At 48.1% G+C, this 115,343-nt stretch carries 118 protein-coding genes, 2 pseudogenes and 2 riboswitches (2 of these 122 running past the window's edge); of the genes and pseudogenes, 22 read left to right on the top strand and 98 right to left on the bottom strand.

Annotated features, from left to right (window positions below; genetic code table 11):
* Together OCV59_RS01825 and OCV59_RS01830 are read left to right on the top strand one after the other, a co-directional pair.
* Nucleotides 1-994, top strand: partial view of an aldo/keto reductase gene (locus OCV59_RS01825; protein WP_147592622.1) — the 3' portion only. The gene continues 137 nt to the left of window position 1, outside the view; only the last 994 of its 1,131 coding nucleotides appear in the window; its start codon lies off the left edge, out of view; the stop codon is at nt 992-994.
* A gap of 352 nt (nt 995-1,346) precedes the next feature.
* Nucleotides 1,347-2,018 carry a zinc ribbon domain-containing protein gene (locus OCV59_RS01830; protein WP_262584047.1) on the top strand — a complete coding sequence of 224 codons (672 nt, stop codon included), beginning with the start codon at nt 1,347-1,349 and terminating at the stop codon, nt 2,016-2,018.
* 232 nt (nt 2,019-2,250) lie between these two features.
* Here OCV59_RS01830 and OCV59_RS01835 read toward each other — a convergent pair whose 3' ends face one another.
* Complete coding sequence (locus OCV59_RS01835; RefSeq protein WP_262584071.1) at nt 2,251-2,697, bottom strand: flavodoxin family protein; 447 nt, start codon at nt 2,695-2,697, stop codon at nt 2,251-2,253.
* A 549-nt stretch (nt 2,698-3,246) separates the two neighbouring features.
* Between OCV59_RS01835 and OCV59_RS01840 the strand changes: the two genes are divergently transcribed.
* The gene (locus OCV59_RS01840) at nt 3,247-4,104 is read left to right on the top strand and encodes a hypothetical protein (protein ID WP_147592625.1); all 858 of its coding nucleotides are present in this window, start codon (nt 3,247-3,249) and stop codon (nt 4,102-4,104) included.
* 256 nt (nt 4,105-4,360) lie between these two features.
* Here the strand turns inward: OCV59_RS01840 and OCV59_RS01845 are convergent, their stop codons facing one another.
* The 3 genes from OCV59_RS01845 to OCV59_RS01855 form a co-directional block, all read right to left on the bottom strand.
* Nucleotides 4,361-5,647: a saccharopine dehydrogenase family protein gene (locus OCV59_RS01845; RefSeq protein WP_147592626.1), complete on the bottom strand. Its 1,287-nt coding sequence runs from the start codon at nt 5,645-5,647 to the stop codon at nt 4,361-4,363.
* Between the two features lie 351 nt (nt 5,648-5,998).
* On the bottom strand, nt 5,999-7,534 hold the full coding sequence (locus tag OCV59_RS01850; RefSeq protein ID WP_147592627.1) for an AraC family transcriptional regulator: 1,536 nt from the start codon (nt 7,532-7,534) through the stop codon (nt 5,999-6,001).
* A gap of 294 nt (nt 7,535-7,828) precedes the next feature.
* Complete coding sequence (locus OCV59_RS01855; protein ID WP_262584048.1) at nt 7,829-8,560, bottom strand: N-acetylmuramoyl-L-alanine amidase; 732 nt, start codon at nt 8,558-8,560, stop codon at nt 7,829-7,831.
* A 196-nt stretch (nt 8,561-8,756) separates the two neighbouring features.
* Between OCV59_RS01855 and OCV59_RS01860 the strand changes: the two genes are divergently transcribed.
* Entirely contained in the window at nt 8,757-10,013 is a 1,257-nt protein-coding gene (locus OCV59_RS01860) for an alanyl-tRNA editing protein (protein ID WP_262584049.1), read from the top strand.
* A gap of 257 nt (nt 10,014-10,270) precedes the next feature.
* Here the strand turns inward: OCV59_RS01860 and OCV59_RS01865 are convergent, their stop codons facing one another.
* The 5 genes from OCV59_RS01865 to OCV59_RS01885 form a co-directional block, all read right to left on the bottom strand.
* Complete coding sequence (locus tag OCV59_RS01865; protein WP_147592630.1) at nt 10,271-11,743, bottom strand: G5 domain-containing protein; 1,473 nt, start codon at nt 11,741-11,743, stop codon at nt 10,271-10,273.
* Between the two features lie 162 nt (nt 11,744-11,905).
* Nucleotides 11,906-12,799, bottom strand: a complete 894-nt coding sequence (locus tag OCV59_RS01870; protein WP_147592631.1) for a DMT family transporter — start codon at nt 12,797-12,799, stop codon at nt 11,906-11,908.
* Nucleotides 12,800-12,823: 24 nt separating this feature from the next.
* Nucleotides 12,824-14,248 carry a dipeptidase PepV gene (gene pepV, locus OCV59_RS01875; protein WP_147592632.1) on the bottom strand — a complete coding sequence of 475 codons (1,425 nt, stop codon included), beginning with the start codon at nt 14,246-14,248 and terminating at the stop codon, nt 12,824-12,826.
* Between the two features lie 4 nt (nt 14,249-14,252).
* Complete coding sequence (locus OCV59_RS01880; protein ID WP_147592633.1) at nt 14,253-14,477, bottom strand: NifU family protein; 225 nt, start codon at nt 14,475-14,477, stop codon at nt 14,253-14,255.
* Nucleotides 14,478-14,695: 218 nt separating this feature from the next.
* Nucleotides 14,696-15,898, bottom strand: coding sequence for an ABC transporter substrate-binding protein (locus OCV59_RS01885; protein WP_147592634.1), 1,203 nt, complete (start codon nt 15,896-15,898; stop codon nt 14,696-14,698).
* 283 nt (nt 15,899-16,181) lie between these two features.
* On the opposite strand from OCV59_RS01885, the gene OCV59_RS01890 reads away from it, so the two are divergent.
* Together OCV59_RS01890 and OCV59_RS01895 are read left to right on the top strand one after the other, a co-directional pair.
* Nucleotides 16,182-16,727, top strand: a complete 546-nt coding sequence (locus OCV59_RS01890) for an NADH peroxidase (protein ID WP_147592943.1) — start codon at nt 16,182-16,184, stop codon at nt 16,725-16,727.
* Between the two features lie 856 nt (nt 16,728-17,583).
* Nucleotides 17,584-18,504 (top strand): YitT family protein, encoded by a 921-nt coding sequence (locus OCV59_RS01895; protein ID WP_147592635.1) that lies wholly within the window; start codon nt 17,584-17,586, stop codon nt 18,502-18,504.
* 245 nt (nt 18,505-18,749) lie between these two features.
* Here OCV59_RS01895 and OCV59_RS01900 read toward each other — a convergent pair whose 3' ends face one another.
* The 3 genes from OCV59_RS01900 to OCV59_RS01910 form a co-directional block, all read right to left on the bottom strand.
* Nucleotides 18,750-19,472 (bottom strand): amino acid ABC transporter ATP-binding protein, encoded by a 723-nt coding sequence (locus tag OCV59_RS01900; protein WP_147592636.1) that lies wholly within the window; start codon nt 19,470-19,472, stop codon nt 18,750-18,752.
* A complete protein-coding gene (locus OCV59_RS01905; protein ID WP_147592637.1) occupies nt 19,459-20,133 on the bottom strand; it encodes an amino acid ABC transporter permease in 675 nt (224 codons plus the stop codon). Before OCV59_RS01905 ends, OCV59_RS01900 begins: the two co-directional genes overlap by 14 nt.
* 101 nt (nt 20,134-20,234) lie before the next feature.
* Entirely contained in the window at nt 20,235-21,011 is a 777-nt protein-coding gene (locus tag OCV59_RS01910) for a basic amino acid ABC transporter substrate-binding protein (protein ID WP_147592638.1), read from the bottom strand.
* A 331-nt stretch (nt 21,012-21,342) separates the two neighbouring features.
* Between OCV59_RS01910 and OCV59_RS01915 the strand changes: the two genes are divergently transcribed.
* The 3 genes from OCV59_RS01915 to OCV59_RS01925 all read left to right on the top strand — a co-directional run bounded on the left by OCV59_RS01915 (nt 21,343) and on the right by OCV59_RS01925 (nt 24,880).
* The gene (locus OCV59_RS01915) at nt 21,343-21,579 is read left to right on the top strand and encodes a hypothetical protein (RefSeq protein WP_147592639.1); all 237 of its coding nucleotides are present in this window, start codon (nt 21,343-21,345) and stop codon (nt 21,577-21,579) included.
* Nucleotides 21,580-23,082, top strand: a complete 1,503-nt coding sequence (locus OCV59_RS01920) for a sodium:solute symporter family protein (protein ID WP_147592640.1) — start codon at nt 21,580-21,582, stop codon at nt 23,080-23,082.
* A gap of 169 nt (nt 23,083-23,251) precedes the next feature.
* A complete protein-coding gene (locus OCV59_RS01925; RefSeq protein ID WP_147592641.1) occupies nt 23,252-24,880 on the top strand; it encodes an amidohydrolase in 1,629 nt (542 codons plus the stop codon).
* Nucleotides 24,881-25,224: 344 nt separating this feature from the next.
* On the opposite strand, the gene OCV59_RS01930 is transcribed toward OCV59_RS01925, so the two are convergent.
* From OCV59_RS01930 to OCV59_RS02115, 39 genes and pseudogenes are all read right to left on the bottom strand, one after another.
* Nucleotides 25,225-26,841, bottom strand: coding sequence for a Na+/H+ antiporter NhaC family protein (locus OCV59_RS01930; RefSeq protein WP_147592642.1), 1,617 nt, complete (start codon nt 26,839-26,841; stop codon nt 25,225-25,227).
* A gap of 176 nt (nt 26,842-27,017) precedes the next feature.
* Nucleotides 27,018-27,192, bottom strand: a riboswitch (Lysine riboswitch).
* 21 nt (nt 27,193-27,213) lie between these two features.
* Complete coding sequence (rplQ, locus tag OCV59_RS01935; protein ID WP_147592643.1) at nt 27,214-27,555, bottom strand: 50S ribosomal protein L17; 342 nt, start codon at nt 27,553-27,555, stop codon at nt 27,214-27,216.
* A 27-nt stretch (nt 27,556-27,582) separates the two neighbouring features.
* The gene (locus OCV59_RS01940; RefSeq protein WP_147592644.1) at nt 27,583-28,530 is read right to left on the bottom strand and encodes a DNA-directed RNA polymerase subunit alpha; all 948 of its coding nucleotides are present in this window, start codon (nt 28,528-28,530) and stop codon (nt 27,583-27,585) included.
* 47 nt (nt 28,531-28,577) lie between these two features.
* On the bottom strand, nt 28,578-29,165 hold the full coding sequence (gene rpsD / locus OCV59_RS01945) for a 30S ribosomal protein S4 (protein WP_147592645.1): 588 nt from the start codon (nt 29,163-29,165) through the stop codon (nt 28,578-28,580).
* Between the two features lie 19 nt (nt 29,166-29,184).
* Nucleotides 29,185-29,583 (bottom strand): 30S ribosomal protein S11, encoded by a 399-nt coding sequence (gene rpsK / locus OCV59_RS01950; protein ID WP_147592646.1) that lies wholly within the window; start codon nt 29,581-29,583, stop codon nt 29,185-29,187.
* A 15-nt stretch (nt 29,584-29,598) separates the two neighbouring features.
* Nucleotides 29,599-29,967: a 30S ribosomal protein S13 gene (gene rpsM, locus OCV59_RS01955; RefSeq protein WP_147592647.1), complete on the bottom strand. Its 369-nt coding sequence runs from the start codon at nt 29,965-29,967 to the stop codon at nt 29,599-29,601.
* A 291-nt stretch (nt 29,968-30,258) separates the two neighbouring features.
* Entirely contained in the window at nt 30,259-30,372 is a 114-nt protein-coding gene (rpmJ, locus tag OCV59_RS01960) for a 50S ribosomal protein L36 (protein ID WP_147592648.1), read from the bottom strand.
* A gap of 147 nt (nt 30,373-30,519) precedes the next feature.
* A complete protein-coding gene (infA, locus tag OCV59_RS01965; protein ID WP_147592649.1) occupies nt 30,520-30,741 on the bottom strand; it encodes a translation initiation factor IF-1 in 222 nt (73 codons plus the stop codon).
* 17 nt (nt 30,742-30,758) lie between these two features.
* Nucleotides 30,759-31,511, bottom strand: coding sequence for a type I methionyl aminopeptidase (gene map / locus OCV59_RS01970; protein WP_147592650.1), 753 nt, complete (start codon nt 31,509-31,511; stop codon nt 30,759-30,761).
* Between the two features lie 2 nt (nt 31,512-31,513).
* Nucleotides 31,514-32,158 carry an adenylate kinase gene (locus tag OCV59_RS01975; RefSeq protein ID WP_147592651.1) on the bottom strand — a complete coding sequence of 215 codons (645 nt, stop codon included), beginning with the start codon at nt 32,156-32,158 and terminating at the stop codon, nt 31,514-31,516.
* A 52-nt stretch (nt 32,159-32,210) separates the two neighbouring features.
* The gene (gene secY, locus OCV59_RS01980) at nt 32,211-33,488 is read right to left on the bottom strand and encodes a preprotein translocase subunit SecY (protein ID WP_147592945.1); all 1,278 of its coding nucleotides are present in this window, start codon (nt 33,486-33,488) and stop codon (nt 32,211-32,213) included.
* A 5-nt stretch (nt 33,489-33,493) separates the two neighbouring features.
* Nucleotides 33,494-33,934 (bottom strand): 50S ribosomal protein L15, encoded by a 441-nt coding sequence (rplO, locus tag OCV59_RS01985; RefSeq protein WP_147592652.1) that lies wholly within the window; start codon nt 33,932-33,934, stop codon nt 33,494-33,496.
* Nucleotides 33,935-33,951: 17 nt separating this feature from the next.
* On the bottom strand, nt 33,952-34,134 hold the full coding sequence (rpmD, locus tag OCV59_RS01990) for a 50S ribosomal protein L30 (RefSeq protein WP_147592653.1): 183 nt from the start codon (nt 34,132-34,134) through the stop codon (nt 33,952-33,954).
* A gap of 13 nt (nt 34,135-34,147) precedes the next feature.
* The gene (rpsE, locus tag OCV59_RS01995; RefSeq protein ID WP_147592654.1) at nt 34,148-34,651 is read right to left on the bottom strand and encodes a 30S ribosomal protein S5; all 504 of its coding nucleotides are present in this window, start codon (nt 34,649-34,651) and stop codon (nt 34,148-34,150) included.
* 15 nt (nt 34,652-34,666) lie between these two features.
* On the bottom strand, nt 34,667-35,032 hold the full coding sequence (gene rplR / locus OCV59_RS02000) for a 50S ribosomal protein L18 (RefSeq protein WP_147592655.1): 366 nt from the start codon (nt 35,030-35,032) through the stop codon (nt 34,667-34,669).
* Nucleotides 35,033-35,050: 18 nt separating this feature from the next.
* Complete coding sequence (gene rplF / locus OCV59_RS02005) at nt 35,051-35,596, bottom strand: 50S ribosomal protein L6 (protein ID WP_147592656.1); 546 nt, start codon at nt 35,594-35,596, stop codon at nt 35,051-35,053.
* Between the two features lie 12 nt (nt 35,597-35,608).
* Nucleotides 35,609-36,007, bottom strand: coding sequence for a 30S ribosomal protein S8 (gene rpsH / locus OCV59_RS02010; protein WP_147592657.1), 399 nt, complete (start codon nt 36,005-36,007; stop codon nt 35,609-35,611).
* Between the two features lie 122 nt (nt 36,008-36,129).
* Nucleotides 36,130-36,315 (bottom strand): type Z 30S ribosomal protein S14, encoded by a 186-nt coding sequence (locus OCV59_RS02015; RefSeq protein WP_147592658.1) that lies wholly within the window; start codon nt 36,313-36,315, stop codon nt 36,130-36,132.
* An 85-nt stretch (nt 36,316-36,400) separates the two neighbouring features.
* The gene (gene rplE / locus OCV59_RS02020) at nt 36,401-36,940 is read right to left on the bottom strand and encodes a 50S ribosomal protein L5 (RefSeq protein WP_147592659.1); all 540 of its coding nucleotides are present in this window, start codon (nt 36,938-36,940) and stop codon (nt 36,401-36,403) included.
* Between the two features lie 17 nt (nt 36,941-36,957).
* Nucleotides 36,958-37,263 carry a 50S ribosomal protein L24 gene (gene rplX / locus OCV59_RS02025; RefSeq protein WP_147592660.1) on the bottom strand — a complete coding sequence of 102 codons (306 nt, stop codon included), beginning with the start codon at nt 37,261-37,263 and terminating at the stop codon, nt 36,958-36,960.
* A 12-nt stretch (nt 37,264-37,275) separates the two neighbouring features.
* Nucleotides 37,276-37,644, bottom strand: coding sequence for a 50S ribosomal protein L14 (gene rplN / locus OCV59_RS02030; RefSeq protein ID WP_147592661.1), 369 nt, complete (start codon nt 37,642-37,644; stop codon nt 37,276-37,278).
* Between the two features lie 14 nt (nt 37,645-37,658).
* Nucleotides 37,659-37,919: a 30S ribosomal protein S17 gene (gene rpsQ / locus OCV59_RS02035; protein ID WP_147592662.1), complete on the bottom strand. Its 261-nt coding sequence runs from the start codon at nt 37,917-37,919 to the stop codon at nt 37,659-37,661.
* Between the two features lie 18 nt (nt 37,920-37,937).
* Nucleotides 37,938-38,141, bottom strand: coding sequence for a 50S ribosomal protein L29 (gene rpmC / locus OCV59_RS02040; protein ID WP_147592663.1), 204 nt, complete (start codon nt 38,139-38,141; stop codon nt 37,938-37,940).
* Complete coding sequence (rplP, locus tag OCV59_RS02045; RefSeq protein ID WP_147592664.1) at nt 38,141-38,575, bottom strand: 50S ribosomal protein L16; 435 nt, start codon at nt 38,573-38,575, stop codon at nt 38,141-38,143. The genes rpmC and rplP overlap by 1 nt, the downstream gene beginning before the upstream one ends.
* Nucleotides 38,576-38,852: 277 nt before the next feature.
* Nucleotides 38,853-39,479: pseudogene (gene rpsC / locus OCV59_RS02050) on the bottom strand (30S ribosomal protein S3); the annotation flags it as partial.
* Between the two features lie 19 nt (nt 39,480-39,498).
* Nucleotides 39,499-39,831, bottom strand: coding sequence for a 50S ribosomal protein L22 (gene rplV / locus OCV59_RS02055; RefSeq protein WP_147592666.1), 333 nt, complete (start codon nt 39,829-39,831; stop codon nt 39,499-39,501).
* Nucleotides 39,832-39,850: 19 nt separating this feature from the next.
* Nucleotides 39,851-40,123 (bottom strand): 30S ribosomal protein S19, encoded by a 273-nt coding sequence (rpsS, locus tag OCV59_RS02060; RefSeq protein ID WP_147592667.1) that lies wholly within the window; start codon nt 40,121-40,123, stop codon nt 39,851-39,853.
* 18 nt (nt 40,124-40,141) lie between these two features.
* Nucleotides 40,142-40,975 (bottom strand): 50S ribosomal protein L2, encoded by an 834-nt coding sequence (gene rplB, locus OCV59_RS02065; protein WP_147592668.1) that lies wholly within the window; start codon nt 40,973-40,975, stop codon nt 40,142-40,144.
* 18 nt (nt 40,976-40,993) lie between these two features.
* Entirely contained in the window at nt 40,994-41,284 is a 291-nt protein-coding gene (gene rplW / locus OCV59_RS02070) for a 50S ribosomal protein L23 (RefSeq protein ID WP_147592669.1), read from the bottom strand.
* A complete protein-coding gene (gene rplD, locus OCV59_RS02075; RefSeq protein WP_147592670.1) occupies nt 41,284-41,907 on the bottom strand; it encodes a 50S ribosomal protein L4 in 624 nt (207 codons plus the stop codon). Before rplD ends, rplW begins: the two co-directional genes overlap by 1 nt.
* 25 nt (nt 41,908-41,932) lie before the next feature.
* Nucleotides 41,933-42,568 carry a 50S ribosomal protein L3 gene (gene rplC / locus OCV59_RS02080; RefSeq protein WP_147592672.1) on the bottom strand — a complete coding sequence of 212 codons (636 nt, stop codon included), beginning with the start codon at nt 42,566-42,568 and terminating at the stop codon, nt 41,933-41,935.
* Nucleotides 42,569-42,694: 126 nt separating this feature from the next.
* Nucleotides 42,695-43,006, bottom strand: coding sequence for a 30S ribosomal protein S10 (gene rpsJ / locus OCV59_RS02085; RefSeq protein WP_147592674.1), 312 nt, complete (start codon nt 43,004-43,006; stop codon nt 42,695-42,697).
* Nucleotides 43,007-43,814: 808 nt separating this feature from the next.
* A complete protein-coding gene (locus OCV59_RS02090) occupies nt 43,815-44,231 on the bottom strand; it encodes a GNAT family N-acetyltransferase (RefSeq protein WP_147592676.1) in 417 nt (138 codons plus the stop codon).
* A gap of 30 nt (nt 44,232-44,261) precedes the next feature.
* On the bottom strand, nt 44,262-45,188 hold the full coding sequence (locus OCV59_RS02095; protein ID WP_147592678.1) for a PfkB family carbohydrate kinase: 927 nt from the start codon (nt 45,186-45,188) through the stop codon (nt 44,262-44,264).
* Nucleotides 45,189-45,270: 82 nt separating this feature from the next.
* Nucleotides 45,271-46,938, bottom strand: coding sequence for a nucleoside kinase (locus OCV59_RS02100; protein ID WP_262584050.1), 1,668 nt, complete (start codon nt 46,936-46,938; stop codon nt 45,271-45,273).
* A gap of 181 nt (nt 46,939-47,119) precedes the next feature.
* Nucleotides 47,120-47,677, bottom strand: coding sequence for a YdbC family protein (locus OCV59_RS11970; RefSeq protein ID WP_147592680.1), 558 nt, complete (start codon nt 47,675-47,677; stop codon nt 47,120-47,122).
* Between the two features lie 226 nt (nt 47,678-47,903).
* A pseudogene (locus tag OCV59_RS12010) lies at nt 47,904-47,999 on the bottom strand (hypothetical protein); the annotation flags it as partial.
* Nucleotides 48,000-48,021: 22 nt separating this feature from the next.
* Entirely contained in the window at nt 48,022-48,228 is a 207-nt protein-coding gene (locus OCV59_RS02110; RefSeq protein WP_147592682.1) for a hypothetical protein, read from the bottom strand.
* A 291-nt stretch (nt 48,229-48,519) separates the two neighbouring features.
* The gene (locus OCV59_RS02115; RefSeq protein ID WP_147592684.1) at nt 48,520-49,761 is read right to left on the bottom strand and encodes a pyridoxal phosphate-dependent aminotransferase; all 1,242 of its coding nucleotides are present in this window, start codon (nt 49,759-49,761) and stop codon (nt 48,520-48,522) included.
* A 153-nt stretch (nt 49,762-49,914) separates the two neighbouring features.
* Between OCV59_RS02115 and OCV59_RS02120 the strand changes: the two genes are divergently transcribed.
* Together OCV59_RS02120 and thiC are read left to right on the top strand one after the other, a co-directional pair.
* Nucleotides 49,915-50,565, top strand: a complete 651-nt coding sequence (locus tag OCV59_RS02120; protein ID WP_147592686.1) for a M23 family metallopeptidase — start codon at nt 49,915-49,917, stop codon at nt 50,563-50,565.
* Nucleotides 50,566-50,622: 57 nt separating this feature from the next.
* Nucleotides 50,623-50,730, top strand: a riboswitch (TPP riboswitch).
* A gap of 99 nt (nt 50,731-50,829) precedes the next feature.
* On the top strand, nt 50,830-52,137 hold the full coding sequence (gene thiC / locus OCV59_RS02125; protein ID WP_147592688.1) for a phosphomethylpyrimidine synthase ThiC: 1,308 nt from the start codon (nt 50,830-50,832) through the stop codon (nt 52,135-52,137).
* A 236-nt stretch (nt 52,138-52,373) separates the two neighbouring features.
* Here the strand turns inward: thiC and trmB are convergent, their stop codons facing one another.
* The 6 genes from trmB to OCV59_RS02155 form a co-directional block, all read right to left on the bottom strand.
* Nucleotides 52,374-53,120 carry a tRNA (guanosine(46)-N7)-methyltransferase TrmB gene (gene trmB / locus OCV59_RS02130; RefSeq protein ID WP_147592690.1) on the bottom strand — a complete coding sequence of 249 codons (747 nt, stop codon included), beginning with the start codon at nt 53,118-53,120 and terminating at the stop codon, nt 52,374-52,376.
* The gene (locus tag OCV59_RS02135) at nt 53,117-53,917 is read right to left on the bottom strand and encodes an energy-coupling factor transporter transmembrane component T family protein (protein WP_147592691.1); all 801 of its coding nucleotides are present in this window, start codon (nt 53,915-53,917) and stop codon (nt 53,117-53,119) included. Before OCV59_RS02135 ends, trmB begins: the two co-directional genes overlap by 4 nt.
* Nucleotides 53,914-54,765, bottom strand: a complete 852-nt coding sequence (locus OCV59_RS02140; RefSeq protein ID WP_147592693.1) for an energy-coupling factor transporter ATPase — start codon at nt 54,763-54,765, stop codon at nt 53,914-53,916. The genes OCV59_RS02135 and OCV59_RS02140 overlap by 4 nt, the downstream gene beginning before the upstream one ends.
* Nucleotides 54,756-55,589: an energy-coupling factor transporter ATPase gene (locus OCV59_RS02145; protein ID WP_147592695.1), complete on the bottom strand. Its 834-nt coding sequence runs from the start codon at nt 55,587-55,589 to the stop codon at nt 54,756-54,758. The genes OCV59_RS02140 and OCV59_RS02145 overlap by 10 nt, the downstream gene beginning before the upstream one ends.
* Nucleotides 55,590-56,402: a type I 3-dehydroquinate dehydratase gene (gene aroD, locus OCV59_RS02150; protein ID WP_262584051.1), complete on the bottom strand. Its 813-nt coding sequence runs from the start codon at nt 56,400-56,402 to the stop codon at nt 55,590-55,592. It lies immediately after the preceding gene.
* Between the two features lie 124 nt (nt 56,403-56,526).
* Nucleotides 56,527-57,093: an ECF transporter S component gene (locus OCV59_RS02155; protein WP_147592698.1), complete on the bottom strand. Its 567-nt coding sequence runs from the start codon at nt 57,091-57,093 to the stop codon at nt 56,527-56,529.
* Between the two features lie 109 nt (nt 57,094-57,202).
* Here OCV59_RS02155 and pdxR point away from each other — a divergent pair, with 109 nt between their 5' ends.
* Nucleotides 57,203-58,591 carry a MocR-like pyridoxine biosynthesis transcription factor PdxR gene (gene pdxR / locus OCV59_RS02160; RefSeq protein ID WP_147592700.1) on the top strand — a complete coding sequence of 463 codons (1,389 nt, stop codon included), beginning with the start codon at nt 57,203-57,205 and terminating at the stop codon, nt 58,589-58,591.
* Here pdxR and OCV59_RS02165 read toward each other — a convergent pair.
* The 3 genes from OCV59_RS02165 to OCV59_RS02175 all read right to left on the bottom strand — a co-directional run bounded on the left by OCV59_RS02165 (nt 58,503) and on the right by OCV59_RS02175 (nt 63,277).
* Entirely contained in the window at nt 58,503-61,166 is a 2,664-nt protein-coding gene (locus tag OCV59_RS02165) for a YfhO family protein (RefSeq protein WP_147592702.1), read from the bottom strand. The genes pdxR and OCV59_RS02165 overlap by 89 nt on opposite strands.
* A complete protein-coding gene (locus OCV59_RS02170; protein ID WP_147592704.1) occupies nt 61,156-62,091 on the bottom strand; it encodes a glycosyltransferase family 2 protein in 936 nt (311 codons plus the stop codon). The genes OCV59_RS02165 and OCV59_RS02170 overlap by 11 nt, the downstream gene beginning before the upstream one ends.
* Before the next feature lie 115 nt (nt 62,092-62,206).
* On the bottom strand, nt 62,207-63,277 hold the full coding sequence (locus tag OCV59_RS02175; RefSeq protein ID WP_147592706.1) for an FAD:protein FMN transferase: 1,071 nt from the start codon (nt 63,275-63,277) through the stop codon (nt 62,207-62,209).
* A 21-nt stretch (nt 63,278-63,298) separates the two neighbouring features.
* On the opposite strand from OCV59_RS02175, the gene OCV59_RS02180 reads away from it, so the two are divergent.
* Nucleotides 63,299-63,661 carry a NusG domain II-containing protein gene (locus OCV59_RS02180; RefSeq protein WP_147592708.1) on the top strand — a complete coding sequence of 121 codons (363 nt, stop codon included), beginning with the start codon at nt 63,299-63,301 and terminating at the stop codon, nt 63,659-63,661.
* Between the two features lie 40 nt (nt 63,662-63,701).
* Nucleotides 63,702-64,199 carry a Gx transporter family protein gene (locus OCV59_RS02185; protein WP_147592710.1) on the top strand — a complete coding sequence of 166 codons (498 nt, stop codon included), beginning with the start codon at nt 63,702-63,704 and terminating at the stop codon, nt 64,197-64,199.
* A gap of 101 nt (nt 64,200-64,300) precedes the next feature.
* On the opposite strand, the gene OCV59_RS02190 is transcribed toward OCV59_RS02185, so the two are convergent.
* The 11 genes from OCV59_RS02190 to OCV59_RS02240 form a co-directional block, all read right to left on the bottom strand.
* The gene (locus OCV59_RS02190) at nt 64,301-65,170 is read right to left on the bottom strand and encodes a hypothetical protein (RefSeq protein WP_147592713.1); all 870 of its coding nucleotides are present in this window, start codon (nt 65,168-65,170) and stop codon (nt 64,301-64,303) included.
* A 348-nt stretch (nt 65,171-65,518) separates the two neighbouring features.
* Nucleotides 65,519-65,974, bottom strand: coding sequence for a hypothetical protein (locus tag OCV59_RS02195; RefSeq protein WP_147592715.1), 456 nt, complete (start codon nt 65,972-65,974; stop codon nt 65,519-65,521).
* A 151-nt stretch (nt 65,975-66,125) separates the two neighbouring features.
* The gene (locus tag OCV59_RS02200) at nt 66,126-66,989 is read right to left on the bottom strand and encodes an RnfABCDGE type electron transport complex subunit B (protein WP_147592717.1); all 864 of its coding nucleotides are present in this window, start codon (nt 66,987-66,989) and stop codon (nt 66,126-66,128) included.
* Between the two features lie 13 nt (nt 66,990-67,002).
* A complete protein-coding gene (locus tag OCV59_RS02205; RefSeq protein ID WP_262584052.1) occupies nt 67,003-67,596 on the bottom strand; it encodes an electron transport complex protein RnfA in 594 nt (197 codons plus the stop codon).
* A gap of 2 nt (nt 67,597-67,598) precedes the next feature.
* A complete protein-coding gene (rsxE, locus tag OCV59_RS02210) occupies nt 67,599-68,285 on the bottom strand; it encodes an electron transport complex subunit RsxE (protein ID WP_147592721.1) in 687 nt (228 codons plus the stop codon).
* Nucleotides 68,285-68,836 (bottom strand): RnfABCDGE type electron transport complex subunit G, encoded by a 552-nt coding sequence (locus OCV59_RS02215; RefSeq protein ID WP_147592723.1) that lies wholly within the window; start codon nt 68,834-68,836, stop codon nt 68,285-68,287. Before OCV59_RS02215 ends, rsxE begins: the two co-directional genes overlap by 1 nt.
* Nucleotides 68,823-69,812: an RnfABCDGE type electron transport complex subunit D gene (locus OCV59_RS02220; RefSeq protein WP_147592725.1), complete on the bottom strand. Its 990-nt coding sequence runs from the start codon at nt 69,810-69,812 to the stop codon at nt 68,823-68,825. Before OCV59_RS02220 ends, OCV59_RS02215 begins: the two co-directional genes overlap by 14 nt.
* Nucleotides 69,812-71,131, bottom strand: a complete 1,320-nt coding sequence (gene rsxC, locus OCV59_RS02225) for an electron transport complex subunit RsxC (protein ID WP_147592727.1) — start codon at nt 71,129-71,131, stop codon at nt 69,812-69,814. Before rsxC ends, OCV59_RS02220 begins: the two co-directional genes overlap by 1 nt.
* Before the next feature lie 408 nt (nt 71,132-71,539).
* Nucleotides 71,540-72,790 carry a histidine phosphatase family protein gene (locus tag OCV59_RS02230; protein ID WP_262584053.1) on the bottom strand — a complete coding sequence of 417 codons (1,251 nt, stop codon included), beginning with the start codon at nt 72,788-72,790 and terminating at the stop codon, nt 71,540-71,542.
* A gap of 43 nt (nt 72,791-72,833) precedes the next feature.
* A complete protein-coding gene (locus OCV59_RS02235; RefSeq protein ID WP_262584054.1) occupies nt 72,834-73,661 on the bottom strand; it encodes an XdhC family protein in 828 nt (275 codons plus the stop codon).
* A gap of 27 nt (nt 73,662-73,688) precedes the next feature.
* The gene (locus tag OCV59_RS02240) at nt 73,689-74,330 is read right to left on the bottom strand and encodes a class I SAM-dependent methyltransferase (protein ID WP_147592733.1); all 642 of its coding nucleotides are present in this window, start codon (nt 74,328-74,330) and stop codon (nt 73,689-73,691) included.
* A gap of 507 nt (nt 74,331-74,837) precedes the next feature.
* Here OCV59_RS02240 and OCV59_RS02245 point away from each other — a divergent pair.
* From OCV59_RS02245 to OCV59_RS02265, 5 genes are all read left to right on the top strand, one after another.
* Nucleotides 74,838-75,719, top strand: coding sequence for a hypothetical protein (locus OCV59_RS02245; protein ID WP_147592735.1), 882 nt, complete (start codon nt 74,838-74,840; stop codon nt 75,717-75,719).
* A gap of 154 nt (nt 75,720-75,873) precedes the next feature.
* The gene (gene modA, locus OCV59_RS02250) at nt 75,874-76,659 is read left to right on the top strand and encodes a molybdate ABC transporter substrate-binding protein (protein ID WP_147592737.1); all 786 of its coding nucleotides are present in this window, start codon (nt 75,874-75,876) and stop codon (nt 76,657-76,659) included.
* Nucleotides 76,660-76,689: 30 nt separating this feature from the next.
* Nucleotides 76,690-77,367, top strand: a complete 678-nt coding sequence (modB, locus tag OCV59_RS02255) for a molybdate ABC transporter permease subunit (RefSeq protein ID WP_262584072.1) — start codon at nt 76,690-76,692, stop codon at nt 77,365-77,367.
* On the top strand, nt 77,364-78,023 hold the full coding sequence (locus tag OCV59_RS02260; RefSeq protein ID WP_147592742.1) for an ATP-binding cassette domain-containing protein: 660 nt from the start codon (nt 77,364-77,366) through the stop codon (nt 78,021-78,023). The genes modB and OCV59_RS02260 overlap by 4 nt, the downstream gene beginning before the upstream one ends.
* Complete coding sequence (locus OCV59_RS02265; RefSeq protein ID WP_147592745.1) at nt 78,024-79,043, top strand: molybdopterin-binding protein; 1,020 nt, start codon at nt 78,024-78,026, stop codon at nt 79,041-79,043.
* A 166-nt stretch (nt 79,044-79,209) separates the two neighbouring features.
* Here OCV59_RS02265 and OCV59_RS02270 read toward each other — a convergent pair whose 3' ends face one another.
* The 9 genes from OCV59_RS02270 to OCV59_RS02310 form a co-directional block, all read right to left on the bottom strand.
* Nucleotides 79,210-79,503, bottom strand: coding sequence for a DUF2325 domain-containing protein (locus OCV59_RS02270; protein ID WP_147592747.1), 294 nt, complete (start codon nt 79,501-79,503; stop codon nt 79,210-79,212).
* Between the two features lie 589 nt (nt 79,504-80,092).
* Nucleotides 80,093-81,094 carry a lipoate--protein ligase gene (locus tag OCV59_RS02275; protein WP_147592749.1) on the bottom strand — a complete coding sequence of 334 codons (1,002 nt, stop codon included), beginning with the start codon at nt 81,092-81,094 and terminating at the stop codon, nt 80,093-80,095.
* The gene (lipA, locus tag OCV59_RS02280; protein ID WP_147592751.1) at nt 81,081-81,923 is read right to left on the bottom strand and encodes a lipoyl synthase; all 843 of its coding nucleotides are present in this window, start codon (nt 81,921-81,923) and stop codon (nt 81,081-81,083) included. Before lipA ends, OCV59_RS02275 begins: the two co-directional genes overlap by 14 nt.
* A 28-nt stretch (nt 81,924-81,951) precedes the next feature.
* Nucleotides 81,952-82,188, bottom strand: a complete 237-nt coding sequence (locus OCV59_RS02285; protein ID WP_147592753.1) for a biotin/lipoyl-containing protein — start codon at nt 82,186-82,188, stop codon at nt 81,952-81,954.
* Between the two features lie 15 nt (nt 82,189-82,203).
* Nucleotides 82,204-83,133 carry a lipoate--protein ligase gene (locus OCV59_RS02290; RefSeq protein WP_147592755.1) on the bottom strand — a complete coding sequence of 310 codons (930 nt, stop codon included), beginning with the start codon at nt 83,131-83,133 and terminating at the stop codon, nt 82,204-82,206.
* Between the two features lie 92 nt (nt 83,134-83,225).
* Nucleotides 83,226-84,971, bottom strand: coding sequence for a dihydrolipoyl dehydrogenase (gene lpdA, locus OCV59_RS02295; protein WP_147592757.1), 1,746 nt, complete (start codon nt 84,969-84,971; stop codon nt 83,226-83,228).
* Between the two features lie 278 nt (nt 84,972-85,249).
* Entirely contained in the window at nt 85,250-86,674 is a 1,425-nt protein-coding gene (locus OCV59_RS02300; RefSeq protein WP_147592759.1) for a dihydrolipoamide acetyltransferase family protein, read from the bottom strand.
* A 15-nt stretch (nt 86,675-86,689) separates the two neighbouring features.
* Entirely contained in the window at nt 86,690-87,670 is a 981-nt protein-coding gene (locus OCV59_RS02305; protein WP_147592761.1) for an alpha-ketoacid dehydrogenase subunit beta, read from the bottom strand.
* Between the two features lie 38 nt (nt 87,671-87,708).
* Complete coding sequence (locus tag OCV59_RS02310) at nt 87,709-88,698, bottom strand: thiamine pyrophosphate-dependent dehydrogenase E1 component subunit alpha (RefSeq protein WP_147592763.1); 990 nt, start codon at nt 88,696-88,698, stop codon at nt 87,709-87,711.
* 413 nt (nt 88,699-89,111) lie between these two features.
* Between OCV59_RS02310 and OCV59_RS02315 the strand changes: the two genes are divergently transcribed.
* Entirely contained in the window at nt 89,112-91,382 is a 2,271-nt protein-coding gene (locus tag OCV59_RS02315) for a sigma-54-dependent Fis family transcriptional regulator (RefSeq protein WP_147592765.1), read from the top strand.
* A 649-nt stretch (nt 91,383-92,031) separates the two neighbouring features.
* On the opposite strand, the gene OCV59_RS02320 is transcribed toward OCV59_RS02315, so the two are convergent.
* The 3 genes from OCV59_RS02320 to OCV59_RS02330 form a co-directional block, all read right to left on the bottom strand.
* Nucleotides 92,032-92,220 carry a hypothetical protein gene (locus tag OCV59_RS02320; protein ID WP_147592767.1) on the bottom strand — a complete coding sequence of 63 codons (189 nt, stop codon included), beginning with the start codon at nt 92,218-92,220 and terminating at the stop codon, nt 92,032-92,034.
* Between the two features lie 79 nt (nt 92,221-92,299).
* Nucleotides 92,300-93,718 (bottom strand): sodium:solute symporter family protein, encoded by a 1,419-nt coding sequence (locus OCV59_RS02325; protein ID WP_147592769.1) that lies wholly within the window; start codon nt 93,716-93,718, stop codon nt 92,300-92,302.
* A gap of 917 nt (nt 93,719-94,635) precedes the next feature.
* Nucleotides 94,636-94,860: a helix-turn-helix domain-containing protein gene (locus tag OCV59_RS02330; protein WP_147592771.1), complete on the bottom strand. Its 225-nt coding sequence runs from the start codon at nt 94,858-94,860 to the stop codon at nt 94,636-94,638.
* 284 nt (nt 94,861-95,144) lie between these two features.
* Here OCV59_RS02330 and OCV59_RS02335 point away from each other — a divergent pair, with 284 nt between their 5' ends.
* Nucleotides 95,145-95,714: a LexA family protein gene (locus tag OCV59_RS02335; protein ID WP_147592773.1), complete on the top strand. Its 570-nt coding sequence runs from the start codon at nt 95,145-95,147 to the stop codon at nt 95,712-95,714.
* Nucleotides 95,715-95,954: 240 nt separating this feature from the next.
* Here the strand turns inward: OCV59_RS02335 and OCV59_RS02340 are convergent, their stop codons facing one another.
* The 13 genes from OCV59_RS02340 to OCV59_RS02400 form a co-directional block, all read right to left on the bottom strand.
* Entirely contained in the window at nt 95,955-96,974 is a 1,020-nt protein-coding gene (locus OCV59_RS02340) for a DUF4097 domain-containing protein (RefSeq protein WP_262584056.1), read from the bottom strand.
* A complete protein-coding gene (locus OCV59_RS02345) occupies nt 96,967-97,710 on the bottom strand; it encodes a DUF1700 domain-containing protein (RefSeq protein ID WP_147592777.1) in 744 nt (247 codons plus the stop codon). The genes OCV59_RS02340 and OCV59_RS02345 overlap by 8 nt, the downstream gene beginning before the upstream one ends.
* Before the next feature lie 3 nt (nt 97,711-97,713).
* On the bottom strand, nt 97,714-98,034 hold the full coding sequence (locus OCV59_RS02350; protein WP_147592779.1) for a PadR family transcriptional regulator: 321 nt from the start codon (nt 98,032-98,034) through the stop codon (nt 97,714-97,716).
* A 192-nt stretch (nt 98,035-98,226) separates the two neighbouring features.
* On the bottom strand, nt 98,227-99,207 hold the full coding sequence (gene dusB, locus OCV59_RS02355; protein ID WP_147592781.1) for a tRNA dihydrouridine synthase DusB: 981 nt from the start codon (nt 99,205-99,207) through the stop codon (nt 98,227-98,229).
* The gene (locus OCV59_RS02360; protein ID WP_147592783.1) at nt 99,188-100,048 is read right to left on the bottom strand and encodes a type III pantothenate kinase; all 861 of its coding nucleotides are present in this window, start codon (nt 100,046-100,048) and stop codon (nt 99,188-99,190) included. Before OCV59_RS02360 ends, dusB begins: the two co-directional genes overlap by 20 nt.
* A gap of 132 nt (nt 100,049-100,180) precedes the next feature.
* Nucleotides 100,181-100,657 carry a biotin/lipoyl-containing protein gene (locus OCV59_RS02365; RefSeq protein ID WP_147592785.1) on the bottom strand — a complete coding sequence of 159 codons (477 nt, stop codon included), beginning with the start codon at nt 100,655-100,657 and terminating at the stop codon, nt 100,181-100,183.
* 23 nt (nt 100,658-100,680) lie between these two features.
* On the bottom strand, nt 100,681-101,178 hold the full coding sequence (locus OCV59_RS02370; protein WP_147592787.1) for an OadG family protein: 498 nt from the start codon (nt 101,176-101,178) through the stop codon (nt 100,681-100,683).
* Between the two features lie 38 nt (nt 101,179-101,216).
* Nucleotides 101,217-102,764 carry an acyl-CoA carboxylase subunit beta gene (locus OCV59_RS02375; protein WP_147592789.1) on the bottom strand — a complete coding sequence of 516 codons (1,548 nt, stop codon included), beginning with the start codon at nt 102,762-102,764 and terminating at the stop codon, nt 101,217-101,219.
* Nucleotides 102,765-102,855: 91 nt separating this feature from the next.
* Nucleotides 102,856-104,109, bottom strand: coding sequence for a serine hydroxymethyltransferase (locus tag OCV59_RS02380; RefSeq protein ID WP_147592791.1), 1,254 nt, complete (start codon nt 104,107-104,109; stop codon nt 102,856-102,858).
* A 190-nt stretch (nt 104,110-104,299) separates the two neighbouring features.
* The gene (locus tag OCV59_RS02385; RefSeq protein ID WP_147592793.1) at nt 104,300-105,868 is read right to left on the bottom strand and encodes a PucR family transcriptional regulator; all 1,569 of its coding nucleotides are present in this window, start codon (nt 105,866-105,868) and stop codon (nt 104,300-104,302) included.
* Entirely contained in the window at nt 105,868-108,225 is a 2,358-nt protein-coding gene (gene ftsH / locus OCV59_RS02390; protein WP_394802986.1) for an ATP-dependent zinc metalloprotease FtsH, read from the bottom strand. The genes OCV59_RS02385 and ftsH overlap by 1 nt, the downstream gene beginning before the upstream one ends.
* A 134-nt stretch (nt 108,226-108,359) precedes the next feature.
* On the bottom strand, nt 108,360-109,439 hold the full coding sequence (gene tilS, locus OCV59_RS02395; protein WP_147592795.1) for a tRNA lysidine(34) synthetase TilS: 1,080 nt from the start codon (nt 109,437-109,439) through the stop codon (nt 108,360-108,362).
* Nucleotides 109,440-109,673: 234 nt separating this feature from the next.
* Entirely contained in the window at nt 109,674-111,917 is a 2,244-nt protein-coding gene (locus OCV59_RS02400) for a SpoIIE family protein phosphatase (protein ID WP_262584057.1), read from the bottom strand.
* Nucleotides 111,918-112,521: 604 nt separating this feature from the next.
* Here OCV59_RS02400 and OCV59_RS02405 point away from each other — a divergent pair.
* Nucleotides 112,522-113,424 carry a PDDEXK family nuclease gene (locus OCV59_RS02405; RefSeq protein WP_147592799.1) on the top strand — a complete coding sequence of 301 codons (903 nt, stop codon included), beginning with the start codon at nt 112,522-112,524 and terminating at the stop codon, nt 113,422-113,424.
* Between the two features lie 199 nt (nt 113,425-113,623).
* On the opposite strand, the gene OCV59_RS02410 is transcribed toward OCV59_RS02405, so the two are convergent.
* The gene (locus OCV59_RS02410) at nt 113,624-114,472 is read right to left on the bottom strand and encodes a TatD family hydrolase (RefSeq protein ID WP_147592801.1); all 849 of its coding nucleotides are present in this window, start codon (nt 114,470-114,472) and stop codon (nt 113,624-113,626) included.
* A 384-nt stretch (nt 114,473-114,856) separates the two neighbouring features.
* On the bottom strand, nt 114,857-115,343 hold the 3' portion of the coding sequence (gene metG, locus OCV59_RS02415) for a methionine--tRNA ligase (protein WP_147592803.1). 1,448 nt of this gene lie beyond the right edge of the window; the window shows 487 of its 1,935 coding nt (coding positions 1,449-1,935); the start codon falls outside the window, past its right edge; it ends in the stop codon at nt 114,857-114,859.

The raw sequence follows: 115,343 nt of genomic DNA on the forward strand, positions 1-115,343 counted from the left end.
CGGCATAAACTATGTCGACACAGCATTCGGATACCACAACGGCAAGAGCGAAGGGCTCGTAGGCAAAGCGCTCAGGGATGGTTACCGCGAAAAAGTCCTTCTCGCGGACAAGATGCCTATCTGGCTCGCAAAGGACGAAGAGCACATGAAGGAGATGTTCCAGACACAGCTCGAACGTCTCGACACCGACTATATCGATATGTATCTGGTGCACAGCGTCAACAAGCCGAACTGGAAGCGCATCAAAAAGCTCAACCTCATGCCTTTCCTCGAGGAAATGAAAGCTGCCGGCAAAATAAAGCACATCGGTTTTTCATTCCACGATTCATATGAGCTCTTCGAGGAAGTTCTTGATTCATATCCGTGGGAATTCTGTCAGATACAGCTCAACTATATGGACAAGGATATCCAGGCAGGCGTAAAAGGCCTGAAGCTGGCCGCTGAAAAAGGTCTGAGCGTGATAATCATGGAACCGCTCAAAGGCGGCAAGCTCACGACAGGGATCCCGCCTACAGTCCAGGAGCTCTGGGACAACGCGCCGGTGAAGCGAACGCCTGCAGAATGGGGCTTCAAATGGCTCGCAAGCATGCCGGAAGTCACTCTTATCCTGAGCGGCATGAGCTCCGGAGAACAGCTTCAGCAGAATATCGCTACGGTTTCAGCCGCAGACCTCAACGTGCTCTCAGACGAAGAAAGAGAACTCATCGACAAGGTCTCAGACGAATACAACAGACTCATCAAGTACTCCTGCACGGGATGCGAGTACTGTCTGCCATGTCCTCAGAAGCTCAAGATACCTGATCTTATCGACACTTTAAACGAATGGAACATCTACGGACAGAACCCTGCCACAAAAATGGAATACGTTGAATGGATACCTAAGGGCCGCCACGCTTCCGACTGCATATCATGCAAGGCGTGTGAAAAAAAATGTCCGCAGGGTCTCCCGATCGCACAGATAATGAAAGAGACTTCCGAGATTTTCGGTGTGTAAAGCCTGCAGCTGCCTGTAATCCCGCAACATAGGCGCTTACAGCGGTCTCTATCGCTGATCATCGAACAGTTTCGACCAGCCGGTCAACATGGATATGCCCGGTTGGTCATTTTTGTATACATATGGCAACAGCAGGCACTGGTACCTGATACCGGTTTCCCGAACTGGCACTGACAAATCGGAAACCCGGGTTGCCGCAAAAGGATGTCATTGTTAAGATTAAATTTATAAATTGGATTTATAATATGAAACATGTTGCGGAACGCACTTCTGTGCAGACCCTGCAGCTATGCAAATCACGCAGTTTTCGTCACATGGCATGCCGTGTGACCGGAGAATGGAGGATATGACAATGACAGAATCAAGAACCTATCTGCTGAACAATGTTGATATACAGATCGTAATAGACGAACTCAGCCGTTTTCTGCATACTGAAAAAGGCATGGATGTTCAGACTGCACCGACCCCCGACGGGTACCTGCTGCAGGCGGGACAGCCAAAAGACACGCTCCGCACTCTTTCAGGAATGCGTCTTGCCACGACAGTGCAGTTTTCCATTGTAGAAAATAATCTGAACGTCACGATAGGAGAAGGACAGTGGTCAGACAAGCTCGGAGCCGGCGCGGTCGGTCTCTTCCTGCTGTGGCCGCTTGCCATCACGGCAGGCATCGGCGCCTACAAGCAGAAAAACCTGCCCGACGAGATATTTCATGTGATAGGCTGCATACTTCAGCCGGCGGCGCAGAACATGGACGCCGGAGCTCCTTTTTCATCAGGTGCGCAGACACCGCCACAGCCTGATATGCACGCGGCGCCACAAACGCAGGCACCGATGCCGGGAGTCTCACCGATACCGACTCCGGTCAATGAAATGCTCACATGTCCGCAATGTGCAGCCAAGCTGCCTGCAGGATCGAATTTCTGCAACATATGCGGCACCAAGCTGAACAGCACCTGCCCGGGCTGCGGAGCACCGCTCATACCCGGCAGCAAATTCTGTTCTAACTGCGGCCAGGCACTGTAGCCACATCAAATACAAGCCCATAAGGCCGGGAAGATCTTCCCGGCTTTGCACAAAAATCCCGGCATTCCATTCATTATTTAATTAAATGCCGGGATCCCCTTTATACAATAATATAACGCAGTTCCGAAACCTGCGCTTTTTCACATCATGCACACGATCACATGATGCAACAGAAGCGAAATGCAGGTGCGGGCCTGCGCTTTTCATATGCAGACAGTATCCTGCTGCAGGATTACATGGCTTTTCCGAGCGCACGACATTTTTCCATCAGCGCTTCTGTTCCGTTCTCAGAATCATCAGCAGTGATTATTCCTCTGTCTTCAAGCCCCATGTAATCTATTATTCCTTCATATTCTCCGATCGAGCCTTCGTATACCTCCGGGGACATCGAGCTGAGCATCAGTGCTGCCTTAGTTGCCTTTGGCGGATGGTCTATCGCATATATACGCTGGATAGTAGCCTGTATCTGAGCAGTCATTGTAAAATAGTAGATAGGCGATGCAAGCACGAGTGCATCACATTCAAGCAGTGCAGGATATACCTTTTCCATATCATCCTTCTGCACGCACTTTCCTTCGCCTTTAGTATGGCAGTATTCGCACGCCAGACAGCCGGCGATCTTCATCTTTCCAACATCCAGGACAGTCACTTCATGTCCGGCTTCGCCTTCCGTGAGCAGTCATTTCATGAATGAGCTGTGAATGTAGATTTTTTATGGGATTTTTTATATGATCTCATACATTTGTTTTTCATCGTGGACTTTATACATCAAGTTTGTCACAGCTGTTTCAGCCAAAAGTATATGAAATTCATAGTGTCATGGCTGAAATATGTAAATTGCATTGCGCCCGAAGCCTCCACACCGTTCTTTCACATCACGGCTCTTATCATACTTTCACATACATTTCCAGTGCATTTCCTGTTTTCAGCCATTTCTAGGTTTATCTCTTATTGCTCGGCTGAAAAATCCCAGTTACTCATTTGCTGCCAGCTATCAGAACCTCTTCAGAAACATATAATTTACAGTTTTCAGCCATTTACACTTGAAAATTTCAGTTTATGGCTGAAACGGCTATGTAAAACTGCCGCTTTCCACTATACCTGTAAAATTACATAAAAAGACATGCTTATTACATTCTGCGAAATTATGATTGCCATGCTCCGATCGTGACCATATAATCACATTACATACCGGCACAGCACATGAAAGATTTTTAAGGAGGATCTCATGATCAGCAGAGAAGCCATACAAAAGGAACTGATAAAATGCAGAAAAATAAAGACCAGGTTGACACGTCAGCTTAAAGAACTGCCTGACAACACGCTTTTTACGAAGCTAGAGCACGGAAAGCCCAGATTATACACGTATTCAAACGGGAAGCCTCTGTATCTCTCACAAAATTCCTTTCCCGTTTTTGCAGAAATAGCCACAGGCAAGATACTGCGCTTCCTTTTAGAGCAGCTTTCTGTCAATATATCATCGCTTGAAAATCTGAGCTCAGAATACACGCCTCTGCCCGAAATGTTTCAACTGGAAAATATATCGCCGGCACTTCGTGATCTCCGCTACAGCATCAAGGGAACCGTGGCTGAAAGCAGCTGGAACGATCAGCTTCTGCGATATTTACAAGAAGAATTCCTGCCGGCTCAACAGGGACGCATTACCGAACGTGACATCTATATCTGGAGGTCCATCAAATATGAGGGCAACCCCTACCGCCCGGAGCAAAAGATTCACCAAACCCCAGGCGGCATCTATGTCCGTTCAAAATCCGAACTCCTTATCGCGACTCATCTCGAGTACATGGATATCCCGTACCGCTACGAAGCACCTCTGGTTCTGGAAGGCAATACAGTGTATCCCGATTTCAGCATACTTCGACCTGCCGATCATAAGCTTATATACTGGGAACATATGGGCATGCTGGGCGACTTCGATTACGCGCAGAAGGCCAGCATGAAACTCATGCAATATTTTCAATGCAATATCCGTCCCTATGACAATCTCATAACTACATACGATGATAACGGTACGCTCGATATGGCTCATATCGAACAGATCACGAATACGATGCTCCTTTATTGATTCCCGTATTTTTATGCAAAGCGCAGGGCAGCACAAAAGCGCGGTTTTCCAGGCTGCTGAAAACGGATCCGGATCCAGGGGAACCGAGACAGCACAAAAGCATGGTTTCTAGGCTACTGTCTGCTTTTTATTTGCAGCAAAAATGACGAACTGTCGCATTAATGATTTCTGATCGTTAGGGCGATGCCCTTTTCTTTCTACAAAAAAACGGCTGCCTGATGGCAACCGTTTTTATTCGATCTTAAATTATGTAAGCTTATTTAGTTACTGCATCTAAGAAAGCTTTTTCGTTTAATTCATCTGCGTATTCTGAATCCATTTCTTTGATTCCAGCAGGGAATTCGTACTTAGCAAGTCTTTCTACGAATGGATCTGGATCGAAGTGTTCTGGACCCCATGCACCAGCATCAGCCCAGATACCCTTAGCGATAAGTTCCATCATGATTACAGGACCTACTGCAGTCTGAGCAACTACTGAGTTAGTAGTGTACTTCTTGATGCATTCCTGGTTGTCAGCGATCTGATACAGATATACTGATCTGTATTTTCCGTCTTTCCATCCAGTTACCCAAGTACCTGCGCATCCTTTACCTGTCATTGTCATTGTAGCATCAACAGGGCTAGGGATTACCTTGCAGACGAAGTCTCTAGGAGTGATTTCGCTGTCGCCAACCTTGATCTTTGTTCTCTTGTCTGAGAGACCATATTCGAACAGAACCATTAACTTCTTTCTGAAGTCTGCAGGTACACCATATTTGAATGTACATCTGTTACAATCGATTTCTCTTGGAACGAGGAGTACTTCTTCGTGTTCTACGTTGATTACTTCTACGTCGCCGATTCCGCCAGGGAAGTTGAAGATTTCAGGCTCTGAGAACTGTTCTGTACAGAACCAGTGTCCTTCAGGATGCTCTTCGTTCTTTTCCCAGATTACTGGTGGCTGTAAGCATTCTTCGATAGTTGTCCATACTGAGAATCCGAAGTCTGAATCAGTATTTCCATAGTTATCTCCGTCTCTTACGTTTACTTCATCGATCTTGTCGAATAAGTGCTTAGCAGCATACTTAGCAAATACGTCAGCCATTCCCGGTTCAACACCTGAACCGCAGATAGCGATCTTGCCGGAAGCTTCCCATTCCTTCTGCTTAGCGAACTGATAGTCACCTAACTTGATGTTAGGAAGTTCATAAGGCTTTTCAGGATGCTCAGTACCTAATGTCATAGCGCAGTCAAGGTATCCGATCTTTGCAGCCAGGCAAGTGTCAAAGATAGTTTCGTTCATTCTTGGATCGCAAGCGTTCATTGCGAAATCAATATCATGCTTAGCGATTACAGCCTTGATATTGTCAGCGTCCATAGCGTTGATCTGCTCAGGAACGAATTTTCCGCCGCCGCAGATTTCTTCAGCTACTTTCTTAGCTCTTTCAACGTTATAGTCAGCTACTACAACTTTTTCAGCCCAGTCAGCCTCTGCGCCCTGTCTTGCGATAATTTTTGCTGCTGATGTACCAACGCCACCTGCACCAATGATAAGTAATTTCATCTCTTTACCTCCATAAATAATATTGTTTAAACAATAGTTTTAACTTTATTATGTCTAACTATATAGTAGTCCCTTTATCAGAAAATTTCAATTACACCTTTGTCTTAATCACATGATAAGGTTGCGATTTCTCCCGAAGAGCGCAGCAAGCGCGATTCGTCCGGAGAAACCGACAGCGCAGTGAGCTTCGCGAACGGAGGAGTCCTCGGAGAGGACGTTGCGATTTCTCCCGAAGAGCGCAGAAAGCGCGATTCGTCCGGAGAAACCGACAGCGCAGTGAGCATTGCGAACGGAGGAGTCCTCCAAGAGGACGTTGCGATTCGCCCGGAGAAACGAGGCGCAGCCGAAGAGCTAGATCCTGTCGATCAGTATCAGCTCGGCGCCCACTCCCTCGAATATCGTTCGCACGCTGAGCGCGTCCGAGCTGATGTAGCTGCTCGTCCTGATATTCGGCTCAGATATCATCTTGTTTATAAAGTTTTCCCTCAGGCTGGATCGCTTGTCCGGATTGAAACCATGTGCGATCTTTGCAAGAAAGTTCTCCTTTTCCATCCTGTACCTGATCACTCTGAAGTTTCCCGAAAGCCCTGTGCAGCGCACGAGGAACTCCATCTCGTTCTCATAGTTCCTGACGATCCTCATCAGATCATCTCTGCTCATTATCTTACGCAGGTTCTTGCCTGTGTTTTCATCGAAGTTGTACACCAGGATGCTGAGACTGTTCAGCACACCAGGGAACTTGCACTTTGTCGAGACTATATAATTCTCGCCTGCCGCGATGATGTTCTCATTCAGCTCCCTGAACTTGCGGTACGGATCCGCGAGGACACGGTTCACATCTCTTTCCATTATCTCCGACATGCTGACCGGCTTCTTTATCACTTCCGCGAACTCATCATAAATATCGATATCTATTATCACAGGCTTAGCCTTGAATTTATCAGCGTAGTCAGCGTAGATCCCCTTGACCTGCTTTCTTATCGCCTCTTCTATCTCTGCCGGAGTCGCAAGCTTGTACTGTGCGGCTATATCGCGGCTTATTATCTTTCCTATATATTTTTTACGGTATTCCAGCGGATGCATGCCGAACCACTGCTCGAAATGCTTTATATAATATCTCACAGCTGAAAATCCGGTTTCCTCCGCGATCGCTCCTATTTTCTTGTTGGTCCCCAGCAGAAGACGCTCGGATTCCTCGACTCTTATATAGCTCAGCAGATCCTGGAAGCTCAGTCCTGTCGCTTCCTTTATGATATGGGAAAGGTAGTAGATGCTGAGATGTTCACGATCTGCGATCTCGCTGAGCGTCAGCTTTCTCGTGTAATTGTCGTACATATAGTCAGTTATCCTGTTGAGCCTGCCGGCAAGGATCTTGTTCCCTTTGTTCTTTAGCTCATTCTTGAATCTGCCGTTTTCCATGACAAAATACTGAAAGTCGGAAAGCAGGCACGCGATCAGGTTGTGAGTGCTTTCTATCACCTTATGCTCATAACCGTAGCCCTTCTGCAGGATCTCCATCATGATCCTCGCGAGCAGAGTACGCAGCACTTCAAGGCTCTCATCACTGTCATCCTCTATGTCTGTTACAAAGAAGTTGTTTTTAAGATTGTCATAGTATCTGGAAAAGTACGTCAGATCCATCTGGAACATCATCACGAGATTATCCTCGTCTGTACGCTGGAAACTGTGCATTTCCCTGTCATTGAGAATGAACACGTCTCCCTGCTTGAGAGTATATGTATAATATCCGTTCCTCAGTATCACACTTCCGTCAAGGACATACACCACCTCCATATCATCATGGAAATGAATAGGATATTCTGTTATGTTCGCCGTGACCACATTGATAGGCAGCTCATCCTTGTAAACGATTTTTTCTTTTAACATCTTCTTCTCCTGTTTCACAAATATTATGTTAACCTATTGTCGTTTCGTATCTGACAACTTTCAACAAGTGGATATCTTTCAAATTTTAAGGGTTTCGGAAGTTTTCCACAATTTTTTCAAGATTGTATACGATTTTATCCAAAGATTGCTGTGGATAATTATTTTTTTGCTTTTGTGTATTTTTCAACGTTTGTCGCTGTCAAGCGCTTTTTTGACCACAAAGTTATCCACAATTTTATTCGGATTATTCAACTTTTGCCTGCTCCATGCCAAATCCCCTGAAATTCAACGGTTTTACTGATTTCCACATTTATCTCTGTTTACGTAATCACATATCCCTCTGCACAGCTCCTCAGCTATCCTGTCCTGAAAATCCTCATTTTCCAGATTTTCGGCATCCTCCCGGTTCGAGAGAAAACCGCATTCTACTATCACGACAGGCACCTCCGGAGCCCTGAGGATAAACACATCACTTTTCCCGAGCTCGCTCCGTTTCTTGTCAGTGTTTATCTCTCTGTTCAGCAGCTGCTGCAGGATATGTGCTGCCGCTTCACTTTCTCTGACTATATCCTCATCCGCGTCAGATGAAAAAAACACCTGCGCACCTTTTACTGACCGATCCTGTGTAAAACTGTTGAGATGTATACTCACGGCAAGTTCCGCGCCCGACTCGTCGATGATGCGCTTGCGCTCCTTCATATCCTGAGTCTTCATACTGCGTATGCTCGCCGCTTCCGAATCATCGTACAGTCCCTTGTCCCCGTCTCTTGTCATCACGACTTTGAGCTTTTCAGCTTCCAGCCTGTTCCTGAGTTTCAGCGCGATCGCCAGGTTTATGTCTTTTTCGACAGTCCCGTCAGCACTTTCCGCGCCGCCGTCCATCCCTCCGTGTCCCGGATCCAGCACGACCGCAGGGCTTTCTGCAGCTTTCCACACATGATCTGCCATATCATGCTGTGAAGGTACACCGAATACCACCCCCAGCAGTATGCACGCAACCAGTAAAATCATTCCTTTGCTTTTCATAGACACACCTCTCCATCCCGGAAACATCAGCGCGATATTTCCTTTACGATAAAAGATATGCCAGTCACCGCAAATTAATCATCTAATATGTATTATAAAACAACTCGAACATTTTTAACAGCATTTTGTTTGACTTTTTTGTTATATACGGATAAAATTCAATTAATCTACTTGCTATTTTATGGGAGTCAAAAAAATGAAAATAACAAAATTATACCAGCAGGACCGATATCTCAAAAACTGGACTGCCAGAATAACGTCAGTCCGGGCATCAGATGAAACACCCGGTCAGTTTACATTGACACTTGACCGGACAGCATTTTTCCCCGAAGGCGGCGGACAGAGTTGTGACACGGGAACGATCGAAACCCCTCACGGAAAATTCACAGTCATCGACGTGCAGGAAGACGGAGAAAACGTCATCCATACCGTAAAGCCGGCCGATGACAGCGGAACGCCTGAGCTTTCCACCGGCACCGAAGTGACATGCTCCCTCGACTGGGACAGAAGATTCGACAACATGCAGCGCCACTGCGGCGAGCACATCCTTTCAGGGATATTCTTCAGTCTTTTCGGAGGAGTGAACAGAGGCTTTCACATGGGGCACGACTACATGACCATCGATATTTCGCTTGAAGAAAAGCCGGAGATAACCGAGATCACATATCAGGACGCCCTCAGAGCCGAGCTCGAGGCAAACAGAGTCATCTGGTCCGCCGCACCCGTGACCGTGCTGCGCTTCGATTCGCGTGAAGAAGCCGAAAAAATGCCCCTCAGAAAAGCGCTTGCCTTCGACGAGGATATTTCTATCGTGTGCGTTGGCTCCGTCGAGAATGCCTCGGACTGCGTCGCATGCTGCGGTACTCATCCTGACACCGCAGGTCAGGTCGGCCTGATAAAGATCTACAAAATCGAAAAATACAAGGGCATGTTCAGGATATATTTTGAAGCCGGACAGCGCGCACTGGCAGACTACGACATAAAACACGACATGTTAACGGATCTTTCAAACAGGTATTCTTCCTCAGTTGAGGATTTCCCTTCAAAGCTCAAAGCACAGGAGGAAAAGACCGCAGCCCTGAAAGACGAGCTTTTCCATCTGAAAAAAGCGTATATAGAAAACGAATGCACGCGGCTCGATGCTATCCTCGACGGCGCTGATGCGAACGTTGTCGTCTACCCTCTCGAGCACCTTTCCCTGGATGATGCCTTCAGCATGGGCAAACACTACATGGGAAAAACCGGCCGCCTGATAATGCTTTACGCGAAAAAGAATACATCTTATATCCTCGTGTCCGACGGCAGCATAAAGTGCGGCGCGCTCGTAAAAGAATACGCTTCATTTTACAACGGAAAAGGCGGCGGCAACGACACCTCTGCACGCGCGATATTCTCGAATGCAGACGACGCTGCGCTTTTTGCAGATCTGATCAGAAAACACCTGATGCCGTGACCCGAAAGGCCCGCAACGTCCGAGACAGTCATAGCAGTCCAGCGACCCGAATGATCTGTGCGGTTCCGCAACGTCCTGCACAGATCCGCAACAGCTTGGATCCTCGGCATCCGTGGGAATCCGAGAAACAAACCAACTATAAAACCGGAGCGACTGTGATCCGCCCCCGCCCACTTCAGGCTTCAAGGGGAGCATATCATTATCGCCCCGGTTTTTCTTTATCTTTATTCAGCTTCGCCGTGTGCTTACGGCAGGCGCTATTTGATATATATGGTCACGTACCTTGCGCCCCAGCTTATGCACTCCGTATTCGTGTCCATATAGATGTCGATCGTGTTGCCCACGATATTGCCGCCCGTGTCCTCCGCACGTCTCGCGCCGACACCCTCTATGTACACTTCCGATCCGAGCGGGATAACGCTTGGATCCACTGCGATCTCACCGACTCTTGCCCTCGTGCCCATCGCAGTCGTGCCGCCGCCGGTATACGCGTACGCCTTTACAACGAGCTTGCGGCTGTACGACTGACCGTCAAAATTTATCCTCGTTCCGTTTGCGACCACCTTGTCGACAGCTGCCGTGAGTGTCTCCCTGGAGATCTCCGAACGCGACGATTCGACACCGTCCACATACGTCACCTTGTATGTGACCTTCGCCTTGCCTTCCACGCCTTCGGTCACGACCTTGGTCGTCCCTTCATCCAGCGAAGAATCGTCCTTCGTCACAGTCTTGAACTCGATCTTTTCTTCCTTGGTTTCTTCCTTGATCTTCACACGCTTTATGACGATCTTCATATTTTTCGTCAAGAGCTCATCCAGCCCCGGCTCCACGATATCATTCTTGCCGACTTTTACATTCTTGTCCTTTAACGCCTCGCTGACCGTATTCGCCAGAGTCCTGTATTTTCTGGTCTTGCCGTCAGCAGTGATCTTAAAATCCGTGGCATGATCTATCTTGATCTTCATGCCGTCGCTGATATACGCCGTGAGCGGCTGTGAAACGTAATCTCCTTCGCTGAATTCGATATCGTTTTCCTCAAGGAACCCTTCCACCGTATGCGCCTTGCTCTCAAACTCGAATTTTTCTCCGTTTATCACAGCCGTGACCTCCCTCGGAACAAGGTTGTTGTAAATCAACATCACCGCTGCAAGTATCACGAACGCAGCCGCTATAGCACCGAGCGATATGTATTTTTTGTATGACGGTTCTTCTGTAAAGGCTGCAGCTTCGGGTGCTTCAGGTTCTATGAGCACGTCCGGATCTGCCGGTGCTTCAGGCAGTGGGGTTTCTTCAGCCGAAGTATCTGCGGAGAGCTCGGCGCTCTCAGCGACTTCGGGAGACTCTGCTGTTTCAGCGGTTGCCGCTGCCGCGGCTTCAGCCTGCTCGCCTGCAGGCTCGCAGGTTTCATCACCAGGCTTCTCCTGTTGGTCCGGCGTCTCTGCCGCCGTGACTTCTTCCGGTCCGGCTTCAGCCGCATCCCGTGATGGTTCGACCTGTTCTGCGTCGTCAGACGCTTCAACGACCCCGGCATTTACTGCTGGCTCTTCGCTGCTGTCCTGTACTGACATATCCGATATCCCGGCTGCGTCGTTCTTCTCCTCTTTGAGACTCATTTCCTGCCGCTCTTCTCTGGCATCTTCGAATATCTCATCGATATCGAGCCTCTCATTGGTCTGTACATGTATGTCTTTTTCATCTTTCTCAAAGACATCTTTGATTTTTATCTTCATCTATTCTCTCCAATTCAGGGGTATCATTGATATGATATCAAAATAAGCGAGTTTGTCAAGTTGCTCAGCAAACCAGTACACCTGGCATCCAAGCACGCTGCGCCTTTGCAGAAAACCCCTACTATCCTCGCTGTTACCCCTGATGGTCTCACTGTATTCCGTTTAGCTCTCTGCCTTCTTTCGCATCAGCACGCTCTTCAGATCCGTCTGGATCAGCACGCCGCCCACTATGAACACCAGTCCCAGCAGCGAGAGTGCGGTGATGTGTTCATCCAGGAGCAGTCTGCCGAAAATCAGACTTATGAACGGGCACAGATATGCCATGACAGATATGCTGGCGGTCTCTCCGCTGTTCATCGCTATCCCCCACAGCACATAAGCTATCGCATTTACAAAAATGCCGACCCATAGCAGTCCAGCAAGTATCGTCAGATCTATGTGCGGGAAGCCTGACGTCGCCGCGCAGGTCACCCCTGACATCAGTGCAGTCACAGCAAATGCGACATTGAGAACGATCCACTGATCGTAATCATATTTCTTGTTCAGCGCTGAATAAAGTCCGTAGCACACCGCCGCCGCAAAACAGCACAGCATGCCGACGGCACTGCCCTTTGCCGAAAGAGAAAACAATCCCTGCAGGCATATCAGGAGCATGCCCGCAAAAGAGATGCACATCGCCGAGGTTTTGCGCACCGTGAGCTTTTCCTTGAGGATAAAGCAGGAAAACAGCACTATCATGATAGGCCACATGTAATTTATTATCGCTGCGATCTGCGAAGTGAGATAACTGATGCCCGCATAATAAAGCATCGTATAGCAACCCAGCCCCAGAAATCCCAGACCGGTGATGCGGGCGTAGTCCTTTAACGAATATTTAGTATAGGACTTCAGGCCGCCTCTGACCAGATTTATCACAAACAGCGTCAGCGCAGCTATCAGCGACACATAAAAAGTTGTAGAAAGCGCATCCAGCTGACTTATTATCAGTTTTGATACGGCAGGCAGTGTGCTCCATAAAATAACAGTGACCCCTGCCATCAAAAATTCTTTTTTCATTATCCGGATACCTCCGCCTGATTTCTATTCCATCTCCGACAGCGCCCAGACCGCTTCCGCATAGATCTGCGCCATCTTTACAAGGTCGTCTTCTGATATTTTTTCATTTTTCTGGTGTGCCAGCTCCGGTCTTTCCGGGAACCTGGCTCCGAACGCGATGATGTTGTCCATCGCGCGCGCATACGTGCCGCCGCCTATAACGACCGACTCGCAGCTCTCGTCGCCCGTATGTTTTCTGTAAATGTCCATCAGCTTCGTTATCAGCGGTGAATCAGCCGGCATATATATCGGCTCCTGATGCTGGCCTTTGACTATCCCCAGATCGTAGCTGTCAAGCACTGTCATCAGTCCGCTGTAGACTTCTTCAGCGTCCATCGTGACAGGATACCTGATGTTGATCGTCAGCTGTACCGTTTTCCTGTCGAGTGCGATCATACCTACATTGAAGATCAGTCTGCCCGACTGGCTGTCCTCAAATGCGCATCCGGCTCTTTCTCCATGCAGGTCATAGCCGATATGCTCATTGTAGAATTTCACGAAATCATTTGTGCTCTCGTTTGCAAAATTGAGTCTCCCCAGGAATTCCATCATGATCGAAATGGCGTTGACGCCCTGATCCGGATCGGCTCCGTGCGCAGACACTCCGTGAGTGGTTATCTCCAGGCTCTTTCCGATGCCTCGGCACTTTATCCTGCATCCTTTTTCTTCACGGAAAGCTGCCAGCTGCTGTTTTATCTTATCGTATCCGGCACCTGTGCTGTCGTGCAGCACCGCTCTTGCAAGATCTGCCACGGAATTCGCCGCCGTGCCGCCTTTAATGGAACTGAGCTCGAGGCCCTTGCTCCCCGGCGGATCGAATTTCCTGACGATATCAAAAATCAGGATGCCCATTTCTCCGTTTATTGCAGGAAAATCAGCATCCGGTGTGAATCCGAAGTCCGGCAGTCTGTCGACATGCTTCAGATAATAGTCCATGCCGTGCCAGTTAGTCTCTTCGTCGAGTCCCAGGATCAGCCTTATAGTCTTTTTCGGTGTATAGCCGCACTCCTTCAGCGCTTTCATCGCATAAAAAGATGCGATCACAGGTCCTTTGTCGTCTGTAGAACCTCTCCCGCATACATACCCGTCTATAAGCTCGCCACCGTAAGGATCGAAGTCCCATCCGTCGCCTTCAGGAACGACGTCCAGGTGACCTATCACAGCCACGATCCCTTCTTCTGTTCCCCTGAAGTCTATGTGCCCGCCATAGTTGTCCGCATTGAATGTCGAAAAGCCTTCTTTCGCGGCAAGCTCCATCATATATTCATATGCCTTCTGGACATTTTCGCCAAAAGGGGTCTCTCCCGTGCCTTCCAGCGCTACACTTGGCACAGAAATAAGATCAGACAGAGATGATATCATCTCTGCCCTGTTCTCACTGATTTTAATTATTGCATCATCTATCAGCATCGCCTTACATTACCGCCTCGACGCCTGCTACTTCCGGATAGCTTTCCTTCAGGATCTTTTCCACTACGCCTTTGATTGTCATCTGTGCACCTGGGCATCCTGCGCAGTGTCCCTGAAGTCTTACTCTTACGATATTGTCATCTGTGTACTCCACAAATTCTATATCTCCGCCGTCTCTCTGCAGAAAAGGTCTTATCTGATCTAATGCGTCTTTGATCTTCTGTTCCATGATTGTTCTCCTTTTATTTTATATTTATTATTTTCAGTAATTCATATTTATATGAATACATTGATGTCTGCCTGTTATGTTTTTACCGTCAGGCAAGCCAGTTTCCCTGACGTGTTTTCATTCTGCATTTCCTGATGCGCCGACCTGTTCCCTGATGTTCAGGTCAGCGGCCCGGGCCGCCAATCGCCAGCCGTCAGAATGCTGCCGTCTATCGGCTGTCAGCCGAGCGGATCGAGTGTATAGAGCGTCTCTATCTTACTTCCGTTTTTCCAGGTGCTGATGTACGCCGTCTTTATCGGATCGCCGGTCGCATTGAATGTGATCGTTCCCGACGCGCCTTGGAAACCGCTCTGGGTCTTCAGCACGTCTCTGATCTCTTTGCTCGTCGCGTTATCATCCGCATCATCTATCGCTTTCAGCGCTATGATATACGCATCATAGCCAAGCGCCACCGAATCCTCGGGAACGCTCTCATTGCCGTATTTCTTATGATATGCTTTGAGGAATTTTTCCGCCTCTTTGCTCGTCGTTTCTTCTGCCGCATAGAAATTCACAAATGCCGTATTGGCCTCTGTAGCCTTGCCGTTCGTCAGTTTCCTGAATTCATTCTCCGCCCATTCCTTGTCGCCGAGGAACACCACATCCAGCCCCATGCTGTCTGCCTGCTTTATAATATTAGCGGCATCCGTCACATCGCCCGGAAGCAGCACGCTCTTTACTCCTGCCTTCTTTACAGCTTTGAGCTGCTTTGTAAAGTCCGTCGCTCCATGCTTGTATTCTTCATAAACGGTTATCGCGTCCTCGTTGTCGGTCTCGGCTTTTATTCTCGATGTAAACGCTGTCGCCATAGCCATTGCAGCGTCATCCTCCGCCGGAAGAAGAACACCGGCAGTCGTTTCCTTTTTCTCCTCGAGCACATATCTCGCGAGAAGGTCGCCCTGGTTGGAATCGACATAGCATACCCTGAAATAGTAGCCGTTGTTGCTCGTCACCAGCGGATTCGTATTCGTTATGGCAATCGCAGGGATCTTGGCATCCTTTACATAATCACCGGCAACCATCGAATATACGCTGCCGTAGCTTCCCAGTATCACCGAAGGATTTTTAAGGATCAGCTCTTTTATCGCAGTCTCCGCTGCATGTATATCCGAAGCATTGTCGGCATATACGAGCTCAACGAACTTGCCGTTTACCGTAGGGTACATCTCATGTGCCAGTTCGATGCCTTCTATCTCGAGTTCACCGTTTGCCTTGTCTGCCCCGCTTGTAGGTTCATATATTCCTATGCGCACTACAGCCTTGGTGTCATCATTCTTATCGATAAATGTAGCTTTGAAATTGTCAAACGTAGCGCACCCTGCAAAAAGAGCTGCAATAAGTATCATTATAATAGTAAGAGTTATCGCCTTGTATATTTTCACGGTATTCACCTTTCTGTATCTGCTGTCGCGGCGCTGAAGCCGCACTGTTTTTGTCGTTATTTCGAATATGTTAATTATAACATGCTGCTGCCTGTCAGGTAAAGTGTAAAGATAGTGTAGTTTTAAATCATTGAAATTTCAACGGTTTGCTGTTTTATTGATAAAAATTGCAATTATTTTTCAAAAAGGTATTGCAATCTTTACTAAAACAGTATATTATACAGGCATAACAAAGATAACAAAACATCAAATACACGATCTGATTAATCAAAAGGAGGAAATTATTATGAAATGGACTTGTTCAGTATGCGGATACACTCACGAAGGACCTAACCCACCGGAAAAATGTCCACAGTGCGGAGTTCCTGCAGATAAATTCGTTGAAGTAAAAGAAGGCGCTATCGAATTCGTTGATGAGCATGTAGTAGGCGTTGCAAAGGATATCGATCCTGAGATCATCCAGGGCCTCAGAGACAATTTCAACGGCGAATGTTCAGAAGTGGGAATGTACCTTGCTATGGCAAGAGTTGCTCACAGAGAAGGATATCCTGAGATCGGCCTCTACTGGGAAAAGGCAGCATGGGAAGAAGCTGAGCACGCTGCAAAATTCGCAGAGCTTCTCGGCGAAGTAGTTACAGACTCAACTAAGAAGAACCTCGAAATGAGAGTAGAAGCTGAAGCAGGAGCATGTGCAGGCAAGAAAGCGCTGGCTTCACTGGCTAAACAGCAGAATCTCGACGCTATCCACGACACAGTACACGAAATGGCGAAGGACGAAGCAAGACACGGCAAGGCATTCCAGGGCCTGCTCGAAAGATACTTCGGCTAAACCACAAACATACAAAACCATTGAAAATCCAATATATTTAAACAACAGGAGAGCGGTTCCGGAAGGAGTCGCTTTCTTGTTTGCCGGATCGATCCAGCTCTTGTTTGAAAGGTCTATTCATCTCCGGCGATAAGAACTTCATTTATAACAGAGAAGCCGGCTGTCATCAGCCAGTCTCTGCAGCAGAGTGAAGAGTCTCGCGCTCTGATACGATCACCGGCGAGAAATCATAAAACCACCGGCTGATATTTTCGGCACTTTGTGTATTATTGCCACCATTCTGTTCCCATCTACACATCGCCGCTTAAAATTGTGTAGAGCCAGCGCTCGCCAAAAAAAAATTACACAAGGTTTTCAGCAAAAAAGCGAAAACCGGGCTGTTTTGCACTAAAAGTTCGACATTTTTACAATTTTATCCAATTTTTTGTGTATCAAAAAATTTATTTTTCGAAAAATGCACAAATCTGAGATCCGATGTGTATTTGATTTCGGATTTCTGAAATCCTGCACAATATCAGCATATCAGCGCCATAAGAGTTCTGCCGTGCAGCACGTTTGCGCTTTGCATCGAAAAAAAGCGTCGCAGGTCCATTATGCCAACCAGCAAATCTGTCCATACAGGCACCGCACGTCCGCCACCGATCCGTCGTACAACGCCACCGATCCTCAACACAACTTCATGGATCCCTCCCGCAATTTTCACTTCATGCCCGGCGGTTCTTGTGATATACTGTCTATGTTCATCGGTCTCGGGATCGATCACTGTTCATCGGTCTCAGGGCTAATCACTGTCAATCGGTTTCAGAATCGGTCGGCTTTCACATATGATTCAGCAATACTGCGCAGGAGGCATACAATGCATTCAGATCATGCAAAGAAGTCAAAGGATATCAGTAAAACCAGTGGCAAGGCGCTTTCAGAATTCAGCTTTAAACGTGAATTGAAAATTCTGGCCTTCGGGCTTGTGGGATCGCTTATCATGGCCATAAACATCAAGAGCTTCGTACACACAGGCGGCCTTTATCCCGGCGGATTCAACGGAGTGACGCTCCTGATACAGACAATATGTCAGCGATTCTTCGGAATATCACTGCCGTTTTCGCCTATCAGTCTGATCCTCAATGCCATACCTGCGATATTCAGCTTTAGATTTATCGGCAAGAGATTCACGATAAACACCGCACTCATAATCGTTGCGACTAGTATATTCACAGATATCGTCCCGGCAATACCGATCACTCAGGATATCCTGCTGATCAGCGTATTCGGAGGGCTGATCAACGGAGCTGCTATCAGCCTCTGTCTGATCGGCGGCACTTCTACAGGCGGCACGGATTTCATAGCCGTATATTTTCTTGAGAAAAGAAATAATGATGTCTGGAATTACATACTGATGGGTAATGCTGCGGTGCTCATCATTGCCGGTCTTCTTTTCGGCTGGGACAAAGCGCTTTATTCTATCATCTTCCAGTTCACCTCGACCGAGACGATACGCCTGCTCTATCAGGCACACAACAAGGTAACGCTTTTCATTGTCACAGATTTCCCGAAAGAACTGTACCAGGCGATACTCGACGCCACACATCACAGTGTGACCGAGATACCTGCAACCGGAATGTATTCGCATGAAGATCGCGCCATGCTGTACTGTGTCGTTTCCAGCACAGAGGCGAAGATCGTTACTGAACGCGTACTTGCAAAAGACCCGAAGGCATTCATCAATGTAGTAAAAACTGAAATGTTCATGGGGCGGTTTCATATGCCTGACAGATACTGATCGCCGATCATTATGCAAAGGCGCAGTCATTCGGCAATGCCAGTGATCGACTCGCAGGCAAGGGCTCCATATCTGCGATCACACACATAGATTTCAAACATCGAAATGCGCTCGGCGAATGGGTGATTTCTGCACCGGAATACAAAAACGCTGTCTCGCAGCGCCTTGATGAGGGCGATGCGATACAGCGTTTTTTCATTGCATATGAAACAAAATTCCGATGTTCCATGCACATCATATTTTATTTAGAGAACCTTGCTCAGGAAGTTTTTCGTTCTTTCGTTTTTAGGAGCTCCGAACAGTTCTTCCGGAGTACCCTGCTCCATCACGACTCCCTGATCTATGAAAAGCACCCGGTCTGCGACCTCACGTGCGAAGCCCATCTCATGAGTAACAATCACCATCGTCATACCTTCTTCAGCAAGCCTTTTCATAACATTGAGTACTTCGCCGACCATTTCGGGATCGAGCGCAGACGTCGGTTCGTCAAACAGCATCACTTCAGGCTCCATCGCCAGTGCTCTCGCTATCGCGACTCTCTGCTTCTGGCCGCCTGACAACGACGCCGGAAAAGATGCAGCCTTATCTGAAAGACCAACTGTTTCAAGGATCTTCAGAGCACTTTCCTCTGCCTCAGCCCTGTTCTTTCCTTTTACCTTTACAGGCGCTAAAGTAACATTGTCGAGCACTGTCATATGCGGGAACAGATTGAAATTCTGGAACACCATTCCGAGTCTTTCTCTGATCTTGTCTATATCGACTCCAGGAGCATTGATCCTTTCACCATCGAGATAGACCTCACCGCCTGTAGGCTCCTCAAGAAGATTGAGGCACCTTAAAAAGGTACTCTTTCCGGAACCCGACGGACCTATGACACAGACAACTTCCTGCTCTTCTATTTTTTCACTTATACCCCGGAGGACATCCAGCTTTCCGAAAGATTTTTTCAGATCTTTAACTTCTATCACTCTGAGCCATCCTCCTTTCTATATACGCAACCAGTCTGGACAGCGTAAGAGTCATCACGAGATAAACTATAGCAACACCTATATATGCCTGGAACGACAGGAACGAAGATGAAGCCCACAGCGTACCGCGCCTTGTGATCTCGACAATACCTGCTACGGAAAGTATCGACGTCTCCTTGATGAGAGTAACGAATTCGTTTCCGAGCGCAGGAACGATGATCTTGAATGCCTGCGGAACTATTATGTATCTCATGGTCTGTCCGCTGCTGAGTCCAAGTGACCTTGCAGCTTCCGTCTGCCCTTTGTCTATTGCCTGAAGACCGCTTCGTATTATCTCTGCCATATATGCAGAGCTGTTGATGCCGCATGCGATAAATCCGACTATTATCATGTGTTCCCAGTTGAACTGGAGACCAAATGCGGATTTGAGAAGCTGAGGGACACCATATGCCAGTATCAGCACCTGAACCAGCAGAGGAGTTCCTCTGAGTATGTCCACATATACCGTAGCGATCGCTCTGAGTATCTTGTATTTTGATCGTTTGGCTATAGCAACAAAAAGACCTATGATCATGCCCCCGGTAACCGCAACGAGTGAGATTATCAGCGTAACAGGGATACCTCTTGATGCTACAACTATACCTTGTAAATATTCCGCCAAACCGCTTCCTCCTTAAAAGCCAAAAAGCCGACCTCCGGCTGCAGATACAGCCAGAGGTCAACCAATTATCTGCTTTATTATTCTAAAACCTACAGTTCTGACTATTTATTGAACCATTCATCAACCAGCTTGTCGAATGTTCCGTCTTCCTTGATGTTCTTGAGACCGTCGTTGATCTTCTTGAGAAGCTCATCGTTGCCCTTCTGAACTGCGAATCCGTAGCTTTCTGCATTGAGAGCATCGCCTACCATCTTGATCTTGTCAGGCTGCTTCTTCATGTAAGCTTCTGTTACAGGCTTGTCATTGATAACTGCAGAAACGTCTCCGTTGATCAGCTGCATCATTACTGTATCAAGACCGTCCAGGATAACTGCTTCCTTGATCTTGCCCTCTTCCTTCAGTTCCTTTACCTTCTCTGCACCTGTAGTTCCTGTCTGTGCAGCAACCTTCATATCAGGAGTCAGATCATCGATGCTCGTTATCGAATCATTGTCAACTGTAACTGCCACGAAAAGCTGTGAATCATAGTATGAATCACTGAAATCTACTTCTTTCTGTCTTTCAGGGTCATCCTTGTTCATTCCTGCCGCTACGATATCTATGTTTCCTGCCTTGAGTGCAGGGATAAGTCCGTCAAATGACAGATTCTCGAATTTAACTTCGAATCCCTGATCTTCACCGATAGCCTTGATCAGATCCATGTCAAGACCTACGATGTTCTGATTGTCATCTGTAGTGTCAAACGGAGGGAATGTAGGTTCTGTTCCGACTTTGTACACTACGGTATCTCCGCTTCCGCTGTCATCGCTGCCGCCGCATGCCGACAGAGAGAAAACGAGAAGCATAGCCAATAAGACTGCTATTACACTTTTTTTCATTTTAGTTCTCCTTCTGCATATTTTTATTATTATGTGTGATTTCTTTTATAATTATACACACATTGGCAAGAATATTCAAGAAGTGAATCAAAATCATTTATATAAATTTGCAGCAGGCTTGAGGGCTGCTTGAATGAGCCTGAATGAAAGCTTTTACGACTGGTTTATGACTGTCTTTTACGGCTGCCGGCAGATACATACAGATATAGTTTTTTATTCTAAAGGCGAAATATCCTCTGCCATCGCTGTACATCACATATCAAAATGTTGTATAATCGTACTATAGTTATATGTTACACAGTTACTTGATTTACTTGCAAGGAGCCTAACAATGGAAAAAAAGAAAAAAATGAAAAACTGGGTGATGGTGAGGCCCAGGAAACCTAAGGAATGGGTAGTGCTGGTGCTCATGCTGGCTACCATCCTTCCCACGATCTCACCAATGGTCAACTTTTTCAACAAACCTGTGATAATACTGGGACTGCCGCTGCTGTTCTGGCTTGCCATAGGAGCACTCGTCGCAGTTATCATCGTTCTCAACATAGCATACAGATGGGGGGTCCACTAAATGTCAGTCATCACAGCATGGGGACCTTTCGTCATAACCATCCTTTACACTGTAGTCGCATGTATACTCGGCTACAACGCTAAAGGAAAGCTCGATATGGACAAGGTCGAAAACTGGTCTTCATCCGGAAACACTTTAGGCATAATCGTAATGATCTTTCTTACCGGTGCTGGAAATGTAAGCTCATATACATTCCTCGGAGCTCCGGGCTGGGGATACAGCAGAGGCGTGGCATGCCTTTACGTTGTCATTTACATGGCATTCATCGTTTATTCATGCTACCTGATGTCTCCGAGAGTCAACCGTCTGGCTGTAAAAAGCGGCTACAGGACGCAAGCCGAAGGCATCGGCGCCAGATTCGAATCTCCATTCCTCCGCATACTCTGCGGTATCGTCGGAGCTTTCGCAGTCATCGGCAACTCGCTGGTGCAGGTCATCGGATCCGGTAATATACTTTATGTAATGAGTCACGGAGCTATCCCGCTCTGGCTCGGAGAGCTGATCATAGTTTCGGCTATCGCGTTTTACGTTTATAAAAGCGGCCTGCGCGCTATCGGCTGGACGAACGTTCTTCAGGGCGTCCTGATGTTCTGTCTGTCGATACTGGTAGGACTGTTCGTGCTTTACACCGCAATGGGCAACTTCAGCATAGGCGACGCGTTCAGAACTCTGCAGGAGGTATCCCCTCAGCACCTGACACTTCCCGGTGCTATGGACAACTTCCCTCCTGTTTACTGGACGACTTCGATACTCATCAGTATCTTCTCGTTCTGGCCTCAGTTCTGGGTATGGGCTTCAGGTGCAAAGGACGAGGATACGGCAAGAAGACAGTACCTCTACGTGCCTGTTTTCTATTTCGTGATGATCCCTATGATGATCGTAGGTCTCGTATGTGTATTCGCATTCACTGAGTTCAACGGTGAATCCACCGACCAGGTGGCGCTGCAGTACTGTCTCGACAATCTTCCATGGTGGATCACAGGTCTGCTGGGCGCAGGTATACTCGCCGCATCACAGTCATCTGCAGAGCCTCAGTTCCATACGAGTACATTCACGCTGACGCACGACGTTATCGCACCCGCTGCCAAACTCACTCCGGAAAAAGAAGGAAAGCTCCAGAGGAAGCTTCTTCTCGTCGTGATATTCCTGATCGCTTACCCGCTTTCAGTCACGAATCCGGGCGAGCTCGTAAACATACTGCTGGTATGCTACGGATTCATCGGACAGCTGTTCCCGTGCATGCTCGGCGTACTGTGCTGGCCGCGTGCAACGAAAGCTGGCGCTATCGCAGGCCTGGCTTCAGGCGTGCTGGTCGTGGCACTGTTCAATATAGTATGGCCTAATCCGCTTTTCGTGCATGCAGGTATCTGGGGACTTCTCGTAAATCTGCCGGTGTTCATCATCGTAAGTCTGTTCACAAAGCCGGCTTCAGAGGAAACACTGCGCAAGTTCTTCCCTGACTACATCATGGATCAGCTTTACGAAGAGGTCGAAGAGGCATAAAAATGCAGATCATGGCATCCCGCCGGATCACATGATAAAAGCAACAATATCGAAAGTACCGCAGGAAATCACCTGCGCTAAAAAGCGAGCGGCTCGGCATCACTGCGGGCCGCTTTAAAACTAACAACTGACATATGATTTTCTGACTGGCAAAAGGAGGTATGATACCATGAACAAATCACTTTCAATGTATGCCGACATGATTTTCAAACACGGCGTCGTCGTGACTGTGGATAAGGAAAATTCCATATGCGAAGCCGTTGCTGTAAAGGGCAACAAGATCGTCTATGTCGGAGACGATGCAGGCGTCGAAATGTGGAAGGGCGAAAACACAAAGGTCATCGATCTTGACGGCCGCGCACTGCTTCCCGGATTCATCGATTCGCACATGCACCTGGGAATGACCGGACAGAACGCAGCCGTGATAATCGACTGCAACAGCAATGACGTGACGAGCATCAGGCAGATACAGGAAAAGATCCGCGAGGCCGCTGCAAAGACGCCAAAAGGCGCATGGATCAAAGCCACCGGATATGAGCAGAGCAAGCTCGCCGAGGGAAGACATCCGACCCGCGACGAACTCGATGAGGCAGCTCCCGACAATCCGGTACAGCTGACGAGATGCTGTCTGCACATGGGAGTCTACAACACACTTGCACTCGAAGCAGGTGGTATCACCGGACCTGAGATGTTTGCGCCGGGAGAGGTCGTAGTCGACGAAAACGGACGCATGACAGGCCTGCTCAAGGAGACCGCATGCACTTACATGTGGGACAAAGTCATTTACACGGAAGAAGAATTCATGAAATCCTTTAAAGCCGCAAACGACATACTTCTCAGCTACGGTGTGACAAGTATGCACGACGGCAGCTTTTACGGCGAGGAGACTATCGGTCTCTATCAGGAAGCGTGCCGCAGCAGGCTCATCAAGGTGAGAATGTACAACCTGCTCTATCATGCTTACGGCAAGAAGAAGACGATCGAATGGGTCAACCGTTTCATTTCGACAGGCATACACGGCGGTCTGGGTGACGATCATTTCAGGCTCGGACATGTCAAGATCCTGATCGACGGCAGCACCAGTGGACCTTCATGCGCAACTACAGAGCCTTACAGCCACGACCCGAACCTCAAGGGTATTCAGCTTTACACACAGGAGGAAGCCGATGATATCATCATAAAGGCTCACAATGCCGGCTTCAACGTTTCGGCACATGCTGTCGGCGACGCCGCCGTAAACGTGATACTGACGTCGATCGAGCGTGCGATGGCCCAGAACCCGCGTCCTTGCAGACACAGGATCGAGCACTGCGGCATAATCAACGAAGAACTCCTCGCCCGAATCAAAAAAGCCGGCATCGTGCCGATACCGAACCCCGGGTTCTTCAATGAAAATGCTGAGATCTACGTAAAGTATTACGGCGACAGAGTCAACTACATGTTCCCGCTGAAGTCGTATCTGGACAACGGCATCATCGCTGCTCTCGGTTCCGACTCGCCGGTCATCGAAGCTGATCCTATGATCGGTCTTTACGGGGCTATGACGCGCTCTGACAAGTGCAGCGGTACCGTTGCTGGTCAGGGCCAGTGCATCGGCATCATGGATGCGATCAGGATGTACACATACAATGGCGCCTATGCTTCTCTCGAGGAAGATATAAAGGGCAGCATCGAGCCGGGCAAGCTCGCTGATCTCGTCGTACTGTCCGAGAACATACTCGAAACTCCTGTCGAAAAGATCAAGTCGGTAAAGGCCGATATGACAGTTATCGATGGTGAGATCGTATATGAGCGATAAGCAGAATGTAATGGAAAATCGCACGCTACGGTTTTGCAGCAAATCTCAATGACCCATGTGTGTGCATATTTTGCACAACTGCCAAACAGCGCACACATGCAGGCTCTGCATCAAAATTCAAAACAATGCACACGTGCAGGCTTTGCACTAAAACTAAAACAACGCTCACGGGCAGGCTTTGTATAAAATGCCAGCGGGCATGCACGTGCATGATCTACAAAAAACAACGGAGATACCGTGAGGATCATTTCTGATCGGGTATCTCCGTTTTATTTTTATTGTTGTTCTTATCGATCGGTGAGATCATCGAAATCACTCGAAACAGATCGTTAAAAGCCGATACTTTATGCTTTTGCAGCTTCGCTCTTGAGCGGTTTCTGCGTTTTCTTGATGATAACGAGTACCGCGATCAGGATAACAAGTCCTACAGGGAGTGATATCCATGCGCTTCTTGTGAATCCTGCGATGATATATGTAACGAACGAAATAGCTGCAACAGTTATCGCGTAAGGCAGCTGCGTCGTAACGTGTGCAACGTGGTTACATCTTGCACCTGCACTTGACATGATAGTCGTATCTGAGATCGGTGAGCAGTGGTCTCCGCATACAGCGCCTGCCATACAAGCTGCGATCGAGATGATCATGAGCTGCGGGTCGCTTCCCTGGAATACTTCTACAACGATAGGAATCAGTATACCGAACGTACCCCATGATGTACCTGAAGCAAATGCCAGACCGCATCCGATAGCAAATATGATAGCCGGCAGCAGACTCATGAATGTTCCTGCCACTGATTCTGTAGCAGTCGATACGAATGTTGCAAGTCCAAGGCTGTCAGTCATTGCCTTGAGTGTCCATGCGAGCGTCAGGATAAGGATAGGTGCAACCATTGCCTTGAAGCCTTCAGGTATGCAGTCCATGCTTTCCTTGAATCCGAGCACGCCTCTTGCCACGTAAACGATCACGATGATGATCAGTGCAACGATACTTCCCAGAGAAAGTCCCACAGATGCGTCGGAGCCTGAGAATGATTCAACGAATCCCGTTCCGCTGAAGAATCCGCCTGTATATATCATACCTAATACACAGCAGATGATGAGTATTATGATAGGGAGCACCAGGTCGATGACCTTGCCTGCTCTTCTTCCCTCAGCCTTTTCTGCCGCCAGATCCTGAGTATCGTCAGCCTTTGATTCCTGGATCTTGTCAGCGTACTCTCTCATCTTTCCGTAGTCGAACTTCATTCCAACGATCAGGAACATCATCGCGATAGTGAGCAGTGCATAGAAATTGTACGGGATAGCCTGAATGAACAGCGTGAAACCGTTCTCGCCTTCAACGAATCCTGTTACTGCTGCAGCCCATGATGAGATAGGCGCGATGATGCATATCGGCGCTGCCGTAGCATCGATCAGGTATGCCAGCTTTGTCCTCGGTATGCCTTTTTCTTCTGCCAACGGCGACATTACGCTTCCTACTGTGAGGCAGTTGAAATAGTCGTCTACGAATATCAGTATGCCAAGGACGATAGTCGCAAACTGCACGCCTGCCTTTGTCTTGATGTGTTCGCTCGCCCATACTCCGAACGCTTTTGAACCTCCGGATTTGTTGAGCAGAGCTACTACTACTCCCAGTATTACCAGGAATACCAGTATTCCGACATTGTATGAATCAGCAAGCGATCCCACAATACCGTCGCTGATAACGTGTGTCAGCGTACCTTCGAAATTCCCTGCATACAGCGCGCCGCCTATAACGATACCGATAAACAGTGAACTGTATACTTCTTTTGTGATAAGTGCAAGCAGGATAGCTGCAACAGGCGGTACTATAGCCCATGCTGTAGCGTATAATGCCGGTTCCTCTGCTGCTTCTTCTGCAAATGCAAACAACGGACATGCTATTACCAACAGAGCAGTCAGCATTATTATGCGTGTCACTCTGCTTCTAAAATTACTCATTTTTTCCTCCAAATAAATGTAAATGCGATTTCCTTAATGTGATCTTGATTATGCTGTAAATCATTATGCTGCCTGGCCGCCCCGGCGTTTTTTCTTCGTGATCTTCCTGCTTAAAGAAAAAACCATGGACAGCGTGCAGCGCATCATCCATGGTATATAAAATTCATCTGGGAATTTCCATGGATAGCACTCCACTAATGTGACAGTCCGCCGCATGTTATACGGCGACCCAGGATCCATACCAGGGTATAAGGATCCTTCGGCGAGATCTCCTTTCCTCCGCGCATCGCCCCGACTCCCTTTGCCGGTCCGCTGCAGAGTACTGATAGATCCCGCGCCTCTATCCAGTCAATATTGATTTTTAACTGATTACTAAACTAATTCAAGGAATACCAGTTCAGCGTTGTCGCCTTTCCTTGGTCCTAACTTGAGAATCCTTGTGTAACCGCCCTGTCTGTCTTCGTACTTAGGTGCGATCTCATCAAATAATTTAGTTACAACAGATTCATCATATACATATGCAAGCACCTGTCTTCTTGCGTGAAGATCTCCGCGCTTTGCAAGTGTTATCATTTTTTCTGCCTGTCTTCTGGCTTCTTTAGCTCTAGTGTCAGTAGTTGTGATTCTGCCTTCTCTGAGAAGATCTGTAACCAGATTTCTCAGCATAGCTTTTCTATGAGCTGAAGATCTGCCTAATTTTCTATATCCTGGCATCACTGCATCCTCCTATGATTATTTTTACTATTCGTCACTCTGCCTGAGACTTAAATCTAACTCTTCAAGCTTGTGCTTAACTTCATCTAATGACTTTTTACCCAGGTTCCTTACCTTCATCATGTCTTCCTCACTTCTGTGAGTAAGTTCCTCAACAGTGTTTATCGCAGCTCTCTTGAGGCAGTTGAAAGAACGAACTGAAAGCTCAAGTTCCTCAATAGTCATCTCGAGTGCCTTTTCTTTCTGGTTTTCTTCCTTTTCAACCATGATTTCCATGTTCTCGGTCGAATCTGTAAGCTCTACAAACAGGTTCAGATGCTCCTGCATGATCTTAGCGCCTATAGATACTCCTTCGCTCGGAGTTATCGATCCGTCTGTCCAGATTTCAAGGATGAGCTTGTCATAGTCAGTTACCTGTCCTACTCTCGTATTCTGGACTGTAAAGTTTACTTTCCTTACAGGTGTGTATATCGAGTCTGTAGGGATAACTGATATCGGCGTGTTTTCATCCTTGTTCATATCCGCAGGAACATATCCTCTGCCCCTTGCAAGATTGATCTCCATGATCAGAGTAGCGTTCTCTTCGAGAGTTGCTATATGAAGATCCGGATTGAAGATCTCTACATCAGAATCTCCTAAGATATCTGCTGCAGTCACTTCTTTAGGGCCTATCGAGTTGATAAGCACTCTTTTTGTATTCTCTCCGTTGAGCTTTATCGCAAGCTTTTTAAGGTTTAGGATGATCTCTGTAACATCTTCCTTTACACCCGGGATCGTAGAAAACTCATGAAGGATACCGTCGATCTTTACAGATGTCACCGCAACACCGGGAAGCGAACTGAGAAGTATCCTTCTCAGGCTGTTTCCAAGGGTCGTGCCGTATCCTCTTTCAAGAGGCTCTACAACGAATTTTCCGTAATTGGCGTCTTCGTCTGAAAAAATACATTCGATTGTTGGTTTTTCGATTTCTATCACTCAAAACCCTCCTTTTCATTCCAAAACTGTAGCGATCAGTAAATGGACTATTTGGAATACAATTCGACGATTAAGTGCTCAGCGATCGGTGTATCGATTTGTTCTCTTGTAGGATCTGCTACTACTTTTCCTTCAAGCTTTTCTCTGTCAACAGTCAGCCACTCAGGGAGACCTACTGTCATGTCTTTTATCTCCTGGAATTTAGGTGAGCTTACGCTCTTTTCCTTTACCTTGATAACATCTCCAGGCTTAACCTGATATGAAGGAATGTTTACCTTTTTGCCGTTTACGAGGAAGTGGCTGTGTACAACCAGCTGTCTAGCTTCTCTTCTCGTAGTCGAAAGTCCCATTCTGTAAACTACGTTGTCTAATCTCTTTTCAAGCATGATCAAAAGGTTTTCACCAGTGATACCCTTTTTCTTTGCTGCTTTTTCAAATGTGTTGCGGAACTGCTTTTCCTGAACTCCATAGATGAACTTTGCTCTCTGCTTTTCACGAAGCTGTAAGCCGTATTCGCTCATCTTCTTCATGCTTCTCTGAGGAGCTCTCTTTGATTCCTTAAAAATACCTAAGTGGCTAGGATCGATCTGAAGGGATCTGCATCTCTTCAAAATAGGATCTCTGTTTACTGACATATTAGTTTCCTCCCTTCAATTAGACTCTTCTACGCTTAGGTGGTCTGCATCCGTTGTGTGGTATCGGTGTGATATCCTTGATCATAGTGATTTCAAGACCTGCAGTCTGAAGTGCTCTGATGGCAGCTTCTCTGCCGGATCCAGGACCCTTTACATAAACTTCAACTGTCTTAAGACCGTGCTCCATTGCACCCTTTGCAGCTTCTTCTGCAGCTGACTGTGCAGCAAACGGAGTTGACTTTCTTGATCCCTTAAAGCCCAGTGAGCCTGCACTTGACCATGAAAGGGCATTTCCTGCCATATCTGTCAGGGTTACTAATGTATTGTTAAAGGTAGCCTGAATATGTGCCTGGCCTTTTTCAACATTCTTACGTTCTTTTCTCTTTTTTCTAACTGCCTTCTTCACAGCTTTAGCCATATCGTTCTACCTCCTTTACTTCTTCTTTCTTCCTACAGTCTTCTTAGGACCTTTTCTGGTTCTGGCGTTTGTCTTAGTCTTCTGTCCTCTTACTGGAAGACCTCTTCTGTGTCTGATTCCTCTGTAGCATCCGATTTCCATCAGTCTCTTGATGTTCATGTTGACATCTCTTCTGAGGTCACCTTCTACCATGTAGTCTGATTCGATGACCTTTCTGATTTTACCGGCTTCTTCCTCTGTGAGATCCTTGACTCTTGTGTCAGGATTGATTCCGGTCTTCTCTAAAATCTTTCTTGAAGTAGTCCAGCCTATACCATAGATATAAGTGAGACCAGCTTCGATTCTTTTTTCATTTGGTAAGTCTACACCGGCTATACGAGCCATATTTTCCTCCTATTCCCATCTTCCGTCACGTATCCACGCCATTACCAATACTGGTGGGTCGTAATATAAACGGGATGTTCTTTGTGTTATATCGATTTATATGCTTCGGGTATCATTCCGTCAGCAATATAACCATAATAATTAGTCAGCTGCCCTGCCCTTTTTACCGGACCGGCCGGCTGAAATGATTTGTGTGAAATATTTTGTGAAGATGACCTCCACAGCTTCGAGCAGACGATGCGTCTGCCTGCGAGAAGCGAGGACAGTCACCGGAACAAAACATTTTCAGCTTTAGCCCTGTCTCTGCTTGTGTTTAGGATTTTCGCAGATAACCATAACTTTTCCTTTTCTTTTGATTACCTTGCACTTTTCGCAGATAGGCTTTACGGAAGCTCTGACTTTCATTTTAATCCTCCTTTATGATCTGCTTAAATCTTGAAACCTGCTCTCGAAATCATGATTTCTGGCGAGGTCTCATGCAGCGCTTTCCCGGATCTGTGACCCGGCACAAAACAGCTGCGGGATTTAGCGCGCAGATTGACGATATGGAATCTACGCTTTGCCTCTCCATGTGATCCTGCCTCTGGTAAGATCATACGGTGATAATTCTACCTTTACCTTATCCCCCGGGATAATTCTGATGTAATTGGTTCTTATTTTACCGGAAACATGCGCCAGCACTTTATGCCCGGTCTCAAGTTCTACTATGAACATTGCGTTAGGCTGTGCTTCTATTACCTTGCCTTCCGCTTCTATGACATCTTTCTTTGCCATTAATCAACACCTCGCTTTTAGTCAGCCAGAGTCAAGAGCTCGGGCTCACCATCAGTTATAACCACAGTATTCTCGTAATGAGCTGATAATTTACCGTCCAGGGTAACTACAGTCCAGTCATTCGAAAGAGTCCTGACATCGTATCCGCCTTCGCAGATCATAGGTTCAATGGCGAAAACCATTCCCTTTGCAAGTCTGGGACCTCTTCCCGCTTTTCCGTAATTAGGGATCTGCGGTTCCTCATGCATCTCCTGTCCGACTCCATGTCCGACGAAGTCTCTTATTACCGAGAAGCCTTCGCTCTCTGCCTTGACCTGTATGGCATGTGATATATCCGACAGTCTGTAGCCTACCTTGCAGAATTCGAGTCCTGCAAAGAAGCTGTCTCTTGTCGCATCCATCAGCTTCTGAGCAATGTCGCTTACCTTTCCTACCGGATAAGTCCTTGCCGCATCGCTCACATACCCTTTGTATGTGGAACCGACGTCCACACTGACGATGTCGCCTTCTTTGAGGATCCTCTTCTTGTCCGGAATACCGTGAACAACTTCTTCATTGATCGATACACAGGCGCTTGCGGGGAATCCGCAGTAGCCTTTGAAAGTAGGGATCATCCCGTTTTTTCTTATGGTGTCTTCAACAAATCTGTTTATGTCAGCGGTAGATATACCGGGCTTGATGAAGTTTTCAAGCTCTTTGAGGATGAACCCTGTCACCTTGCCCGATTCTCTCATTAAATCTACTTCCTGATCTGATTTAATAATGATCATACCTATTCACCTAATACCTCTACAATAGCATTGAATACATTTTCAAGTCCTATCGTTCCGTCAAGGTGAGCGATGTTGCCGGCTTTTTCATAGTAATCTATGAGCGGCTTTGTTTCTTTATTGTATACTTCGATTCTGTTAGCTGCTGTCTCTGCATTGTCATCAGCTCTCTGAATCAGGGCTGCTCCGCATTCGTCACATATGCCTTCTACTTTAGGCGGTATGTTTACGATGTGGAACGATGCGCCGCATGTCTTGCAGACTCTTCTGCCTGTAAGTCTTACCATCAGTTCGTCTTTATCTACATCGATATCGAGAACGTGATCGACTTTCTTGCCCTGTGCTGCCAGGAACTCATCCAGTTTTTCTGCCTGGAAAACAGTTCTAGGGAATCCGTCAAGAAGGAATCCGTTCTTGCAGTCATCAGCCTTGAGTCTGTCTGTTGCTATCTCTACAACCAGTTCATCTGGAACCAGTTCACCCTTGTTCATATACTCCTGTGCTTTTTTACCAAGCTCAGTGCCTTCTTTGATGTTGGCTCTGAAAATGTCGCCAGTCGAAATATGAGGGATATCGTATTTTTCTATTATTTTAGCAGCCTGAGTGCCCTTTCCTGCTCCCGGAGGGCCCAGTAATATTAAATTCATAGCTTAACCTCCTTAAGGTTCGTGCTTTTTGCTTTGCGAAACCGGTTCTCCTTTATTTAAGGAAGCCCTGATAATTTCTCATTACCATCTGCTGTTCCAGCTGTTTCATCGTATCAAGCGCCACACCTACCGCGATCAGAAGTGATGTTCCGCCAAAGTGGAAGTTGAGACCTCCGAGCTGGCTCACTACTGTAGGCAGTATCGCAACGGCTGCCAGGAACAGTGCTCCTACAAAGGTAATTCTTGTCATAACTCTGTTTAGATATTCAATAGTAGCCTTTCCAGGTCTGATGCCAGGGATAAATCCTCCGTTTGCCTTCATATTCTGTGCAACTTCCACAGGATTGAAAGTTACTGATGTATAGAAGTAAGTGAAGAATATTATCAGCACTATATTGAATGCTGCATATACCCATACGCCCGGCGTTCCAGTAGGCGAAAGCCATTTTTCTATCCAGGCAGCGGCACTGCTTTGATTATCCATAAAGTACGTTATGGTCAGCGGGAACTGCAGGAATGACATTGCGAATATTACAGGGATAACTCCTGCCTGATTCACCTTGAGTGGAATATGTGTAGCCTGACCGCCGTACATCTTCCTTCCGACAACTCTCTTCGCATACTGCACAGGAATCCTTCTCTGGCCCTGCTGCACTTCTATGATACCTACTATTACGAGTACACAGAAGATCAGGAAAATAATCAGTGTAACTATACTCATGCTGCCGTCCTGGAGTTTCGTCCAAATCTCCTGAACTGCGGATGGCAGTCGGGATACTATTCCCGCGAAGATTATGAGCGAAATACCATTTCCGATACCATATTCGTTGATCTGTTCGCCCAGCCACATCAGGAATGCCGTTCCTGCTGTGAGTACCAGTACGATGACAGCTACATCAAAGAAAGATGTGCTGATAAGCGCCTGTCTGAAAAGACCGACAGATACGCCTATCGCCTGTATTATCGCAAGTATTACTGTCATATATCTGGTATACTGTGCGATCTTCTTTCTTCCCTCAGTTCCTTCCTTCGCCAGTCTTTCAAGTGAAGGTACCGCGATCGTCAGGAGCTGGAGTATGATCGATGCCGTGATGTACGGTGTGATACTCAGTGCGAATATAGTAAAGTTACTGAACGCGCCTCCGGAGAACAGATTGAACAGAGCAAAAAGTCCTGTTCCGCTGTCAAATGTCTGTGCCAGAATGTCTCTGTCGATTCCCGGTACGGGGATCTGAGATCCGATTCTGAAAATCAGGAGCATAACAAGCGTAAAGATGATTTTTTTCCTGATATCAGGAATGTTCCAAGCTTTTGCAACTGTTCTGATCATCTCCATTAGATCACCTCTGCCTTTCCTCCGGCAGCTTCGATTTTTTCTACTGCAGTCTTGCTGAACTTATGAGCTTTAACTGTGATGTTTTTCTCAAGAGTTCCGTTACCTAAGATCTTGATTCCGTCTTTTACCTGCTTTACAACACCAGCTTCCTTGAGCAGCTCAGGAGTTACCTCTGTACCTGCTTCGAATCTGTTGAGGTCAGCAACGTTGAGTACGGTATATTCTGTTCCCCAGATATTAGTGAATCCTCTCTTAGGGATTCGTCTGTACAGCGGCATCTGTCCGCCTTCAAATCCCGGTCTTATTTTGCCGCCGCTTCTGGACTTCTGTCCGTTCATACCTCTGCCGGCAGTAGTACCCTGTCCGCTGGCTGTACCGCGACCTTTTCTCTTAGGTGCCTTAGTTGCACCCGGAACAGCTCTTAATTCGTGAAGTTTCATCTTTCGCACCTCCTATCCTATAGTTCTTCTACAGTCAAAAGATGCGATACCTTGTTTACCGCTCCTCTTGTTACCGGAGAGTCAACAAGTTCAACTGATTGGTGCATCTTCTTGAGTCCTAACGCTTCTACAACCTTTTTCTGTTTAGGGGAAGCGCCAATAACACTTTTTGTCAATGTGACTTTTATCATCTTTGCCATTGTTTCTTCCTCCTTATCCTAAGATTTCTTCCTTCGTCTTCCCTCTTTTTCTTGCAACTTCTTCTACAGTTGTAAGGTTCCTGAGACCTTCGATAGTTGCGTACGCCATGTTACCAGTGTTGTTCGATCCGATGGACTTAGCTCTGATATCCTTGATACCTGCAGCTTCCAGTACAGTACGAACTGATGAACCGGCGATAACTCCAGTACCCTGTGCAGCCGGCATAAGAAGAACTCTTCCTGCGCCGAACACGCCCAGATTTCTGTGAGGGATCGTTGTTCCTACAGTCGGAACAGTTATTATATTTTTCTTAGCATCTTCTGTAGCTTTTCTTACAGCTTCAGGAATTTCCTGAGCCTTGCCGAGGCCGACACCTACATGTCCATCCCCGTCACCGACAACTACTGTAACACTGAATCTCATGTTTCTTCCGCCCTTAACGGTCTTGGCAACACGTCTAATGCTTACAATAGTTTCGTTTAAGTCAAGCTTTGATACATCTATAGTATTACGCATTCAACTTACCTCCTGTTAGAATTTCAAACCTGCTTCACGAGCGCCGTCAGCAAGTTCCTTAACTCTTCCGTGATAAAGGAATCCGCCTCTGTCAAAGGTAACTTCTTCGATACCTTTTGCAAGTGCTCTCTTAGCAATAGCTTCTCCCACTGCCTTGGCAGCTTCTTTGTTACCGCCATATGCGATCTGTGACTTTAATTCCTTGTCTACAGTCGAAGCTGAAGCAAGTGTAACTCCGTTTACATCGTCGATAACCTGAACGGAAATATTCTTACTACTTCTGAAAACGCAAAGTCTAGGCTTCTCAGGAGTTCCATAAACGTTTTTTCTAATTCTCTGATGTCTGGCGACACGCTTATCATTTCTGCTTTCTTTAGCCATTTTATTTTACTCCTTTCTTTATGATGAAGCCCCGGTCTTACCTTCTTTTCTGCGGATATATTCACCTTCGTATCTGATACCCTTAGCCTTGTAAGGTTCAGGTATTCTCCACGATCTGATATTCGCAGCATAATTGCCGACCAATGCCTTGTCTATACCTTTAACAACAACTGTTGTAGCGTCAGGTGTCTCTGTAGTTATTCCATCCGGATCTTCCATCTCTACAGGATGTGAATATCCGAGGTTCATAACCAGCTTGCTGCCTTTTTTCTCTGCCTTGTAACCAACGCCTACCAGCTGAAGCTTCTTTTCGTAACCTTCAGTAACACCGACAACCATGTTGTTTATAAGTGTTCTTGCGAGACCGTGCTGTGCTCTCTTTGCAGCATCGTCACCATCTCTCGATACAGTTACCACGTTGTCTTTTACTTCTATATTTAATAAGCTGCTGAGCTTTTCCTGCAATTCGCCTTTAGGGCCTTTTACTGTTACGACGTTCTTGTCGCCAACTTTGACCTCAACACCGGCAGGAAGAGCGATCGGTTTTTTACCTATTCTTGACATTTTTATATCCTCCTACCATACATAACAAATTACTTCGCCGCCGATTCCGAGCTTTCTTGCTTCCTTGTCGCTGATTACTCCCTTTGATGTGGAGATAACTGCGATTCCCAGTCCGCCTAAAACTCTTGGAATTTCATTAGCCTTAGCATATGACTTGAGACCCGGCTTTGAAATCTTTCTGATTCCGCTTATTACTCTTTCTTTATCAGGACCATACTTCATAGTAACTGTGATAACGCCCTGCTTGTTGTCATCTGTTACTTTGAAATCTTCGATATAGCCCTCTTCCTTAAGGATCCCTGCGATCGATTTTTTCATCTTTGAAGCAGGGATATCAACTGTCTTATGACCTGCAGTATTTGCATTTCTGATTCTTGTCAGCATATCTGCAATAGGATCTGTCATTGTCATTGTGTCTTGTTCTCCTTCCTCCATTAGTTCGGCTTGCACCCGAAGCTTTCGCATGAATGCAGTCCCGCTTGATGGATAGTAGTTTTAACTTGATTTATATATCACGCACTAGATGGTATATCCTACCATGAAGCTTTCTTTACGCCAGGGATTTCACCTTTGTAAGCAAGCTCTCTGAAGCAGATACGGCAAATTCCATACTTTCTCAGTACTGAATGAGGTCTTCCGCATATTCTGCATCTTGTATATGCACGTGTAGAAAACTTAGGTTTTCTCTGCTGCTTCACTTTTAATGAAGTTTTTGCCATTTCTTCCTCCTTTATAATTTCGAGTGTGGCTCAGCAGATCTCCTTGAAATCTGCCGGCTCAGACACTGCTGTAAATTATAATTTCTTATTTCTCAAACGGCAGACCAAGTCCTGCGAGCAGTGCTGCTGCTTCTTCGTCAGTGTTAGCCGTTGTAGTGAATACGATGTTCATGCCCTTGATCGTGTCAACCTTGTCGTAGTTGATTTCAGGGAATATGAGCTGTTCCTTGATACCCATCGAGTAGTTTCCTCTACCGTCAAACGAGTTCTTGCTCACGCCCTTGAAGTCTCTTACTCTCGGAAGAGCGATGTTGAAAAGCTTATCGATAAATTCGTACATGTTATCGCCTCTTAAAGTTACCTTGGCTCCAACAGGCATGCCCTGTCTAACTTTGAAGTTTGCGATTGATTTTCTTGCTCTTGTAACGACAGGTCTCTGTCCAGCGATCAGGCCGATTTCCTCAACTGCGCTTTCCAGTATCTTAGCGTTTTCCTTTGCTTCGCCAAGTCCCATGTTGATAGTGACCTTTTCAAGCTTAGGTACCTGCATCACATTGTCATATTTGAACTGTTCCATCAGTGCAGGGAACACGTCTTTTTTATAAGATTCTCTTAATCTTGCCAAAACCGTCTCCTCCTTTCCTAGTCTATTACGGCGCCGGTCTTCTTAGCTACTCTGACCTTCTTGCCGTCTTCTACTTTGTAACCGATTCTGCTCGGCTGTTTTGCCTTTGTGTCATAGTACATAACGTTAGAAACATCGATAGGACCTTCCTGATGCTTGATCTCAGCAGCTTCCTTCTGAGTCTGCTTCTGATGTTTTGTCTGAACGTTAACACCTTCTACTATAACTCTGCCCTTCTTAGGGAAAGCCTTTAATACTTTTCCGGTTTTTCCTTTGTCTTTTCCGGCAAGTACTATTACTGTGTCATCTTTCTTAATTCGCATCTCGTACACCTCCTATAATACTTCCGGTGCCAGGGACACTATCTTCATGAATCCCTTATCTCTCAGTTCTCTTGCTACAGGTCCGAAGATACGGGTTCCAACCGGTTGTAAATCATCCTTAATAACTACTGCTGCATTCTGGTCAAACTTTACATAGCTGCCGTCTGCTCTTCTGGCACCATGCTTCGTTCTTACAACAACGGCTCTGACTACATCACCTTTTTTTACTACTCCGCCAGGCGCTGCATCTTTTACCGCACAAACGATAACATCGCCGATGTTTGCATACTGACGGCTTGTGCCTCCCAGTATACGTATGCATAAAAGTTCTTTAGCTCCGGAGTTGTCAGCAACCTTTAATCTTGTTTCAGTCTGAATCATTGTTAGGCGCCTCCTTACTTAACTTTCTCAACAACATTCACAAGTCTCCATCTCTTGTCTTTTGAGAGAGGTCTTGTTTCCATAATTCTAACTTTATCGCCGATCTGGCATTCATTGTTTTCGTCGTGAGCCTTGATCTTCTTAGTTCTCTTTACAGCCTTTCCGTAAAGGGAATGTCTTACGAAGTCTTCAACTGCTACGACAATTGTCTTATCCATTTTGTCGCTTACAACTATGCCGACTCTTGTCTTTCTTCTGTTTCTTTCAACTGCCATAATACATCCTCCTTTCCGTTAGCCTTGAACCTTTGCGAGTTCTTTTTCTCTTATAATGGTTTTAACCCTTGCGATATCTCTCTTTGTCTCACGCATCTTTATAGGGTTTTCAAGCTGTCCTGTAACGTGCTGGAATCTGAGGTTGAAAAGATCTTTTTTCATCTTCAGTAATTCCGCATTCAGTTCTGCTTCTGACATTTCTCTCATTTTCTTTAATTCCATTATGCTTCACCACCCTTTTCTGCGATCTTTTCACTGATGGCAAATTTACACTTGACTGGCAATTTGTGAGCCGCAAGTCTCATCGCTTCTCTTGCCTGGGCTTCTGTAACACCTTCTATCTCAAACATTACTCTGCCCGGTTTTACTACTGCTACCCAGTACTCAGGAGCACCTTTACCGGAACCCATTCGTACTTCAGCAGGTTTCTTAGTTACCGGCTTGTGAGGGAAGATTTTGATATAAACCTTACCACCTCTCTTAACAGATCTGGTCATAGCTATTCTGGCTGCTTCAATCTGGTTTGAAGTTATCCATCCACATTCTGTTGCAGTAAGACCATAATCACCGTATGTCACAGTGTTGCCTTTTGTAGCCTTACCTTTCATTCTGCCTCTGTGGACTCTTCTGCGTTTAACGCGCTTTGGCATTAACATGACGCTGTCCTCCTTTCACTATCGTCTATTCTTCAGCTGCTGCTTCAGCAGGTGCTTCTGCAGTAGTCTGTGCTTCTTCAACTTGTGCTTCCTGAACAGGTTCTGCCTTAGGCTTTCTCACTCTCTGGTTTACTGCCTTAGGTATTTCGTTCCTGTCTCTTCTGTCGTCTCTTCTCGGTCTTCTGTCTCCGTCTCTTCTCGGTCTTCTGTCACCCTTCTTCTTGCCGTCTCTTCTGCCTTCCTTTTCTTCAGGAACAGGGTTCTTGAGACCTTTGTCGAGGATCTCGCCATGGTTTATCCAGACTTTAACGCCCAGTTTGCCGTAAGTCGTATCAGCTTCTGCGAATCCATAGTCGATATCAGCTCTGAGTGTGTGAAGAGGTACGTTACCTTCGCTGTACTTTTCTGATCTTGCGATTTCAGCTCCGCCGAGTCTTCCTGATGCAAGCACCTTGATACCCTTTGCGCCGGCTTTCATCGTTCTGCCGATAGCCTGTTTCATAGCTCTTCTGAATGAAACTCTTCTTTCGAGAGCCTGTGCGATGCTTTCAGCTGTGAGCTGTGCGTCAAGTTCTGCTCTTCTTACTTCTTTGATATCTATGATGATCGTCTTGCCAGTCATCTTTTCGAGTTCTGCCTTGAGCTCGTCGATTCCTGTTCCTGATCTGCCGATAACCATACCAGGCTTAGCTGTCAGTACGATCACTTTAAGCTTGTTCTCTGCTGCTCTTTCAAGTAAAACCTTGGAAACTCCTGCAGAATACAGCTTTTTCTTTACAAATTCTCTCACCTTGTTGTCTTCTACGAGATAGTCAGCGAATTTGTTTTTATCTGCATACCATTTTGAATCCCAATCTTTTATTACGCCTACTCTCAGTCCATGAGGACTTACTTTCTGACCCATCTAATGAAACCTCCTATCCTTAATTCTTTTCCTTCAGAGTAACGCCCACATGGCTGCTTCTCTTTAAGATTATCGATGCTCTACCCTGTGATCCAGCTCTCCATCTTTTCATAGTCGGTCCCTGGTTAGCGTAAACTTCAGCGACATAAAGATTGTCAGTATTCATCTCTTTTACGTCTGCATTGGCAGCAGCAGACTTAACAACCTTTTCTACTATTTCTGCTCCCTTGCCAGGAGTGAACTTTAAAATGTTCAATGCCTCGTTTAAATCTTTACCTCTTACCAGATCAGTAACTGGCTTAAGTTTGATAGGAGACATTCTTACATATTTTGCAATTGCTTTTGCTTCCATTTTTAATTATCTCCCTTTCTTAGTTTGTCTTCTTGTCAGCTGCGTGACCTCTGTAGGTTCTCGTAGGAGCAAATTCTCCCAGTCTGTGACCTACCATGTCTTCTGTAATATATACAGGAACATGTTTTCTTCCATCGTGCACTGCGATAGTGTGTCCCACCATCTGCGGGAATATTGTTGATGGTCTTGACCATGTTTTGATTACTTTCTTTTCGTTAGCCGCGTTCATCTCTTCGATGGCTTTGAGCAGCTTAGCGTTTACGAAAGGACCCTTTTTAAGTGATCTGCCCATTATTTCTGCTCCTTCCTTTTATTTTTCTTTTCTACCCTTTACGATATATTTGTTAGAATCTTTCTTTTTCTTTCTTGTCTTATATCCAAGTGCAGGTTTACCCCAAGGTGTAACAGGGCTGACTCTACCGATTCCTGCCTTACCTTCACCACCGCCGTGAGGGTGATCGTTAGGGTTCATTACGGAACCTCTTACTGTAGGTCTGATACCCATGTGTCTCTTTCTTCCTGCTTTACCGATCTGGATGTTCTGGTGATCGATGTTTCCAACTTCTCCGATCGTAGCTCTGCACTCGATCCTTACTTTTCTAACTTCTCCGGACGGCAGTCTCACCTGTGCGAAGTTTCCTTCCTTAGCCATGAGCTGTGCGCCGTTTCCTGCGGATCTTACCATCTGTCCGCCTTTTCCAGGCTTGAGTTCCACGTTGTGGATAACAGTACCTACAGGAATGTTTGCAAGCGGAAGTGCGTTTCCGATCTTGATATCAGCATCTGCGCCTGACTCGATAACTGTTCCTACAGTCAGTTTGTTAGGTGCGATGATGTATCTCTTTTCACCGTCTGCGTAGTTTATCAGAGCGATGTTTGCCGATCTGTTAGGGTCGTATTCAATAGTGGCAACCGTACCAGGTATGCCGTCTTTGTTTCTCTTAAAGTCGATTATTCTGTACTTAGGTCTGTATCCGCCGCCTCTGTGTCTTACAGTGATCTTACCTCTTACATTTCTTCCGGCATGCTTTTTGAGAGTCACTGTAAGCGATTTTTCCGGTGTCGTGCAAGTGATTTCCTCGAAAGTGGAAACCGTCATTCCTCTTAAACCAGGAGTGGTCGGATTATATTTCTTGATTCCCATTTATATCTACCTCCTGTATTACAGACTCTGGAAGAATTCGATTTCCTTACTGCTGTCTGTAAGGGTTACGATTGCCTTCTTGCTAGCGGCAGTCATACCAACGTATCTTCCCATTCTCTTTTCTTTTCCTACAACGTTCATGATGTTTACTTTTGCAACTTCCACACCGAAGATCTCTTCAACTGCTTTCTTCACTTCTGTCTTGTTTGCATCTGTTGCAACCTTGAATGTGTATTTCTTAACCTGTGCGTCTTCCATACTCTTTTCTGAAATAACAGGCTTGATTATTACATCGTAAGGCGTTTTCATTATGAGTACACCTCCTCAATCTTCTTCACAGCTTCTTTCGTTACGATGAAGTTTGTATGATTGATGATGTCATATACGTTCATTGTCGTAACCAGAGCTGTTCTTACTCCCGGGATGTTGGCTGCGGATCTTACAGTGTTTTCATCCTTCTCAGCCATTACTATAAGTGCTTTCTTTTCAGCTTTGATGTTTTCAAGCATCTTTACCATTTCTTTTGTCTTAGGCTGCTCGAACTTGATCTCGTCGATAACGATCAGTTCTTTTTCTGCAGCTTTTGAAGAAAGCGCTGACAGCATTGCCAGTCTTCTGAGCTTCTTAGGTAATGTGTATCTGTAGCTCCTTGGCTTCGGTGCGAATACCACACCTCCTCCTACCTGTGAAGGGTCCGTTGAGCTTCCCTGTCTGTGGCGGCCTGTTCCCTTCTGTCTGAAAGGTTTTCTGCCTCCTCCTCTGACTTCAGCTCTGGTCTTTGCAGACTGTGTTCCCTGTCTTCTGTTAGCTAAAATGTTTTTTATCACTGCATGCACTGCATTCTGGTTTGGCTCGATACCGAATATCTCATCTTTTAATTCGAGTTCTCCGGCTTCCTGGCCTGCCATGTTAAGCATTGTCACTTTTGACATTTTACTTCCTCCTTCCTGAAGTCATCTATTTGTCCTGACCCTTTACTGCATACTGGATGCGAACGAGTCCGCCTTTATTTCCCGGAACTGCACCCTTTATCAGCATAAGGTTCTTCTCTTCTATAACTTTTACCAGTTCAACGTTCTGAACAGTAACTGTCTCACGGCCCATTCTTCCCGGACCTGCGTTACCCTTGAAGACTCTTGAAGGGTAAGTACCTGCAGCGAGCGCGCCTGCGAGTCTCTTGTGCTTTGAACCGTGGCTCATAGGTCCTCTGTGGTGTCCGTGTCTCTTGATGTTACCCTGAGTACCTTTACCCTTTGAAGTGCCTGTCACGTCCAGCTTCTTGCCTACTTCGAAGTCTGCAACTGTGATCTGCTGTCCGACTTCATAAGTTTCACCCTCTTCAGGTCTGAACTCTGCCAGATGCTTCTTAGGTGCCACTCCGCCTTTTTCGAAATGTCCAGTCATCGGCTTGTTCACTCTCTGAGGCTTTGCATCTTCAAAACCGAACTGCACTGCGTCATATCCGTCAGTTTCAACAGTTTTGATCTGTGTAACCGTCATAGGACCTGCTTCAACAACTGTTACAGGTACTACCGCGCCATGCTCAGTAAAGATCTGCGTCATGCCCATCTTTTTGCCTAAAATTGTTTTCATGGTTTATTCTTCCTCCTTCTTGTCCGCATCGCCTTCCCAGGCGACCGGCACAATGTTTCTTACAGCGGACCGCTCTGCGGTCATACTAAGGGAGTTCCCTTCGCTTTTGATTTTGCCGCTCTTCTGTTAGAGCTTGATCTCGATGTCGACACCTGACGGCAGATCCAGCTTAGTGAGTGCATCTGTAGTCTTTGCTGTCGCACTTGTGATGTCGATCAGTCTCTTGTGAGTTCTCTGTTCGAACTGTTCTCTTGAATCCTTGTACTTATGGACCGCTCTCAGGATCGTAACTACTTCCTTCTCTGTAGGAAGCGGGATAGGACCTGAAACTTCGGCACCTGTCTTCTTTGCAGTCTCAACGATCTTTGCTGCCGACTGATCAAGAAGCGCGTGATCATAAGCCTTAAGCTTGATTCTGATTTTCTGTAATTCGCTCATTTCTTTCCTCCTAAATTTTTTGTACTGTTTTCGCTATGCTCGTACAAGGGGTTCTTTAAGCTTGATTTTTCTGCTTCCGAACCGCACTCAAAACCGCAAGTTCCGGCGGTTCGCAGAGCGTGTACAGTGGTTTCGCCTGCGTCGTACACGGTTTCGTGTGTTTCCTATGTTTTACACAAAACAAAAAATCAGCGAATCCCTCCGCCCCCATCTTCGTGGGGACAATTCTCAGTGGAAATTCTCCTATAGCAAGGTAACTTCCCACCTCATCGCCTTACACAAGCCTTTGTAGTATATAACATTATCCTGATTTATGCAATAGTTTTCAGGAAAGTTTTTTGTGTTTTTTTGCTATGCAAAATCTTGTATTTTCAACGCTTATAAGTCACGCATCTCGTACACGTCATACCGTGTTTCTTTTTCGTCCGGACAAAGTTTTCAGGCCGTTTTCAAACAGAAATTATTTTTTTAAAAAAATTTTTTGCACAGCCTTATTTTGTCGTTCCAGCTCCTGCTTTATCAAACCCGTAGACCTGTTTAAAGCATTGTCCGGAGATGCGTTTTCACCGGGATACCGCACGCTGTATCTGCGGATCGAACAGGAAACCACAGCCGGCCGCCGCCCTCTCACAGCGCAAAAACGGGACGCTGCACCGGCAAAACACGTTTGCCGGCACATCCGTCCCGTAACCGTTCATATAAATCAGCATCTGTCGAAATCATACCGCCGTGTCATCATGTCTGCACAGCGCCGTACCAGCCGAGCTAAAGATCGACAGTCATGAAACCACAAAGCTTTCGACATGGATCACCCGTTTATCCACCGGACCATTCCCGCTCCCATGCTGTCGTTAGGGCGCGTCACAAATCCGAACTTTTCATAAAACGGCTCATTCCCCTTCGTCGCCATAAGGTTTATCAGTATACATCTGCCGTCAGACGCGAGGTCCTCAAACCAGCCGCTTATCGCCTTCAGCATCTCAGCGCCTATGCCTCTCCCCTGATATTCAGGTCGCACCATCACGTCAGCGATAAGATGCATGTATCCGCCGTCGCCAACGACTCTCGCAGACGCCACCGCCTTTTCACCATCGTAAGCCGCTATCAGGAACTCTGATCTGTCGAGGCCTTTCTGAGCCTGCTCCTCCCTCAGCACTTTCCATCCTACCGACTCTCTGATCGAATTGTATTCCTTTACAGGTATTTCATGTCCGTACGTTATCATTTGCAAATCTCCTCACCGCTGCTGCGCAGATCAGTCCTCCACAGCTTTAAGACCAAGCTCGGACAGGAACGCCGCCGCTTTTGCCATTGCCTCCTTAGCAACAGTCTCCATATCCTTCCCTTCTATCGTACCTGCTATCACTGCTGCCGATACCACATCTCCCGCTCCCGAAGTGCTCCCGAACGGGAACAGTTTTTCCGGTCTGAGTATCCCTTCAGACTCGCCTTCTCTGTAATACATGCCGCCGCCTTTGATAGTTATCACGCATCTGTCTATACCTGATTCTTCAAAGAACAGACCCGCCTCCCGCAACTGTTCTTCACCGAGAACAGTCTTTCCGGTCATGGCCTCGGCTTCCATCCTGCCCGGCAGCACGCAATGGAAATGCTCCAGTATATCTGCCGCTTTATATCCGCCTGAAACGCTCGCCGGATCGAAGAAGATCTTGACATTGTCACGCGGACCGTATTCTCCGGCTATGTATTCTATCGTCTCCTGAGGTATGCTTCCGTCTACAACTATATAATCAGCTCTATCCAGTATATCCGCTTTTGATCGTACGAAGTCCGGTGTTATTTTTTTCACCGCCTCCAGATTCTTATTGAACATCACGATCTCACCCAGCACATTCAGAAAATGCACGTCTACAGCAGTGCTTCCCGGCATCGCATCGACGCCTCCGCGCTTTACACCTGCATCATCCAGGCCCGCCTTCACTGCCGCTCCCAGCGTATCATCACCTACCACAGAAATGAACTCCGTCTCATATCCGAGCGCCGCGAGCTGCTTTGCGATATTCACTCCACAGCCGCTGTCTTTTACAGCGATCTCATCATCCTTGATATCCGCTTCAGTCTTCGGCTCTTCTATGCCCATGAGCGCTCTTTCGCCCTCGTCCATAGGCATACTCATCTTTACATTGACAGTTTCTTTTGCACAACCTATTACTGCAATCATTGTTAACTCCTTTTTTACTGATTTACCAAAACTTCCGGCAGGCAGACGCTCTGCATTCCGCACATCTGCCCTCACGGCAAAGCTACTCTACGAATACACTTCCTCCGATGAACTCTCTTATTATAGAGTTGTTCGGTATCACCTTGTCATCCTCTATGCTGTCAAAGAACCTGATAAATTTCAGCAGGCGCACTGCCTCGGCATATTCCGAGCTGTGCTCATCCACTTCTTCCAGAATAGGTTCTACGTACTTTCTCAGTACAGAAAGCTCATATGTGAGCGCCGAATTGAACATCACATCTGCCCTGTCATTGTAAGGGAATATGTTCCGATCCTCTCCCGCTCTCACCTTCGGCCACAGCGCGATTGTCTCCGCAGCAGAGCTCCCGCGGAATTCATAATCCCTCACGATACGTCTTATCATCCTGGCATCCGTAGTCGTCACTCTGTTGTGCCTGTCGATGTTGAGCTGCGTGAACGGGCTTATATATATGCGGAATTTCTGGCTTTCGTCGATCCTCTCGGTCAGCCGTTCATTCAGACCGTGTATGCCCTCTATGATTATAGGCTGATCAGGCTGGAGCGTCGTTATCCTCTTGCCGAAGACCTTCTGTCCCTTTGTAAAGTCGAACTCCGGCAGATCCACAGCCTCTCCCGCCAGGAGTCTGTTCATATTATCGTTGAAAAGATCGATATCCAGCGCCTCGAGATTCTCGAAATTATAATTTCCGTCCTCGTCCACCGGAGAGTCACATCTTTCTTTGTAGTAGTCATCCAGTCCCATGTAAAGAGGCTGCAGACCGTTTACCATCAGCTGCACGCACAGGCGTTTCGCAAACGTCGTCTTGCCCGATGAAGACGGCCCCGCGATCAGTATCAGTCGTTTGTTACGTCTGGTGATGCAGTCCGCGATCTCGGCGACCTTCTTTTCATGCAAAGCTTCAGAAAGCAGTATGAACTTCTTGGCGTCGCCTGCACGTATCTTGTCGTTCAGATCCGGCAGATATGACACGCCAAGCAGTCTGTGCCACTCTTTCTCCTCTTCAAAAGCCGCATATATCTGTTTGTCATCTATGTATCCCGGCAGACGATCCGGAGCCGACGGCTGAGGAAATCTCAGAAGCACTCCGTCTCTGTATTTCATCAGCTGGAAACGCCCGATATATCCCGTAGACGGAGCCATCAGGCCATAGAAAAAATTCCTGTATCCGTCTATGCTGTAAAACTTGGCGTTCACGATACTTTTAGTTTCCTCCAGCAGTCTGGCTTTTTCCATGCAGTTGTACTCTTCCCATATGCCGACCGCCTCATCGCGCCTATAGACTTCTCGCACGATAGGGATATCCTCTTCAGCGATCTCCTTCATGCGGTATTCCACCGCACGCAGCTGTTCATCGTTCAGAGGGGTCTCTGCCTCGATCTCCGTGTAAAGGCTCTTGTTGAGCGAGTTTTCTATCTTTACAGCAGCATTGTTTCCCATGACGTCATGCACCGCCTTGAGATATATGAGACAAAGACTGTTCTGATACGCGATGAACGCGCTGTGATCTCTTATATCAAGAAAAGTTATATCTGCATCGTCAGTTATTTCATAAGTCAGTTCTTCATACTTTCCGTTGACCAGCGCCAGCATCACCGTAGCCGACAGTTCATTCCTGAATTCACCTGCCAGCTCTCTCAGCGCAAATGGCTCTTCTCTCGTGAGTTCCCGGAAACTGTCCCCGGGATTTATGCGTAACCTTATTTTCATATATGTTACCCTTTCTCTTGTTTTTTCATATGGATGAAATATATTCAGTATATCATATGCACAGAGTAAAAACCACATGCGGTTCAGTATTGCCGCCACAGACTGCACACAGGAGCTCCACTGCCGTATCCGGCACCAGGCAAAGCCGGGCGGGCAGCATAAAACTGCCGCCGCCGGCATATCAGAAGACGCTGTTCATCCCATCTTCCTCGTACCCTGCTTCATCTATCCCGCATACGGTCTCCACAGGCTCTGTATCATCAGCGCACGAAATACATCCGTGATCATCGCATGTACCCATGAACGCTGCGCCGTGGCCTTCTTCTCGATCTGCCGCATCACCACCACCGGCAGTTTCGGAGCACGCCTTTGCAGCGCATGCTCTCTGACCGGTGCTCACACCGTCATCACGCTCTTCCCTTCTGCGCTGCGTTTCACCGTCCGGTACGCCCGGCCGGCTCACACTGCTGCTTCCGGCCCCTCTGCTGTCATATCTGCTTTTTCGATTCCTGTTTCTGATCAGATCCAGGATCGTTCTCATCTCTTTTTCATGCAGCGTGACTCCCCTCGACATATGTGCATGATCCGGCGACCACTCCCTTATGTCATACTTCGGAGCTGCGCCGTTCCAGCTGACGAGATTGAGTTCCTTGTTCCACCCCGTCGAATACGTCGTTATCACGCCTAAGTGCTCAACTATATCGAATGATATCTCCCTGTCAAAATTGCTGCCGTTCATAATACTCTCCTCCCTTGGAATAAAAAATCTATTCAGCAATACCTCTTTCTGCTGCCCGGACAGGCAGTATGTTTACGTGAAAAATATATCATTTTTGTAAAATAATGTCAATATATATTTCCTTTATTTTCCGCAAACCCCCAGTCTCAGCTTTGCACCTAAAGAAAAAGACGGTGCGCCAATGTTTTACATCAGCACGACCGCCTCATCCTTCATACTTATTTAATTATTTCACAGAAAGTTTTCTTTTTCTTACAGCTACTGCGCCTGCTGCCGCACCGCTCGCGAGCAGTAATGCGATCCACAATGCGATGTTGCTCTCATCGCCTGTATTCGCAGCGTTTTCAGCTTTTGCTTCTGCTTTCGCTCAGAGCTTTATCTCCATCCTTATCGCAGTTCTTCTCTATGTAAGTTCTGAATACAGAGTCCGGGAAATTCGTTTCGTTTATCTCCACGTCTCCTTCTCCTGCAAATGCCGCAGACGGCATCAGTCCCAGCACCATCACAAGTCCTAAAACTGCACCCAGCAGCCATTTTCTTGTTGCTCCCATTAATTAAACCTCCTCGTTTTCACTATACCAAAAAAGTGTAATCGTTTTTCCATGCGGTTAATTAACATTAACTAACCGTCGATGGCGGCATTATATCTTCCGCTAAAACAGTCGTCAACATATTTTTTACAATTACATCGCAAATCAAAAAAACTTCCCGTCAGCCACCGTACAAATGAAAATTTTTTGCAGCAAAAAAGACAGCCGCATCTGTCAAAGTTCACGACTGCCTTTATCATTCACTCTATCGGCACATGACGCCCGTATACATCTGCAGGTCTGCCGGACACCTTATTTTTCGTCCATTGCCGCTTTGATCATCGCAGGTATCTTCCTGCACTTCTCTTCTGAAACCGAAGCGACCGAAACTCTGAGGCCCTTTGCAAGAGGAACTATGAACAGCCCCTGCTTTTCCAGCTCTGCGCTGATCGCATCAGGATCGTCGCACGGTATCGACACGAAGAATCCCGCATCGAAAGGAACAGTCTCCAGGCCGGCCTTTTCCGCCTCTTCCTCGAAAGCTCTGCCTCTTGCGAGCAGCATATCTCTGTAGTATGCGCGCTCCTCGTCGACCTTCCTGAGCAGCTCCTTGTCGGCATATATCTTCGAAAGTATCACCTGACCCACTCTGGCGCTGTTCGACCATGATCCTCTCGACGAATATTCGCACACACGCCTGAATTCATCCGCGATCTCTTTCGTCTTCGCCATGCAGATCATCGCGCCGCATCTCGTTCCGTAAAGCGTATATGTCTTGGAAAGGCTGTACGCTATGATCGGAAGCACGTTTGCAGGAAGCTCCTCGAGCTTCGGCAGGAATCTTCTGTATTCTTCCTCGTCTCCTGCGAAATCTATATATGCGGCATCCACTACCAGCGCTATCGCTTTTCCCGTCTCTGCCGCTTCTGTGAGTACTCTGACCACGTTGTCCCAGTCCTCGAGCGTCAGCGAATATCCAGTAGGATTGTGCGCCGGCGTGTTCAGTATCACGACGAGGCTCTGCTGGCTTTCCAGAAGCCCGTTCACAGTTTCCCTGAACGATTCCCAGTTGAACTTCCTGTCCGCTGTAAAAAGCTCGAATGTCGCAACGCTTCTGCCTATCTCGCCCGCGATAGTATTGTATGGCGCCCAGTGCCAGTCTGAGGTGATGATTTTATCTCCGGGTTCGGAATAATTAGCTATCACGTTTCTGAGCGTGCCTGTACCGCCGGGAGTAGCTACCGCTTCCGTAAATCCCTTTGGCTCATATGATCCGAAAGCTGCCTTCTTTACAGCTTCTCTGAATGCAGGTGTCCCGCCTATCGGAGCATAATCCGCATAATCCTGAGGATCGAGCTCTCTGAACACTTTATCGACTGATGAAAGCACGATAAGTCTGCCGTCATCGTCGAGCAGCGAACCTATAGTCGCGTTGATGACTTTATCCGCACCCTCTTCAGCTATCATCTTTTTCGCTCTGTTGCTTATTCCGAAGATCTTGTCTTCCTGTGGTATGTTTCTTCCGTTCTGTCTGGCTAAATGATATTCCGCCATAATTTTATCACCTCTTGTTTATCGTAGTTTTAAGTTTCGCCTCGCATCGAGCGCAGCCAAAACTGTATACAATTATAGCACAATTACTTGTTTTTAGCAGTATTAATTTTCCTGTATCTGTCGATACTAAAAAATACAGGAGGTAAGGTATACATGAGACAGGATAAAAAACAAAAAGACAGACCTGCTGCCGCTCTGGTGTTATGCTTTTGTCTTATGGCGATAGTTTCTATTTTTGTCGTGAAAGCCAGCATCGACAAAGTTCACGACAATATGCAGTCGGAAAAAGCCGCAGACGTCGTCAAGGAAAAGGCTGTCGACGAAAGCACAGAAGCATCGCAGAACATAGTAGACAGCAGAGACACTTCGGAAAACAGCGGGGAAACAGACGGATCATCATTTATTGTTCCCGTTACCGGCGATATCATCATGGATTATTCCATGGATATGCCTGTATATCACAAAACTCTCGATCAGTACATGACTCACAGCGGCATCGATATCGCAGCTCCATCCGGAACGACCGTCAGTGCATGCGCATCCGGAACAGTGACGCGCATAGACGAAGATGACAGGCTGGGTATCACAGTTGAAATAAATCACGGAAACGGTATCATTTCCGTATACGGCAATCTGGCTAAAAATGATCTGATCGAGCTCGGGGAGATAGTCTCGAAGGGCGACACTATCGGCCGGATCGGCCGGACTTCGCTTTTTGAATTCGAAGAAGACGACCATCTTCATTTCGAGATACGCAATGGCAGCGAGCCTGACGATCCGCGAAACTATATACAGGGGTTATAGTGCCGCAGACATTTTACCTCTTGACAAGCGTGACGATACGACTATAATAAATGCGTGAACTAAATAACGGGGAGCTTGTGTAACAGGCTGAGAGGGAACCAGAGTTCCGACCCATGAACCTGATGTGGATAATGCCAACGTAGGAAAAATATTGATATATGTTTTACATTATGTATCACATATGGAATATGCTTATTACAGAAGTGTATGTACCTCAGGTGCATGCACTTTTTTCTATATCCACGAAGAAACAAGGAGGATACAATGAATTACACAACACAGATGGACGCTGCAAGAAAAGGGATATTCACACCTGAACTGATGACTGTTGCCGAGAAGGAAAACATGCCGGCTGAAAAGCTGCAGAAGCTGGTTGCCGAGGGCAAGGTGGCGATATGCGCCAACAAGGCTCACAAATGCCTCGATCCGGAGGGTATCGGCAGCATGCTGCGAACCAAGATAAACGTGAATCTCGGGGTTTCGAGAGACTGCAAGGATTACGATCTGGAGATGCAGAAGGTGATGCACGCCGTAGAGATGGGCGCAGAATCGATCATGGATCTTTCGAGCCACGGCAACACACAGCCGTTCAGACAGAAGCTGACTGCCGAGTGTCCGGTCATCATCGGTACGGTACCGGTATACGACAGCGTCATACACTATCAGCGCGACCTCGCGACTCTCACCGCAAAGGACTTCATCGATGTGATCCGTCTGCACGCTGAGGACGGAGTCGATTTCGTCACGCTCCACTGCGGTATCACGAGAAAAACGATCGATCAGATCAAGAAACACAAGAGAAAGACGAATATCGTCAGCAGAGGAGGAAGTCTTGTCTTCGCATGGATGAGCATGACCGGCGAGGAGAATCCGTTCTACGAATATTACGATGAGATACTCGATATATGCGAAAAGCACGATGTCACTATCTCGCTCGGAGACGCATGCCGTCCGGGATGTCTCGCAGACGCCACTGACGTGTGTCAGATCGAGGAGCTCGTAAGGCTCGGAGAACTGACAAAGCGCGCATGGGATCACAACGTCCAGGTAATGGTCGAAGGTCCGGGACATGTGCCTCTCGATCAGATCGCTGCAAACATGAAGGTCCAGGAAACGCTCTGCATGGGTGCTCCGTTCTATGTGCTCGGACCTCTCGTTACTGACATCGCCATGGGCTACGACCACATCACCGCTGCTATAGGCGGCGCTGTTGCTGCGATGCACGGCGCAGCTTTCCTGTGCTACGTGACACCGGCTGAACACCTGGCTCTGCCGAATGTCGACGATGTAAAGCAGGGGATCATCGCTTCAAAGATAGCTGCCCATGCTGCTGATATCGCAAAGGGGATTCCGGGAGCAAGGGATATAGATGACAGGATGGGGGACGCCAGAAGGAATCTCGACTGGGATGCGCAGTTCGAATGTGCTCTGGATCCCGTGACTGCAAAAGCCATCCGTGACAGCAGAAGCCCTGAGGAGGATCACAGCGATACATGCAGCATGTGCGGAAAGTTCTGCGCAGTCCGCAGCATGAACAAGGCTCTCGCGGGAGAGACGATCGACATCCTTTAGTCGACGGGTATCACGCTGATGCCATATGCGGTCAGCGCATGAACGACCGGGATCGCTGACACTCGCTGACACGCATGACGAGAATTCTCCACGCATGCATGGTCAAGGATCTGTGAAATCGGCCGTACCGGCAACACGCGAAAAAACGGGAATGCATACTTTAAATGCACTCCCGTTTTATTGTTCGTTTTTTATGTTCTGACATCGCGGTCACGCGATCCATCCGGTCGATCCGCTCAGACCGTGAACTTCACGTAATTTATATTCTTTCCGCGTCCGCTGAATTTGTCTTCGTATTCGGTAGTCGTGTTCTTCGACTCGAAGCTGCTGCTGTGCAGATCTCTGGTCTGCTCTGTGATCTGATAGCCCGCAGCCTCTATCTCTTCAAGTGTAAAATCGTACAGCGCGTCATTGTCCGTCTTCACTTCCACGAATCCGCCCGGCTTCAGCGCCCAGGCATAATCTCTCAGCCTGTCTCTGTACGTGAGCCTGCGCTTTTCATGACGCGCCTTCGGCCACGGATCGCTGAAATTGAGATATATCCCCGACAGCTGGTTTTCATAAAAAAGCTCGTCCATCGAATGCACGAATGTCAGCACGAACCTGAGATTGGAAAGTCGCCCCGTATCTCCATCGAGCTCCTTCGCCTTTTCGAGCGCACGCAGTATCACGGTCTCCTGACCCTCTATCGCGATGAAATCCGCTTCAGGATGGTCCATCGCCTTGCTGGTGATGAACTGCCCTTTTCCGCAGCCTATCTCAAGAAAAAGCTCGCGCCCTTCCCTGTCAGGGCCGAAATAGTCCATCGCAGGATCATGCTCGTGTGCTGCAGCATCAGCTCCGCTGCTTTCCGCGCCGCTGCGCTTTCCTTCACGCAGACACTCCGATCCGCGCCGGCTGTCAGCCGACTGCGGCTTTTCTATCATATATGCACTGCATTCCTGCAGCCTCTTGTCAAGATCTTTTGCTTTTCGCTGTCTCATATGAAAATCCTCTCCAGCACTATTACCGCGATGAATGCCGCAAACACCAGCGACGCCGCCAGGTCGCGCTTTTCCAGCTTCATGCCGTTCATTCTCGTACGCTGTATATTGCCGCCGTAGCATCTCGCCTCCATAGCCATCGCGAGATCCTGGGCGATCCTGAAAGCGCTTATGAAAAGCGGCACAAGTATAGGCACCAGCGCCTTCGCTCTGCGCAGGAGATTGCCGCTTTCAAAATCGGCGCCCCTGGCCTGCTGTGCTTTCATTATCTTATCTGTCTCCTCGAGGAGCGTCGGTATGAATCTGAGCGCTATCGTCATCATCATCGCCAGCTCGTGAGCGGGAAGTCCGAATCTCTTGAACGGCGAAAGCAGCGCTTCTATACCGTCGGTAAGGCTTATCGGCTTCGTCGTCAGCGTCAGCAGAGACGAACCGATTATCAGCAGCACCAGACGCACGGCCATGAATACCGCGGTACGCAGCCCTTCTCTGGTTATCGAGAGGAACCAGAACGACACGAGCACTTCGCCCCTGACCATGAACATGTTTATCAGGAACGTGAACGCGATTATCAGAAATACCGGTTTCAGACCTCTCAGTATGAATTTCAGCGGCACTTTCGATATCGCTATCGTCACCGCAAGTCCGATGAAAGCTATACCGAATCCAATAAAATCGTCGACCACGAACAGAGCTACGATATAGAACAGCGTAGCCATTATCTTCACTCTCGGGTCGAGTCTGTGTATATATGAACTTCCGGGATAATACTGTCCCAGGGTGATATCTCTTATCATTTTGCCAGTACCTTCGCTATCTCTTCTGCCGCTTCATCCATCGTCAGGCAGTCAGTGTTTATATCCATGCCGGCTTTTTTGAGCCGCATCATGATCTCCATCGAATCAGGCAGCGCCAGCCCCATGGACTTGAGCTCCTCCTCGCGCGAAAAGACTTCCGCCGGAGTCCCGTCCATCACAAGTCTGCCGTTGTTCATCACCAGCACCTTGTCGGACATACTCGCGATATCATTCATATTGTGAGAAACGAGGAAGATTATATTCTTCGATTTTCGGTGTATCGTCTCCACCATATTCAGGATATCAGCATGCGCCTTCGGATTCAGTCCCGCCGTAGGCTCGTCCAGTATAAGCACTTCAGGCTTCATCGCTATCACGCCGGCTATCGCCGCACGTCTTTTCTGACCGCCGGAAAGCTCAAACGGTGAAACATTTTTGACTTTCTCGTAATCGAGTCCGACCATTTCGATGGCCTCTTTGACACATTCATCGATCTCCGCCTCGGAAAGGCCCAGGTTCGCAGGTCCGAAAGCCACGTCTTTTGCGACGGTTTCCTCAAACAGCTGATATTCAGGATACTGGAAAACCAGTCCTATCTTTTTTCTTATATCTCTCATCACGACTCCGTCTGACGTGATATCGGTGCCGCCGACCACTATGGATCCCGACTTCGGCTTCAGCAGACCGTTGAGGTGCTGCACCAGCGTGGATTTGCCGGAGCCCGTATGACCTATTATACCTACCAGCTGACCGTCCTGCGCACTGAATGTCACACCCTCGAGCGCGACCGATTCGTGCGGCAGCCCTTCATTGTATATGTGAGTGAGTCCTTTTACTTCTATCGACATAAGTGCGCCACCATATCATCTATAGTCAAGATGCCTTCCGGAATATCTATATTTTTTTCTCTGAGCCTGAGCGCCAGATCGACCGCAGGCGGAACGTCCAGGCTGAGAGCCTTGAGCTTCGCCGCATCGCGGAATATCTCGTCAGGCGTGCCTTCCATCTTTTTCACACCGCGGTCCATCACGATGATCCTGTCTGCCTGCGCCGCTTCTTCCATGAAATGCGTTATCAGCAGCACGGTTATGCCTTTTGCATTGAGCCTCTTTATTACGGAAAGCACCTCTTTGCGCCCTCGCGGGTCGAGCATCGCGGTCGGTTCGTCGAACACTATGCATTCCGGCTCCATCGCCACTGCCCCTGCTATCGCTATCCTCTGCTTCTGTCCGCCGGAGAGCATATGCGGCGCTTTTTTCCTGAAATCATACATTTCAACGCCTTTGAGAGCCTCATTCACACGTCTGCGTATCTCCGCAGGATCCACTCCGAGATTTTCCGGACCGAACGCGACATCGTCCTCGACGATCGACGATACGATCTGGTTGTCCGGATTCTGGAAAACCATCGCGACCTTCTGCCGTATGTCCCATATATGCTCAGGCTCCGAAGTATCCATGCCATCGACATATATCTTCCCGGATGTCGGCACCAGCAGTCCGTTTATGTTCTTGGCAAGCGTGGATTTCCCCGATCCGTTCTGCCCTATGACTGCCGTGAAGCTCCCCTTCTCGACGCTGAAGCTGACGTTGTCTATAGCCCTGTGCGCCGAGCCGTCCTCGTGCTTTACATAATCAAATATCAGATTTTTTATCCTGATAAAATCTGCCATCTATTTTTCCTCTCTGCCATAGTAATCGTCAAGCATCTTTTTCATGGCGTACGCATCCACCTGCCCTGGCGCAGACTTGTCCAGCCCTGCCGCGAACGTGATGCACGAACCGTATTTGCCTGCAGCCACTCTTGCCGGCCTTCCGGCTTCACCCATGGCTATCATCACTATCGGCACATCTATATTCCTGTTAAGGTATGCAGTGGTCTTGAGCAGCAGCTCGGTGTCTTCTTTTGTAAAGGACATCGCCGCCAGCTTGCAGACGTCTGCGCCCATGCGTACCATCGTCTTCACGATGCTCACCATCTGTTCAGGCGTCGGCATCCTGTCGAAATCATGATGCGACATTATGACTTTGCATCCGTACGAATGCACTTCGTCGACCTGTTTTTTTATCATCTCTGCATTGAATCTGCCATTGCCGTCAAGCAGCTCTATGTCGACCATATCCACAAGACCGCTCTGAGCCGCAAGGCCTCTGAGTCCCGCCATGTGTTCTTCCGACAGCTGCACATCCCCGCCCTGGGATCTGCTTCTTATCGTAAAGATTATCGGTATGTCCTCGGCGATCAGGTTTATGTCGTCGAGCAGCTTTACCGAATCCAGGTAGAATTCCTTCTGCTTCAGCTTTTCCTCAAGGTCAGGCACTGCACTAAGATATTTGTCCGCGCGCCACTCTATCATATCACACGGCATCTCCGTGATCTCCACACATTCGTTCTTTATCTCCGCGGGATCTGTTGAGACTACCGGGATCGCGATCTTGGGTCTTCCCGGCTGCAGATACATTTCTCTTATTTTTAGTGTATTCATCGTCATGCCCCCCTTTTCTCCCTGCACAGGGTTTAATTTTACCATTTTTGACAGTCTTTTAAAAGTAAAAGTACGAGTAAGTATGTATCCTGACTCGTACCGCATGTCTGTCTCCCTGATTATACTATTTCTTTGTGACGATTTTTTGTGAATACGTAAAATATCTTGCCGCCGGAGTTTTGGAAAGTGCTGCAGCTATCACGGTCGCCAGTATCATGCCAACGACGAACTGGCCGATGTTCCACGGCACTCCCAGTGCCGGAGCCACCCAGTTGCCGTACATGATGCCTTCCGCCACGTAATATCCCGCCACCATGAATATGCCTGCTGCGATCATCCCCAGTATCTCCGCGAGCATGAACTTCTTATAGCTTATATCCTCTTTTTTTGATGCTTTTGCTATTATCAGACCCAGTATCAGCGCCATTATGCCTTTTATCGCGAATGTCCATGGTGCCCATGCCGCAAATCCTCCGACTATGTCTCCCAGCATCCCGCCGAGCGCCGCAGCGACCGCGCCGTATTTCCATCCCAGGACCAGAACAGCCAGAAAGATCATCGCATCACCGAGATGCACGTACCCCTGAGTGAACGGGATCGGCACACGTATGAAAAGGATCGCCACCATGATCAGACACATCATGAGAGCTGTAAGCACCAGCCTGAATGTTTTCGAGTTTGTTTGCATCATAAAACCTCTTTTCAATGATTATTCTTTATTTTATACTATAATACATGATGATTGTATATAAATTAATATACAAAAATAATTATTTTTATAATAACAGTAGAGGTCATTTATGAAAGCTATACTTCCATTGCTCGATGAACAGAGCAAAAGGCCGTATTATCTGCAGGTCTACGATTACATAAAAAAAGCGATACTGAGCGGTGAGATCACAGAGGGTGAAAAGCTGCCGTCTCTGCGTTCTCTTGCAAAATCCACGACGCTCAGCGTGACGACTATCGAGCAGTGCTACAACCAGCTTCTCGTCGAGGGCTATATATACAGCCGCGCACAGTCCGGGTATTACGTGAGCCGGGTCTTTTCGCATTCGCAGAAGGCTGCTCCTGCAAAGGACGATATTTTCTCGCTGCATGTCTCTTCCATCGACAGCACGCTGCGCGAAACAGCCGCCCCTCTCAAATACGATCCGGACTGCTTCGATTTCAACAAATGGAAAAAATGCATGAACAAGGTCATCACGGAATACTCCCCGACGCTGTTTTTCGCAGGCGACCCGCAGGGCGAAATGGTGCTGCGCACGGAGATCGCCAAGTATCTTTACGTGTCGCGCGGTGTTTCATGCACCCCCGACCAGATCATCATAGGTGCGGGTACTCAGCAGATCACGAACCACCTGTGCACGATACTCCGGAAAATGGGCATCGAGAACGTCGCTCTTGAGACTCCGGGATACCTGCCTGTGCGCAATATTTTCCGCGACAGGGGCTTTGCGATAACTCCTGTGGATGTGACCGACCGCGGCCTTTCCATAGAAAAGCTACCGACGAATATCAGGACTGCCACGTATGTCAGCCCTTCGAACCACGTCTTCACCGGAGCCGTGATGCCGGTCGGCAGGCGGTACGAACTGCTCAACTGGGCGGCGGAAAACGACAGCTACATAATCGAAGACGATTACGACAGTGAGCTGCGATACTTCGGCAGGCCCGTGCCTGCGCTGAAAGGGCTTGAAAGCAGCAGCCACGTCATCTATCTCGGCTCGTTTTCGAGTACGCTTTTTGCAGCTGTAAAGATAAGCTACATGGTTCTCCCTGACGAGATTAACTTCCTCTTCTCTTCGATAGCTCAGGACTATACGCAGACATGCTCGAAGCTGGAGCAGCTGACGCTTGCGCTTTTCATGGAGACAGGCAACTATCAGACGCATATCAAAAAGCTCAGGAAGCTGTATTCGCAGAAGCTTGCAGCCGTCACCGACACATTCGAACGGGAGGCATCCGGTTTCATCGATGTAAAGAACACATCCTCCGGGGTGAACGTGATACTGAAGGTCCACTCAGACAAAAAAATCGACACCCTGAAAAAGGAAGCCGAAGACCTGGGCATCCCTATCAAGGGTATCGAAAACGATTTTATAATGTTTTATTACAATCAGATACCTCTTGCTGAGATACCGCAGATTCTGACAGAGTTGATACGAGTCTGGCGCGGAGCTTCATGAGCCTGCGCTTTCTCAGGATCGTATACGCTGCAAGGATCAGGATCGATATGAATGTAGCGATACTTCCTGCAATGATACCAGGCGGCGTGAAGCTGAGCTCTATCTCATGCTCTCCTGCATCGAGTGCGGTCGAGATGAACACTCCTCCGGTCTTTTCATGGATCTCCTTTTCGATCCCGTCGACTTTGAGAGTCCAGCCGCGCTCATACGGCACAGAGGTAACCAGCATCCCGCCATCGCCTGCATCGACTGTTCCGCGGATGAACCTGTCACCGCTGTCCGTGACCTTCATCATATGCTCTGAAAGCATCGCATATGCACCATCCCACACCTCATAGTCAAGCGAGCACACATAGCATGTTATGTCTCCGGTATCCCCGGCGTCATACTTCACCGCCACTGTGAATTCCTCACCTTCGCTGACGGTCCCTATATTGACGATGGATCCGCAGTCGCTCCGGATCTGTATTTCATCAAGGTCCTCGATATTTTCATTGACTACTATCTCATCTGCATTATCCGCTTCTACAAAGACGTAATACTTCTGCGTAGCTGCCGCTTTGTATTTCAGGATCACTTCGGATTTTTTACTCTGATCTTCTGTCTGCGTGCTCACCTTGCCGCTGCCGCCATACTCGGCCTTCGCATTCGCAGTGTAAAGCTGAGGCTTCCCGGCACTTTCAAACACTTTGTCATATTTGTTCGATGTCGCCGCTCTGACATAACTGTTGAGCACCTCGAAAGGATTCCTGCTGTGCGTGTCCCACGTCCTGATCTCATTTCCTGTCATATATCCTATCGACAACGGATATCGGCTCTCATACAAATATGAATTGCCCTGTCTGTCGACCTGCACGAAATCAGGATCATCGATCGGCAAGTTCTTTGATATAAGGTATTTCACATTGAGCATAGCATTAGTTACAGGGTCTGTCTGGTTGTAGTTGAACCTGTTTTTCCCGGGTTCCCCTTCCAGCCCTATCGCCTCCATCAGCACTGTCGTATCTGCATTAAGAGATGACGAGAATTGCGACAGTCCCTTGTAGTGATAAAACGCCGGACAGTTGAGTATATAATTGCCGTTGATCTCCATCCTTGCAAATTCATCGTTCCTGCTCTCCACGAGCCCTGTGATATCGTCGTAATTCTCATAATACGCATCGCGCTGCGTATTTCCGATCGTATCGAATGCCGAGCACACCGCCGAAACGGATTCTGCCGTCACGAGCACCACAATCAGCAGTATCATCGCGCCTTTTGAAACAAGCTCCTTTCTGTAAAACAGCAGTACCGAGCAGTAAAGAGCCAGCCATGCGAGGCCTCCGTAAAAGAACAGGTTCATATCGTCGATATTTTCGGTCATGAGTTTCTGCGCAAACAGATAGTATGCCGCCCCTGAAGCGAACAGGATCCATATATGCCGGAGCTTTACAGTATCAAGAACCCGGAAAGCCTTATACGCCATTCCGATCAGCACGAAGCATATGACAAACGTATACCTGTACGGCAGCTGATTCGGAAAATGAAAGCCGTGCCATATGAAGTCCAGCTTGTTTATATTCAGACTTAGGAACATGAACGCCAGAAATGCCGCATTCAGCACCTTTTCTCTCGTGCTGAAAGCCCTGCTCGTCAGGTAGAACACCAGCATTATCACTGTAAATATCCCGCAGTACAGGTTTGGCAGTCCCTCACGGAATGTCAATTCACTGTACGGCAGCAGCTGGTTGAAAATATCAAGCGCATCGCTGTAAAAAGCCGTTTTTTCCGGCATATCCACAGAAATGTAATATGTGCTCTGCATGCTTATATATGCAGGAAGCAGCATCACTGCCGCCATCACTACTGCAAGCAGCGAAAAGAACACCGCCCTGGCCGTCGTGATGACGCACTTCTTTGCGCCTTTTGCTCTGTTTTTTATAAGATAAAGCACAGGATAATAGAACATTATAAAAATGCACACCATTATTGCCATGTAGTAGTTCGAGAACACGATCAGCGCCAGCGAAACCGTGTAAAGCACTGCTCTGCCGTCATCGATCAGCCGGTTCAGTCCCAGTATGCACAGCGGGAGCAGCATCACCGCATCCATCCACATGATGCACCAGTAATATGCCAGCACATACGAGCAGAGCGCATACATGGTCGCAAACGCGACTATTCCCCAGTCACGGGCCTTGTCTGCATATTTGAGATACATCGCCATGAAGCTTCCCGCAAGCCCGACCTTTATCACCAGGATCAGCGTGATGCCTTCCATCAGGAACTTCTTTGGAAACAGCACCAGCAGCAGATTCAGCGGACTTGCCCCGTAATATGCGATCAGGTTCCAGAAGTTGCTGCCGCCTGCGCCGTTCCAGGTATAAAACAGACTGCCGCCTTCCTGCAGCTTGTACTGCAATTCGCTCAGGAACGGAACATACTGGTGATACATATCTATGACCGCGATCTGGCTGCTTCCAAACGGGTATATCTCTGTTACTGCAAATGCCAGCACCATTATCAGCGCAGGGAACACGAATGATGCGAGTATCAGCTTGTGTCTTCCAAAAAACTGCTTGACTTTAATTTTCATCGATGTTGCTTTCCTTCTCTATATACACAGGTCGCCTCTTCGTTTCCATATACATCCTGCCTATATATTCTCCCATTACGCTGAGCACCGCTGTGATCAGTCCGCCAAAGAACAGTATGAGGCATATCGTCGATGCATATCCCGGGATATCCTTGCCCATTATCAGAGTCTTCACGATCTCGATCATCAGGTATATACCTGAAGCCACGGTCGTGATCCCGCCGAACACGCCCACGAATTTGAGCGGCGATGCGGCGAAGTCGATGAATCCATCGACTGCGTATTTTATCAGGCTCCACAGCGACCACTTGCTTTCCCCGGACACGCGCTTCACATTTTCGAACTCGATCCATTCTGTCTCGAATCCCACCCATGCGAATATTCCTTTTGAAAAGCGCTGTGTCTCCGGCATACTGACGATGGCTTTCACCATCTTTCTGTTCATCAGCCTGAAGTCTACGGCTCCGTCGATTATCTCGATATCGCTGTATCTGTTCATTATCTTGTAAAATGCTCTTGCAAAGAAACTGCGGATCCGCGGTTCGCCTTTTCTGGTCACTCGTCTCGCCGCGCAGCTGTCGCAGCCGGTTTCTTCCATTTTGTGTATCATTTCGGCTATCAGGATCGGCGGATGCTGCAGATCCACGTCCATTATCACTGCAAAATCCCCGCGCGAGGCTCTGAGCCCGGCATACATCGCGGCTTCCTTGCCGAAATTCCGGCTGAATGAGATATATCTGAGATCGGTCTTCTCCCTCAGTTTTTTAATCCTGGCGAGCGTATCGTCCGTGCTGCCGTCATCTATGAAGATATATCTGAATGAGTAATCGTTTATATACGTCACTATTCCCTGCGTTTTTGCAAAAAAGCGCTCTACGTTATCGCCTTCGTTATAGCATGGAACTATTATATCTATCGTTTTCAGTGATCCGTCCTCCCTCTGTCATTTTTACGGCTGTTCAAAGTCTTACTGCTGCCGCTGCAAATCACATTCGCCAGCAGCTGCGCAGCTGCTGACAACCGTCCGCTCCTCTCGCCGGCTAATCGACCGGCTTTATCTTCATCCCGTCAGTCTGCACCACATCATCATCTTTGTCAATGAACGCGGCTTCCAGCTCCATCTCCGGATACTTCTCCTGAAGCTCGCGCACCAGTGCCTGCGCCTTTTCCATACCGGAAATCAGGCAGACGGTCGACAATCCGTCGCAAAACGCAGAATTGCCGCGCTTTGCAGTGATCGTGACCGACTCGAGATCCGTCTGTGCTGGATAGCCCGTTGCCGGATCCAGCACATGATGATACAATACGCCGTTTTCTTCGAATTTGCGCTCATAAGTCCCCGAGGTAACTACCGTGGCATCTATGGCTTCCAGCGAACCTATCACTTCCGTGCGGTCGCTGTACGGCCGCTCTATCCCGATATTCCACGGGGATCCGTCTTCTTTTGATCCCAGGACTGCAACATTTCCGCCGAGATTTATCACTGCAGAGCTGACTCCTTTTTCCTCGAGAAGATCCGTGATCCTGTCCGCGATATAGCCCTTTGCAACTCCTCCGAGATCTACTGCCGCCCCCGGATCCGCCAGTCTCACGGTGTTGCCCTCGATATCTATGTTCCTGTAGCTCACTGATTTCACTGCTTCATCTATCGCTGCCTGCTCAGGCACGTGAGGATCATCTCCCGTAAAATCCCACAGATCCGTCAGTCTGCCGACAGTTATATCAAATCGACCGTCTGAGATATCTCCCATTTCTATCCCGAGCTTCAGCACCGCGATCGTATCATATGACACCTCGACTGGCTGGCCTCCGGCATTGTTTATATTGTAGACATCACTTCCCTCGACCGTTCTGCTGAGCATGTTCTCGTATCTGCGTATCTCCTTGAACGCATCATCCAGGACCGCTTCGCCTTCGCTCCCGCTCATGCCGTATATCGTTATCGTACAAGATGTATTCAGTGCGAAATCCGTCTTTGAAAGTTCTTTGTCACCACAGCCTGTCTGTGTTATAATTGCAAAGACTGCAAGCATTACGGCTGCAGCGGCGCGAAGCACATGTGAAGCCTGGAAACGGCGGGTTTTGCATGCTGATTTGTTACTGGATCCCATATAACACCTCCGGAGGTTTTTATGTTTAAAAAAGCCGACATCATACTGGCGTGTGCGCTGATTCTGATCGGCCTCGCCATATCATATATTTTTTCATTCGGTCAGTCCGAAGGCGATCTCGTCGAAATAACCTGCAACGGCAAGTTCTTCGGTTCGTATCCCCTTGATGAAGACCGCGAGATCTCCATCGACCGCAATGATCATATTAATAAGGTTACCATAAACAACGGTACCGTTTCAATAAGTTTTTCCGACTGCAAAGGGCAGGACTGCGTGCATCAGGGAAGCATTGCAAAATCCGGTGAAACCATCATCTGTCTGCCGAACAAGATCGTTGTCGAGATAACCGGCGGTGCTAAGCATTATGATACAGTCGCAAGGTGAGGAAAAGGACAACCGGTGACCGGTGAGAAAGAGGAAAACCATGGAAAGCACAAGCAACGCTAAAAAGATTACCACTGCTGCTCTGCTGGCGGCTCTGGCTCTCATATTTTCTTATATCGAAGTCCTGATCCCGTTCAATTTCGGGATCCCGGGCATCAAACTCGGTATCGCCAATCTCGTAGTGATCATCGCACTCTACTATCTGGGCGCGCATTATGCACTGCTGATAAACCTGATCCGTATATTTATCGGAGGACTCCTGTTCTCCGGGCTTTTCGGTGCACTCTACTCGCTGGCCGGTGCACTGCTCAGTATGTTCGTGATGATCCTGCTTAAAAAAACAGATCTGTTTTCAGTCACAGGAGTTTCCATAGCCGGTGGCGTCGCCCACAATCTGGGGCAGATCCTGGTTGCCGCATTCCTTATCTCGAATCTGAAGATCTTCATATACTTTCCGGTCCTGATAATTTCTGGCGTCGTAAGCGGCGCTGTCATCGGCATCCTGGCCTATATCATACTGAAAAAGCTTCCGAACTGAAGATCTCCTGAACCGAAAAGCTCCAGACCAAAATGCTTTGGATCGAAATGCTTTGGATCGAAAAACTTCGGATCGAAAAAGCTTCCGAAACAGATGTACCATTACAGCCTCGGCAGTATCTTGTCTTCGATGAAATGCCTGATCTCCTGCATATTTATATCCCCGTTGTTTTCATAAATATAATAGATATTTTCCCATGGAACGATTCCGTTCTGTTCATAAATATCCCTTTTCCACATATGCCGTTTTACGTATTCCGGGTCGCCCATCATCCCGCAGTATTCCATATAGAACAGCTCAAGCATCGCATCCTGGAATGTGAAATCAGGTGCGAATGTTTTCCCGTCAAGCATCAGCACTTGCTCATATCTGAATGGTACACCATACTGATACAGCATTTCTGCTATCATCACTTCGGATTTCGAGCGCATCCTGAGTCCCCTGGATGTCACTTTATTCTTTTCTTCTTCCCTGAAACGACTCGAATCATATGATGCCTCGGCCCATGCTCTATGTATTTTCATACGTTCGGAAGCCTGGCTGTTCCTGTCTGCCACAAGGAGCGGATCAAATGATATATTCTGATGATCATTGCTGACATACTGCGTCAGCCAGCTCGAGGGCAGTTTTTTATATACAGAAGCCATTGACGAAATGATCTCATCCGCTTCGAAAGTCTGAAAACCTCGAATAAGCTGCTGCAGTTTCCTGAGATCTGCTCTCATCAGTTTAATCATTCTGCCCAGAAAGCCTTTTCTTGCCAATGCTTTTATCTCATTTTCATGTGAAGTGATATCTTTTCTAAGATATCTGCCATCTACTGTTCTCGCATTGAAATATCTCAGTTTATCCCCCTGCCTTGCACTTATCAGATTCCCTGCAGGATACACATGATATTCTTTCCTGCAAAGCTCATACTGTTTATATAATGATTCGTACAGTTCTTCGATTTTGTCACGGTAAAACTGCATGCGCCATACCTCCTTCCAGACCGATATCGGACAGCATCACCTATAACCAAATAATTTTGCCCATCGACCACATTTCATGGATACATTTTCATTAGTGAAAGCATTTTAACATTGGAACACTCAGGTATTTTTCTGACCATATTTTACCATTTATTTCAACATTTTTCAACTATATTTTTACATTTTTAGATAATAATATCATTTTATGTAAATATCGCTAATCATTTTTGGCCGCCTGGTCACGGTAAGTGCTGAGAGTGACTGGTTTTGTGTATTATCCCGTCCTCGAGAAAAATCCTGCACAATCCGCGTTTGAGATGTGCAGGATTATGTGAAAGTGAAAAAAATTTACACAACGAAAATCGCCAAAACGATAGAAATGTACCAAAATCTCATAAAATCGGCTGTTTTTAGCGAAAATCCGAAATTTCCTGTGTATTGATTTTTACTCTTCACGAGCATATACACAGATGTCGGATCCATTGTGCAGATATCATCTGAAACCCTAATCTCTACACAAATAATCAGCTCATACACACTTTTAACGCTCCGGACAGCGCAGTCAAAGGCGAAGGAGTGAGCGCAGCGAACGTTGGCGCGCAGTGAACGTTGCCTTTTCTCCCAAAGAGCCTCAAGGCGATTTGCTGGAGAAACGGACAGCGCAGCCAAAGGCGAAGGAGTGAGCACAGCGAACATCAGAGCACAGCGAACATCAGAGCACAGCGAACATTGGAGCATAGCTAACGCTGAAGCGCTGTCAATTTCTCTGCGAGAAATTTCCTGCTGTGCAAGAAAAATCATCATGCGCGGGGTTTTCTTTCCACAAAAAGAACCGGGTGACGGTTCCCGGATCAAAGCGTTTTTAGATCACAGAAGTTATGGCGCTCGCCATGTATACGCTTTATAATATCCTTTTACCGTCATTCCCGGTTCTTGATAAATGCTATTACCAGGCTTATGCCTGTGCAGGCTGAGCCTCTGCTGCCGGTTTGGCTTCTGCAGCTTTCTTGACTGGTTTCTTTTTCTTTCTGTAGTTCACGATAGCGCCTGTAGGGCATTCCTTTTCGCACATACCGCAGTTCTTGCATGCGTCAAGGTCGACCTTGGCAACGTTGTTCTCGACTTTTATAGCGTCGAACTTACATGTCTTCTGACACTTCATACAGCCGATACAGCCGATCTCGCATGTCTTTCTCGTCTTCGCGCCTTTTTCCATCGATTTGCAGGCAACAAACACGAGGTTCTTCTTATTGACCATGCTGATGATCTCGTTAGGACATACATTCGTACAAGCTCCGCATCCCACGCAGACATCTCTGTTGATCTTTGCGACACCGTTGTTTACAGTGATCGCATCGAACTTGCAGACATTGTAGCAGTCGCCAAGTCCCAGGCAGCCGAAACGGCATGCCCACTGTCCGCCGTAGAACATCTTTGCTTCCTTACATGATGTTATCCTGTCATCCTCCATGATTTCTCTGGTAACGCCAAAGCTTCCCTGGCACATCACCATTGCCACCTGAGGTTCGGCAGCGCTTGCTTCCTCTCCCATGATACCGGCGATCTGTGAAGCCACGCTCGCACCGCCTACAGGGCACAGCGAACAGCTTAATCCCGGATTGTCTGTGAACGCAGCTGCATAGTCATCACAGCCTGCGAATCCGCATGCTCCGCAGTTTGCACCCGGGAGCACTTCTCTTATTGCTGCGACTCTTTCGTCAACGGGAACATACATCAGCTTGGATGCAACAGTCAGGATGACTGCCGCGATCAGACCCATTCCTGTTACTATCGCAGTAGGAACAATTATTGTCGTCATTCCTGCACACCCCCTAACCGAATATACCTGCAACTACACCTGAGAATCCCATGAACGCCATGGAAAGGATCGATGCAGTGACCAGTGTGATAGGGACTCCCTGGAAACATTCAGGGATACCTTTGCATTTTTCGAGTTTTCCTCTCATTCCTGCGAACAGAACCATTGCGAGCAGGAAGCCTATTCCGGCTCCGAACGAGCAGAACAGCGATTCGACATAGTTATATCCGTCTGTGATGTTCTGGATAGTAACACCCAGTACCGCACAGTTAGTCGTTATCAGAGGAAGATATACGCCGAGCGATCTGTAAAGCGGCGGCATATATTTTTTGAGCGTCATCTCTACGAGCTGTACCAGTGCTGCGATAACCAGGATGAATACAACTGTCTGGAGATACCCTATATTGAACTTATCCAGCACATATATCTGGATCGGCCATGTTACTGCTGTAGCCAGCACCATTACGAACGTTACAGCTGCGCCCATTCCCACTGCCGAATCCAGCTTCTTGGAAACGCCGAGGAACGGACATATGCCCAGGAACTTTGCCAGTACGTAGTTGTTTGTAAGGATAACTGTCAGCATTATAGCTAAAATACTTGTCATTTTTATTCAGCCTCCTTCTCATCACATACTCCGCCGCATGTGTCAGCCATCATGCAGCCTTTGCATCCGAATTCCTTCTTCTTTATAGCCTTGCCCTTTGTGAAATAATTAACGGCAGCTACCAGGATAGCGAATACGAAGAATCCGCCAGGAGCCAGCATAAAGATTCCTGCAGGAGTCAGCGGAGTGTGGCTGATCACGTCGATGTTGAAAACTGTGCCGCTTCCGAGGAATTCTCTGATGAGTCCCATCAGACCGAGAGCCAGTGTGAATCCGATACCCATGCCGAGACCGTCGAGAGCCGAATCAAGCACACCATTCTTCGAAGCGAACATTTCCGCTCTTCCCAGGATGATACAGTTAACTACGATCAGCGGTATGTAAAGACCGAGCGCTGAATCGAGTGCAGGCAGATATGCCTTGAGCAGGAACTGTACAACAGTTACGAATCCTGCGATAACTACGATAAAGCACGGGATCCTGACTTTGCCCGGTATTATATTTTTAAGAAGCGATATTACGATATTGGAACAGATCAGAACGACCATGGTCGATATACCCATTCCAAGGCCGTTGATCGCGCTGGTAGTCGTCGCAAGTGTAGGACAAGTTCCCAGCAGAAGAACCAGTACCGGGTTCTCCTTGATTATACCTTTGGTTACTATTTGAAGCTTGCTGTTATTTTCCATTACTTAACACCTCCGCATTCCTTGAACTGCTTCAGAGCTTCCTCCACAGAGCAATATACGGCATTTGATGTGATAGTAGCACCGGAAACAGCATCTATTTCAGTGTCATCCTTGACACTTCCGCCGGCAACTTCGCTGACGCCTTTATACTGTTCCAGATATCCGGGATCTGCAGCCTTGGTTCCGAGTCCCGGTGTTTCGGAGTGTTCAGTTACCTTCACTCCCGTGATCTTGCCTTCCGCATCTATACCTATCATGACTTTGACAGTACCGCCAAAACCTTTATATCCTGCTGTAATTGCCATGCCTGCCTTGTTGTCTGCGATATAGCAGTCGATGACACCATCGACCAGCTTTCCGTCATATGCAGTGAAACTGTCGCCGTCCGGAAGGACTTCCATTCTCGCTTCGTCAGCCGACTTCTGCTGGTTTTTAACGATTACCGGATTTGCCACGCTGTAAGTTCCCGCCAGTGCCAGGGTTACTACGAGACATATGCAGACAAGTACTATTACAGGAAGGATATTTTCTTTGAATTTACTGTTTTCCATTATTTCCAGCTCCTTCCTTTGCCTTCTTAGGCAGTCTGTATCTGAGTTTTTCCGTTATTCTGTCGATGTACGGCGTAAGCACATTCATTAAGAGTATCGCAAACGACACACCTTCAGGGTATGATGCGAACAGTCTTATAAGCATAGTGAACAGACCGCAGCCGATACCGAATATGATCTTGCCTGACGGCAGCATAGGTGATGTCACATAGTCTGTAGCGCAGAAGAATGCACCCAGCATCACGCCGCCGGCACACAGATGGAAAATCGCTCCGTCAAGTCCTCCCCAAATGAGACCGCATACGAATACAGTCGCAAGGAAGCTTACCGGGATATGAGCTGAAATAACTCTTGTAAGAATGAGGAATATTCCTCCGATGAGGATCGCACATGCGCTCACTTCACCGATACATCCGCCGATGTTTCCGAGGAACATATCGAGATTCGAAGCGCTTACAGCATCGATGCCCCCGTGTGAGAGCTCGCCGAGAGGAGTTGCCGATGTCACTGCATCCAGACCTGTTCCTCTTGCTGTAGGCCATGTAGTCATCTCAGTAGCAAATGCTATGAACATGAAGATCCTGGCTGTTACGGCAGGGTTTACGAGGTTCTGCCCAAGTCCGCCGAACAGATATTTCACTACTACGATCGCAGCAAAACAGCCCACAACGGCGATCCAGTAAGGAAGCCCTGCAGGTAAGTTGAAAGCGAGCAGCACGCCGGTAACCACTGCACTGAGGTCTCCGACAGTCTGTTCTCTTTTCATGATCTTGTTCATAAGATATTCAAATAAAACGCACGCCGCAACACATACGATTGTCAGCACTGCAGCCCTGTATCCGAACTGGTATATACCCACCGCAAAAGCAGGGATAAGGGCGATAAGCACCATTCCCATGATCTTAGTCGTATTTACAGGACCGACTAAGTGAGGAGCTGATGATACTTCTAAATTACCATGATATTTGTTCTCCATTATTTACTCGTCGCCTCCTTCAAAAATCCTTTTGCCATCTTGTGGGTAAAGCTCAAAGGTCTCCTTGCAGGGCAGACGTACGAACAGCTTCCGCATTCCATACACTGCATGACTTCAAGTCTCTGCAGCCTTTCCACATCCTTGTCTTCATAAGCTTCGACCATCGATACCGGCATAAGACCGAAAGGACAGGCTTTGATACACATACCGCACTTGATGCAGCTGCTCTCTTCAGGGATCAGCGCCTGCGGTCCGTCAAATATCAGTATTGCATTGTTGTTTTTTACAATAGGAAAAGCATCCGAATAAACGGCTCTTCCCATCATAGGTCCGCCCATCAGGATCTTCTTAGGCTCTGCCTTGTAGCCTCCGCATGCAGCGACTACGTCACAGATCCTCGCCCCGATCGGTACGATTATATTCTTTGGCTCTGCTACCGCATTGCCGTCTACTGTGATTCTCTTTGTCGTCAGAGGTCTGCCTGTTTCGAGGTACTGACCTATGAACGCTATGGTCGTGATATTGGAAAGCAGGATGCCGAGATCTGCCGGCAGCACGCCTGCCTTGAGCTCTTTTCCTGTTATCTCGTAGACCATTACTCTTTCTGCGCCCTGCGGATATCTCTCTTTGAGGACTTTCACTTCGATATCGTCAGAGTGTCCGGCTTTGTTTATTTCTTCACGCAGTTTTACTATAGCGTCAGGCTTGTTTCCTTCAACGCCTATGTACGCTTTTTTCAGATCAAGGAACTTCATCGTATCCAGTATACCTTTGATGACATACTCGGTATCTTCAAGCATGAGTCGATGATCCGATGTGATGAACGGTTCACATTCCGCTCCGTTTACGATCAGGGTGTGTACATCGCCCAGGTTCTTCGGATTGAATTTGATATGAGTCGGAAATGATGCTCCGCCCAATCCTACCAGGCCGCTCGCCCTTATCGCAGCAACGAACTCCGGCTGGTCATTAACGACCGGAGGCTCGATGCCTTCCCATAACTCCTGTTTCCCGTCAGTCTCGATGATGATGACCTGATCTTCACCACCGCTCATCGATCTTATAGACGAGATTTCCTTAACAGTGCCCGATACGCTTGAATGGATCGGCGCACTTACAAATGCTTCTGTATCTCCTATTCTCTGGCCGACTTTTACGTAGTCTCCTTTGGCAACCAGTGGTTTGCATGGAGCTCCGATGTGCTGTGCCATGGAAATACAGACGGTTTCTGGAACAGCCATTTTTTCGGTAGCACATCCGGCAGTATGCTTCGCGTGTATTACCTTGATGCTGTTCAAAGACCTCCCCTTCTTTTCCATTTCAAAAACCTCTCTTTCTTTCCCATTCTGTTCTTCCTTCATATGAGCCTTGCGGCCCGAGAAATTCTGATATGGGCTTCAATGTGTTTTTATAGCTTTTGGAATTTACCCGTACATTTCGAATTATAGCACAGGCTTTTTATAAAATCTATTGTCATAGGGTCAATTATTTTTTGTAACCACTTTGTTTGGCAACATATACATATGTACATTTTAGTGCAAAACACAAAAAAATTTTTTATTTTTTTCTGCAGCATCCGCAAAAAACATGTAATTTTTTGTCTGAAATCACCTTTTTCTGTCGATTTTTTGCGACACCTGTCCGCTGCCTGAGTCATCACAGCAGCCGTCATTCGATCCGGCCGGCTTATATTATCTGCATGCGTCAGATGTCCGCCAGCCGGCGGTTCACTGCTCTATCACGACGAACCCGCCCTTTGGAACGGATGTCCACTCATCGTTCACGCGCTTCCCCTCCAGGTTGTTCTGCAGCGCACGTATCACCCCGCTGTGAGCTACGATGATGATCTCCTTTGAATCATCATTTTCAAGGATCTTTCTCAGTGTCTTCACTGCTCTGTACTGTATATCATAGAAGTTCTCGGATTTGTTTCCCGTCTTGAAGATGAACATATCCTCGCCCCTGCGCATGTATTCCTCAGGGAACTCTGCCTTTATCCGGCTGACAGGCTGTCCGTCCCACTTTCCGAGATTTATCTCTCGAAGTCCGGGTGCTTTCACGATTTCCGGGTATTTTTCGTTATTTTTTTCACTAAATTTGCGCAAGATTATCTCCGCTGACTCCATTGCCCTCGAAAGATCACTTGCATATATCACCCGCGGACATGCAAAATCCGCAGCCAGCTGCTCAGCACTCTGTGCGATCTGCATGCGCCCTTTTTCGTTCAGAGGTACATCATACTGCCCTATGAACATTTTCTCGGCATGCTGCATCGTTTCACCGTGTCTAACCAGCACTATACGCCTGCCGCAGGCCAGCTCCTGCAGATCTTTGCGCACGCAGCCCGATCGATAGAACTCCAGCAGCTCACTGTAGCTTTCCGGAGTGTCCATATCCAGCAGGCAGCCCTCGTCGCTGACCGGTATCCTGACCATACGATCCCAGTATTTGTCCGTGACCGCCTTTAACCCTCCGGATCCGTCGTAACTGCATATCTCCTCCGCATAGAACTTCGGGACGAACAGCGGATGACCTTTCTTGCCCTCGAACACAGGTACAAAAAAATTCTCTCCGCTGCTGTCACATCCGGCGTGCTCCGCGACAGTTCTGACGGTTTCAGCCGATATCAGCGGACAGTCGACCGGCATCACCAGATACCCTGCGGTGTCAGGATACAGCTCCCTCGCCTTCGATATCCCCGTTTTTATCGACGAAAACATGCCTGTATCATAGTCTGCATTATAAGCCTCGATGCAGCCCTCAGAATCTAAAACAGGCCCCAACAGTTCCCTGCTGTAGCCTGTGACTGTCACTATCCTGCCGATACCTGCATCTTTTACACTGCGAACCAGCTTCTGTACTGCCGTCATCTCACCTAAAGGAAGCAGCGGCTTGAAACGCTTCATCCTGGATGAATACCCTGCAGATAATATGACTGCAGCAATGTCTGTATTGTTATTGCTGTTGTGATCATTCATTTTGTCTTTTCCCGTCTCTACTGATGATGTGATGACACTGCATCTATTCTGCATTTCTCGCAGCACGCACACCGATTATCTCTGCCGCGATGCTGACGCCGATCTCTTCCGGCGTCTCAGATCCTATGTCAAGACCTATCGGCGAATGGATCTGCGCGATCTGATCCTCCGTCACACCCTCTTCCATCAGAGTATCGTACAGGAGCCTGTTTTTCCTTCTGCTGCCTATCATGCCTATATATGCCGACTGTCTCTTCAAAGCCTGTCTGAGGACTTTCAGATCGCCTCTGTGACCTCTTGTGACGATTATTATGTAGCTGTCTTCATCCACATCTATATCATCGAATGAATGGTCAAAATCGTCCACGACGATCGTTCTCTCAGCATGAGGGAATCTCTCGCTGTTTGCGTACTCCTCACGGTCATCGACGACTACTGTCCTGAAGTCTATATGCCTGAGCACAGGCTCCAGCGCATACGCAACATGACCGCCGCCGAAGATATATGCCGTACTCGCCAGCTTGAACTCTTTTACGAAATCGCCGGGATCCGCCGCATCGATATAATCGATCTGTATAGTCGCATCACCGCCGCATCCCATGTCGAGAGCTCCTTTCTGCTTCTCGTCGAGCGTAAAATCGTAAATATGCGTTTTTTCCTTCGTTTCGAAAGTCTTCCTGCAGAGCTTCTCTGTCTCCGCTTCAAGCAGTCCGCCGCCTACGGTGCCTATAGTGCTGCCGTCTTTTTTCATCAGCATTACCGCACCTTTTTTACGCGGCGCCGAGCCCTTTGTGTCTACTACCTTCGCGATGACGAAATCCTGTCCCTGTTCGATAAGATCTCGTGCGTAATATGATAACTGTTCTGACATATCGTTTCCTTTCATGTAAAGATCCGGCTATAACGGTTTCTCGGCGATCAGCAGGAACCTGCCCTTTGCATCTCTGCCTGACGGCTTCTTTCCGTCAGCGCACGCAGGCTCTGAAGTCTCGAATGCAGCGACCTTGTAGCCGATCTCTTCTATCTGCTTCTTCAGCGGTTCGATGAAGAAGGTGTCCCTGAATCTGAAGTCCACAAATCTCACGGGATCCGTCTCGCAGTCTCCTTCCTTTCGCGGTTTTTTGCTCTGCCTTGCTGCTTCTATCTGCAGCGCCCTGAGCTGCTTCGGATCAGGATCCGTATAGTAATCGTCTATTATCACGAGCCTGCCGCCCTTCTTGAGCACACAGTACGCCTCATGAAGCGCCTCATCCGGAAGATTTATCAGTGGCAGCACATCCTGCATGAATATACCGTCAAAAGTGAACGAAGAATAATCTTCGAGGAATTCTCCGTCACCGAACTTCACATCAATCCCGGGGTGCTTTTCTTTGGCAATGCGGATCTTTTCAAGATTCATATCTATTCCTTCCGCTTCCATCCCGCATTTTGCCGTAAGATATGCCACGACATCTCCTTCGCCGCAGCCTATGTCGAGGATCCTGCAGCCTTCTCCCAGCTTTGCCAGCTCCAGTGCCCTGTCTGTAGTCGTAAACGACATCACGTCCTCCTTTAAACAATCTCTTTATACTCGAATATATCACATCGCAGTCCTGGCGCGGTCTGCAGCCTGTGATAACTATATAATGATTATATCTGCCACAGGCTTCATAATCAAGTGACAGAGTCTGCAGAATGCGTGATTTATGGCATTTTGATCGTCTGACGGGCTGTGCAGAAATAAAATTACGATTACTTTTGTTGTTCCAACAACATCCGCATTGACATTATGTCTTTCATTACAGTATAGTTATTTACAGATAATATACTCCGATTTATCACATAGCTTAACCGGCAATGTGAACAAAATAGCAAAAGTTATTTTGCTATCTGCCACTGTGCGAAGCAGACATATATTTGCCTAAACCGTCTGACTGCGCACTTTTTCTTTTTTGCAGACAAATCACACACACTTCCGTGTTTTCACCTGCGATCCATGATACAATAACATGCATACATTGAAATGTAGCTATTTATATCAAATCAGAACAGATGAGGTGCAATTATTATGTGTAAAATCGATTATCACGACGTTAAAACCCCTGAGACCTGTCCAGGCGAGGACCTGACTCTTGTAAAAAAACCGCTCGACATATCTTCGGGAAAAGAATACGAAAAATGCCGCTATGCTTTTTTCCCTGACCGCCAGCTGTGCGCGGACGAGCCCGAGATCGTCGTAAAAGCCTATGACTCCATACTTTTCCAGTATCAGGACACCGGATTTTTCATGCAGGACATCACATCCGACGAGATCCCTGCCCAATGGGAAGCGCTCGGAAAGCCGCAAATAGTCGTGACATCGCTCAGATACGCCGATATTTTAAAAAAAGACTTCCCGCAGATACCGGTGATCTCGATCTATGAACTGCTGCAGCAGCTGCAGATCAGCGGCGGCTGCAACTCCACGGACTATGCACTGTTCTATCCTGAAACAGAGAACGAGTCCGATAATGCAAAGGCTGCAGTGCGCGGGCTTGCAGAAAGCATGGGTGCAAAGCTGCACGATACCGCTGAAAAAAAACTTCCTTATATAACATGCTGCATGGACTGCCGCGATTCGCTGAAAAACAACGGCAGAGACGCAGTCCATATACTCGAGCTGATATACGGCATGGGTGCGTCGAACACTCACATGATCCACGAGCACGATCACGAGCACGATCACAGCGAAACATGCGAGCATGGAGAAAGCAGCGCAGAGTGCGGTGAATGCAGCGACATCCCTGAATGCAGCGGAGTATGTTCCGACTGCAGCGCAGACTGCGATAATGTACTGAACGCATCAGGTCCTGCAGCTGCCGAACCTCCGGCACCGCTCCCGACGAAAGACGAACAGCTGGCAAACCTGAGAGAGCTCAAAGAAGTGATGCTGCAGCTTTTCTGGAGCTGATCTTGTCGAAACAACATCAAGTCAATTAAATGTAGTCGAAACAATTTGCCGATATGTTGTTGCGACAACATATTTTTCTATACTCCTGTGCTACACTTGTACCAGCACTCAATTTAAGGTGGAAGTTAATATTCAAAACTATCAGGAGGTAATTATGAAAAAAATATTGACCTTAGCAACAGTTGTCATCATGGCACTGTCAATGATGCTGCTTGCAGGATGCGGCAGCGACAGCAAAGATGACGCTGACAAACCGGAAGTTACAGTTCTGGCTGCAGCAAGCCTTACAGATGCTCTTGACGAGATCATCGAAGAGTATGAAAAAGACGCTGACTGCACTATCACACCAAGCTATGCAGGATCAGGAGATCTCGTCCAGCAGATCGAAGGCGGAGCTCCTTGTGACATCTTCATCTCAGCTTCGAAGGCTAACATGGATCAGCTCGAAGACGGAGACTACATCGACAAAGACACAAGAAAAGACCTTCTTGCAAACAGCCTCACTCTGATCGCAACATCAGAAAACAAAGACACTGTCAATATGGACACTCTTACGACTGACGCTGTAGGAAGCATCGCTATCGGCGAGCCTACAACTGTACCTGCAGGAAAATATGCAAGCCAGGTATTCGACAACATGGGTATCACTGATCAGATCTCAGGAAAGATCGTTGAAGCAAAGGACGTTCGTGCGGTACTGACTTATGTAAAAGAAGGAAACGCTGACTGCGGATTCGTTTACAGAACAGACGCTGAAATCGAAAAGGACAACATCGCTATCATCGGTGACGTTGATGAAAGCCTTCACGATCCTATCGTATACCCTGCCGCTATCCTGAAGGACGCTCCACAGGCTGACTCAGCTGCTGACTTCTACGATTTCCTCCAGAGTGACTTCGCCAAGAAGGTATTCGAAAAATACGGATTCACTGTAAAATAGCTGACGATTTTTTCAGGTAAGTACTGTAAGATTATGTTTGAACCAATTTTTTTATCGATCAGAGTTGCATTGCTTGCAACTGTTATCGCCTTTTTTCTGGGCGTGCTCTTTGCCTATCTACTGACAAAGAAAAAGGTTCCCGGCAAGAACATATGGGAAACGATACTTATCCTCCCCATGATCCTGCCGCCATCGATAGTAGGTTACTTACTGTTAAAAATATTCGGAAAGAGAGGCCCCATCGGGGCTTTTCTTCTGGATACATTCGGGATCCAGATAGTATTCACATGGATCGCCTGCGTCATAGCGGCGACCGTTGTGGCACTTCCGCTGATGTATCAGAATGCAAAGGGCGCCTTCCAGAGTGTCGATCCGAGCTATGAGCTTGCTGCAAAGACGCTGGGAAGCAGTTCGTTCAAAGTGTTCAGGACCGTCACATTTCCGCTGTCAGGTCCCGGCATCGTGAGCGGCATCGTCCTCACGTTCGCAAGAGCTCTCGGCGAGTTCGGAGCTACGCTGATGCTGGCAGGAAACATCCCGGGCAAAACGCAGACCATACCTACTGCGATCTACTATGCTGTCGTTGTCGGAAAAGATGAAAAAGCCTCAATGCTCGTGCTGATAATGGTACTTTTCAGTTTCGCACTCGTATTCGGGCTGAATATGTGGCTCAAAAGGCGAGAAAAGCGCGGAGGGTTAGTAAGATGAGTATAGCTTTTAAACTGAACAAAAAACTTAACTACTTCGATCTCGATGTGGAATTTTCCATGGGGAACGAGCTTCTGGTCATTGAAGGCGCTTCCGGTGCAGGCAAAACTACGATCCTGAACTGCCTCGCCGGTATAGTCACTCCCGACGAGGGCAAAATCACCATTGACGACAGAGTCCTTTTCAGTCATACTGATAAAGTGAATATTCCGGCTGAAAAGAGAAATATAGGATATCTTTTTCAGAATTACGCACTGTTCCCAAACATGACGGTAAAACAGAACGTGCTTTACGGTCTGAAGAACAAACGCGAATACAGGAAAAAGGCAACCAGGAAGGAACTGCTTGAATACGCAGATCATATGATGGAGACGCTGGGTATCGCGCATCTTGCACCGAAAAACTCGACTGCCATCTCCGGAGGAGAAAAGCAGCGAGTGGCACTTGCAAGAGCGATGGTCACCAAGCCTTCTCTGCTGCTTCTTGACGAGCCGTTCTCTGCACTGGACGAAAACACCAAAGGTAAGATATACGAGGAATTCAGAGCTTTCAAGGACAGCCTGAAGATCCCGACGATCCTTATAACCCACAATCACCGCGAAGCTGAGCTTTTCGCGGACAGGAACATAACGTTAAAGGAAGGCAGGATAGTATAAATGAAAGAAGTTACGGTAGAACAGGCTGTGGGGACAGTGCTCGCGCATGACCTCACTCAGATAATCCCGGGCGAATACAAGGGCCCTAAATTCAAAAAAGGACATATAATAACAGAGGAGGACATTCCTCTGCTTCTTTCTATGGGGAAAAGACATCTTTTCGTCCTGGAAAAAGACGACAACGATGTGCACGAAAACGAAGCAGCTTACAGGATCGCTTCAAAAGCTGCGGGCGACGGCATCGAGCTCACTGATCCTTCAGAGGGCAAGATCGAGCTCAAGGCGACTTATGACGGGCTCCTCAAGATAGACCGAGACAGGCTGTACGAGCTCGTGTCACAGGATGAGATCATGTTCGCAACGATACATGAAAACATAGTTGTCAGAAAAGGTGAAAAGCTGGCAGGAACCAGGATAATCCCTCTGTTCATCGCAGAAGAGCTCCTGCAGCAGGCCGAATCCATACTTGAAGACGGCCCTGTCATAAAGATAGTCCCTCTCAGAGAAATGAAAGTCGGTGTCGTTACTACCGGCAGCGAAGTTTACAACGGTATCATCGAAGACAAATTCGGTCCGGTGCTTGTGAGAAAATTCGACGAACTCGGCAGCAAGGTCGAAAAACAGGTCTTTGCCGATGACGATGACGAAATGATCGCAGGCTGCATCAGGCAGCTTATCGATGAAGGAATGGACATCATAGGCGTCACAGGCGGGATGTCTGTAGACCCTGACGACATGACTCCTTCAGGCATCAGAAAAGCAGGCGGAGAAGTCGTAAGCTACGGCGCACCGGTGCTGCCGGGAGCTATGTTCATGCTCTCGTATGTGGGAAACGTTCCTGTAGTGGGACTTCCGGGATGCGTGATGTACAGCCGTACGAGTATTTTCGATCTGATCGTTCCGAGACTCCTCGCCGGCGAAAAGATCACGAAAAAGGATATCGTGAAGCTGGCTCACGGCGGACTGTGTCTCAACTGTAAAGTATGCACATTCCCTGTATGCGGTTTCGGCAAGGCATAGAACGGACATTCAAAGCCCTGCAATATACAAAAGAGGATATCATATCGGCATGATCATCTTGCCTGTATGGTATCCTCTTTTGCCTGTATGCTTTATTTTGTGTTTTAATATGTCGACTGCGTATCCGGGTGCATCCACGGACACATCAGTATATTTCGTGTACTTCTCAGCTTACCGGCGTCGCACCGTGCTCCAGGAGCAGATTTGTCAGTGCTGAAGCGCTGCTGCTGTGTGCTCTGGCGATCTGGATCCTGTTTCTTTTGGCCTCGTTCACAGCGCTCTTGACCATCTTGTGCGACACTGTGTTCGTGAGCAGTATCATCAGATCGGGAGTCCCCAGATTCTTCTTGAATCCGCTCCTCTCCTTGACAAAAACTTTCGCATCACATCCATGTTTTTCGCATATCTCTTCGTATTGACGGACCATTCTCTCATGACCTCCGATTATTACAACACTCATAAATCCCTCCTGACCATAACAGCAAAAACTGCTATTTATTTATCTGTGGTTAGCTTTCGCTAACCCACTTTTAAATATATACGGGTACTATCATCAGAAATACCCGTCCCTCTGTACCTCATGCGGATGCTTTTGACATCTCGCATCCAGTTATGTTCAACTAACTTATAGTGACATCTTACAATTATTCTGTATATTTGTCAATAGCAACATGCATCAAATAATGTAAAAACTTTGTGAACTTGCTGAAACTCCCCGGTCCTGCCAGTCATATAGATCGTATGCAGCAGATCAAGATTATGACAGGTTCAGCTGCAGCCCGTGTTTGCCGGAACTCAGCTGAGCCTGCTGTAAAGCCGGAGCTGCCCGAGCCTGTCAGTCAGGCCTATGCGGCAAAGTCATGGATACAGTGATGCGCATTCGTCGCTTATTCCAGCAGCTATAAGTGTCTCACCAGTCATATCTGCAAGTTATGTTTGTATGTACGGCACGACTTCTCCGATCTTCCCGTTCCATTCGCTTATGATTTCCTGCTTTTACTTTTTATTTTATCCAGTTTCCGTGCTTCTCTCAGTTCTGTGCCGTAACGCTATTTTTCACATATTATACCTGCGATATCCGCTGGACTGATATTCGTTACTGACCCCTCAGGCATCAGCGATTCGAGCCTTTCCCTGATCTGCCCGTATTCGTAGCGGCATCCTCTGAGCATCCTGCTGATCTTTGCCATATCGGCAGTGCCGAAGAAATTGCCTGTGATCTCTATATCCTCTATAACGCCTTTCTTCACATTCATACTGCAGCATACATCTCCGCCATCACATCTGCCCTGCTTCGTGATATCGAATTCCGGATTTCTGCCGTATATGTTCTCCCAGCTGCCGAACCTGTCTATCGCGATCTCCTCCAGACGCTCGATATCCTCGGGCATGAGCTGTATGACCTGAGAATCGTCTGTGATGAACTTTGCTATTATCTTATCTCTGAATTCCGTCATCGACAGCGGATCCGTGAAATAGTCGCTGATATTGCCGACGTGCTCACGCACAGAGCTGACCCCTTTCGACTGGAGCTTTTCCTCATTCGAGACTGTGCTCCTTTCCAGCATGTCAAGATCCGTGCTGTAAAGCAGCGATCCGTGATGAACGACGAATCCGTTACGCATATACTGTGCATTGCCGGAAACCTTCTTTCCGTCTACCATGATGTCGTTCCTGCCGTCAAAGTACGCTTCCACCCCAAGCGACTGCAGCACCTCTATCACCGGCTCCGTATATTCCCTGAACGAGATCTGCTCAGACTGTGCGGGTGCGATGAAAGTGAACTGCCATCCGCCGAGATCTGTGAATATCGTGCCTCCGCCTGACATGCGCCTCACTACATTGATATCGTTTTCCTCCACGAAACGGCTGTTGATCTCTCTGTACGTGTTCTGGAACTTTCCTACCATCACAGTCGGCGTCGTCCTCCATATCAGAAAAACAGTCTTGTCCCTGAACGGCTTCTCTGAAGTCAGGTAATATTCCAGTGCAAAATTGTAGTATACGTCCAGCGAATCGTTTTCTATGTAAATGTAGTTATTTTCTTCCATAGCTAAGAGCCTCCTCTGCGTGGTATGAGCTGCGTACAAGCGTACCGCTCGCCACGTATGCGAATCCTTTCTCTTCTCCCGCTTTTCGGTACTCGTCAAAGACCTCCTCCGAAATGTATTCCTGCACCGGCAGATGATCCTCTGTCGGCTGCATGTACTGCCCTATCGTCAGGATATCGCAGTTTGTCTCTCTCACGTCATCCATCAGCGCCAGCACTTCCTCTTTCGTCTCTCCCAGTCCCACCATGATGCCTGTTTTCGTCAGCACATCAGGACGCATTTCCTTTGCTCTCTGCAGGACTCGCAGCGACCTGTCATAGTTCGCCTCAGGTCTTGCCTCGCTGTAAAGTCTCGGAACCGTCTCTATGTTGTGGTTAAGTACATCCGGCTCGGCATCCATCACGATCTTCAGCGCTTCCAGGCTTCCCCTGAGATCCGGGATCAACACTTCCACCGTTATGTCTTCCGAATAATGGCGAAGTGCCCGGATCGTCGCTGCAAACTGCTCTGCACCGCCGTTTTTGAGATCATCTCTCGTAACGCTCGTGACCACCACATGTTTGAGCCCCATCAACGCTGCGGCCTTTGCTATCCTCTCAGGTTCGTGAGGATCCACCTTTTCCGCATCGCCGTTCATGATGTTGCAAAACCTGCAGTTTCTGGTGCACTGACTGCCGAGGATCATGAATGTGGCGGTTTTGCGCCTGAAGCATTCACCCATGTTCGGACAGCTCGCCGCACTGCAGACTGTATTCAGCCTGTATACATCAAGCATCTTTCTGACATTGTCCACATCATTCTGATTGTATCTTACTCTGACCTGCCCCATAACTCACACCTCTTGCGCGTCTGCGCCTTTATGCCTTGTCTATCACTGCCACGACTGCCCCAACATTTACAGCAGAGCCTTCATCGAAGCACATCTCCGAAAGGACTCCGTCGGCGGTAGCCTCCACCTCGCATACGACTTTGTCGGTCTCTATCTCAAAGATCGGTTCGCCGCTTGTCACCTGCTCACCCTTTCCCTTGAGCCACGATACGAGGACTCCGTTTTTCATGTTGTTGCTCAACTTTGGCATATAAATGTTTTCCATCTCATACCTCTCTATCTATATAAACATCTTAGTGTTGTTTTCAAGTATCTCTCTGACGTATTTCTCGGAATATCTGTGTCCCACATATTCCTTTTCCAGAACTTCCTCTCTGATAACATCGAGCGGGGAGCCTGCGAAATCCGTCTCTATTTTTCGTATTATGCCTTTTTCAACGAAAAACTCTATATCAAAAATTTTTCCTCCGAAAAAGCACCGTTCCCTTGCTGAAAATTTAGGCGATCTGCCTATCACCCAGTCCCAGCTGCTGAATTTGCCGGTCTGGCTTTCTATCAGGCGCTTTTCTTCTTCGCTGAGGACGATCTCTTCGCCGCCTCTGCAGAAGTAGTCCGCTATGTATTTTTTGAATTCCTCCGCTGTGACGTCCAGGTATTTCCGGATGTTCACAACGCTGCTCTTTACTGATTTTGTAGCCTTCGAGCTGTATGACGAGCTGTCGGACTTGAGATATTTTCTCAGTTTTTCAAGGTCAGCGTCAAAGAGCAATGTGCCATGATGTATGATTTTTTTTCCTTTGATTATCTGAGCATTACCTGAAATCTTATCGTCCATTATGACTATATCGCTCTTGTTACGCTTAGATGCAGAGACTCCGAGTGAATGCAGCATTTCGATGACAGGAGAGAGGAACTCGTCATACTGGTCGGCGGCGTCCATATCAAAATCACGGATCACACTGAAATTGATATTGCCTCTGTCGTGAAAGACAGCTCCGCCGCCTGAATTGCGTCTTGCCAGAACTATACCGTCTGCCATCGCCTCATCCACATTCACTTCCTCGAAGATGTTCTGATTTCTTCCGACTACTACGGAATCCTCATTCGTCCAGATGATGAAGCAGTCATCGTCCGCCGCATTCCGGCACAGGTACTCTTCGAGAGCCAGGTTGTAAAACACGTTTTGATTATCACTTATCAGCCATTTCATATCCCTGCAAAACCTTTCTTTGTCAGTTTATGTTATGTTTGTCTTGCTTTGTCTTTGTCTGTCTGTTTTTGACGTTATTCGTCTATTTGCGATTAAAAATGTATCGCTCTTCCATCCACGGCATGCATAGCTTCGTGCATGATTTCTGATACTGTAGGATGCGGATGTATAGCCATCGCAACTTCCTCTGCAGTGCTTTCAAGCTTCATTGCAACTACTGCCTCTGCGATCATGTCTGTAGCGTGGATGCAGTAAAGATGCACGCCTACGATCTCGCCGTACTTGGCTTCTGCGATCACCTTTACAAGTCCTCTTTCCTCTCCTGCTACCTTGGCTTTGCCGTTTGCCATGAGAGGGAACTTGCCGACTTTGATCTTGCCGTATTTCTCTGCAGCCTGCTTTTCTGTAAGTCCTACGCTTGCGATCTCAGGCTGGATGTAAATAGCGCTCGGGATCTTGCTGTAATCCATTACTGCCTTTTCACCGCAGATATTTTCTACTGCTACGATACCTTCCATCGAAGCTGTATGCGCGAGCATCGCCTTGCCGTTCACATCGCCTATCGCATATACACCGTCAACCGAGGTCTTGAGCATCTCGTCTGTAACGATAGCGCCTCTTTCAGTCTTGATGCCGAGAGCTTCAGTATCTATGCCTGCAAGGCTAGGTCCTCTGCCGACTGCCATCAGCACCTGCTCTGCAGGGAGCTCCTGTACTTTGCCGTCCTTCTCGAACCTGACGCTGTCTGCAGTGATCTCAGTAACCTTTGCACTGGTGTAAATATCGATGCCGAGCTCTTTCAGGTGACCTGTCACCTGAGTAGTGATCTCTTCGTCCACCATAGGAAGTATGCGGTCGAGGAATTCGACTACGCTCACCTTTACGCCTATAGTAGCGAGGAAGTATGCGAATTCTATACCGATGACTCCGCCGCCGATGACTACCATCGATTCCGGTGCTTCGTCTATGTCGAGCATCTCCGTGCTTGTCAGCACTGTAGCTTCAGGTGATATCTCTATCGGCAGGCTCTTTGCCTGTGAACCTGTTGCAATGATCACATTTGCTGCCGTTATCTTCTTGCCGCCTACTTCAACTGTGTGCGGATCGATCAGCTTTCCTTCGCCGTTTTCGATCACTGCGCCGTTTCCTTTGAGCAGCCCCTGAACACCGCCTACCAGCTGGCTGACTACGTTCTTCTTTCTGGCCTGCACTTTCTTGAGATCGAGTGCTGCTGACGATGTGTCAACGTCCACTACTCCGAACTGTGCGCTTTCCTTGACTTCCTTGAGAGCCTCTGCGCTTCTGAGGAGTGCCTTCGTAGGGATGCAGCCGACATTGAGGCATGTGCCGCCGAAATGTTCTTTCTCGATGATCACTGTCTTCTTGCCCATCTGTGCCGCCTTGATCGCTGCCACGTATCCGCCCGGGCCGCCGCCGATGACTGCGATATCGTAATCGTAGCCTGCGCCGTCTGATGCTTTGTCTTCTGTTTTCTCAGCCTTTGCAGGAGCTGCTTCAGCTGCCGGCGCCGCTGCGCTGTCTGATGCGTTGTCGCCAAGCTGTGCCAGTGAATCGGCGATCAGATCGTCGATGTTCTCATCGGCGTCTCCAACGATCGCGATCGGGAGAGTCACAGGGATCTTGTCGCCTGCCTCGATGAAAAGCTTTCTTACCACGCCATCCTGCGTTGCTTCTATATCCATGTTAGTCTTGTCTGTCTCGACAGAGAAGAGAGGCTCGCCTTTTGCAACGGCTTCGCCCTCTGCCTTGTACCATTCGACAAGCTTTCCTTCGCTCATATTAAAGCCCAGTTTGGGCATTATGATTACTTCTGCCATTTTTGATCCTTTCATCTATTTGTCGATCGTAGATCGACATTAAGGTTACACCCTTGCGGTGTTTCATTAGTGTGTCGGCGATAAGCCGACATTAAGGTTATCCCCGCCAGGGGGTTCATCTGCTTTTTCCGGTGTAATCGGATCAGACTTATAAATGCACCCGTTCATATATGGAAGTTCAGGATGTTAACACATCTGTTTAAATTACTCATGACCACTAAGTACAATTAAAAAGGAGAAAAAACATTGTCATTTATAAGTCTGTCTCATACACTCTTCTATACCATCAAGCTAATTGGGTTTTCCAGTAAGTTCTTGACATTTGTAACAAACTGTGCAGCCAGCAGGCCATCGATTATTCTGTGGTCTACAGTGAGCTGGATGTTCATCATCGGCTTGATCTGTATTTCCTTGGTTCCGTCTTCCTTAGTGACAACGAACGGCTCGTCCTTTGTCGAGCTGATCGACAGTATGCCCACTTCAGGAGGATTGATGATAGCTGTAAAGTTTTCTATGCCGAACATGCCGAGGTTCGAGATCGTGAATGTTCCGCCCGCATATTCGTCAACTGCAAGCTTTCCGGCTCTCGCCTTGTCGAACAGCGGCGTTGATGCCTTCGAGATCTCCACTACGCTCATGTCCTGTGAATTCTTGATATTCGGTACGATCAGTCCTGTCGGTGACGCTACCGCTATACCAAGGTTGATGCTCTTGTATCTTTCTATAGTCTCGCCTACGAGCGATGAATTCATTTCAGGATACTTTTTCAGTGTCATGATGACAGCCTTTGCGATGAAGTCTGTAACTGACGTCTTCTTGTCCTGTACCTCGTTGACCTTTTTTCTGAGAGCCAGCACGTCTTCCATGTTGACTTTCTGTGTGAAGTAAAGGTGCGGAGCAGTGAATTTGCTCTCGGCCAGTCTGTCGCCGATGACCTTTCGCACGCCTGCATAAGGAACCTTTTCTCCGATCTCCTTACCGTCAGGGGTGATCTCGCCTGCGCCTGCATGTGCCTGATCTTCTGCGGCAGCAACTGCCTTTTTCGCTGCAGCGATAACTTTTTCCACGTCTTCCTTCATGATCTTGCCGTTCACGCCGCTGCCCCTGATGTCTGCGAGGTCGATGCCCTCTGCCTTTGCCATAGCTGCTGCAACAGGTGTCGCCTTGACCTTGTTCGATGCAAGGTATTCAAGGATGTCCTTTTCACAGATACCGCCCTGCCATCCTGTTCCTTCGATAGTCAGATCTTCGACAGCCAGGTCATTCTCTGCAGCCACTCTTCTCGCTCTAGGCGTGATCTTGATCACACCGTCTGCTGTCTTTGGAGCTGCTGCAGGAGTCTTTGCTTCAGCCGGAGCCTCAGCCTGTTCCGCTGCCGCAGCTGCTTCGTCAACATCACTGACATCTGCTCCGCCGGCCGCGAGCTGCGCCTTTGCATCTGCAACTGCAGCACTGACGTCTTCATCCGCAGAACCGATGACTGCGATTGGCAGAGTTACAGGGATCTGATCCCCTTCCTCGATGAGCAGCTTCTTAACGACGCCGTCAGATGTCGCTTCTATATCCATGTTGGTTTTATCTGTTTCTACTGAAAAAAGAGGCTCTCCCTTTGTGATCTCTTCGCCTTCGCTTTTATACCACTGTACCAGCTTACCATCGTTCATATTGAATCCGAGTTTCGGCATTATTATGATTTCTGCCATTGTACCTCTCCTCTCTTATTTGAAATATGTCTTGACTTTTTCGTATACCTTTTCTGCTGACGGAATGAGAGGGAACTCGAGCGCCGGGCTGAACGGAAGCGGCACGTTAGGGTTGTTTACTCTTCCGCACGGTGCATCGAGATAGTAGAACACGTCATCCGCGATAGCTGCTGCGATCTCTGCACCTACGCCGCATCTCTCATAATCCTCGTCGGCAACGATGAGCTTGCCTGTCTTCTTTACTGATTCGATTACAGTTTCCTTGTCGAGCGGAACCAGCGTCCTGAGGTCGATGATCTCGCAGTCGATGCCTTCCTTCGCAAGTCTTTCAGCTGCTTCTTCCGACTTCATCACCATCGAAGATGTAGCTACGATAGTGATGTCCTTTCCTTCTCTTGCGATCCTTGCCTTGCCGAACGGGATAGGATCTACATTTTCCTCAACTTCGAATTTCTTGTTATATACCATTTTATGTTCCAGGAAGATAACAGGGTCGTCGTCTCTGATAGCTGTCTTGAGCAGTCCTGCCGCTTCAGTCGCTGTTGACGGGAGTACCACCTTTGCTCCAGGGAAGTGTGCAGCCATAGACTGTATCGACTGTGAATGCTGTGCTGCTGACGATCTGCCTGCGCCTATAGGGCATCTGATGGTCATAGGTACGTTAGCCTGTCCACCGGACATATATCTGATCTTTGTCATCTGGTTGAAGACCTGATCGCCCGCAACGAGCAGGAAGTCTGAGAACATCAGCTCGATGACAGGTCTGAGACCTGTCAGTGCCATACCTACGCCCATACCTACAAAGCCCTGTTCTGAAATCGGAGTATCCTTTACTCTGAGGTCGCCGTATTTTTCCAGCAGACCTACTGTACACTTGAAGTTTCCGCCGATGAATCCGATGTCCTCTCCAAGCTGAACTATATTTTTATCTCTTGCCATTTCCTGATCCAGTGCATTGCATATTGCCTGTGCATATGTCATTTCTTTCTTTGCCATTTTAAAATTTCTCCTTTCCGGTGCTTTCCGTGAATCGACTATAAAGTTCCCTGCTGAAATACGTCTGTAAACGCTTCTGATGCATCAGGATAATCGCTGTCTGCTGCGAATTTTACTGCTGCCTGGATCTCTTCTTCAATTTTTGCCTCGAGTGCATCGATCTCTTCTTCCTTCACTTTGCCGGAAGCGATCATCTCAGCTCTCAGAGTAGTTACAGGGCATTTCTTCATCCAGTCTTCCTTCTCGGTCTTGCTTCTTCTCTGTCTGTATGTAGCCGGATCTCCCACGTGGTGTCCCTGCCATCTGTAAGTCTTGCATTCGATCAGTGTAGGGCCTTTGCCTTCTCTTGCTCTCTCCACTGCTTCAACTGCCGCTTCATAAACTGCAGTGACATCCATACCGTCTACAACTACTCCCGGAATATCATATGCCTTTGCTCTTACTGCAAGGTCAGGAGTGTTCGTAACATCACGGATATCTACTGAGATTCCGTAAAGGTTGTTTTCTATTACATATATGCACGGGAGTTTCCATGCTGCTGCCATGTTGATGCTTTCGTGGAAAGTTCCCTCGTTCGTTGCCGAGTCACCCATGAATGAGATCGCTACCTGGTCTGTTTCTCTGTATTTTGCCGAATAAGCTGCTCCCGTTGCGATAGGAATGCCGCCTCCTACGATACCATTAGCGCCGAGGATCCCCTTGTCCATAGCCATGATGTGCATAGATCCGCCCTTTCCGTGTGAGTAGCCGGTTTCCTTGCCGAGGATCTCTGCCATCATTCTGTTTATGTCAGCGCCTCTTGCCACCAGATGTCCGTGGCCTCTGTGTGTGCTGGCAATATAGTCTTCATCTTTGAGTGCCGCACATACGCCTGTTGCTACTGCTTCTTCACCAAGATAAAGGTGCGCCAGTCCTGCCATCATGCCTTTTTTGTAAAATTCGAAAGTCTCTTCTTCGAATCTTCTCATCTTGAACATAGTTTCGTAAAACGCCAGTAACTGTTCTGCTTTATACTTATCTACTTTCATCATTGACCTCCCGTATAAAAAACGTAATATGTCATTATTTATTTTCTGCCCTTATTAAACGCAATCATCGTGCCAAACTGCCGTCTATGCGACAAAAATATGTGTCCTGCGTTTTGCGATACGTGACATATTGCTGCTAATTTATTGAAATTTCAATGTTCTAACTGTGTCATGCAGCTTTAGAGTGAGTTGTAAAGCTGCCGCAGCTGCTATTCTTTTTATCATGTAAAGAGCCGGCGCGCTGCATTTGTGTCACGGTTTTGTGTCACGGTTTTGTGTCGCGTTTTTGTCATGGTGTCATTTTTGATGTGACAAAAACTTTTCTCTTGTAAAAAAACGTGACACATACTATAATTGTGACATAAAATACATGTCAATTATTATTATATTCAGATAACACATGGAGGTCTGTCATGAATATTTCTACTTTAGCAGGCAGCAGCTATCAGCATCGACTGAAGGAAGCCTGGGAGCATTTCGTAGAAAACCGCGACTACGACTATTCTTTCATACGCAGCGAGATCCTTGACTCGTGGAAGAGAGCCAGAAACACAGGTATCAACCCCAGAGAAATCAACTACAAGAATCTTTCTCCCGATGAACTGAATATGAAGATAAACAAGAATCTGGAACTGATCAATATCGTTCACCCTCACCTCGAGAGTATTTATTCGATAGTAGAAGGCTCCGGATCATACATACTGCTGTGCGACAGCGAGGGCTATGTCATAGACTACAAAGGCGACCCCGACATCATCGAACGCGGAGGCCTGACAAAGCTCGGTCTCGGATCGGTAAGAGACGAGAGATCAGTAGGCACCAACGGCATAGGCACCGCTCTCTACCTGGAGAAGCCTGTACAGATATGGGGCGAGGAGCACTACGCTGAAAAACACAAGAGCTATACCTGCTCAGGCGCGCCGTTCTTCGACGCCAATGACAATCTCTGCGGCTGCATCAATATCACTGTATTGACTGAAAATGCACATCCGCACACTCTCGGCATGGCGCTCTGCGCAGCCGACAGCATCACCAAGGAGCTCAAGCTCAGACAGGCGATGAACGATCTCGAGGCGATAAACGCACAGAGGAACAGCATCATAGAAAACATGACATCCGGAGTGATCCTGCTGAATTCACTCAGCCGTGTGTCGCAGGTCAACAAATACGCACTGAACCTTTTCCACCTCTCGTATGAGGACATAATAGGCCAGAAGCTGTTCGACTACATATCTATAGACAACTATGACAGCTACACGATCCACGATATCCTCAAAACAGAGCGATACAATGAAGAGGTGTCCGTTTTTACGAAGCTGTCGCCATCCAGGCCAAAACGTCTTAACCTTTCCATAAATCATGTAAAGGACAGCGCCGGCAATATCACCGGCACGATAATGCGTTTCAATAAACCGGAAATGCTCAATAAGATCGTGAAAAGCATCGGCGGCTTCAGCGCCAAGTACACTTTTTCCTCGATAATCGGCCGTTCGGAGCCTATGCAGAGGATGATCCAGACAAGCAAAAAAGCAGCGCAGAACGATTCCAATGTGCTGATCCTGGGCGAAAGCGGCACCGGCAAGGAGCTGATCGCTCAGTCCATACACAATGCCAGCCCTGTCGCAGGCGGACCGTTCGTCGCGATCAACTGTGCAGCGATACCTAACAGCCTCGTGGAAAGCGAGCTGTTCGGCTATGAAAAGGGCGCGTTCACAGGGGCCGAGAAAGAGGGACGTCCGGGAAAATTCGAGATGGCTGACGGCGGCACTATTTTCCTCGATGAGATAGGAGACATGCCGTACGCCGTACAGGCCGCACTGCTGCGCGTTTTGCAGACAAAAGAAGTCGTCAGGGTCGGTGGAAAATATCCGAAGCCTGTAAATATCAGGGTCATTGCTGCGACAAATCAGGATCTGACCGAGGCTGTGGCTCAGAAGACATTCCGTGAAGACCTGTTTTACAGGCTCAACGTGCTGACGATAGCAGTACCTCCGCTCCGCGACCGTGGTGCAGACGACATTTCGCTGCTGATCTCGCACTTCGTGGATATGTACAATAAAAAAAGGCACACCGACATAACGGTAGCTCCTCAGGTATATCAGGTGTTGAGAAATTACTCATGGCCGGGCAATGTGCGCCAGCTGGAAAACACGGTAGAGCGCGCGATAAGTCTGTGCTCCGACGACATGATAACATGCGAAGACCTGCCTCCGCAGTTTTGCGATATGATCGCAGCTCAGAGCAACGGCAGTGCGGATGCGGCATACGCAAACTCAGAGCATCCCGGGTACCCGGGAAACGGCATGACAACAGCCGGCAGCATGGATTACTCCGACAGCGAAAGAATCGACTACTCCGGCCACCCGAGCGCTGCATCCCATGGTACAGCTGCAGACGCTCACGCACACGCCGCACAACATTACAACAGCGCCGCTCATTCAGCGCCGCAGGCAGCAGCCGGCAGCTATGTAAATGAAAGCATTGGTACGGGTACGAATCCGGATCCTCATCGCGAATCATACAACATCGCCGAGAACGAAGCCGCACTGATCATTTCCGCACTCGAAAAATGCAGCGGCAACGTGACCGCAGCCGCAAAGCTCCTGAGCATGAACCTGCGTACACTTTACAGAAAAATAAAGAAACATCAAATAGACGTGGACCTTTACAGACACAGGAAATAGAATCTCCCTGCTCAATGCCCGCGCATCAGCTCACCGCCGTATTTCCTGGTGCGGATATGATGCATATATACTCGTTCAGGCCTGCAGATAAACTTGCAGACAACCTTGCAGACAGATAACGGGGCCGAGAATACTGCCGACAATGAGGTTTTGTGTAGAAATCAGGATTTCTGATAATATCTGCACAATGGAGCCTCCGTCTGTATCGATGTTCGTGAAGAGAGAAAATCAATACACAAGAAATTCCGGATCTTTGCTAAAAACAGGGTGATTTCATCTGATTTTTGGGTATTTTTATCATTTTGACGATTTTCCTTGTGTAGATGTTTCTCGCCTTCACCTCATCCTGCACATATCAAACACGGATTGTGCAGGATTTTTTTCAATAATAGAATACTACACAAATGATACGAAAAGTGTACCAGACCCTCTATGCGTGATCCTAAAGAAGATATATCTCCAACTGCAGAAACTCGTATTCTGCAGAAAATAAAACAAACCCAATACAATTGATATGCGGTCATTGCCAGAACATCATATCTGTATCGGGTTTGTATCCAGTTGCTATTGTGATTTTATCGTATGCTTATAATCAAGATATACTGACTACAAAATATACTGACCAACCATATAATGAACCACCAGCATTCTAGAATTCTTTCTTGCTGCCATCCTTTTCATAGAGACGGTTCTTGCAGAAGAAATATCCTATAACTGCGAGCTCTACAGCACCACAGATGTAGTTGAACAGTCCTGCCGGACACCATCCAAAGAGTATAGTTGCAGGCATATATGGTGAAAGAACGATCAGCTGAATGAATACGAGAACGATGAGCACCAGAAGTACTTTATGTCCTGCAGTATTTCTTGTTGCAAAGAATGCACTGAGCGGTTCGTTGATTTCTTTTACTGCCTTTTCAACAGGCTTTGTGCATAAGCTTACTACGATATACAGAAGTGTGTTGATGCCAAGCCCCCATAAAATATGGCTGTATCGACGGCAGCGGATTGTAAATGAACAGCGTAAACAATACTGCAAGTGCACCTGCAAGTGTTCCTGAAATAGCCCCGGCTTTAGTTGCACGTTTCCAGTACAGCCCGCCGATCATAGCCGGCATAAGCTGCGCAAATCCAGGACCACAGAAACCATAAGCATACGTTACGAGGAATGCCGGTCTGAATTTTACAACTATCAGAACCAAAAGCATCAATATTCCAATGCTGATCTGAGTGATTTTTACACCTGAAGCTCCATCTTTTTTAGCTCTATCTCCTATCATATCATGATCTATGATAGTTGATGCAACAACGAGCTGTGAATCAGCTGTAGAAAGACCGAATGCGAAAACGCCGATAACCAGCAGTATAGCAAGAATAGCCGGCGCATAATTAAGAGCCATCATCGGAATGACGATATCACTCTCTGCACCTTCAAGGTTCGGGTAAGCAACACGACCTGCGTAAATGCCCTGCAGCAGGAAGCATCCGAATGCAACCAGCTCTAAGATAGGGAATGCGACACCCATTGTCTTGAATACCTTTTCGTCTTTTGCCATATATGATCTTACAAAGATATGCGGCCATGCTATGATAGACATTCCTGCTGAAATAGCCAGTGCAAGGAACCCTGAAAATGTTGCATACGGTCCTGTCATCTGGAGAACTTCAGGATTTGTTTTTACGATATCTTTTGCTGCAGATACAAGATCTCCAGGGATAGCAACTATCAGCACGATAGTTGTCAGGATAGCGATGCCTACACCAACGAAACCTGCAAATGTATCTGTTCCCACGACTGCCTTGTTGCCGCCCTTCAGGACATGCAGAACGATATAAACTGTAAGTACCGCTACTACCAGCCAGAAACCGATCTTGCCCTGTGTTGTAGTAACTATTCCATTAGCAACACCGGTTACCTGAACTGATATGTACGGTATAATACAAACTATACATATTATCGAAATAAGGTGTTTCAGGAATTTCGATTCATAACGGTGGATAAAATAGTCTCCAGGAGAAACGTAATTATACTTTTTCCCCAGCAGCCAGAGACGATACATGATCGTAGGAGCGTATATGCCTACGAAGAATGCTCCAACAGCTCCGGCAAAGTATCCGATACCGTCACGATACAGGCCTGCACCATATCCAAAGAATGCAAGAGCACTCCATATAGACAGACACATGGTTCCGAGTAAAGCTATGGAACCTACATTTCTTCCGGCAACTGCAAAATCATGATGACTGCCTGTTGCGTCGCCGGCTTTATGGGAAATCCAGAAAATGAATACGCCATAAAGTACGATTGCAATTATTACACCTATTGTAATAAACATTTAATACTACCTCCTCTGCATAAAAGTTTTATTCGAATAAAAACACATTAGGTTTAAGCTTCGGTATTAACTAACGCAAATTATATGCCAATTGTGAAAAAACGTCCATACCTTTGTTTTTTATTGTTTTTTGTATTTGTGCATGACATTTTGACATCTAAAAAGCGTGACATTTTTGAAAAGTGTCACACTTATATGTCACATGTCATGTTTTGTATTCTTATGTCGCAGCATGTCAAATATTTATATAGAAAGTGTTTCTTCGATTTATTTATGCGCTTACTTAAAAAGATATTTGTATTTGTATTTGCATATTAATATAGTGGTGAATATTATCCATCGCAAAAACATCTGCAGTCTGCATGCATCAGATATCTATTCCGAAGCTGCATATATAATATCGCAGGAATGTTGCAGATATCGGGCCACTAACAGGATTTTGTGTAAAAACTGGGCATTCGGATAATATCTGCACAATGGAGTTGCCGTTTGTGCAGATATTCGTGAAGAGTAAAAATCAATACACAAGGGGATCAGATATTTTGCTAAAAACAAAGTGATTTCATGAGATTTTGGTACATTTTCATCGATTTGGCGATTTTCGTTGTGTAGATCTTTTTCAGCTTCACATTATCCTGCACATCTCAAGCAGGTATTGTGCAGGATTTTTTGCAATCTCATAATAATACACAAAACGTCTAACTGACAGAAGATCAGATTTACTTTTATATGAAACACAACATCCCGAAGCCTGCATCCTGCTTTGACTTCGGTTCTTGACCAGTATTTCTGCTAGATATTAACATTTATATTGGAGAGCGAGGGTTGATAATTACTCTCTTTCAAGACCTTTAAACATCATCGGGAAGGTTCTAATAAACAGCCTCCCTGGGATTTTTTTGAAATTTCTCAACTCATCAGACAGCCTTGCGGAAAAAATACTCCGGGATATCTTCCGGAGAAACCTCCAGTACAGTTTCTGCCCGCTTGCTTATTTCATCCATCGTGAATTCTTCATAACTGCAAAGTTTCATAAGATATGACTTTTCGGAAATACGAAGGATGCCGGCGATATCTACACTGGTAAATCCGTTTCTGCAGGCGGCGTCAAGAAATCTCTCATAATTGAACTTGTATAACATTACCTTGCTTCTTCTCCATAAATAATCAGTTTTCTAAATAATCCATACAGATTTTGTCTCAAAAAATGGAAAAAGTCAATTCTGCGCACTGCAATGTCGAAAATAAAATAGTATTGACTCATTTAGCAACAGTTCTAAAATATGTTCTTTGTAACATTCAATATGGTTGATATGAGCATTAAATGCATCAAAAATATAAAAATAGTATTTGAATTGTTGCTATTTATTAGAATTAATATTATAATTATACAGTGTTCAAATAAAGATAAGGGGAATTTGCTATTATGGGAAAATCTACTTTTGCAGAAAGACTAAATGCGATAATACAAGAGCAGAATATCCGTCAGATCGATCTTTGCAAGAAGACCGGCATAGGCAAAAGCGCTATGAGTCAGTACCTCAGAGGATCTTTTGCGCCTAAACAGCAGAAGCTGTATGATCTGGCTGAAGCACTCAACGTTTCAGAAGCATGGCTCATGGGCTACGACGTTCCGCGCGAGCGAAAGATCGTAACATCTTCTGAATCGGATGATGCGGATTCATTCTACTTTACGATTCATGACAACAGCATGAGAGACGCGTTCATACCGTCGGGAGCAGTGGTCCTTGTACACAAGCATCCTTACAGAGCATCTGCCGAAACTCCGTACGAATCGGGGCAGATCGTGTGCTTTTCATACAAAGACTCGCCGGATCAGCTCCGGGTGCTCTACCTTAAGGACGATTCTGTCGTCCTCGTGGCAGCATCTCCTGACATCAGTGCTTTTCCGCCTGTTGTCTGCACAAAAAGTGATCTTTCAGACGGCACGCTGCAGATAAAAGGTGTTGCCTCAAGGATCATCATCAATCTGTAAAAATCTGTATTATACGTATATTCTGCATACCTCGGCGCCAACTGTAAATCGGCGGCGTATTTGGTATTCAGGACATATTCTTATGCTCTCCGTGCAACGGAGAGTTTTTTCATACAAAAAACAGGCGCTCATGTTACTGTACTTCTTACTGCCCGTCTGCCAATTTCATACTGCAGACTGCCGCTTTGCAAAACGCTGAACGCCTGTTATATCATGCTTTATCTGCTCTCAAGCACTATCTTATTTCCCAAACGATATATCGATATCGCCCAGATCATTTACTATCTTCAGTATATTCTGACCGCTTCCAGTCGATATCCTCCCTCCGTGCGATTCGTACTGACCGTGTCGGTCATCTTCATCATCATCGTCATCCCAGTCGTGATGTCCCGAACCGATACCTATCTCACCGCTTTTCGCCTGAGCATCTATAGTATAGAGATCTCTCGCCATCGATGTCCTCAGCTCCACATCTCCACATGCCAGGTACACATCTGTGGTCCCGCTGAATTCGCCTTGCAGATCGACATCACCCTGCTGGCTCTTTACGCTTAACCCGCTGCTCTTGATATTCTCGCCTTCTATATCTCCGTATTCTGAAGTGAGCACAGTGCCGCTGCATGTCACATTGCTCATATCTATGTCACCGTCCTGCGTGCCGGCCGTAAGCTTGTCAGATGTCACCCTTTCAAGATCTACATCGCCATACTCTGTATTCAGTGTCACGCTGCTGCAGTCGACATCACGCAGATCTATATCTCCATCCTCTGTAGTGATCGACATCTCCTCCAGTGTGACACGGCTGACATCTACATCGCCGTAATCAGATGTTACATCGAGTTTTTTCATCCTTTCATCAGGCACTGATATCACAAGCTCCGGTGTATCATCGTCTGAACTCAGATTCACTACCACTCCATCATTGAGCATGCTGGCGTCCACTGTAAGCACTCCATCCTTCACGCTGTATTCCGGAGCTCCTACATTCTTGTCATAGCTTATCCCTCTGCTGCCTGTCTCTGTGCTTCCTGCAACGGTAACATCTATGCCGCCTTTTACACTGACAGAATCAAAGGCGCCGGCATCGCTTATGTCGATATATTCCATGTCTGCATGACCTGCTCTCAGCCATGTGTAGCGTTCACTCATCCTGTCGAGGAAATTCAGCCCGCCGGTAAGAAATCCCGCAAGCGAAAACAATATTCCTGCGCCAACAACGATCGCGCATATTATGAAAAATCTTTTCAATCCTTTACTCATCCTTCTCCTCCTCCTTTTCTGCAGCTTCCTGATCAGCGGATCCTTTATCTGTATCTGCGGGTTCCGCAGCTTCCTGATCTTCATCCGGATCGCCGGCCGTATCCTCATCGCTGTATCTCCATTTTTTCTGCTCGCTCTTGTCAAGCATCTTGCGGATACGCTTTCTCTCGTTTCGCTTCCTTGCAGCCTTTACAAGAGCATTGACTCCTGCTCTTACTCCCAGGAACAGCAGCACGCCCATCGCTGCCATAAAGCCCAGCGCACCGGCTCCGGCGCCTATGAATATCATCGCTGTCGAAACCGATACCGGGATCGCCATAAATCCTATGATGATAAAAGCTATCGCACCCAGAACACATCCTGCAATGCCGGCAAACAGGGCGATCACACAGGCTGCCAGCGTGATCAGTATCGCTATCGCAAGAACTCCCAGCGCTATCGCCAGCGGGATCGATACAGGCGCCGAACAGATGCCCAGTATCACATACCAGACTGCCGAGATCCCTTTCTTTACCGTCGGCTTTTCCTCTTCATCAAACAGCTTCATCGCATATTCAGATTTGATCTGAGCTGCGACTTTTTTCGGGCTCCCAAGCTGCTGCAGCACCTCTTTCTCGTTTTCGCGGCCGGCGTCGTCAAAATACTCCTCGTAATATTCAACGGCCGCTTCTATCTCCTCCTGCGGGAGTCTGGAAAGTTCTGATCTAAGTTTTTCTATAAATTCTCTCCTCTTCATCTCTTACTCCTTCGCTCTCTTAACATCTAAAAATACATCTATCGCATTTTTGTGATCCATCCACTGGCATCGGTAATCAAGCAGTTTCGCTTTTCCCTCCTCCGTTATCGAGTAGTACCGCCTGTTCCTGCCCTGGTACGACTGATCGTATGTCCTGCACAGGTTTTCCTTCTGCAGCCTTCTCAGCACCGGGTACAGCGTCGACTCTGACACGGTTATGGCTTTTTTCATCGACTGAGTTATCTCGTAGCCATACGTATCGCCTTTTTCCAGGATCGCCAGCGCACATGCGTCCAGCAGTCCGGATTCGATCTTAAAACCCATATTTGCCTCCTTTTCAGTTTATGATCTATCGTCTGTTATCCATGGTCTGCGCTCAGCAGGCTTTATGGTTTTGTATAATATCATTTCTTGATTAATACTATATATCATATAATATTGTTTGTCAATAAAATATTTGATTATTTTTGATATGCAAAGCGCAGGTGTGCGGGCAGAAAAAAACTGCAGTAAACGTCATACTGCAGTTCTTATCATCGAACGTATCACTGTGCGCATCTCTTCTGGATCGTTTATCGTATTCGTGCGGCGGCGCATGGCGGCGGCGCCGTGCATCCCCTTGATATACCATCCGATGTGCTTTCTTATCTCCCGGACTGCGATGTGCTCGCCTTTGTACTGCGCGATCAGATCAAAGTGTCTGAGCAGCATGGCTATCCGTTCTTCATCTGCCGGCGGGTCGGGCAGGCCGTCACCTCTCCAGAGCGATGCAGCGTCTCTGAATATCCACGGATTGCCGAGCGCACCTCTGGCGATCATCACGCCGTCGCAGTCTGTTTCATCGAGCATACGCATCGCATCTTCACCGCTGAAAACATCGCCGTTGCCGATGATCGGCACACTCACCGCCCTTTTTACATCTGCGATCGCCTGCCAGTCGGCTTTGCCCTCGTAATACTGCTCGCGAGTCCTTCCGTGGACCGCCACTGCAGCTACTCCTGCCGACTCCAGCAGCTTTGCAGTCTCCACAGCTGTATTGCTGCCGCGCTCGAATCCCATCCTGATCTTCGCAGTGACGGGCTTGCCTGCCGCATTCACCATCGCGGAGATCACGTCGTGAAGTACATCGAGCTTTTTGAGCAGCGCCGATCCTTCTCCGTTTTTCACGACTTTAGGTACAGGGCACCCGACATTCAGGTCGAGTATGCAGTTTTTCTCATCGCGCAGCTCCTTTGCTGCAAAATCCAGGATCTCCGGATCGCTCCCGAAGAGCTGGAAAGCTACAGGACCTTCATCCTCCGCGATCTCAAGGAGATCTCTGCTTTTCCTGTCACCGTACCACAGACCCTTGGCGCTCACCATTTCCGTATACACTAAAGAAGCCCCTTGCTTGGCGCAGAGGCTTCTCATCGCTTTATCAGTTATACCCGCAAGCGGGGCCAGAAAAAACGGCGTATCAGGCTGAAAGCTCCCTATACTAAACAGTTGCTTCGCCATATTCGCACCTTTCTTTTTCTGCTTTTAGTTCTGCCTTGGATTCAATCCTCCTGGGCTTCCTGTTCTTTTCGTATATGAGTTCAAGACCCTCCAGAGTAAGCATCTTGTCCACATGATCGATGCAGTCTATCCCTGAATCGATCATCGTCGCAAGACCGCCTGTCGCGATCACCTTGACCTCGATGGAATCATCCTTGCTGTACTCCTGAAGCTCTTTTTTCATTTTCTTCACTATATAGTCGACCATGCCCATGTGTCCGTAGACGAGACCTGACTGCATACTGTTGATAGTATTGCGGCAGATCACATGACCCGGTTCCTCAAGCTCTACCTTGGGAAGCTTCGCTGTTTTCTCAAAGAGCGCTTCCGACGATATCTTGAGTCCCGGAGCGATCGTTCCGCCTATGTACTCGGCTTTCTCCGAGATCGCGCAGAAAGTCGTGGCTGTGCCGAAATCTATTATGATGAGCGGGCCGCCGTACTTTGCATGAGCTGCGACCGCATTGACGATCCTGTCAGATCCGACCTGCTTGGGATTATCGTATTTTACAACGATCCCCGTCTTTATACCTGCACCTATAACTATCGCCTTGCGGTTGAAATATTTTACCGAAAGATGCTGGAGCGTATATAGAACAGACGGCACTACCGTCGAAATTATTACATCCTTTACATCTTTTACATCGAGCCCTTCATATCTGAACAGCGCTCCGATTATCATACCGTATTCATCTGCACTTTTGTTATTGTCAGTCTCCAGTCGCCAGCTTGTGATAAGTCTGCCTTCTTTAAAGACTCCCAGTACTATATTAGTGTTTCCAACGTCGAATGCCAGTAGCATGGTTTTCTCCTTTTGCTCTGTATTTTTTTAACAGTCTGAATAGACCGCTTTTATTTTACCATAAAGTATGTTCACAACCAAAACATTTTTACATGAAATCAACATTCAGATCCGATCATTTTTCAGTCCGGATCACTCCAGTGTTACGAGAATATCTCCTGCGTTCACAGATGTTCCCTTTACAGCCTGGATCGATGCGACTTTTCCTGCCGCAGGGGCTGCGATCTCGTTCTCCATTTTCATAGCTTCGAGTATCACGAGGATATCTCCCTGTGCCACCTGCTGTCCGGGTTCGACTCTTATATCAAGCACTGTTCCGGGCACCGGAGCCTTGACGCCTGTGCCACCCTCAGGAACTGCTGCCGGTGCTCCGCCTGCCGGCGCTGCTGATGCTGCTGCAGCCTGAGCCGTCTGTGCTCCTGCGCCTGATGCCTCAGCTTTCTGCTCCGCTGCAGGAGCCACCGCTGCCTTTGTCTCCTGTGCAGGGGCCGCCGTCTGGACCGCTGCCGGCTGCACTGCCGGTGCCGGCGATGCAGCTGATGTGTTTTTTACTTCTTCTACTTCTACTTCATATGTCGTACCATTTACAGTGATATTGTACTTTTTCATATGTCCCGTTTCCTTTCGATTCATTAGAACTTTCTGCTCTCTATACAGTCTGCTCTGGCTGCAATGGACCACGGCTGCGTATCCGCAGGCAGTCTCCTGATCTTCCTCACGACCAGACGTCCGGAGCCCTCTTCCTCACGGAAAGCTTCTATCGCCGCCGTTATAACCGCGATCACCTCCGGACTGATGCCGCCATTCCCGCCGTCATCAGTTGCTGACGCTGCTGCAGTCGCACCCGCATCTGCTCCGGCTTTCCCGGCTTCCGCAGCTGCACCGCTGCCCGCTCCCGTACGCCCGGCTGTCTGCGCGGCCGGCGCCTGTCCGTCGAACGGCAGGTACGGTATACTGTCAAAATCGTCATCTGTTGTGTTGTTGTTCTTTTTCTTTATATTCATCCTTTTGCTTATGAATGACACGATCACCCATATGAGCAGCAGGATGCAGAAAGTCAAGCCCATCCCTATGAGCATAGTGACTACAGATCCCAGCATTTTTCCTCCTAAATCATTTAAGATCCCCATGCAAAGCTCCCGCACTCCGCACCCGCGTGCCGTAACGGCTAGAGCGGGATGTTTCCGTGCTTCTTTGCAGGAAGAGATTCACGCTTTGTACTAAGCATATCGAGCGCGCTTATCACGCGCTGCCTGGTCGATGCGGGCTCTATGATATCGTCCACATAACCAAGGCTCGCTGCGACATAAGGATTGTTGAACGTCTCCTCATATTCCGCGATCTTCTCCGCTCTGACCTGGGCCGGATCGTCAGCATTCCTGATCTCGCGTTTTACCGACGAGATGATGTTGACTGCTCCCGATGCGCCCATCACGGCGATCTGAGCCGACGGCCACGCCATTACCATGTCCGCGCCGAGCTCCTTGTTGCACATGCCTATGTATGCGCCGCCGTATGCTTTCCTCAATATCAGCGTGATCTTAGGCACTGTCGCCTCACAGTATGCGTAAAGCATCTTCGCGCCGTGTCTGATGATGCCGCCGTATTCCTGATCCGTGCCCGGAAGGAATCCCGGAACGTCTTCTATCGTGAGCAGCGGGATGTTGAATGCATCGCATCTTCTGATGAATCTCGCCGCCTTGTCTGATGCGTTTATGTCCAGACAGCCTGCCCCGAAATTAGGCTGGTTGGCTATGACACCCACTGTCGCTCCATCCATCCTGATGAAGCACGTTATGATATTCTTTGCATAATGAGGCATAACATCGTAGATCCTGCCGTCATCAGCGATCTTGTATATCACATCGTACATATTGTACGCCTTGTTCGGATTGTCCGGAATGATCTCGTTGAGCTCCGGGATCATCCTATTTATATCGTCGTCACACGCATATACAGGAGCTGTTTCCATGTTGTTCGAAGGCATGTAGCTCAGAAGTTCTCTGACCGCCAGCAGTGTCTCTTCGTCATTTTTCCCCATAAAATGCGCCACGCCGCTGACCGTATTGTGTGTCACGGCCCCGCCGAGCTGTTCGGCTGTCACGGCCTCGCCTGTTACCGTCTTGATGACTTCAGGGCCTGTTATGAACATCTGGCTGGTCTTGTCCACCATGAACACGAAGTCCGTTATCGCCGGCGAATACACTGCGCCGCCCGCGCACGGTCCCATTATCACTGATATCTGCGGGATGACTCCTGATGATATCGTATTGTTGTGGAATATCTTGCCGAATCCCGAAAGCGCCGCAACGCCTTCCTCGACTCTTGCTCCGCCTGAATCCTGCAGTCCCACGATAGGCGCCCCCATCTTGAGCGCCATTTCCTGCACCTTTACGATCTTCTCCGCATGATACTCGCCCAGCGAGCCGCCGCTGACCGTAAAATCCTGTGCAAATGCGAACACGAGTCTGCCTTCGATCTGCCCGTATCCCGTAACTACACCGTCACCCGGCAGGTCTTTGCCCGCCATATCGAAATTGGTGCACCTGTGCTTTACGAAAGCATCTATCTCAACGAAGCTGTTTTCGTCAAAAAGGATATCAAGCCGTTCTCTGGCTGTGAGCTTTCCTTTTGAATGCTGTGCCTGGATCCTCTTTTCGCCGCCGCCCTGCGCTATGTGCGCTCTGGCATGGCGGAGTTTTTCCAGCTTATCCATCTGTGCTGCCTCCTTAAAAACTCTTTATCCTGTTCCGTATCTGCAAGGCGTCTGTGCCTCCTGCGCAGCACGCCTCGTACAGACTCTCAGTCTATCCTCTGAACTTCTTGTGGAGAGGGTACTTGTCCGTAAGCTCCTTGACTATAGCTCTTGCCTTTTCCATAGCTGCCGGATCTTCAGGATTGTCGATCACGAGTGCGATCGCCTCCACTGTCTTCCTTACATCGTCTTCCTTGAAGCCTCTGCTGGTCATCGCAGGCGTTCCGAGTCTCAGACCGCTTGTAACGAACGGGCTCTGCGGATCGTTCGGGATCGCATTCTTGTTCGTCGTGATGTTGGCTTCGTCAAGAAGGTGCTCTGCCAGCTTTCCTGTAACGCCCTTGTTCACGAGTTTCACGAGAACGAGGTGATTGTCAGTGCCGCCCGAAACGAGGTCGAAACCCTTTTCGTTGAGAGCCTCTGCCAGCGCCTTTGCATTATCGAGCACCTGCTGCTGATATACCTTGAATTCCGGATCCATCGCTTCCTTGAAGCATACAGCCTTCGCTGCGATTATGTGCATGAGCGGGCCGCCCTGAGTTCCCGGGAAGATAGCCTTGTCGATAGCCTTCGCGTATTTTTCTTTGCAAAGGATAAGTCCGCCTCTAGGCCCTCTGAGTGTCTTATGCGTCGTGCTTGTAACGATATCCGCATATTCCATCGGATTTGGATGGAGTCCGACTGCAACGAGTCCTGCGATATGCGCCATGTCGACCATCAGCATAGCGCCGACTTCGTCTGCGATCTCTTTGAATTTATCTGCATATATAGTTCTTGGGTAAGCCGAAGCGCCTGCCACGATCAGTTTAGGCTTGTGCTTCAGGGCCAGCTCCCTTACGTTGTCAAAATCTATCATTTCTGTTTCATGATCGAGTCCGTATGACACGAAGTTATATGACTTTCCTGAAATGTTCACAGGGGATCCGTGTGAAAGGTGTCCGCCGTTTGACAGATCCATGCCGAGCACTGTATCTCCGTAATCGAGCACTGCCTGGTATACCGCAGTGTTTGCGTTCGCCCCTGAGTGAGCCTGCACATTTGCATGGTCTGCACCGAAGATCTTCTTCGCTCTCTCGATAGCCAGAGTCTCGACTTCATCGACGAATTCACATCCGCCGTAATATCTCTTGCCCGGATATCCTTCCGCATATTTGTTCGTCAATGCGCTGCCTGCTGCTTCCATGATCTCGTAGTTCACGAAATTCTCAGAAGCGATCATCTCGATCTTTGTCTCCTGACGGTTGATTTCCCTTTTGATAGATGCTGTTATTTCCGGGTCTGCTTTCTCCAAATAATTGAAATACATGTTAATCTCCTTGTCCTTTTTTACTCTTGCTTTATATGTGAAACTAAAATTTATCTTTTTTATGCCGGCCATGCATGCAGGCCGCCCGCACACCGCGCCGCGCCGTCCAGCCTCGCTCACCGGCTTTTCTCATCCGGCTGCAGCCGTCGGAATGCCGAACTGCCGTACACTGTCGGAATGCCGGTCCCCGCTAGCTGACGACTCGTTCAAGCCGCTTGAGCGCCAGCGCCATCGTGAGCCCCGGGATTATGCGGTTGCCCGTGATTTCCACACCGAGCATCTCATTGATCTTCTTGAGCCTGTACTGCACCGTGTTCGTATGGATACCCATGAATTCCGCAGTCTTGCTGCTGTTCATGCCTGCGTCCAGCACGAAAGTCTCGAGCGTGTCGAGCAGCTGCCTGCTCTTGTTCTCGCTCGCTTCCTTGAACGGCTCGAGCAGCTCTATGTAGTTTTTCTTTACAAAGCCGCCCTGTATCTGGATGTTTATGCAGTTGCTGACAAGCGTGAGCTCATACTTCGTGAACACTCGCTTGTACGGGAAAACGTTCTGCACGAACGACCAGCTCTCGCTTATGAGCCTGTACGCGTCACCTGCGCCTTCTATCCCGTTCAGGCCTGTGACGTGGAATATCCTCGCCTTTTTGTTGCCTTTTAGTTTGTTGAAAAGCTGCACGCAGCTGTTCTTGCTTGTCGAGTTCGCGCCGTCTTCATCGAATGTCAGTATCATGCCGTAGGTCTCGTCGCCTTCGGTGATCTTCATGATGTTCAGGTCTTCTTCTTTTTCAAATTCTGCAAAGACCTGGCTCTCTATGTCGTAGCCGATGCCTTTGGAGAAAAATACGCTCAGGATATCATCGCCGCTGATCTTCGCCTCGTCCTTGAGTGTATAGGCCAGGCTCTTGTTTCCTCTTATCAGCGCCTTGATGAACTCCGCTTTCGCATCTCGCTCAGGTGTGTATTTCCACATGCCCATCGCCAGCTCGATGATCTCGGCAAGCTTCGTTATCTCGCCTGCGGTATACGAGTCCTCGTTGTCCACGATGAACATGTAATATTTCTCATTGTTTATCGTTACCGGTCCCCAGTATGTCAGTACACCGTTCACGTCGATCATCGTATAGACCTTGGAGTTGCTCTCCACGTTGCGCTCCTTGCCGAGCTTGATCGCATCCGATATCGTCGCCTTGTGTCTCGTCTCCACCGTGAGGATCGGGTTGAAATCCTCGCTGAGTATTATCAGCTGGAAATCGTTGTTTATCGCGGCTTCTCTCACCGCCGACTGGAAATTGCTGTGCTTTTCAAAATTGAGAAGGTGGAACACGGTGTTGTTTATCAGGCTGTTGCTGAAATTATCGCCGTAGAGGACCTTGTCCATCACCTCTGTGATCGCATCGACATACTCCGCGTCTGCCGGCATTAAAATGAGAGGCATCAGCTCTCGCTCTGCTGCCTCTATCACTTTTTCATCCAGTTTCCCCATGGCACGTCCCACATAATAGACCGCCAGTGCGGCGCATCCGCGTCTTGAAACCGCACGGATCAGCTCGCACTGCCTGTCGATATCGTCTTTTATGCCGAGGAATCCCGTCAGCAATATTTCGGTTTTATCCGGTTTATAAAATTTAAGGTCTGCGCTGTCACAGGCATCAAGGACTGATACAGCCTTGACATCATTAGTCAGATTTATCTTGCCCGCGACTACCTCTGCTCCTCTGAAAGCGTCCAGATCCAGACAGTCTGCAACTGTAACTCTCATTATTCGTCCTTCTTCCTGTTTTCATCATCCGAATCAGATCCGTCATCGTCTGCGAACACATCAAGACTGTCCTCATCGTCTGCATCATCATCGTCTGCATCGACCTCAGAATCGTCGTCATCGTCCGCATTGAGATAATCTGTATCGTAAACTGCCAGCTCTTCTTCGCTAGGCATGTCGTCATCGCCGGCTGCATTTTCAAAGTCGTCGTCCGAAGCGAACTCCCCGTGCACTTCAGGCTGCTCCGGAGTCTCGAAATCATCGTCCTCTGGCATATCTCCGTCAGGCACGCTGTCGCCCGGCTTTGACAGATTCGTCGGGTTGAACGGCTCGGCAGTCTTAGTCTCTTCATTGTAGATCATGATGCTCGGCTTGAACTTCGAATTCTTTGTCTGTTCCTCAAGAGCTCTTGCCGCTTCTTCAAGTCTCTGCTTCTCGAGCTCCGCCTCTTTCTTGCGCTTTCTCGCAGACTGAGCTGCCTCTTTCTCGTTTCTGGCCTTTTTCTTCTCCAGTTCGATCCTGAGTTCTTCCGCGAGCTCTTCCGGAGTAACGTCGCCGTCATACAGTCTCTCAAACTGCTGGTTGTCGAGTGTTTCGACTGCAAGCAGTCCTTCTGCCACGGCTGTCAGCTGTTCCATGTGCTCGCTGAGTATCGTCTTCGCAGCCTCGTATGCTTCTTCGATGATCGCCTTCACTTCCTCGTCTATCTCCGAAGCAGTCTCCTCTGAGTAGTTCTGTCTCGTCGAAAAATCCTTTCCGAGGAACACTTCGTCGGATGAGCTGTAGTTCACAGGGCCCAGCTTCTCGCTGAATCCGTACTTTGTGACCATTTCTTTCGCGATATCCGTAGCTCTCTGGATGTCGTTGCTCGCACCCGTGCTCACATCGTCGAGCGTGAGCATTTCCGCAACACGACCGCCGAGGAGATGGATGATCTGCTCTCTCATCGTTTCTTTTGTTCCGTAGTATTTGTCTTCCTTAGGCAGGATCATCGTGAATCCGCCTGCTCTGCCTCTAGGTATTATCGTGATCTGATGAACAGGGTCTGTCTTAGGCAGCACATGCGCCACCACAGCGTGGCCGGCTTCGTGATATGCCGTGAGCTTTCGCTCTTCTTCGCTGATGACTCTGCTCTTCTTTTCCGGACCTGCGATGACCTTGGTTATAGCTTCCTCGATCTCGTCCATCCTTATCTTCATGCCGTTTCTTCTCGCAGCAAGCAGCGCCGCTTCATTGAGCATGTTCTCTATATCCGCAGGGGAAAATCCCGGCGTTCTTCTTGCGAGCACCTTCGGATCCACGCCTTCTGCAAGAGGCTTGTTTCTCGAATGCACTCTGAATATCTCTTCTCTGCCCTTGATATCAGGGATCCCTATCACTATCTGCCTGTCGAATCTGCCTGGTCTCAGCAATGCAGGGTCGAGAACGTCAGGTCTGTTGGTTGCCGCGAGGATGATGATACCTGCGTTTTCCGCGAAACCGTCCATCTCTACCAGCAGCTGGTTCAGCGTCTGTTCTCTTTCGTCGTGACCGCCGCCGAGGCCTGCGCCTCTCTTACGTCCAACCGCATCAATCTCGTCGATAAAAACGATGCACGGTGCGTTTTTCTTTGCCTGTTCGAACAGGTCTCTGACTCTGGACGCACCTACACCTACGAACATTTCCACGAAGTCCGAACCGCTTATCGTAAAGAACGGCACTCCTGCTTCTCCGGCTGTCGCTCTGGAGATATAGGTCTTACCTGTTCCCGGAGGGCCTACGAGCAGTATACCCTTAGGTATCCTTGCACCCAGATTGTTGTATTTGGCAGGATGCTTCAGGAAGTCTACTATTTCTTCAAGTTCTTCCTTTTCCTCCTCAAGTCCTGCAACGTCCTTGAATGTTATCTTCTTGAGGTCACCGTCTTTCTGAAGCTTGGCGCGGCTCTTGCCGAACGACATCGCCTTGCCTCCGCCTCCGCTCTGATTCATGATAAGTATGAAGAATACGACCATGATGCCGATCATTATGAGTGTCGGCAGCAGGCTGAGCCAGATGGACTCCTTCTTCGGCTCGTCACTCTCGAGTTTTAGCTTGCCCGAATCCACCTGCGGCATTATATATGAATCGTATATATAGCTCAGATCGACCGCGCTGTTCACATAAGCATATACTTTGTCTCCTGATTTGAGTTTTGCAGTGAGCTTTGTCTCCGTCACGTTGATGTTCTCGACTTCATCTTCCTTCAGGTACTTGATCATCGTGGAAGTCTTTACTTCTTTCTGATCCTCCTTGGTCCCACTGTTGTAAAACCAGACCATTGCCAGCACGAGCCCGAATATGACCGCATAAATTCCAATATTTTTAGCCCTTTTCAATTTATATCCTCCCGGTAATGTTTTGTCAGCTGATTTTTTGGTTATTATATACAAAGTTATCGTTTTATTTTATCATGTAAACCAAGTATCAGCAATAGAAGCCGCTGCTTTTTTCAGATAATTTCACATAAAATTCAATCTCTGAAAAACATCACTTTCCCTTTCTCGACCTTGAGTCTGTAGCAGTGCGGGAATTGTACTGTTTTTGGTCCCTGTTTCTTTGATATTATCGCGTCTGCGGACTTTATGCGTTCTTCTGAGATATCTTTTTCGAGGCCGATCTGCGCGAACGCTTTCATGATAAGCCTGTGCCTTATGGCCGGATGGGCAGCCGCGAGTTTTTCTCTGTCCATCACTATCATGCCTGCAGACACCGACACGCTTTCCATAAAACCCTGCACGTCGCCTGCCGGCACGCTTTCCGCGAATTCCCTGTATGCCAGCTCCGTCTGCTGCCACAGATAGTCCTTGTCTTCCGACGCGATGCGGCCCAGGCGCACCAGGCTCGCCTTTATATTTTCATTATACTCACTTTCGAGCATAGGTATAAGCTCGAGTCTGATCTTGTTCCTGGCGTATATCGCTTCGCTGTTGGTGTGGTCGATCACCGGGCCGAGCCCGTTGTTCTCGCAGTATTCCTCGATCGCTGCCCGGTCCACATCCAGGATCGGCCTGATCACCGAAAATCCGCGCTCTTTTCGCTCGTATGCGATGCCAGCCAGCCCGTCGGTGCCGGTGCCTCTGAGCAGACGGAAAAGTATGGTCTCCGCCTGATCGCCGGTGTTGTGCGCGACTGCGATCTTTACACTGCTGCGCGCCGTTTCTTCATCAAGACCCTCTGCCTGAAGCTCTGCCGCAATCTTTTCCGCGGTCTCATGGAAAGCGTCGTACCGCGCGATCCTGCCGGCATCCTCACTCGTCGTGGAAAGCTCGCGTGCCATCTCTCTGCAGTCGACTGTGAAAACGCTGCACTTCACGCCCATTTTCTCACAGAGCTGTTCTGCGTACTTCTGGTCGCGTTCTGCGGCGCCGGGCCTCAGCTTGTGGTTTATGTGCACCGGGTGCACCGTTATGCCAAGCTGCCCGCTCAGCGTCATCAGCACATGAAAAAGGCATACCGAATCAGGACCGCCCGACAGTCCCAGTACGATATGCTGCTTTCGCTGTATCAAATCATGTTCATTTATGGTTTTTCTGACTTGCTCGATCAACATCTTTATCTGTCACAAAACTCCTTGTTATTATTATCCTATACATTTGCATGGATTTACCATCATTGTACCACAAATAGCGGTTTCCAGCCACCGGTAAATGGGTGCTGGCAGCGGCCTGCAAAATGGGCGCAAGCGGCGTGCCGGGCGGCCGCAGCAGAACTGACGAATGGCATTGAATCCCAGGCGCGATTTGGCACTCCTGCGCATGCAAGCATGCCGACGAGTCTCCCGGCGTCAGCTGATATGCGCTGCGAGCACCGTCAGATCGTCGCGCTCCCGCCCTATATAACTGTCCGCCGCCTGATCGATCAGCAGCATGCTCATCATTTCGGGATCAGCCGAGCGCACCTTCGCCACGGTGCTTTTGAGGGTGTCGATAAACGTATCGCGGCCCGTGCTCCCGGCTGTCCCTCCGTCGCTGACCCCATCCGACATCATGATGATCCAGTCGTCTTTTTTCAGCTCGGTTTCCATGTATCGTATCTTCAGCCCGTTCACTATCCCGAGCGGTACCGCGGAAAGCTTCACTTCCTCGACCGTTTCACGGTGCCGTATCAGTGTCGGAGCTGCTCCTATCTTGTAAAATTTCACTTTTCCGCTTATCCGGTCTATTATGGCCAGATCCACGGTGGCATATGATTCTTCGTCGTCTTTCATCAGCATCACGGTATTTATCATCTTGAGCGCAAGGTCCGGCGTGACCCCGGCCCTGAGCAGCGAGATCAGCGTCTTCGTCACCAGCAGGCTTTCCGCAGCCGCCTTCTTGCCCTTTCCCATGCCGTCGCTGACGACCATGACGGTCCGCCCGTCGCCTATGTCCTGCCAGCCGCAGCAGTCGCCGTTTATCGTTCCCGAGGCTGCATACTGCGACGCCGAAATGTCCACCGCCAGCTTTTCACGCCTCGATTTCGCCCGGCTTCCGATGCTGCTGTGGCTGCTTCGGGCTGCGCCGGGACGGCGGCTTATCCTGTATCTCACGTCATCCATTATCTGTTTCGTCATGTGGAACTGGCTGGCCAGCGCTGAACGGCTGTCCACGTAGGTCGCGTAAAGCTCTGCAAGTTCCTGCATGTCATCTGATTTGCTCTGCAAAAGCGCAGCTGTCCTGAATGCCGAAGTTTCCCCGGCGTCCGCAGGGTTCCCTTCTATCGCCGCGATCAGCCGCTTTACAGCAGGTCTGAATTTCCAGCTTACCACCGCAAAAAGCGCTGCCGCGACGAAAAGGCAGTAGCCGTCGACTCCCAGTACTGTGCCGCTTTCCATGAATCCCATAGTCCAGCACACCGCTATGAACGCTGCTGTACGGATAAAAATGCCTAAACGCTTTACAAAAACTGCGGCGGCAGCTCCAATCACAGCAGTCGCCAGCAGGCCCCACTGGCCCTGCCCAATTAGTGCCGCCCAGACGCCTCCCGTCGCAATCACGATGAATGGAGCGCCCGCGCTGCTGCTGTCGAGTGCGGTCATCGCCATGAAAAGGATCAGCGGCCATGCGAGGAAGCTCAGACCGGCGCCGTTCAGGATCATGAGCACAGCAGATATCAATGCTGCTATGCGCAGCTCTTTTTCATATTTTCCGTCGGCCAGAAGAGTCATGTGGCGGGAAATCCAGTCGCCGTATGATCCTGCGCTTTGTGAAGCCGGATTTTGTAAAGTCGAAACGCGCGAGTCTGCATAACCTATAGCCGAGGCATCCAAATCGGCTCCGCTTATGTTCGGATCATTAAAACCAACATTGCCTATATGCGAAGCTTTGACATTTGCATTGTTTATATGCGAAGTGCCGAAATCCGCATTGTTTATATGCGAAACATCGGCGTCCGCATCGTTTATATACGATACGCTATTGCGCGTACTGCCACCTTGCTGCACACTGTGTGATGCGCCCCTATTCTGCCGATCTGAACCGTATGATGCAAAATCGTGCCGGACCGACCCGCGCGATACCGTGACGTTTTCTGCTTCCGAAACAACCGGCCACAACTCTCCGACTATGCTGCAGATCACGTCCGCGATGATCACGATCGCAAATATCAGCGCTCCGTACACCAGCAGTTTTTCCGGACTGATCTTGTAGACTGTCGACGTCGCGACCCGGCTCAGGCTGACGCACACGATGCCGGCCGATGCTGCGATCAGGCCGACCTGCCAGACTCTGAAACGCACTTTTCCCGCGACCGGGAAGAACAGCGCGCATACCAGCACCGCCGCCATGTCGCCCCACGGATCGTAGCCTTTCATAAGGTACGGAGCGATCGCTGCTGCAGCCGGCACCGCTATCAATGCATTCAGCGGTTTCCTCGCAGCAAGATAAGCAGTCAGCGCCACCGCAGCCGGAAAATATCCATCCATCACTGTGCCATGGCTCACAACGAGCGCGAATGCCAGGATCGCCAGCCCCCGAGCCAGCCTCGTCCTGATTTTCGTCCGATTCTTTTTAGTAAAATCAAAAGCTCTTGCTTTAGTCGTGTTTTCCATAAAAAATCTCCATTCCCAATACAGGTGCATTATACAGCCTGTCCCTCATCGAAATTTGTCAAAACCCCTGTTTGAGGGTGAAGGTTTGGTGATTTTTTGTTGTTTTGGCGGAATCGAGTATAAAAGCTATGACTGCAGGAGTGCTGTAAAACTTATGATCTGCTGCCTGATCGGAAAAATGATCAAAAAACAGGGTTTATGGAGGCAAGGTTTATACTCGTATCTGATCGCGTGAGATAGATAGGTATAAACTTCTTCTGCATATCAGGCAGCAGATCAGATTCTTTTATACTTATTATCAATAAACTGCATAGATTTTACTAAAATATCGTATTTCGAAGCCTCTATGGGCGGCAGTTTACAATCTTCCGCATATATGCGACCGGAGCTTTTATACCTAAATACAAGAAAACCGTATGACATTACTAAAAACGCAGCTTTCAGGTATGCCTGCGCTTTTCATACTGATAGCAATCTGGGGCAGATAAATAAAAGTAAATTTTTTCCATCAGTTCCATTGACAACGTGTGTAATAAATGTTAAATTGTGTAAAATACCCCGCGCCACTGCTATTCCCTGCACCGCCACTCAAAAGGAGATGATCATGGATTATATCGAAGCAACAAAAAACGATTTAAAGGTAGAGAAAGAATTGATCGAGCTGTATGAAGATTTGCTGAAATCGCTTCCTGAGGGTCGTCTTGTGACCAAGCTTGTATATGGCCGCCGCTATTATTACCGCATCATGCCGGGGACGCAGAAGCAGGTGTACATAAGCGTGCGCAACCTCCATCTGATCCAGGCATTGAAAAAGCGAAAATATATGGAGACGGCGCTGAAGATCCTGAAAGAAAATGTAAAAGTCCAGGAAAGGCTGATAAAAAAATACGCGCCTTACGGCGATAAAGATATACTTTCTAAGATCGGTAAGGGATACCAGCCCGAGACGGCCAATGCAGATAATGTACCGATATACAAAAGCCGATATCGTCAGAGCAGCTATGACAGTCAGCATAGTCGGGCCGACGGCAATAGAGAACACTATCAAAACCATCTGTCTGGCGATGCACCCCATGATAGTCGGGATAACTGGATCGGCGGCACAATCGGTCAATCTTCTCTGGATTTCAAGGCAGATGCGCTGATACACAGAACTTCGTTCGGACTTATGGTGCGTTCTAAATCCGAGGCCATAATCTCAGAATTCCTTAACAAGAACGGAATAAAATTCGCATATGAAGAGCCGCTTTATCTGCACGATGCTGATGGCAGAACGACCGTAAGATATCCTGATTTTACGCTGTACCTTGCCAACGGAAGGATCATCTACTGGGAACACCTCGGCATGCTCAAGGATGAAAGCTACCGCAAAGCCGTATGGAAAAAATTCGCGCTTTATTATTCAAATGATATCGTGCCGGGATCAAATCTAATCATAACGTGTGACAGCAGTACCGGAGGCATAGATATCGCAGCGATACTGCAGATTATCGGGTCGTTGAAATAAAGTCAACGAGCATAAGCATGACACCTGGCGATCGACAAGGTTAGCGACCGATCGTGCGGGCGCAAGAGCGACCGTGATTCCTGGCGCTCGCCAAAGCGAACAGGCACCAAGGCAACTGCCGAGACTCCCAACTTGCTCAGGCAGCCGACCGGGCGACTGCTCATGCTGCCCGGCTTTCGATTCACCCCGCCTTATCCCGTTACTCGGTTATCCCATAAAAGCGCATCGCGTTTTCCTTTGTTTTCGCTGCGACTTCTTCCAGGCTAAGACCTTTGATCTCTGCGACTTTTCTCGCGGTATACTCCACCTTGGAAGGATCATTTTTCTTGCCGCGGAAAGGCTCCGGCGTCAGATACGGTGAGTCCGTCTCGACAAGCAGGAAATCCAGCGGCAGCTCTGCCACTACGCCTACGGTCTTCCTGTTGTTTTTGTATGTCACCGGGCCGGCGATCGAGATCGTGGCACCGAGCTTCACGTACTGGCTGCCGAGCTCGGCACTTCCCGAAAAGCAGTGCAGGAGCACGCGTGCATCTTTGCATGTGCCTGGCTGCTTAGACACATATCCGGTCGTATCCGGTCTTTCCGGGAACCAGCTTTTTCGCTCGTCGGAAAATGCGCCTTCTTCCTTTAAAATATCGAGCACTTCCTGATCGGCTTCTCTCGAGTGGATCGCGATCGGCATTTTCAGCTCGTTCGCCAGGCGGATCTGCCTCCTGAACCATTCGCGCTGAACGTCGCGCGGCGAATGATCGTAATGAAAATCAAGGCCGATCTCGCCGATAGCCATTACTTTTTTCTTTTTTGCCAGGCCTTTTATCAGCGCCAGCTGCATGTCATCCATGCTGTCAGTGTCGTGAGGATGACAGCCCACCGCGGCATAGCACCACGGATATTTCGCTGCATGATCGACCGCGAGCTTCGAGCTCGGCAGATCAAAACCGATATCCATCACATAATCGAGTTCCGAGTCTTCAATGGCTCTGACCATCGCCGCTCTGGCTTCATCCGACATCTCATTGTTCAAATGTGCGTGTGAATCAAAAAACATATTTTCTGCCTCTTTTCATTTATTATTGGTATGTAAATCGCAAAATCGCGGGATCGCTGGATTGCAATGGTGTGCAAAGAATGTCCGGTGCGGGGGGCGCAGGCGACACCGCCCGCAGGGCTGCCGCGTTCAAATTTCAGACTTGCCCGAGTAGCCGGCACAACACTGTCACTCGCACAAGCCTGCGCGCCCCGCAGAACGGGGCGCCAAATTGCCGACGCAGAAAGCCGTGCCTCACGCCGGCCCAACGGATCCGTCACCTGCATACACGAGAGGGAGCTTACGCAGCTCCCATGCTCCTCGCCGGCACAATGCCTCGCGCCGGCGCCCCGCTAAAATCACAGAAGGCACAGCGTCACCGCTGTGCCTCCCTCATATCATCCACTAAGTCACCGGATTTCCGTCATCTGCGATCGTCGACACGAACTCAACGCGTTCCTTGCCGTCAACGATATTGTCCGCAAACATTATCATGCCTTTCGACTCGAGACCTCTGAGCTTTCTAGGCTTGAGATTTGCAACCACGACAACCTTCTTGCCAACGCATTCCTCAGGCTTGAAGTAATTCGCAACACCCGAGATTATCTGGCGCTTTTCCGTACCCATCTGCACCTGGAACACCAGCAGCTTGTCAGCCTTCGGATGCTTTTCAGCCGAAATGATAGTGCCGACTCTGAAATCGATCTTGTCGAAATCATCATATTCGATCTCAGGCTTCAGCTCGAGCGGGATGTTCTCCGGCTCCTTGCTGCCGTTCATGGCCTCCAGCTCAGCCAGTTCCTTTTCGATATCGAGACGAGGGAAGATCGGATCGCCCTTCTTCACCTGCTCACCGTTCATCATCTCGAACTCGTACGCATCTTCCCATGCG

This window comes from Brotomerdimonas butyrica (genome assembly GCF_025567305.1).
Classification (GTDB): Bacteria; Bacillota; Clostridia; order Peptostreptococcales; family Anaerovoracaceae; genus Lentihominibacter; species Lentihominibacter butyricus.

Bases quoted from the DNA above. Each gene is read 5' to 3' on its own strand.
- OCV59_RS01830 (WP_262584047.1), top strand. From the start codon at position 1,347: ATGACAGAATCAAGAACCTATCTGCTGAACAATGTTGATATACAGATC.
- OCV59_RS01840 (WP_147592625.1), top strand. From the start codon at position 3,247: ATGATCAGCAGAGAAGCCATACAAAAGGAACTGATAAAATGCAGAAAA.
- OCV59_RS01845 (WP_147592626.1), bottom strand. From the start codon at position 5,647: ATGAAATTACTTATCATTGGTGCAGGTGGCGTTGGTACATCAGCAGCA.
- OCV59_RS01850 (WP_147592627.1), bottom strand. From the start codon at position 7,534: ATGTTAAAAGAAAAAATCGTTTACAAGGATGAGCTGCCTATCAATGTG.
- OCV59_RS01855 (WP_262584048.1), bottom strand. From the start codon at position 8,560: ATGAAAAGCAAAGGAATGATTTTACTGGTTGCGTGCATACTGCTGGGG.
- OCV59_RS01860 (WP_262584049.1), top strand. From the start codon at position 8,757: ATGAAAATAACAAAATTATACCAGCAGGACCGATATCTCAAAAACTGG.
- OCV59_RS01865 (WP_147592630.1), bottom strand. From the start codon at position 11,743: ATGAAGATAAAAATCAAAGATGTCTTTGAGAAAGATGAAAAAGACATA.
- OCV59_RS01870 (WP_147592631.1), bottom strand. From the start codon at position 12,799: ATGAAAAAAGAATTTTTGATGGCAGGGGTCACTGTTATTTTATGGAGC.
- pepV (WP_147592632.1), bottom strand. From the start codon at position 14,248: ATGCTGATAGATGATGCAATAATTAAAATCAGTGAGAACAGGGCAGAG.
- OCV59_RS01880 (WP_147592633.1), bottom strand. From the start codon at position 14,477: ATGGAACAGAAGATCAAAGACGCATTAGATCAGATAAGACCTTTTCTG.
- OCV59_RS01895 (WP_147592635.1), top strand. From the start codon at position 17,584: ATGCATTCAGATCATGCAAAGAAGTCAAAGGATATCAGTAAAACCAGT.
- OCV59_RS01910 (WP_147592638.1), bottom strand. From the start codon at position 21,011: ATGAAAAAAAGTGTAATAGCAGTCTTATTGGCTATGCTTCTCGTTTTC.
- OCV59_RS01915 (WP_147592639.1), top strand. From the start codon at position 21,343: ATGGAAAAAAAGAAAAAAATGAAAAACTGGGTGATGGTGAGGCCCAGG.
- OCV59_RS01920 (WP_147592640.1), top strand. From the start codon at position 21,580: ATGTCAGTCATCACAGCATGGGGACCTTTCGTCATAACCATCCTTTAC.
- OCV59_RS01925 (WP_147592641.1), top strand. From the start codon at position 23,252: ATGAACAAATCACTTTCAATGTATGCCGACATGATTTTCAAACACGGC.
- OCV59_RS01930 (WP_147592642.1), bottom strand. From the start codon at position 26,841: ATGAGTAATTTTAGAAGCAGAGTGACACGCATAATAATGCTGACTGCT.
- rplQ (WP_147592643.1), bottom strand. From the start codon at position 27,555: ATGCCAGGATATAGAAAATTAGGCAGATCTTCAGCTCATAGAAAAGCT.
- rpsD (WP_147592645.1), bottom strand. From the start codon at position 29,165: ATGTCAGTAAACAGAGATCCTATTTTGAAGAGATGCAGATCCCTTCAG.
- rpsK (WP_147592646.1), bottom strand. From the start codon at position 29,583: ATGGCTAAAGCTGTGAAGAAGGCAGTTAGAAAAAAGAGAAAAGAACGT.
- rpsM (WP_147592647.1), bottom strand. From the start codon at position 29,967: ATGGCTCGTATAGCCGGTGTAGACTTACCAAATGAAAAAAGAATCGAA.
- rpmJ (WP_147592648.1), bottom strand. From the start codon at position 30,372: ATGAAAGTCAGAGCTTCCGTAAAGCCTATCTGCGAAAAGTGCAAGGTA.
- infA (WP_147592649.1), bottom strand. From the start codon at position 30,741: ATGGCAAAGAAAGATGTCATAGAAGCGGAAGGCAAGGTAATAGAAGCA.
- map (WP_147592650.1), bottom strand. From the start codon at position 31,511: ATGATCATTATTAAATCAGATCAGGAAGTAGATTTAATGAGAGAATCG.
- OCV59_RS01975 (WP_147592651.1), bottom strand. From the start codon at position 32,158: ATGAATTTAATATTACTGGGCCCTCCGGGAGCAGGAAAGGGCACTCAG.
- secY (WP_147592945.1), bottom strand. From the start codon at position 33,488: ATGATCAGAACAGTTGCAAAAGCTTGGAACATTCCTGATATCAGGAAA.
- rplO (WP_147592652.1), bottom strand. From the start codon at position 33,934: ATGAAACTTCACGAATTAAGAGCTGTTCCGGGTGCAACTAAGGCACCT.
- rpmD (WP_147592653.1), bottom strand. From the start codon at position 34,134: ATGGCAAAGATGATAAAAGTCACATTGACAAAAAGTGTTATTGGCGCT.
- rpsE (WP_147592654.1), bottom strand. From the start codon at position 34,651: ATGCGTAATACTATAGATGTATCAAAGCTTGACTTAAACGAAACTATT.
- rplR (WP_147592655.1), bottom strand. From the start codon at position 35,032: ATGGCTAAAGAAAGCAGAAATGATAAGCGTGTCGCCAGACATCAGAGA.
- rplF (WP_147592656.1), bottom strand. From the start codon at position 35,596: ATGTCAAGAATAGGTAAAAAACCGATCGCTCTTCCTGCCGGTGTTGAG.
- rpsH (WP_147592657.1), bottom strand. From the start codon at position 36,007: ATGACAATGACAGATCCTATTGCAGATATGCTGACAAGAATCAGAAAT.
- OCV59_RS02015 (WP_147592658.1), bottom strand. From the start codon at position 36,315: ATGGCAAAAACTTCATTAAAAGTGAAGCAGCAGAGAAAACCTAAGTTT.
- rplX (WP_147592660.1), bottom strand. From the start codon at position 37,263: ATGCGAATTAAGAAAGATGACACAGTAATAGTACTTGCCGGAAAAGAC.
- rplN (WP_147592661.1), bottom strand. From the start codon at position 37,644: ATGATTCAGACTGAAACAAGATTAAAGGTTGCTGACAACTCCGGAGCT.
- rpsQ (WP_147592662.1), bottom strand. From the start codon at position 37,919: ATGGCAGTTGAAAGAAACAGAAGAAAGACAAGAGTCGGCATAGTTGTA.
- rpmC (WP_147592663.1), bottom strand. From the start codon at position 38,141: ATGGAATTAAAGAAAATGAGAGAAATGTCAGAAGCAGAACTGAATGCG.
- rplP (WP_147592664.1), bottom strand. From the start codon at position 38,575: ATGTTAATGCCAAAGCGCGTTAAACGCAGAAGAGTCCACAGAGGCAGA.
- rplV (WP_147592666.1), bottom strand. From the start codon at position 39,831: ATGGAAGCAAAAGCAATTGCAAAATATGTAAGAATGTCTCCTATCAAA.
- rpsS (WP_147592667.1), bottom strand. From the start codon at position 40,123: ATGGGCAGATCACTTAAAAAGGGTCCTTTCGTAAACGCTAAGCTGCTC.
- rplB (WP_147592668.1), bottom strand. From the start codon at position 40,975: ATGGGAATCAAGAAATATAATCCGACCACTCCTGGTTTAAGAGGAATG.
- rplW (WP_147592669.1), bottom strand. From the start codon at position 41,284: ATGAAAACGCCTTACGATGTAATAATCAAGCCTGTTATTTCAGAAAAG.
- rplD (WP_147592670.1), bottom strand. From the start codon at position 41,907: ATGTCAAAAGTGACAATGCTTAACATGGCAGGCCAGGAAGCCGGAGAA.
- rplC (WP_147592672.1), bottom strand. From the start codon at position 42,568: ATGAAAACAATTTTAGGCAAAAAGATGGGCATGACGCAGATCTTTACT.
- rpsJ (WP_147592674.1), bottom strand. From the start codon at position 43,006: ATGAGCGAATTACAGAAAATCAGAATCAAGCTTAAGGCTTATGATCAC.
- OCV59_RS02090 (WP_147592676.1), bottom strand. From the start codon at position 44,231: ATGATAACGTACGGACATGAAATACCTGTAAAGGAATACAATTCGATC.
- OCV59_RS02095 (WP_147592678.1), bottom strand. From the start codon at position 45,188: ATGATTGCAGTAATAGGTTGTGCAAAAGAAACTGTCAATGTAAAGATG.
- OCV59_RS02100 (WP_262584050.1), bottom strand. From the start codon at position 46,938: ATGAAAATAAGGTTACGCATAAATCCCGGGGACAGTTTCCGGGAACTC.
- OCV59_RS11970 (WP_147592680.1), bottom strand. From the start codon at position 47,677: ATGAACGGCAGCAATTTTGACAGGGAGATATCATTCGATATAGTTGAG.
- OCV59_RS02110 (WP_147592682.1), bottom strand. From the start codon at position 48,228: ATGGGAGCAACAAGAAAATGGCTGCTGGGTGCAGTTTTAGGACTTGTG.
- OCV59_RS02115 (WP_147592684.1), bottom strand. From the start codon at position 49,761: ATGGCGGAATATCATTTAGCCAGACAGAACGGAAGAAACATACCACAG.
- OCV59_RS02120 (WP_147592686.1), top strand. From the start codon at position 49,915: ATGAGACAGGATAAAAAACAAAAAGACAGACCTGCTGCCGCTCTGGTG.
- thiC (WP_147592688.1), top strand. From the start codon at position 50,830: ATGAATTACACAACACAGATGGACGCTGCAAGAAAAGGGATATTCACA.
- trmB (WP_147592690.1), bottom strand. From the start codon at position 53,120: ATGAGACAGCGAAAAGCAAAAGATCTTGACAAGAGGCTGCAGGAATGC.
- OCV59_RS02135 (WP_147592691.1), bottom strand. From the start codon at position 53,917: ATGATAAGAGATATCACCCTGGGACAGTATTATCCCGGAAGTTCATAT.
- OCV59_RS02140 (WP_147592693.1), bottom strand. From the start codon at position 54,765: ATGTCGATAGAAGTAAAAGGACTCACTCACATATACAATGAAGGGCTG.
- OCV59_RS02145 (WP_147592695.1), bottom strand. From the start codon at position 55,589: ATGGCAGATTTTATCAGGATAAAAAATCTGATATTTGATTATGTAAAG.
- aroD (WP_262584051.1), bottom strand. From the start codon at position 56,402: ATGAATACACTAAAAATAAGAGAAATGTATCTGCAGCCGGGAAGACCC.
- OCV59_RS02155 (WP_147592698.1), bottom strand. From the start codon at position 57,093: ATGATGCAAACAAACTCGAAAACATTCAGGCTGGTGCTTACAGCTCTC.
- pdxR (WP_147592700.1), top strand. From the start codon at position 57,203: ATGAAAGCTATACTTCCATTGCTCGATGAACAGAGCAAAAGGCCGTAT.
- OCV59_RS02165 (WP_147592702.1), bottom strand. From the start codon at position 61,166: ATGAAAATTAAAGTCAAGCAGTTTTTTGGAAGACACAAGCTGATACTC.
- OCV59_RS02175 (WP_147592706.1), bottom strand. From the start codon at position 63,277: ATGGGATCCAGTAACAAATCAGCATGCAAAACCCGCCGTTTCCAGGCT.
- OCV59_RS02180 (WP_147592708.1), top strand. From the start codon at position 63,299: ATGTTTAAAAAAGCCGACATCATACTGGCGTGTGCGCTGATTCTGATC.
- OCV59_RS02185 (WP_147592710.1), top strand. From the start codon at position 63,702: ATGGAAAGCACAAGCAACGCTAAAAAGATTACCACTGCTGCTCTGCTG.
- OCV59_RS02190 (WP_147592713.1), bottom strand. From the start codon at position 65,170: ATGCAGTTTTACCGTGACAAAATCGAAGAACTGTACGAATCATTATAT.
- OCV59_RS02195 (WP_147592715.1), bottom strand. From the start codon at position 65,974: ATGATGATTTTTCTTGCACAGCAGGAAATTTCTCGCAGAGAAATTGAC.
- OCV59_RS02200 (WP_147592717.1), bottom strand. From the start codon at position 66,989: ATGACGACAATAATTGTTCCTACTGCGATAGTAACAGGAATGGGTCTG.
- OCV59_RS02205 (WP_262584052.1), bottom strand. From the start codon at position 67,596: ATGACAAGTATTTTAGCTATAATGCTGACAGTTATCCTTACAAACAAC.
- rsxE (WP_147592721.1), bottom strand. From the start codon at position 68,285: ATGGAAAATAACAGCAAGCTTCAAATAGTAACCAAAGGTATAATCAAG.
- OCV59_RS02215 (WP_147592723.1), bottom strand. From the start codon at position 68,836: ATGGAAAACAGTAAATTCAAAGAAAATATCCTTCCTGTAATAGTACTT.
- OCV59_RS02220 (WP_147592725.1), bottom strand. From the start codon at position 69,812: ATGGAGAACAAATATCATGGTAATTTAGAAGTATCATCAGCTCCTCAC.
- rsxC (WP_147592727.1), bottom strand. From the start codon at position 71,131: ATGGAAAAGAAGGGGAGGTCTTTGAACAGCATCAAGGTAATACACGCG.
- OCV59_RS02230 (WP_262584053.1), bottom strand. From the start codon at position 72,790: ATGAATGATCACAACAGCAATAACAATACAGACATTGCTGCAGTCATA.
- OCV59_RS02235 (WP_262584054.1), bottom strand. From the start codon at position 73,661: ATGTCAGAACAGTTATCATATTACGCACGAGATCTTATCGAACAGGGA.
- OCV59_RS02240 (WP_147592733.1), bottom strand. From the start codon at position 74,330: ATGTCGTTTACGACTACAGACAGGGCACTGGAGCTGGCAAAGCTGGGA.
- OCV59_RS02245 (WP_147592735.1), top strand. From the start codon at position 74,838: ATGTGTAAAATCGATTATCACGACGTTAAAACCCCTGAGACCTGTCCA.
- modA (WP_147592737.1), top strand. From the start codon at position 75,874: ATGAAAAAAATATTGACCTTAGCAACAGTTGTCATCATGGCACTGTCA.
- OCV59_RS02260 (WP_147592742.1), top strand. From the start codon at position 77,364: ATGAGTATAGCTTTTAAACTGAACAAAAAACTTAACTACTTCGATCTC.
- OCV59_RS02265 (WP_147592745.1), top strand. From the start codon at position 78,024: ATGAAAGAAGTTACGGTAGAACAGGCTGTGGGGACAGTGCTCGCGCAT.
- OCV59_RS02270 (WP_147592747.1), bottom strand. From the start codon at position 79,503: ATGAGTGTTGTAATAATCGGAGGTCATGAGAGAATGGTCCGTCAATAC.
- OCV59_RS02275 (WP_147592749.1), bottom strand. From the start codon at position 81,094: ATGGAAGAAAATAACTACATTTACATAGAAAACGATTCGCTGGACGTA.
- lipA (WP_147592751.1), bottom strand. From the start codon at position 81,923: ATGGGGCAGGTCAGAGTAAGATACAATCAGAATGATGTGGACAATGTC.
- OCV59_RS02285 (WP_147592753.1), bottom strand. From the start codon at position 82,188: ATGGAAAACATTTATATGCCAAAGTTGAGCAACAACATGAAAAACGGA.
- OCV59_RS02290 (WP_147592755.1), bottom strand. From the start codon at position 83,133: ATGAAATGGCTGATAAGTGATAATCAAAACGTGTTTTACAACCTGGCT.
- lpdA (WP_147592757.1), bottom strand. From the start codon at position 84,971: ATGGCAGAAGTAATCATAATGCCCAAACTGGGCTTTAATATGAGCGAA.
- OCV59_RS02300 (WP_147592759.1), bottom strand. From the start codon at position 86,674: ATGGCAGAAATCATAATAATGCCGAAACTCGGATTCAATATGAACGAT.
- OCV59_RS02305 (WP_147592761.1), bottom strand. From the start codon at position 87,670: ATGGCAAAGAAAGAAATGACATATGCACAGGCAATATGCAATGCACTG.
- OCV59_RS02310 (WP_147592763.1), bottom strand. From the start codon at position 88,698: ATGAAAGTAGATAAGTATAAAGCAGAACAGTTACTGGCGTTTTACGAA.
- OCV59_RS02315 (WP_147592765.1), top strand. From the start codon at position 89,112: ATGAATATTTCTACTTTAGCAGGCAGCAGCTATCAGCATCGACTGAAG.
- OCV59_RS02325 (WP_147592769.1), bottom strand. From the start codon at position 93,718: ATGTTTATTACAATAGGTGTAATAATTGCAATCGTACTTTATGGCGTA.
- OCV59_RS02330 (WP_147592771.1), bottom strand. From the start codon at position 94,860: ATGTTATACAAGTTCAATTATGAGAGATTTCTTGACGCCGCCTGCAGA.
- OCV59_RS02335 (WP_147592773.1), top strand. From the start codon at position 95,145: ATGGGAAAATCTACTTTTGCAGAAAGACTAAATGCGATAATACAAGAG.
- OCV59_RS02340 (WP_262584056.1), bottom strand. From the start codon at position 96,974: ATGAGTAAAGGATTGAAAAGATTTTTCATAATATGCGCGATCGTTGTT.
- OCV59_RS02345 (WP_147592777.1), bottom strand. From the start codon at position 97,710: ATGAAGAGGAGAGAATTTATAGAAAAACTTAGATCAGAACTTTCCAGA.
- OCV59_RS02350 (WP_147592779.1), bottom strand. From the start codon at position 98,034: ATGGGTTTTAAGATCGAATCCGGACTGCTGGACGCATGTGCGCTGGCG.
- dusB (WP_147592781.1), bottom strand. From the start codon at position 99,207: ATGGCGAAGCAACTGTTTAGTATAGGGAGCTTTCAGCCTGATACGCCG.
- OCV59_RS02360 (WP_147592783.1), bottom strand. From the start codon at position 100,048: ATGCTACTGGCATTCGACGTTGGAAACACTAATATAGTACTGGGAGTC.
- OCV59_RS02365 (WP_147592785.1), bottom strand. From the start codon at position 100,657: ATGAAAAAGTACAATATCACTGTAAATGGTACGACATATGAAGTAGAA.
- OCV59_RS02370 (WP_147592787.1), bottom strand. From the start codon at position 101,178: ATGGGGATCTTAAATGATTTAGGAGGAAAAATGCTGGGATCTGTAGTC.
- OCV59_RS02375 (WP_147592789.1), bottom strand. From the start codon at position 102,764: ATGGATAAGCTGGAAAAACTCCGCCATGCCAGAGCGCACATAGCGCAG.
- OCV59_RS02380 (WP_147592791.1), bottom strand. From the start codon at position 104,109: ATGTATTTCAATTATTTGGAGAAAGCAGACCCGGAAATAACAGCATCT.
- OCV59_RS02385 (WP_147592793.1), bottom strand. From the start codon at position 105,868: ATGAGAGTTACAGTTGCAGACTGTCTGGATCTGGACGCTTTCAGAGGA.
- tilS (WP_147592795.1), bottom strand. From the start codon at position 109,439: ATGTTGATCGAGCAAGTCAGAAAAACCATAAATGAACATGATTTGATA.
- OCV59_RS02400 (WP_262584057.1), bottom strand. From the start codon at position 111,917: ATGGAAAACACGACTAAAGCAAGAGCTTTTGATTTTACTAAAAAGAAT.
- OCV59_RS02405 (WP_147592799.1), top strand. From the start codon at position 112,522: ATGGATTATATCGAAGCAACAAAAAACGATTTAAAGGTAGAGAAAGAA.
- OCV59_RS02410 (WP_147592801.1), bottom strand. From the start codon at position 114,472: ATGTTTTTTGATTCACACGCACATTTGAACAATGAGATGTCGGATGAA.